General features: G+C 40.1%; 100 protein-coding genes, 1 tRNA gene, 1 pseudogene and 2 riboswitches (2 of these 104 running past the window's edge). Of the genes and pseudogenes, 58 read left to right on the forward strand and 44 right to left on the reverse strand.

From position 1 onward, the window contains the following. A protein-coding gene (locus tag CLV48_RS10615; protein ID WP_106567260.1) for a 2-oxoacid:ferredoxin oxidoreductase subunit beta crosses the window boundary here: on the forward strand, positions 1-307 show its end. The gene continues 746 nt to the left of window position 1, outside the view; 307 of the gene's 1,053 nt are visible here — the last part of the coding sequence; its start codon lies beyond the left edge, outside the window; the stop codon is at positions 305-307. Between the two features lie 351 nt (positions 308-658). Then, the gene (locus CLV48_RS10625; RefSeq protein WP_106567262.1) at positions 659-1,969 is read left to right on the forward strand and encodes an aminotransferase class V-fold PLP-dependent enzyme; all 1,311 of its coding nucleotides are present in this window, start codon (positions 659-661) and stop codon (positions 1,967-1,969) included. 378 nt (positions 1,970-2,347) lie between these two features. Here the strand turns inward: CLV48_RS10625 and CLV48_RS10630 are convergent, their stop codons facing one another. Beyond that, a complete protein-coding gene (locus tag CLV48_RS10630; RefSeq protein WP_106567263.1) occupies positions 2,348-2,713 on the reverse strand; it encodes a hypothetical protein in 366 nt (121 codons plus the stop codon). A gap of 109 nt (positions 2,714-2,822) precedes the next feature. Further along, positions 2,823-3,260, reverse strand: coding sequence for a DinB family protein (locus tag CLV48_RS10635; protein ID WP_106567264.1), 438 nt, complete (start codon positions 3,258-3,260; stop codon positions 2,823-2,825). Positions 3,261-3,441: 181 nt separating this feature from the next. Between CLV48_RS10635 and CLV48_RS10640 the strand changes: the two genes are divergently transcribed. The 4 genes from CLV48_RS10640 to arsB all read left to right on the forward strand — a co-directional run bounded on the left by CLV48_RS10640 (position 3,442) and on the right by arsB (position 6,473). Beyond that, the gene (locus tag CLV48_RS10640) at positions 3,442-3,771 is read left to right on the forward strand and encodes an ArsR/SmtB family transcription factor (protein WP_106567265.1); all 330 of its coding nucleotides are present in this window, start codon (positions 3,442-3,444) and stop codon (positions 3,769-3,771) included. 170 nt (positions 3,772-3,941) lie between these two features. Continuing rightward, entirely contained in the window at positions 3,942-4,484 is a 543-nt protein-coding gene (locus CLV48_RS10645) for a DUF6428 family protein (RefSeq protein WP_106567266.1), read from the forward strand. 112 nt (positions 4,485-4,596) lie between these two features. After that, positions 4,597-5,211 carry a low molecular weight phosphatase family protein gene (locus CLV48_RS10650; protein WP_106567267.1) on the forward strand — a complete coding sequence of 205 codons (615 nt, stop codon included), beginning with the start codon at positions 4,597-4,599 and terminating at the stop codon, positions 5,209-5,211. Positions 5,212-5,444: 233 nt separating this feature from the next. Continuing rightward, positions 5,445-6,473 carry an ACR3 family arsenite efflux transporter gene (gene arsB, locus CLV48_RS10655; RefSeq protein WP_106567268.1) on the forward strand — a complete coding sequence of 343 codons (1,029 nt, stop codon included), beginning with the start codon at positions 5,445-5,447 and terminating at the stop codon, positions 6,471-6,473. 85 nt (positions 6,474-6,558) lie between these two features. On the opposite strand, the gene CLV48_RS10660 is transcribed toward arsB, so the two are convergent. Continuing rightward, positions 6,559-7,692: an amidohydrolase gene (locus CLV48_RS10660; RefSeq protein WP_106567269.1), complete on the reverse strand. Its 1,134-nt coding sequence runs from the start codon at positions 7,690-7,692 to the stop codon at positions 6,559-6,561. A 167-nt stretch (positions 7,693-7,859) separates the two neighbouring features. Between CLV48_RS10660 and CLV48_RS20560 the strand changes: the two genes are divergently transcribed. The 6 genes from CLV48_RS20560 to CLV48_RS10685 all read left to right on the forward strand — a co-directional run bounded on the left by CLV48_RS20560 (position 7,860) and on the right by CLV48_RS10685 (position 15,059). Further along, positions 7,860-8,036, forward strand: a complete 177-nt coding sequence (locus CLV48_RS20560; protein ID WP_170069016.1) for a hypothetical protein — start codon at positions 7,860-7,862, stop codon at positions 8,034-8,036. Between the two features lie 126 nt (positions 8,037-8,162). After that, the gene (locus CLV48_RS10665; RefSeq protein ID WP_106567270.1) at positions 8,163-8,822 is read left to right on the forward strand and encodes a pseudouridine synthase; all 660 of its coding nucleotides are present in this window, start codon (positions 8,163-8,165) and stop codon (positions 8,820-8,822) included. Positions 8,823-8,993: 171 nt separating this feature from the next. Continuing rightward, positions 8,994-9,965 (forward strand): AAA family ATPase, encoded by a 972-nt coding sequence (locus tag CLV48_RS10670; RefSeq protein ID WP_106567271.1) that lies wholly within the window; start codon positions 8,994-8,996, stop codon positions 9,963-9,965. 195 nt (positions 9,966-10,160) lie between these two features. Continuing rightward, the gene (locus tag CLV48_RS10675) at positions 10,161-12,977 is read left to right on the forward strand and encodes a TonB-dependent receptor (protein WP_106567272.1); all 2,817 of its coding nucleotides are present in this window, start codon (positions 10,161-10,163) and stop codon (positions 12,975-12,977) included. Positions 12,978-13,007: 30 nt separating this feature from the next. After that, a complete protein-coding gene (locus tag CLV48_RS10680) occupies positions 13,008-14,423 on the forward strand; it encodes a hypothetical protein (protein ID WP_106567273.1) in 1,416 nt (471 codons plus the stop codon). A gap of 75 nt (positions 14,424-14,498) precedes the next feature. Beyond that, the gene (locus CLV48_RS10685) at positions 14,499-15,059 is read left to right on the forward strand and encodes a hypothetical protein (RefSeq protein WP_106567274.1); all 561 of its coding nucleotides are present in this window, start codon (positions 14,499-14,501) and stop codon (positions 15,057-15,059) included. Between the two features lie 379 nt (positions 15,060-15,438). On the opposite strand, the gene CLV48_RS10690 is transcribed toward CLV48_RS10685, so the two are convergent. Beyond that, complete coding sequence (locus CLV48_RS10690) at positions 15,439-17,688, reverse strand: TonB-dependent receptor family protein (RefSeq protein ID WP_106567275.1); 2,250 nt, start codon at positions 17,686-17,688, stop codon at positions 15,439-15,441. Between the two features lie 456 nt (positions 17,689-18,144). On the opposite strand from CLV48_RS10690, the gene CLV48_RS10700 reads away from it, so the two are divergent. Next, positions 18,145-18,324 (forward strand): PLDc N-terminal domain-containing protein, encoded by a 180-nt coding sequence (locus CLV48_RS10700; protein WP_106567277.1) that lies wholly within the window; start codon positions 18,145-18,147, stop codon positions 18,322-18,324. Positions 18,325-18,544: 220 nt separating this feature from the next. On the opposite strand, the gene CLV48_RS10705 is transcribed toward CLV48_RS10700, so the two are convergent. Further along, positions 18,545-19,444 carry a TIGR01777 family oxidoreductase gene (locus CLV48_RS10705; RefSeq protein ID WP_106567278.1) on the reverse strand — a complete coding sequence of 300 codons (900 nt, stop codon included), beginning with the start codon at positions 19,442-19,444 and terminating at the stop codon, positions 18,545-18,547. A gap of 107 nt (positions 19,445-19,551) precedes the next feature. Then, positions 19,552-19,617: riboswitch (Fluoride riboswitch) on the forward strand. A gap of 49 nt (positions 19,618-19,666) precedes the next feature. Between CLV48_RS10705 and CLV48_RS10710 the strand changes: the two genes are divergently transcribed. The 4 genes from CLV48_RS10710 to CLV48_RS10725 all read left to right on the forward strand — a co-directional run bounded on the left by CLV48_RS10710 (position 19,667) and on the right by CLV48_RS10725 (position 26,039). Continuing rightward, positions 19,667-20,965 carry a voltage-gated chloride channel family protein gene (locus CLV48_RS10710; protein ID WP_106567279.1) on the forward strand — a complete coding sequence of 433 codons (1,299 nt, stop codon included), beginning with the start codon at positions 19,667-19,669 and terminating at the stop codon, positions 20,963-20,965. A gap of 169 nt (positions 20,966-21,134) precedes the next feature. After that, entirely contained in the window at positions 21,135-21,524 is a 390-nt protein-coding gene (locus tag CLV48_RS10715) for a hypothetical protein (RefSeq protein ID WP_146140088.1), read from the forward strand. A 120-nt stretch (positions 21,525-21,644) separates the two neighbouring features. Beyond that, positions 21,645-23,081 (forward strand): NADP-dependent isocitrate dehydrogenase, encoded by a 1,437-nt coding sequence (locus CLV48_RS10720; protein ID WP_106567281.1) that lies wholly within the window; start codon positions 21,645-21,647, stop codon positions 23,079-23,081. A 144-nt stretch (positions 23,082-23,225) separates the two neighbouring features. Beyond that, entirely contained in the window at positions 23,226-26,039 is a 2,814-nt protein-coding gene (locus CLV48_RS10725; protein ID WP_106567435.1) for a M16 family metallopeptidase, read from the forward strand. A gap of 160 nt (positions 26,040-26,199) precedes the next feature. On the opposite strand, the gene CLV48_RS10730 is transcribed toward CLV48_RS10725, so the two are convergent. Further along, positions 26,200-26,577: a hypothetical protein gene (locus CLV48_RS10730; protein ID WP_106567282.1), complete on the reverse strand. Its 378-nt coding sequence runs from the start codon at positions 26,575-26,577 to the stop codon at positions 26,200-26,202. A gap of 149 nt (positions 26,578-26,726) precedes the next feature. On the opposite strand from CLV48_RS10730, the gene pnuC reads away from it, so the two are divergent. The 4 genes from pnuC to CLV48_RS10750 all read left to right on the forward strand — a co-directional run bounded on the left by pnuC (position 26,727) and on the right by CLV48_RS10750 (position 32,047). Then, the gene (gene pnuC, locus CLV48_RS10735; protein WP_106567283.1) at positions 26,727-27,350 is read left to right on the forward strand and encodes a nicotinamide riboside transporter PnuC; all 624 of its coding nucleotides are present in this window, start codon (positions 26,727-26,729) and stop codon (positions 27,348-27,350) included. Further along, a complete protein-coding gene (locus CLV48_RS10740; protein ID WP_106567284.1) occupies positions 27,343-27,864 on the forward strand; it encodes an AAA family ATPase in 522 nt (173 codons plus the stop codon). Before pnuC ends, CLV48_RS10740 begins: the two co-directional genes overlap by 8 nt. A 176-nt stretch (positions 27,865-28,040) precedes the next feature. Then, positions 28,041-29,105 (forward strand): fatty acid desaturase family protein, encoded by a 1,065-nt coding sequence (locus CLV48_RS10745; RefSeq protein ID WP_106567285.1) that lies wholly within the window; start codon positions 28,041-28,043, stop codon positions 29,103-29,105. A gap of 283 nt (positions 29,106-29,388) precedes the next feature. After that, a riboswitch (TPP riboswitch) is annotated at positions 29,389-29,487 on the forward strand. Between the two features lie 163 nt (positions 29,488-29,650). Then, positions 29,651-32,047 (forward strand): TonB-dependent receptor, encoded by a 2,397-nt coding sequence (locus tag CLV48_RS10750; protein ID WP_106567436.1) that lies wholly within the window; start codon positions 29,651-29,653, stop codon positions 32,045-32,047. A gap of 47 nt (positions 32,048-32,094) precedes the next feature. On the opposite strand, the gene CLV48_RS10755 is transcribed toward CLV48_RS10750, so the two are convergent. The 6 genes from CLV48_RS10755 to CLV48_RS10785 all read right to left on the reverse strand — a co-directional run bounded on the left by CLV48_RS10755 (position 32,095) and on the right by CLV48_RS10785 (position 35,687). Continuing rightward, positions 32,095-32,559, reverse strand: a complete 465-nt coding sequence (locus CLV48_RS10755) for a hypothetical protein (protein ID WP_106567286.1) — start codon at positions 32,557-32,559, stop codon at positions 32,095-32,097. Between the two features lie 4 nt (positions 32,560-32,563). Beyond that, complete coding sequence (locus CLV48_RS10760) at positions 32,564-33,160, reverse strand: hypothetical protein (protein ID WP_106567287.1); 597 nt, start codon at positions 33,158-33,160, stop codon at positions 32,564-32,566. A gap of 303 nt (positions 33,161-33,463) precedes the next feature. Further along, complete coding sequence (locus CLV48_RS10770) at positions 33,464-34,222, reverse strand: SDR family NAD(P)-dependent oxidoreductase (RefSeq protein WP_106567289.1); 759 nt, start codon at positions 34,220-34,222, stop codon at positions 33,464-33,466. Next, positions 34,219-34,680 (reverse strand): RES family NAD+ phosphorylase, encoded by a 462-nt coding sequence (locus CLV48_RS10775; protein WP_106567290.1) that lies wholly within the window; start codon positions 34,678-34,680, stop codon positions 34,219-34,221. Before CLV48_RS10775 ends, CLV48_RS10770 begins: the two co-directional genes overlap by 4 nt. A 9-nt stretch (positions 34,681-34,689) precedes the next feature. Further along, complete coding sequence (locus CLV48_RS10780) at positions 34,690-35,163, reverse strand: antitoxin Xre/MbcA/ParS toxin-binding domain-containing protein (RefSeq protein WP_245889526.1); 474 nt, start codon at positions 35,161-35,163, stop codon at positions 34,690-34,692. A gap of 41 nt (positions 35,164-35,204) precedes the next feature. Continuing rightward, a complete protein-coding gene (locus CLV48_RS10785; RefSeq protein ID WP_106567292.1) occupies positions 35,205-35,687 on the reverse strand; it encodes a GNAT family N-acetyltransferase in 483 nt (160 codons plus the stop codon). A gap of 96 nt (positions 35,688-35,783) precedes the next feature. Here CLV48_RS10785 and CLV48_RS10790 point away from each other — a divergent pair, with 96 nt between their 5' ends. Then, positions 35,784-36,581: a type III pantothenate kinase gene (locus CLV48_RS10790; protein ID WP_106567293.1), complete on the forward strand. Its 798-nt coding sequence runs from the start codon at positions 35,784-35,786 to the stop codon at positions 36,579-36,581. Here CLV48_RS10790 and CLV48_RS10795 read toward each other — a convergent pair. Further along, positions 36,535-37,221: a peptidoglycan DD-metalloendopeptidase family protein gene (locus tag CLV48_RS10795; RefSeq protein WP_106567437.1), complete on the reverse strand. Its 687-nt coding sequence runs from the start codon at positions 37,219-37,221 to the stop codon at positions 36,535-36,537. The two genes, CLV48_RS10790 and CLV48_RS10795, sit on opposite strands and share 47 nt — an antisense overlap. 67 nt (positions 37,222-37,288) lie before the next feature. Between CLV48_RS10795 and CLV48_RS10800 the strand changes: the two genes are divergently transcribed. Beyond that, positions 37,289-38,233 carry a pyridoxal-phosphate dependent enzyme gene (locus CLV48_RS10800; protein ID WP_245889527.1) on the forward strand — a complete coding sequence of 315 codons (945 nt, stop codon included), beginning with the start codon at positions 37,289-37,291 and terminating at the stop codon, positions 38,231-38,233. Positions 38,234-38,246: 13 nt separating this feature from the next. Here CLV48_RS10800 and CLV48_RS10805 read toward each other — a convergent pair. The 4 genes and pseudogenes from CLV48_RS10805 to CLV48_RS10820 all read right to left on the reverse strand — a co-directional run. After that, a pseudogene (locus CLV48_RS10805) lies at positions 38,247-38,507 on the reverse strand (hypothetical protein); the annotation flags it as partial. 381 nt (positions 38,508-38,888) lie between these two features. Beyond that, positions 38,889-39,674, reverse strand: a complete 786-nt coding sequence (locus CLV48_RS10810) for a DUF3050 domain-containing protein (protein WP_170069017.1) — start codon at positions 39,672-39,674, stop codon at positions 38,889-38,891. Positions 39,675-39,939: 265 nt separating this feature from the next. After that, entirely contained in the window at positions 39,940-41,865 is a 1,926-nt protein-coding gene (locus tag CLV48_RS10815; protein ID WP_106567296.1) for a CHU_0125 family OmpA-like outer membrane integrity protein, read from the reverse strand. Positions 41,866-41,916: 51 nt separating this feature from the next. Next, positions 41,917-42,408: a hypothetical protein gene (locus tag CLV48_RS10820; protein WP_106567297.1), complete on the reverse strand. Its 492-nt coding sequence runs from the start codon at positions 42,406-42,408 to the stop codon at positions 41,917-41,919. 540 nt (positions 42,409-42,948) lie between these two features. Here CLV48_RS10820 and CLV48_RS10825 point away from each other — a divergent pair. Beyond that, positions 42,949-43,293: an MmcQ/YjbR family DNA-binding protein gene (locus CLV48_RS10825; RefSeq protein WP_106567298.1), complete on the forward strand. Its 345-nt coding sequence runs from the start codon at positions 42,949-42,951 to the stop codon at positions 43,291-43,293. Between the two features lie 233 nt (positions 43,294-43,526). Then, a complete protein-coding gene (locus CLV48_RS10830; protein ID WP_245889539.1) occupies positions 43,527-44,042 on the forward strand; it encodes a DUF2306 domain-containing protein in 516 nt (171 codons plus the stop codon). Between the two features lie 237 nt (positions 44,043-44,279). Here the strand turns inward: CLV48_RS10830 and CLV48_RS10835 are convergent, their stop codons facing one another. Both CLV48_RS10835 and CLV48_RS10840 read right to left on the reverse strand, forming a co-directional pair. Further along, positions 44,280-45,071, reverse strand: a complete 792-nt coding sequence (locus CLV48_RS10835; RefSeq protein WP_106567300.1) for a (Fe-S)-binding protein — start codon at positions 45,069-45,071, stop codon at positions 44,280-44,282. An 87-nt stretch (positions 45,072-45,158) separates the two neighbouring features. Then, a complete protein-coding gene (locus CLV48_RS10840; RefSeq protein ID WP_106567301.1) occupies positions 45,159-46,493 on the reverse strand; it encodes a 4Fe-4S dicluster domain-containing protein in 1,335 nt (444 codons plus the stop codon). 103 nt (positions 46,494-46,596) lie between these two features. Between CLV48_RS10840 and CLV48_RS10845 the strand changes: the two genes are divergently transcribed. The 7 genes from CLV48_RS10845 to CLV48_RS10880 all read left to right on the forward strand — a co-directional run bounded on the left by CLV48_RS10845 (position 46,597) and on the right by CLV48_RS10880 (position 50,828). Continuing rightward, positions 46,597-46,669 (forward strand) — tRNA-Phe (locus CLV48_RS10845). A 210-nt stretch (positions 46,670-46,879) separates the two neighbouring features. Continuing rightward, entirely contained in the window at positions 46,880-47,362 is a 483-nt protein-coding gene (locus CLV48_RS10850; RefSeq protein WP_106567302.1) for an RNA polymerase sigma factor, read from the forward strand. After that, the gene (locus CLV48_RS10855) at positions 47,359-47,787 is read left to right on the forward strand and encodes a hypothetical protein (protein ID WP_106567303.1); all 429 of its coding nucleotides are present in this window, start codon (positions 47,359-47,361) and stop codon (positions 47,785-47,787) included. The genes CLV48_RS10850 and CLV48_RS10855 overlap by 4 nt, the downstream gene beginning before the upstream one ends. 3 nt (positions 47,788-47,790) lie before the next feature. Then, on the forward strand, positions 47,791-48,321 hold the full coding sequence (locus CLV48_RS10860; protein WP_106567304.1) for a DUF4252 domain-containing protein: 531 nt from the start codon (positions 47,791-47,793) through the stop codon (positions 48,319-48,321). A 49-nt stretch (positions 48,322-48,370) separates the two neighbouring features. Next, a complete protein-coding gene (locus CLV48_RS10865) occupies positions 48,371-48,859 on the forward strand; it encodes a DUF4252 domain-containing protein (RefSeq protein ID WP_106567305.1) in 489 nt (162 codons plus the stop codon). Between the two features lie 432 nt (positions 48,860-49,291). After that, entirely contained in the window at positions 49,292-49,876 is a 585-nt protein-coding gene (locus CLV48_RS10870) for a hypothetical protein (protein ID WP_106567306.1), read from the forward strand. A gap of 364 nt (positions 49,877-50,240) precedes the next feature. Beyond that, positions 50,241-50,828, forward strand: a complete 588-nt coding sequence (locus CLV48_RS10880; RefSeq protein WP_146140089.1) for a hypothetical protein — start codon at positions 50,241-50,243, stop codon at positions 50,826-50,828. A gap of 33 nt (positions 50,829-50,861) precedes the next feature. Here CLV48_RS10880 and CLV48_RS10885 read toward each other — a convergent pair whose 3' ends face one another. The 7 genes from CLV48_RS10885 to accD form a co-directional block, all read right to left on the reverse strand. Beyond that, entirely contained in the window at positions 50,862-52,070 is a 1,209-nt protein-coding gene (locus CLV48_RS10885; RefSeq protein ID WP_106567309.1) for a pseudouridine synthase, read from the reverse strand. A gap of 104 nt (positions 52,071-52,174) precedes the next feature. Continuing rightward, positions 52,175-52,996, reverse strand: a complete 822-nt coding sequence (gene murQ / locus CLV48_RS10890) for an N-acetylmuramic acid 6-phosphate etherase (RefSeq protein WP_106567310.1) — start codon at positions 52,994-52,996, stop codon at positions 52,175-52,177. Continuing rightward, positions 52,993-53,835 carry an N-acetylglucosamine kinase gene (locus CLV48_RS10895; RefSeq protein ID WP_106567311.1) on the reverse strand — a complete coding sequence of 281 codons (843 nt, stop codon included), beginning with the start codon at positions 53,833-53,835 and terminating at the stop codon, positions 52,993-52,995. Before CLV48_RS10895 ends, murQ begins: the two co-directional genes overlap by 4 nt. Continuing rightward, positions 53,832-54,068, reverse strand: a complete 237-nt coding sequence (locus CLV48_RS10900) for a cytochrome b5 domain-containing protein (protein ID WP_106567312.1) — start codon at positions 54,066-54,068, stop codon at positions 53,832-53,834. The genes CLV48_RS10895 and CLV48_RS10900 overlap by 4 nt, the downstream gene beginning before the upstream one ends. After that, entirely contained in the window at positions 54,069-55,220 is a 1,152-nt protein-coding gene (locus tag CLV48_RS10905) for a formimidoylglutamase (RefSeq protein WP_106567313.1), read from the reverse strand. A gap of 87 nt (positions 55,221-55,307) precedes the next feature. Then, entirely contained in the window at positions 55,308-56,603 is a 1,296-nt protein-coding gene (nqrF, locus tag CLV48_RS10910) for an NADH:ubiquinone reductase (Na(+)-transporting) subunit F (RefSeq protein ID WP_106567314.1), read from the reverse strand. A 140-nt stretch (positions 56,604-56,743) separates the two neighbouring features. Further along, positions 56,744-57,586 (reverse strand): acetyl-CoA carboxylase, carboxyltransferase subunit beta, encoded by an 843-nt coding sequence (gene accD / locus CLV48_RS10915; RefSeq protein ID WP_106567315.1) that lies wholly within the window; start codon positions 57,584-57,586, stop codon positions 56,744-56,746. 236 nt (positions 57,587-57,822) lie between these two features. Here accD and CLV48_RS10920 point away from each other — a divergent pair, with 236 nt between their 5' ends. Then, positions 57,823-59,454 (forward strand): carbon starvation CstA family protein, encoded by a 1,632-nt coding sequence (locus CLV48_RS10920; RefSeq protein ID WP_106567316.1) that lies wholly within the window; start codon positions 57,823-57,825, stop codon positions 59,452-59,454. Positions 59,455-59,605: 151 nt separating this feature from the next. Here the strand turns inward: CLV48_RS10920 and CLV48_RS10925 are convergent, their stop codons facing one another. From CLV48_RS10925 to CLV48_RS10970, 10 genes are all read right to left on the reverse strand, one after another. Continuing rightward, positions 59,606-60,724 (reverse strand): transporter, encoded by a 1,119-nt coding sequence (locus CLV48_RS10925; RefSeq protein WP_106567317.1) that lies wholly within the window; start codon positions 60,722-60,724, stop codon positions 59,606-59,608. 111 nt (positions 60,725-60,835) lie between these two features. Next, a complete protein-coding gene (locus tag CLV48_RS10930) occupies positions 60,836-62,377 on the reverse strand; it encodes a vanadium-dependent haloperoxidase (protein ID WP_106567318.1) in 1,542 nt (513 codons plus the stop codon). A gap of 11 nt (positions 62,378-62,388) precedes the next feature. After that, positions 62,389-63,312, reverse strand: a complete 924-nt coding sequence (locus CLV48_RS10935) for a transporter (RefSeq protein ID WP_106567319.1) — start codon at positions 63,310-63,312, stop codon at positions 62,389-62,391. 222 nt (positions 63,313-63,534) lie between these two features. Continuing rightward, on the reverse strand, positions 63,535-64,080 hold the full coding sequence (locus CLV48_RS10940; protein WP_106567439.1) for a hypothetical protein: 546 nt from the start codon (positions 64,078-64,080) through the stop codon (positions 63,535-63,537). Positions 64,081-64,182: 102 nt separating this feature from the next. After that, positions 64,183-65,313: a hypothetical protein gene (locus CLV48_RS10945; protein WP_106567320.1), complete on the reverse strand. Its 1,131-nt coding sequence runs from the start codon at positions 65,311-65,313 to the stop codon at positions 64,183-64,185. 91 nt (positions 65,314-65,404) lie between these two features. Then, the gene (locus tag CLV48_RS10950; protein ID WP_106567321.1) at positions 65,405-67,345 is read right to left on the reverse strand and encodes a hypothetical protein; all 1,941 of its coding nucleotides are present in this window, start codon (positions 67,343-67,345) and stop codon (positions 65,405-65,407) included. 517 nt (positions 67,346-67,862) lie between these two features. Then, positions 67,863-68,054: a hypothetical protein gene (locus CLV48_RS10955; RefSeq protein ID WP_106567322.1), complete on the reverse strand. Its 192-nt coding sequence runs from the start codon at positions 68,052-68,054 to the stop codon at positions 67,863-67,865. A gap of 65 nt (positions 68,055-68,119) precedes the next feature. Further along, on the reverse strand, positions 68,120-71,008 hold the full coding sequence (infB, locus tag CLV48_RS10960) for a translation initiation factor IF-2 (protein WP_106567323.1): 2,889 nt from the start codon (positions 71,006-71,008) through the stop codon (positions 68,120-68,122). A 66-nt stretch (positions 71,009-71,074) separates the two neighbouring features. After that, positions 71,075-72,319, reverse strand: a complete 1,245-nt coding sequence (gene nusA / locus CLV48_RS10965) for a transcription termination factor NusA (RefSeq protein WP_106567324.1) — start codon at positions 72,317-72,319, stop codon at positions 71,075-71,077. A 5-nt stretch (positions 72,320-72,324) separates the two neighbouring features. Then, positions 72,325-72,795 (reverse strand): ribosome maturation factor RimP, encoded by a 471-nt coding sequence (locus CLV48_RS10970; RefSeq protein WP_106567325.1) that lies wholly within the window; start codon positions 72,793-72,795, stop codon positions 72,325-72,327. Positions 72,796-73,013: 218 nt separating this feature from the next. Between CLV48_RS10970 and CLV48_RS10975 the strand changes: the two genes are divergently transcribed. From CLV48_RS10975 to rodA, 5 genes are read left to right on the forward strand one after another with little or no spacing between them, the layout of a single operon-like run. Continuing rightward, positions 73,014-74,042, forward strand: coding sequence for a rod shape-determining protein (locus CLV48_RS10975; RefSeq protein ID WP_106567326.1), 1,029 nt, complete (start codon positions 73,014-73,016; stop codon positions 74,040-74,042). A 7-nt stretch (positions 74,043-74,049) separates the two neighbouring features. Then, complete coding sequence (gene mreC, locus CLV48_RS10980; protein WP_106567327.1) at positions 74,050-74,868, forward strand: rod shape-determining protein MreC; 819 nt, start codon at positions 74,050-74,052, stop codon at positions 74,866-74,868. A gap of 6 nt (positions 74,869-74,874) precedes the next feature. After that, complete coding sequence (locus CLV48_RS10985) at positions 74,875-75,396, forward strand: rod shape-determining protein MreD (RefSeq protein ID WP_106567328.1); 522 nt, start codon at positions 74,875-74,877, stop codon at positions 75,394-75,396. Next, entirely contained in the window at positions 75,397-77,196 is a 1,800-nt protein-coding gene (gene mrdA / locus CLV48_RS10990) for a penicillin-binding protein 2 (protein ID WP_106567329.1), read from the forward strand. 5 nt (positions 77,197-77,201) lie between these two features. Beyond that, complete coding sequence (gene rodA, locus CLV48_RS10995) at positions 77,202-78,476, forward strand: rod shape-determining protein RodA (RefSeq protein ID WP_106567330.1); 1,275 nt, start codon at positions 77,202-77,204, stop codon at positions 78,474-78,476. Between the two features lie 60 nt (positions 78,477-78,536). Here the strand turns inward: rodA and CLV48_RS11000 are convergent, their stop codons facing one another. Both CLV48_RS11000 and CLV48_RS11005 read right to left on the reverse strand, forming a co-directional pair. Then, positions 78,537-81,299, reverse strand: a complete 2,763-nt coding sequence (locus CLV48_RS11000) for a M14 family metallopeptidase (RefSeq protein ID WP_106567331.1) — start codon at positions 81,297-81,299, stop codon at positions 78,537-78,539. Positions 81,300-81,752: 453 nt separating this feature from the next. Beyond that, positions 81,753-82,913 carry a hypothetical protein gene (locus tag CLV48_RS11005; protein ID WP_245889528.1) on the reverse strand — a complete coding sequence of 387 codons (1,161 nt, stop codon included), beginning with the start codon at positions 82,911-82,913 and terminating at the stop codon, positions 81,753-81,755. Here CLV48_RS11005 and CLV48_RS11010 point away from each other — a divergent pair. The 6 genes from CLV48_RS11010 (at position 82,912) to CLV48_RS11035 (ending at position 90,234) form a co-directional block, all read left to right on the forward strand. Beyond that, positions 82,912-83,238, forward strand: a complete 327-nt coding sequence (locus tag CLV48_RS11010) for a 2Fe-2S iron-sulfur cluster-binding protein (protein ID WP_106567332.1) — start codon at positions 82,912-82,914, stop codon at positions 83,236-83,238. The genes CLV48_RS11005 and CLV48_RS11010 overlap by 2 nt on opposite strands. Positions 83,239-83,243: 5 nt before the next feature. Beyond that, positions 83,244-83,825 (forward strand): thymidine kinase, encoded by a 582-nt coding sequence (locus CLV48_RS11015; protein WP_106567333.1) that lies wholly within the window; start codon positions 83,244-83,246, stop codon positions 83,823-83,825. Positions 83,826-83,834: 9 nt separating this feature from the next. Further along, complete coding sequence (gene recO / locus CLV48_RS11020) at positions 83,835-84,524, forward strand: DNA repair protein RecO (protein WP_106567334.1); 690 nt, start codon at positions 83,835-83,837, stop codon at positions 84,522-84,524. 460 nt (positions 84,525-84,984) lie between these two features. Then, on the forward strand, positions 84,985-86,751 hold the full coding sequence (rho, locus tag CLV48_RS11025; RefSeq protein WP_106567335.1) for a transcription termination factor Rho: 1,767 nt from the start codon (positions 84,985-84,987) through the stop codon (positions 86,749-86,751). Between the two features lie 216 nt (positions 86,752-86,967). After that, a complete protein-coding gene (locus tag CLV48_RS11030) occupies positions 86,968-88,338 on the forward strand; it encodes a T9SS type A sorting domain-containing protein (protein ID WP_106567336.1) in 1,371 nt (456 codons plus the stop codon). A 384-nt stretch (positions 88,339-88,722) separates the two neighbouring features. Next, entirely contained in the window at positions 88,723-90,234 is a 1,512-nt protein-coding gene (locus CLV48_RS11035; protein ID WP_106567337.1) for a translocation/assembly module TamB domain-containing protein, read from the forward strand. 5 nt (positions 90,235-90,239) lie between these two features. Here the strand turns inward: CLV48_RS11035 and CLV48_RS11040 are convergent, their stop codons facing one another. Beyond that, positions 90,240-91,334, reverse strand: coding sequence for a T9SS type A sorting domain-containing protein (locus tag CLV48_RS11040; protein ID WP_211299930.1), 1,095 nt, complete (start codon positions 91,332-91,334; stop codon positions 90,240-90,242). 345 nt (positions 91,335-91,679) lie between these two features. Between CLV48_RS11040 and CLV48_RS11045 the strand changes: the two genes are divergently transcribed. After that, entirely contained in the window at positions 91,680-93,419 is a 1,740-nt protein-coding gene (locus CLV48_RS11045; RefSeq protein ID WP_106567338.1) for a hypothetical protein, read from the forward strand. Positions 93,420-93,742: 323 nt separating this feature from the next. Continuing rightward, a complete protein-coding gene (locus CLV48_RS11050; protein WP_106567339.1) occupies positions 93,743-95,413 on the forward strand; it encodes a fibronectin type III domain-containing protein in 1,671 nt (556 codons plus the stop codon). Between the two features lie 401 nt (positions 95,414-95,814). On the opposite strand, the gene CLV48_RS11060 is transcribed toward CLV48_RS11050, so the two are convergent. The 5 genes from CLV48_RS11060 to CLV48_RS11080 form a co-directional block, all read right to left on the reverse strand. Beyond that, positions 95,815-96,240, reverse strand: coding sequence for a nuclear transport factor 2 family protein (locus CLV48_RS11060; RefSeq protein ID WP_106567341.1), 426 nt, complete (start codon positions 96,238-96,240; stop codon positions 95,815-95,817). A 303-nt stretch (positions 96,241-96,543) separates the two neighbouring features. Next, a complete protein-coding gene (locus CLV48_RS11065) occupies positions 96,544-98,679 on the reverse strand; it encodes a prolyl oligopeptidase family serine peptidase (protein WP_106567342.1) in 2,136 nt (711 codons plus the stop codon). 199 nt (positions 98,680-98,878) lie between these two features. After that, a complete protein-coding gene (locus CLV48_RS11070) occupies positions 98,879-100,381 on the reverse strand; it encodes a sodium:proton antiporter (RefSeq protein WP_106567343.1) in 1,503 nt (500 codons plus the stop codon). Between the two features lie 193 nt (positions 100,382-100,574). Further along, positions 100,575-101,801, reverse strand: a complete 1,227-nt coding sequence (locus CLV48_RS11075) for a Glu/Leu/Phe/Val dehydrogenase dimerization domain-containing protein (protein WP_106567344.1) — start codon at positions 101,799-101,801, stop codon at positions 100,575-100,577. A 62-nt stretch (positions 101,802-101,863) separates the two neighbouring features. After that, a complete protein-coding gene (locus CLV48_RS11080) occupies positions 101,864-102,904 on the reverse strand; it encodes an anhydro-N-acetylmuramic acid kinase (protein WP_245889529.1) in 1,041 nt (346 codons plus the stop codon). A gap of 156 nt (positions 102,905-103,060) precedes the next feature. Between CLV48_RS11080 and CLV48_RS11085 the strand changes: the two genes are divergently transcribed. From CLV48_RS11085 to CLV48_RS11140, 12 genes are all read left to right on the forward strand, one after another. Then, positions 103,061-103,786 (forward strand): type III pantothenate kinase, encoded by a 726-nt coding sequence (locus tag CLV48_RS11085; protein WP_106567346.1) that lies wholly within the window; start codon positions 103,061-103,063, stop codon positions 103,784-103,786. Beyond that, positions 103,770-105,053 carry a BamG family beta-barrel-assembly machinery protein gene (gene bamG / locus CLV48_RS11090; RefSeq protein ID WP_106567347.1) on the forward strand — a complete coding sequence of 428 codons (1,284 nt, stop codon included), beginning with the start codon at positions 103,770-103,772 and terminating at the stop codon, positions 105,051-105,053. The genes CLV48_RS11085 and bamG overlap by 17 nt, the downstream gene beginning before the upstream one ends. Before the next feature lie 11 nt (positions 105,054-105,064). Further along, the gene (locus tag CLV48_RS11095; protein WP_106567348.1) at positions 105,065-106,363 is read left to right on the forward strand and encodes a tetratricopeptide repeat protein; all 1,299 of its coding nucleotides are present in this window, start codon (positions 105,065-105,067) and stop codon (positions 106,361-106,363) included. A 501-nt stretch (positions 106,364-106,864) separates the two neighbouring features. After that, positions 106,865-107,410 carry an LPS export ABC transporter periplasmic protein LptC gene (gene lptC, locus CLV48_RS11100; RefSeq protein WP_106567349.1) on the forward strand — a complete coding sequence of 182 codons (546 nt, stop codon included), beginning with the start codon at positions 106,865-106,867 and terminating at the stop codon, positions 107,408-107,410. Between the two features lie 2 nt (positions 107,411-107,412). Beyond that, positions 107,413-107,622, forward strand: coding sequence for a hypothetical protein (locus CLV48_RS11105; RefSeq protein WP_106567350.1), 210 nt, complete (start codon positions 107,413-107,415; stop codon positions 107,620-107,622). Beyond that, positions 107,622-108,908: a hemolysin family protein gene (locus tag CLV48_RS11110; protein ID WP_106567351.1), complete on the forward strand. Its 1,287-nt coding sequence runs from the start codon at positions 107,622-107,624 to the stop codon at positions 108,906-108,908. The genes CLV48_RS11105 and CLV48_RS11110 overlap by 1 nt, the downstream gene beginning before the upstream one ends. 74 nt (positions 108,909-108,982) lie before the next feature. After that, positions 108,983-111,094 (forward strand): peptidylprolyl isomerase, encoded by a 2,112-nt coding sequence (locus CLV48_RS11115; protein ID WP_106567352.1) that lies wholly within the window; start codon positions 108,983-108,985, stop codon positions 111,092-111,094. A gap of 103 nt (positions 111,095-111,197) precedes the next feature. Further along, positions 111,198-111,464: a DUF493 family protein gene (locus CLV48_RS11120; protein WP_106567353.1), complete on the forward strand. Its 267-nt coding sequence runs from the start codon at positions 111,198-111,200 to the stop codon at positions 111,462-111,464. 11 nt (positions 111,465-111,475) lie between these two features. Then, a complete protein-coding gene (locus CLV48_RS11125; RefSeq protein WP_106567354.1) occupies positions 111,476-111,703 on the forward strand; it encodes a 4a-hydroxytetrahydrobiopterin dehydratase in 228 nt (75 codons plus the stop codon). 1 nt (position 111,704) lies between these two features. Further along, complete coding sequence (gene rsmI, locus CLV48_RS11130) at positions 111,705-112,478, forward strand: 16S rRNA (cytidine(1402)-2'-O)-methyltransferase (protein WP_106567355.1); 774 nt, start codon at positions 111,705-111,707, stop codon at positions 112,476-112,478. 341 nt (positions 112,479-112,819) lie between these two features. After that, positions 112,820-113,617: an inositol monophosphatase family protein gene (locus CLV48_RS11135; protein WP_106567356.1), complete on the forward strand. Its 798-nt coding sequence runs from the start codon at positions 112,820-112,822 to the stop codon at positions 113,615-113,617. A gap of 79 nt (positions 113,618-113,696) precedes the next feature. Next, positions 113,697-115,343 carry the 5' portion of an AsmA-like C-terminal region-containing protein gene (locus CLV48_RS11140; RefSeq protein WP_106567357.1) on the forward strand. It continues 1,335 nt past the right edge of the window, so the window shows 1,647 of its 2,982 coding nt (coding positions 1-1,647); it begins with the start codon at positions 113,697-113,699; its stop codon lies beyond the right edge, outside the window.

The following is a 115,343-nucleotide window of genomic DNA, read 5'->3' on the forward strand; positions in this document are numbered from 1 at the left end:
GCCTGAAATCAAAGCTTCCTATGAAAAAGGTAAGTCCACCAAAATAGCGATGCATGATGGTTCATTGATCCAGCTGAATAAATTGGAAACCGACTGGGATCCGGAAGACCGGATTTCAGCTGTCAATGCATTGCAAATGGCCAGAGCCAAAAATGAAATCCTTACGGGGCTTCTTTATGTAAATTCGGAATGGAAAGATCTTCATGGGGTTTTGAATACTTATCATAAACCCTTGAACCGATTGAAGGAGTCAGAACTTTGTCCCGGGGTGGAAAACCTCAATGCAATCAATGCCGGGTTTAGGTAAGAACCTAAGCCCCGGCCATATTTTTTCATCTGGTTTTTAGAAATGGGAATAGTTTATTTCTTCCAAATACATTGGTTTTTGTCCATTTCCCAATGGTATTACAAATCATAGGTAATTTGGTGTTTTTAGAAAAAACCAAAATTGAGTTAGTTATCAATTCACAGATCCTATAAAGTAACCAAGGAGAATCTTCGAATTAAAATTAATATCACTTTTTCATCAGGATAGGCTATAATGGCATTTAATCGCCACTTTTTACCGTTAAAAACAAATGTGTAACAGGAAATGGAATTTCGAGATGTTTTTAGCAAATTAATTGACTGATACAGAGCAAATTTACCCAGCTTATCCATGAATTATTATAATAACCGCAGGTCTTTTATCAAAAAAGCCAGCGCATTGGTAGGAGCCTTTTCCATCAATAGCCTTTTCCATCAATTGCATGCTGAGTCCTGGAAGGAGGCTACAAAATCCTTTGAAGGTTTGTCTGCTCAGGATTTGGCAGCCAATGAGGATTATTGGTCTGTTATCCAACAAGGATATTCTGCTAGTTCTTCACCCATCATCATCCTCAATAATGGGGGTGTTTCACCAAGTCCTGTGGTGGTACAGCAAGCGGTAGAGCGTTTCAATCAAATGACCAACCAAGGGCCTTCTTATTTTATGTGGCAGATTTTGGACCAGGGGAGAGAAAGTCTAAGGGAAGGGTTGGCCAAATTGGGAGGCTGTTCGGCGGAAGAAATTGCAATAAACAGAAACGCCACAGAAGCATTGGTGACTGTTATATATGGTTTGGATCTGAAAAAAGGAGATGAGGTGATTGGCAGCACCCAGGATTACCCCAATATGATGCAGGCATGGAGGCAGCGGGCTATTAGGGAAGGGATTGTTTACAAGCAGTTGACCTTTGATTTTCCTATAGAAAACGATGAGGAGATTGTTGAAAAATACAGGAAGGCCATTACACCAAAATCCAAGATCATCCATCTTACCCATGTGATCAATTGGAATGGGCAGATTATGCCGGTCAAAAAGATTGCCCGGATGGCCCATGAACATGGCTTGGAAGTGATCATTGATGGTGCCCATTCTTTTGGTTTATTGGATTTTACTATCCCTGAACTTGAGGGGGATTATTTTGGGACTAGCCTGCATAAGTACCTTTCGGCACCGATTGGAAGTGGGATGTTGTGGATCAGAAAGGAAAAAATCAGCAAGGTTTGGCCTTTGGTATGTGCAGGTGATCCTCGAAGTGACAATATCCGTAAATTTGAAAACCTGGGGACGAGGAGTTTTCCGATTGAACAGGGGATAGGAGAAGCCTTGAATTTTCACAATGCCATTGGGACCAAAAGGAAAGAGGAAAGAATCAGGTATTTAAAAGATTATTGGGCAAAAAAAGCAAAGGAAATTCCAGGAGTTCAAATCCAAACTTCCCTGAAAGCCGAATATAGCTGTGCACTGGCAGGAGTATCAGTTGCTGGGCTTAATCCCTCCGATTTGAGTAGCATTTTGTTTAATACATATAAAATCCACACTACTTCAATTTCACTGGAAAATATTCATTGTGTAAGGATTTCACCCCATGTGTATACCAAATTATCTGACTTGGACAGGTTGGTAGAGGCTTTGGGAAAAATAGCCACGAAGTCCAAAGGATAAAAAAAAGCCAAGGTCCACCTGGCCTTGGCTTTTTGGTAATTATTACCCAATCAATTTTATGGAAAAATTGATGCCTTAAATATCTATTTCTATATAGCTAGAATCTAGTCTTCAATGAGTTCCAGTAAAATGAAAACCGGAAAACTTCAATGAAAACGGAAAGATCTTTGATTGTGTTTAATTTTGGGCTTCATTTTTTCCCCAGAAAAATCAAGTAAACTTCATAAAAGGATTCATCTCGATGAAAAAATTTAATCCAATGAAAAATTCCAAAGGGTTATTTCCGGGTAAATGAGACCAGGACAATAGTTAGAAAATTGAGGAATGAAAAGAGGCTGTCCCTTTCATGAAACAGCCTCTCCCAAGTTAAAATTTTATTTAAGATTTAATCCGTTTGCCTTTTACAGGAAACTGATCCACCAAGTATCCGGAAACAGTATCTTCTTCTGCCGGTCTGACAGTCATATATAGGTCATAACCTTCAGCAAAGAAATACATTGTAATGCCATTGTCCTGCTCACTGATATTGGAAATGGAAGTTTCCTGATTGGAACCTGCTTGCTTAAATTTTGCTTTCAGTTTTCCATCAATTCTTTCAATAGTCAAATGTACATTAACATTGCCCTGAGGAGTGTCTTCCACTACAATATCCCAGGTTCCGATCAAAGAATCATTGCTTTGTGCCTGGGTATAAACGGTCATACCCAGCATAAGTCCAAAAAGGAGGAAAGCGATTTTTTTCATATTAGTTGTCTTTAGTTAAAGCTTGAATTAGCATATCAATATAAAAATTTGTCAACGCCAATAAGAATAATTTTCAGAAAAAATTTCAGGATTATTTCATCCATCTATCTTATTGGCCGTATTTTAGTACTATCGCCAACTGCCCTGCATGGTAGGCAGTATGTGTAGTTATTCTTCCCAAAGCTTCGGCTTTTGTCTTTTTGCCAAACTCATTTGTTTCTATTACTGTATCCCAATCTTGCTGATCTTCGATAGCTTTTTCTAATTGACTTCCTGCTTCCTCAACCAAAGCCAACAATGCATTCAGATCTGTCCATTCTCCTGTGTCCTTCCCTGCTTTTAAGGTTTGGGCATCTACTTTTACATCTTTTTTTCCAAATATATTTTTAGCAAAAAGCAATTCCACTTCAGCTATGTGACGTATTAGGAAGCCTGCAGAATTGGGGGAATTGCCCAATCTTTTGCTTAAGTCATTGGGCTTGATATTGCCCAATTGATTGCTTAATCTGGTTCTTCCTTCTTTCCAAAGTTTGATCATGTCGTTCATGAATTCAATTTAAAAAAAAAAGTAATCAAATGGGAATATTGAAAATATATCGTAATATTGCGATGTAATAATGTTACACAGCGTATATTTATAGTCAAGGTTCAAGTTTCTTGTATCTTGTTTCTAAAAAAATTAAGACTAAAATCTCGCTTCGAATCTCTCAACTCATATTTTCTCAACCATGGGTGTAACCAAAACAGATCTCTTTACTGACAGGCAAAACGAACTGGCCAAAATTGCAAAGGTTTTTGCCCATCCGGCCCGGATAGCCATTCTTGAACATTTGATCCAATCCAATACCTGTATCAATGGTGATCTGGTGCAGGAATTAGGCCTTGCCCAAGCCACCATTTCCCAACATCTCCGTGAACTCAAAGAGATTGGTTTGATCAAAGGTAGTATAGAGGGAGTGTCTGTCAATTATTGTATTGATGCTATCCGTTGGGCTGAAGTACAGAATTTATTTCAAGACTTATTCAGTGGCTTTCCAAAGATATCGGGATGCTGCTGATAGAGACAAAAGACATTAGACGCAAGACACAAGACAGATTCGTGTACAATGATCGTTTTAACCTCTTTATAAATAGGTCCATCTCAAAAATAACTAAATGTAATTGTCCTAATTATGAAGCCTGCAAAAGTCTAGTGTCTTATGTTTAGCATCTAAAATCTTTAAGAAAAATGAAAACAAAAGAATTCACCAAAACCCTTCAAGAAAACCCTGGAAAGGCACTTTTCTTCGAATACCAGTCCGGGCAATATGTGCGGACTGACTACCATATTACGGAAGTCAAAAATGTCAATTTTGACACAGTGGACTGCGGTGGCATCCGTAACCAATGGTCAGAAGTGCATGTACAATTGTGGGAAAATGAAACCCCCGAGCCGGATCATGTGGTGGATACCAGCAAAGCGATGAAGATCTTTGAAGTTATCAACCGGGTAAGAGAAACCTATCCAGAAGCCGAGATCAAATTTGAGTATGGAAATTCTGTTTTCCCAACAGCAGTACTCCCTGTTCATAACATAAAGGAAACAGGCAATTCCTTAATCGTGCAGCTCACTCCTGATCAGACTACTTGCAAAGCCAAGGACAGGGCTTCCACACCTGAGGAAAAAGCGGCTGCTTGTTGCGGAACTGTTAATGAAAAACCTAAAATCAGAGTTTCACTTGCTTCTCTTCAGGAGGCCAATAGTTGTGAACCTGGATCGGGCTGCTGTTAAAAAAGATACAAGAATCAAGATATAAGATACAAGACAGAGAGACTAGAAGCGAGAAGCAAGAGACTAGACTATCTTGATTCTTTTAGATTGCTTCTTGACTCAAAGACAAGCTATGAAACTATACCCAACCCTCCAAACCTACATTGAGAAGGCCCAGGCACTTCCAATCCCCAAAGAACGCAGAGAAGTTCTTCAGGTCTTGATCAATTATATCCAACTGAAAGTGAATGAAGGACAGGAAATCAACCTGAATTTTATCTGTACCCATAATTCACGTAGGAGTCAATTTTCTCAGATTTGGGGGAAAGTTGCAGCGGCTTACCATAACATAGAGATCCATTCTTTTTCCGGGGGTGTGGAGGTCACTGCTTTCAATGAACGTGCGGTGAAATCTATCCAAAAATTTGGATTCAAGGTCATCAAAGAAGGAGAGGGTAACCCCAAATATTCCGTATCCTATACCGATTATGAAGCCCCCATAATTGCATTCAGCAAAGTATTTGACGATTCCAATAATGAGGCCAAAAATTTTGCGGCGGTGATGACATGTTCCCATGCGGATGAAAATTGCCCCTTTATCCCAGGTGCAGATGCAAGGATACCTGTAAGATATGAAGACCCCAAAACTTTTGATGATACCGAAAAGGAGGCTGAAAAATATGATGAAAGATCACTTCAAATTGCTTCTGAGATGCTTTATGTGTTTTCGAAGATAAAAAAGTTATAAAAATGGATACTTATGGATATTAGATCTTATGATTGTCCGCTTTCATGCCAGTAGAATAATCACAATAGAATAAACCTAAGATTTCAAACCAATATCAATGAATAACTTGTCCGCCGAGGCGGATCCAATATCTATTAATATCAGGTTGATTTAAGACCCAATTTAAATTGGTTACTGGTCTATTTGCGGATATATATAAAATAATTTCAAATTTAAACAAACCACCATATAAAATGTCCGGAGACAAAAAGATTGCCTTTTTCGAAAAGTACCTAACCCTCTGGGTAGCATTGTGCATAGCTGCTGGGGTTTTAATTGGAAATGTTGCCGGGGAAAGCATGTCATTCCTTTCAAATTTGGAGGTTTATAATGTTAATATCCCGATTGCGATTCTGATCTGGTTGATGATTTACCCTATGATGCTTCAGATTGACTTCAGTAGTGTGAGAAATGTCAGAAAAGCTCCAAAAGGATTGATATGGACCGTTATTATCAATTGGTTGATCAAGCCTTTTACTATGGCTTTTTTTGCCTGGGTGTTTTTTGACAAACTATATGCTGCCTATATCCAACCCGAACTAGCGGGAGAGTATATAGCCGGGGCGATACTACTTGGGGTGGCACCTTGTACGGCAATGGTTTTTGTTTGGTCTTACCTGACCGATGGGGACCCAAATTATACCTTGGTGCAGGTCTCGGTCAATGACCTGATTATTCTGGTGGCATTTGTTCCTCTCGTAGGTTTTTTATTGGGAATCACCAATGTCACTGTTCCTTATGATACATTGGTAGCATCTGTGGTGATTTTTGTAGTGATACCATTGGTTGCAGGTGTGTTGACCAATAAAGGTCTTGTCTCAAAATATGGAGAGGAATGGTTCAAAAGCAGTTTTTTACCCCAATTCAAACCACTTAGCATTATTGCATTGCTGCTTACCCTGATCTTACTGTTTGCCTTCCAGGGCTCAAATATTTTGAACAATCCATTGATCATAGTACTCATTGCCATTCCATTGATCATACAGACTTATTTTATCTTTTTTCTTGCTTGGTATGGAGGAAGGAAACTGAATATTAAATATGCTATCTGTGCTCCGTCTTCCATGATTGGGGCAAGTAATTTCTTTGAATTGGCGGTAGCAGTGGCAATTGCACTATTTGGATTGGAAAGTCCAGCTGCTTTGGTAACCGTGGTCGGAGTTTTAGTGGAAGTACCGGTGATGCTGAGTTTGGTGGCTTTAGCAAATAAGTGGAAGTATTGATAGTTTTGGATTATTCATAAAATCGAACAAAGCTGGGGTACTTTCTAAGAGCTAATCCAAGAGTAATTACATCATTTAGAGCAGCTCAATGATGCAACTGCTCAATAATTTCCCAGAAAATATCCACTCCTGTAGGAATCAGTTCATCTGGAAAATCAAAATTGGGTTCATGAAGTTGGGGCTGTTTTTTTCCTGATCCCAAACCAAAAAGTAATGTCTTGGAATGATGGGAAAATAATCCAAAATCTTCAGACCAACGAAAAGGAACTCTTACGTGTTTGATCTTTAAACCTAGCCTTTTGGCAGCTTCATTGCCATAATTCCAGGCCTCGGAATCATTGTGTGTTGCCGAAAAAATCTCTGTGTAACCGAAAGACACTTCCAGGCTATATTCTTTGCCTATCTGTTGGCATAGTTTTTCTGCATATTTGATCAATAAGTCTCGGGTTTCATCTTCAAAGGCTCTTAATGTAGCCATCACTGTAGCTTCTCCAGGTGTAGTGCCAAAAGCTATCTCACCCAATTTGGCATGAATAACAGTAACTAGGGAAAACTTTTTCATGGCCTCAGGTAATTTTTCTAAAGCCACGATGATTTTAGACATGGCCAAGGCAGGGGAATTGCCTGCTTCAGGATGTGCAGAGTGTGAATTCCTTCCTTTCAGCCTGATGATCATGCCTGCAGAAGCAGTCGCAAATGCCCCTTTTTTTATCAGTACCTGATGAGTGTCATAGTGGGGAAGGTTGTGAAGGGCAAAAGCAAAATCCGGCTTGATCTCTTCGAATTTAGGGCCTTCAATAACCGCTTTTGCTCCTTCGCCCGTTTCTTCGGCCGGTTGGAATAATAGGACAACTTTCCCTTTGTTAGGTCTTTTTTCCGCCAATTTCAGCCCCAGTCCGGAAATAATGGCCATGTGTCCATCATGTCCACATACATGTGATTTTCCAGATACTTTACTCAGATGCGGAATTTGGTTTTGCTCTCTAATTGGCAAAGCATCCAATTCACAACGGTATAGTGAGGTAAGTCCTGCCTCCTTTCCCTCAAAAACAAAGGCAATTCCTTCTCCTCCAAGTTCTGTAAGAGTCCTGTCAACAGGTACATCCTTAAAAAATTCCAAAATCCTTTTGGCGGTTTCTTTTTCTTCCCCTGAGAGTTCCGGATATTGGTGTAGGGTTTTTCTAAAATTGCTGAGTTTTTTGAGGGTGGAATTATCCATATTCAATTATTTTAGGGCTTCGCAAGAAAGTTTTTTGTTCAAAATGGAGAATTTTGTACAAGCTTAAAAGAATAACGTTCAAATTATTCTCACTGTTATTCAGAGGGCTTATATATTTAACCGAACTTTTATATATTGGATAGACTTACCACTTAAACCAATTGAAAATGACAGCAGAGCAAAAAACAGCCATCGAACAGGAAATTGAAAAGCTTAGGAACAGCCTTACTGGGGACATGTTTCAGGACATGGATACCAGAGACAGGATTCATAATTTGGAAATGCAATTGAAAGGTGTCAAACCTATGGATAGCCATTTTGACTGCATCGGGTGCGGAAGTTGAGTAAAAGGGCATCAAAACATTTTGAGGGTCATGCTTCATTCAAAATTGATGTAGCTTGACCCTTTTGATTTATTTTTTAAGAACTTTGCCTAAAATACCTTGACCTGAAAACAAAAATTCTCTTTTATGTCCTACCGTTATTTTGTGATATACAAGCCATTTGGAATCCTAAGCCAATTCAGTGGGGATCAAGACAACCTAAAGGCACTAGGTGAATTTCCCAAAGAAGTTTATCCTGTCGGCCGCTTGGATAAAGACAGTGAAGGTTTGCTGCTGATCACAGATGATAAATCCCTGAATAATTATTTACTTCATCCAAGTTTTGGACATAAACGGACTTATTTTGCACAGGTAGAGGGTGTTCCTTCAGAGATTGCTATCAGGCAATTGGAAACCGGAGTTGATATCAATGTAGATGGAAAAATGTACCGCACCAAAAAAGCATTTGCAAAAGTGTTGGAAGGGGAGCCATCCCTTCCTGAAAGAGATCCTCCCATTCGATACCGGAAATCCGTTCCAGATACATGGATATCACTTTCATTAATTGAAGGAAAAAACAGGCAAGTTAGGAAAATGACTGCTGCTGTAGGATTTCCTACATTGAGATTGGTGAGATGGTCTATGGAAAATTTAAGTATTGAAGGCTTTCAATCCGGTGAAGTCAGAGAATATAGCCAAGAAGAACTCTATCGTTTATTGAATGTGACAGAAAGGAAAATCCAGAATACAAAAAAGGACAATCCAAAGAAAATAGTCTCAGTACCTTCAGTAAAAAGAAGGTCTTAAATGTTAATATTTCTAACCTTTTATCAAGAAGAAAGAGCAGGAATTGGCATATAGGGGATTTTATTCTAATTTTAGACCGCTTGAACGAGCCAAAGGTCCTTTGTAATTGTATAGATTGAAGGAGTCACAAGCTTAGGGAAATGATTTTGTAAATTTTATTATACGAATTAAATGCATCAGGAGAAAATCCAACAAGTAATAGAAGAGGTTAAAAAAGTGGTAGTTGGCCAGGACAGGATGATCAACCGGTTGCTGGTTGGTCTTTTTACCAATGGCCATATACTTTTGGAAGGAGTGCCGGGTCTTGCTAAAACGCTCACTGTAAACACCTTGGCCAAAGTTTTGCATTTGGATTTTAGAAGAATTCAGTTTACACCGGATTTATTACCATCCGATCTGATCGGAACGATGATATACAACCAACAGGAAGCCAATTTTGAGGTAAAAAAAGGGCCTATTTTCGCCAATATTATTCTGGCGGATGAGGTGAACCGTTCTCCTGCCAAAGTACAATCGGCCTTATTGGAAGCAATGCAGGAAAAGCAGGTGACCATAGGTGAGACCACTTTTCAGTTGGACAGGCCATTTCTGGTATTGGCTACCCAAAACCCGGTCGATCAAGAAGGAACCTACCCCCTTCCTGAAGCTCAGGTGGACAGATTTATGATGAAGGTCCATATTGATTATCCTTCCAAAGAAGATGAAATGGAAGTAATGAGGAGAATGGCCAATATGCAGTTCAGCTCAGATGTACAGGCCATTCTATCCAAAGAAGATATTTTTGCGATTCGGGCTGCCATTAATGAGGTCAAAATTGCAGAGCCCCTGGAAAACTATATTATTGAACTGGTTTTTGCCACACGTTTTCCAGAAAAATATGGGTTGAAGGAGGAAGCTAAATACATCCAATTTGGTGTATCTCCTAGGGCGAGTATTAATCTGAACCTTGCTTCCAGGGCTATAGCTTACATGGCAGGAAGAGAATATGTGCTTCCAGAGGACATCAAAGCTGTAGCAGAGGATGTACTTAACCATAGGATTATCCTCAATTATGAGGCAGAAGCTGACAATGTAAGTACAAGAGATCTGGTAAGGAGATTATTGGAAAAAATACCCATTAACAAATCGGTAACATTGAAATAAAGGAGGTTGAACCGCATTGCCTTAAGTTTTAAGGATAAAACTTCTGAAACAGCCATTACAATGTTAAATAATTGTAATGGCTGTCTTCTTTTTGACCTGACAGATTAATGAATTCATAATTTTTTGGACCCGCTCAATTAACATTAGCTATCGACTTTTGTACCATCAGGAAAACGCTGTACAAAGTCAATACTTATGAAATTGAAATTATTGCTCACTGCCTTGTCATTGATTTTGGTAAACCTTGTTTTTGCACAAACAGGTTCTATCAGAGGATTGGTTTCGGATTCCAGATCAGGAGAAACCATTATAGGCGCAAATGTAATTATAGAAGGAACATCTTTGGGTGTTCCAACCGGGATCGATGGAGATTTCGAAATCAACAGGGTGGAACCGGGGATTTATACTGTTGTTATTTCCTTTATTTCTTACAAAACATTGAGGTTTGAAAACATTCAAGTGGTAGCGGAAAAGGCAACTGTTTTGAATGTGGTATTAGAAGAAGATCTTGGGGACTTAGGGGAAGTAGTTGTAATAGCTACAAGGGATACAGGATCAGATGTAGCAATCGTATCAGAAATTAGAAAATCACTGCAGGTTGTAAGCGGTATTTCCTCAGATCAGATCAGGCTTTCCCAGGATGGCAATGCTGCCCAAGTGATGAAGCGTGTATCCGGAGTAAGTATTGTGGACAACAAATTCGTTAGGGTAAGAGGAGTAGATGATCGGTATAATGTAGTAATGATCAACAATTCAATCGCCCCTACTACCCAAGTAGATAAAAGAACTTTTTCATTTGATCTGATCCCTTCTGAAAACCTGGACAGGATGATGATTTACAAATCAGCTTCTCCGGAAGTTCCCGGGGATTTTGCCGGCGGTATGATCAAAGTCTTCACCAAAAATACTGTTGATGAAAATTTTTTCAGTATTGGTATGGGTATAGGATTCAGACAGAATACCACTTTCAATACTTACCAGCAAACAGCTGGATCAAGCACCGATTGGTTGGGATTTGATAGCAACAGAGGACTTCCTATCAATTTCCCAAGTACGGACAAACTTTTGTCACTTAGCACAGGCAACCCGTTAAGGGCTGGAGCTGGACAAATGTTGTCAAACAATTATAGTCTGGCATCTTCCAATGCACTTCCAGATGGAAATATTGGATTTGCCTTCGGTCAAAACTGGAGCTTAGGAAGAAAAAGATTGTCAACCATCACAAGTGCCTCTCTTTCCCAAAGCTATCAATATTTTTTAGCGGAAAGAAGTAGGTACTTCTTCCCTGAACCTGGAAGACCGACTGAAAAAAGGGATGAATATTTTGATCAAAACTTCATTAAAACCAATGAGTTGGGCATCATGTCCAACTGGATTTTGAGATTAAACGCCAACAATAAAATTGAGTTCAGAAACCTATTCAACCAATCTGGCTTCAATGAAACTATACTTAGGGAAGGAAGGGACTTTATTCAAAGGCCTGAAGGTGCAAAGGATTATGCCTTCCGATATGAGTCAAAACGTCTTTATACAGGACAGTTGGAGGGTACGCATTTCTTCAACAATGAGCTGACCAAATGGAACTGGGTTTTGGGTGGAAATTACCTGTACCATCAAGAGCCGGATTTTAGAAGATTTAGAACCTTCCTAGATACAAGGGGATCAGAGCAGGGCGAGTTTTTATTGATTGATCCTCCTAGCAGCAGCCCTCAGGATATGGGCAGGTATTATGGTGACCTTTTTGAGATGGGGGCTGTTCAGGGTCTAAATTTTGAGAAAAAGTTTGCCGGAGCAGAAAAGGACAGGCCAAGAATTTTAAGAGCAGGATATTTGGTGGATTATAAAATGAGGGATTTCACTGCGAGGTATATCACCACTTTTTTTCCTGGATTCCATGACCCGGCTGCTAGAGAACGATTGATTAGATTGCCGATAGATCAGGCTTTTGCACCTGAAAATTATAGACAATTTGATGGCTGGTTGGTCCAGGAGGGAACTAGACCTAGTGATAGTTATGATGCATCCACATTTGTATCAGCAGGTTACATAGGTGGCGTATATCCATTGGGCAGCTTCAACTTTTCAGGTGGCGTTAGAACAGAATACAGCATCCAGGATTTAAATTCTGCAAATGATGCAAGCAGGGTAAAGGTCACCAATAAAGAGCTTGCAGTTTTACCATCCTTCAACCTTGATTACAACTTCTCCAAAAAATCATTGATGAGAGCTGGTTATGGAAGGACAGTAAATAGGCCTGAATTCAGGGAATTTGCTCCTTTTCTTTATTACAGTTTTGAAATGATTGCAGGGTTTTTCGGTAATCCAGATCTCCAGATGGCCACAATTGACAATTTGGACCTGAGGTACGAGTTCTATCCAAGTGAAGGGGAAACTTTTAGTGTAGGGGCATTCTATAAAAACTTCAATAATCCCATTGAAAAGGTTCAGCAAAATATTACTGAAACGCTCCAGTTTACTTATGCTAACGCAGAAAGTGCCCAAGTATATGGTGTAGAGATAGAAGCGAGAAAATCCTTAAGCAAAGTTACCAGTACTCCATTCCTAAGAAACCTTTCCTTTAACGTGAATGCTTCCTTGATTTGGTCAGAGGTGTTTCTGGGTAAAAATGTTGCCTTCGAAGCCAATAGACGTGCCCTACAGGGCCAGTCTCCTTATGTGGTCAATGCAGCCATGTATTTTATCGATCCAGTGAGTAATTTCCAGGCGAGCTTGGCATATAATGTACAAGGTCCAAGAATCTTTGTGGCTGGAAATGTGAACAACCCATCCATCTACGAGCTTCAGCGCCATGCATTGGACCTTACATTCAGTAAGACTTTTTCTGAGCGTACAACCCTGAAATTCGGCATCCAAGACCTTCTTAACTACCAATTCAGATTCTATCAGGATTCCAACTTCGACAAGAAAATTGACACTTCTTTAGATGATGCCATGTACTTGTGGAGGAAAGGATCCCTGTTCAGCATATCCCTTAATTATCGGATCAAATAAATTAGACTAAACTTATAATTAACTCCTTTTATGAAAAAATCATTAAGATTCTTCGTCCTGGTGACACTTTTAGCTCTTACATTCTCCTGTATTGAGGACAATGGAGTTCCTGACAACAAGCAGCAGGAAACTTTGGTAGAGCTGGAGGGAAATTTGACAACAAGAACCCTAACTGCAGATAAGCAGTATTTGCTTAAAGGCCAGGTATTTATTCCTGACGGTGTCACTGTTACCATTGAGCCAGGAACCATCATTTATGGTGAAAAACGAACACGATCTCTTCTAATAGTTGACAGAGGCGGTAAACTGATCGCCAGAGGTACGAAAGAAAGACCTATTGTTATGACATCCTCCCAGGCAGTAGGAGAAAGAGACAGAGGCGACTGGGGTGGTTTGGTGATATTGGGTCGTGCCAGAACCAACCAAGTGGATCCTTCCATAGAAGGTGTAAGCCCTCAAAGAATTTTTGGGGGTGATAATGATGAGGATAATTCTGGAGAATTCCAGTATTTGAGGGTAGAATATGCAGGAATTGAATTGACCCCAAACAATGAAACCAACTCTGTTACAATGGGGGGTGTAGGTAGAGGTACATTCTTCGAAAACGTTATGGTTTCCTTTGGAGGTGACGATGGTTTTGAATGGTTTGGGGGCACTGTAAATGGAAAATATCTGATTTCTCATTCTACTTGGGATGATGATTTAGATATCGATTATGGATACTCTGGCAATGTTCAGTTTGCCCTGGTGGTAAGAAACCCCTCATACGCAGACCAGTCTCAGTCCAATGCATTTGAAGCAGATAATGGGCCTAATGATAATGACGTTCAACCTTATACTACTGGAACTTTCTCAAACGTAACCGTTTATGGTCCTAGAGACCGTAGTACAAGATCGATCAATGCAAATAATTTTCATTCCATGGATTTGAGAAGAAGAACAGCGGTTTCAATTTTCAATTCTGTTATGGCAAGTTTTCCTGTTGGTCTGAGATTCAATACAGCTTCGGTAACTGCCCAGTACAATGGAGGCACAGGAGTTTTGTCCAATAATATTTTGTTGGTCCCTACTGGAGGCACTAATTATGCTGCCGGCGGAGGTGCCGTTGTTGCTGATGTGCAGGCTTATTGGACTGCAAACAATACTACAGCTACCATTCCTGCTGCTGAGGCTTCTGATGACTTCTTTAGAGGTTATGGTTTGAGACCTGAAAATTTCTTCGGCCCATATACTGTTCAAACCTATCCTAACAATCCGAATTTTTCCTTATTGGCCAATGGATCCCTTGCCTCAGGTGCTAGCTTTAGCAATGCTAAATTTAATGAGCCAAATAGGACAAATTTCTTTGACAAGAATGTGCAGTTTAAAGGTGCCTTCGGATCTACAGACTGGACTGATGGTTGGGCTGAATTTAATCCATTGAATGTTGAATACTCAAAAAAATAAAATCCATTAAAAATATAAAGGACTTGCCCTGAACTTGTTTGGGCAAGTCTTTTATTTATGTTTTGGAATTGCTGTATGAAAAGAATTCTTTTTCTGATTTTAGTTTTTGGGGTATTATTGAGCAGTTGTGGCCAAGCAGACAAATACCATCCTTCCAAAAGCCTTACTACTGAAGAGCAGCAGGCTTTGATCTATACCACAATCCGGTATTTGGGGCATTTGCCCAAAAGGGGAACCCATGAAAATAAGTTTGATCCTGCATTTGATGAATTCTATACTAAACTTGCCCTGGATTACACTTTGGAGGCTTATTATAAAAAAGATGGCTTTGAATATTTTTTAGCCAGCAGGATTGCTCCTTCTTTGAAAGTCAAAAAAGTTGCTGTTGGCGTTAAAATGAAAAGATCTCCAGATGGACAGCTTGTATACTATGAAGAGGTATTCAGGACTTGGAAATTTGAAATTCCTGAAATGCTGGAAAAAGGGCTTATGCTATTTGATAAGATGGCCAAAGGCGAAGATTTGAGCCCGTACTTTCCTCAAAACTCCGGAGAAGTGGAATATATTGAATTCCCGGATGAAAAAGTTTACTTCGATGTGGAGGAGAAAAGATGGAAAATAAACGATGTCCTTTAGATTGATCTGAAATAAATCATATAATTCCAGTAGAAAATATCCAAAAAAGGCCAAAAAATACCCTGTACAGGGTATTTTTTGGCCTTAGTATTTCTATTACTTTTGTCTTGGGTGATTAAGCAATTTTTTTGTTCACGGTGTTAAACCTTCAGGAATAAAGTTAAGGGACTTTATTCCTGTTTTTTTATCCGAATAATGCATTAGGGTTCTTATGGAGAGCTTGAAACACGAAAGTTTCAAGCCTGAAGCAAATGATACTAAGTCATCTTTATTATCAATGAGTTAAATGCAGCAAAGCGATTGATTATGTTTTACCCTTCAGATGATCTCGATATAACTTGTAAACTGCGGCGTAGCAATTCTAAAGCATGTTTCGGGTTTAATACCGGAACCCAAGCTTTGCTCCTCCGTACCAGTTTCTTCCCGGTGCCGGCTGGTAAAACCGGCCAGCAAAAGCATTGAGATCATTCCCTAAGCTATAGCTTTCATCTAGCAAATTGTCAACCCCCCCATAAACCTCAAAGTCCCATCTACCGCCAAAGGTTGTCCTCCAGCCCAACCTGCTTCCAATCAGGTTGTAAGCATCCTGAAAAACAGTATTGGCATCATTGAGAGGGATTTCATCTACATATTGATGCGTTAGATTCAGGTATAGGCCAGGTTTGGTCCGTATATCCAATAAATTGACCAAGGTATTAGGAGCTACTCCTGTAAGTCGGTTACCTGAAAAATCAGTCCCTCCTGTACTATATTCTGAAAACTGGAAGAAGTGACCTGTATATGCATGGCTCAGCTTGATTTCCTGTACTAGGCTCAATTGGTTTCTATAGATGGCATAATCTAACTGCATTTCAATTCCTTTTTGGTCAGTCGCCCCTGCATTTCTGAAAAGCACTACACCTTGGTCATTTGTGAATGAGGTAATGGTCTCTTTGAGCCGGAAATAGAACGCCGTCAAATCCAAATTGAAAATACCATATTTTCCCCTATAACCCATCTCATAATTGGTACCTCTTTCGGCCTGTAAATCTAAATTGATGCTTCCTTCATTCGTTCTTACTTCTGCAATGGTCGGGGGCGAAAACCCAGAGCTTACACTAGTATGTATTCCAGAAAATTCATTCAGCTTATATACCATTGCCAATCTGGGAATGATAATTGGATCAAATGATCTAGAGTTGAAACTTGGGGTTCTCCTGCCGGCATCAATTTGCCTATCTATATCATATCGGGCGAAGTTTTCACTGAATCCCAATGTCATCAATAGTTTGGAAGTCCACTCTATTTCAAATTGCTGGAATAGGAAAGCCTGAGTTGTGATCAGATCATCACTGAACCTAATGGTATCTGCTTTGCCCTGTCTATTTCCAAAATTTTGGGCCAAGGTTTTCCCATACTGATATTCTCCTCCGGCGATAATTTTTACAGGGAAATTCCCCCAAATATCATCGAATCTGAATTTTGTTCTACCTCCATAGCTAAAGGCGGTTTCCCTTTTGTAATCTAAGATAAAAGGGTTTTCAAATTCAGTGGTATTGAGATAAACAGCAGTTATATTACTCCATTTTTTATGGAAATTCAGTTCATGACTTAAGGTTCCATATAAGGTTTTCTGCTTAATTGAGCTGTTCTGACCTACTGAACCTGGCCTGGCTTGCTTTCGGTCTTCTTCTACCTGCGTGGCATTCAATGCTCCAGGAATTTGATAATCAAGGTCCGAATAGAGTACTTGAGTACTCAGGGATTGCTTATCATTGGGATTGCTGTGCAGGGCCAATTGGAAAACCTTTCTGTCCATGGCACTGTGTTGCCTGTATCCATCTGATTGTTGATGTACATAGGAAGCACTTACTCCACCATTTCCAATCTGCTGGTCAATACCTATGCGGTACCTGTTCAGACCGAAATCTCCTATTCCATAATCCAGGGAAAAATAATTTTCAGTTACCTGCTTGCGGCTTTCAAAGCTGATTACTCCCCCGTTACCAGCACCATATATACTTCCGGCCGGACCTTTGATGATTTCGCTGTTTTGGACATTGCTAAGGTCAAGGATATTCAGGGCAGTGGTTCCGTCTGGGGAGGTAAATGGTATATCGTTCCAATAGACTTTAACATTTCTCACTCCAAATGGTGAGCGTAGAGAACTCCCACGAATGGATATGCGATAACTTGCAGGAGCCCGCTGTTCTATTCTAATCCCAGGTTTGGTATTAAATGCACTTAGTATTGAATTTTCATTGAATCGGTACAATTCATATTCAAGGACTTTACTGATGGCTCCGGCCTGATGGACCAGCGGTCTTTCAGATTCAAAACCAATCACAGTTACCTCGCCCAATGACTGCGTGACAGGAACAAGATAAATGGTTTTGTTTTCGTTTTCATTCAATTGTACACCGCCGCTTTCATAGCTTACATGGGAGAAGGAAATAAAAGTGTTCTTGGAGATTTGAAGGTAAACCTGTCCTTTTTCATCAGATGTCTGATTTGGATGAGAAGACACCTTTACCAGAACTCCTGGAATACCTGATCCTGTATTTTTATCCAGAAATACCAATGAGCTTTGGGCCAAGCTGATTGAAAGGGAAATGGCAATTGAGATAATACTCAAGACAAGGAATTTCATAGTAGCGTTTTACAAAGATTTCTTTTCCATATTGGTGAAAGCGTGGCCATGAACCGTCTTGTAACATGGAATGAACAAGTCATAGGACCAAAGGCAATACCAGAGCAAAAATAAAACGGATTGCTGTCTTTTTATTCTTCACTGGTAATTAGGCTCAATTTTATTATAATTTGATCAAAAAATCCTTAAATTCGTTTGAAAGGCGATAATTATTGATGGTATGGGTTTTCTAATCAACCCAGCTTTCTTTATGTTGGTGCTTCTTTTGGGTATAGCGTATACAATTATATAGGATTGGGCATTACTGAATTAAATGAAATCAGACTTGAGTGATTCAAATATGAGATGATTTGGTCTATGGTGTTGATTATTACCAATCTTATAGGTCCCTTTGCCTATTATATTCTTTCAAAAAGAATGAGAGTTTTGAACCGAAAATATATAAACCAATAAACTATGTTTGGATTAGGAATAATAGGTCTTGCCATATATGTCTATACAGTTTATGATGTAGTCAGCAGCAAATTTGGAGGGCCCAATGATAAATTGGTATGGGTACTCGTGGTTTTGTTTCTTCCACTTCTCGGCACCATCCTTTGGTTTTTGATGGGAAAGAAAAGTACGCTGGGAAAATAATTTAAGCCTTCCTCCTTTTTCGTATTTTACCTTTTTGTGTTATCCCTGGCCTACAGCCCAATAGTTTTGAAGGAACTTGTTTCCTTTATCAAAGAACTTATCCCATTTTTTGGTTACCCGGACTTTTCAGGCCCAATAAATTAAGAACAATTATCAGAACTTTAAGTACTCAATTCCCTTAACTCCTTCCAAGTTTAAACTTCCAAAATCCATTACTGCCTCAATCCGAATTGTAAATCTTCTCCAAAGCTTCATCCAAGCTGGGGTACCGGAATTCAAATCCAGCCTCCCGTATTTTTTGGGAGGACACTTTATTTCCGCCAAGCACCATCTGCGCCATTTCGCCCAGGACAAGCTTTAAAGCAAATCCAGGAACCCCAATCCCCACGAATGGTTTTCCGACTTTCTTGGCTGCTTTTTGGGTCAATTCTGTATTGGTGGCAGGTTTTGGCCCTACAGCATTATAAATTCCCTTTACCTGTTCATTTTCCAAGGAAAATAAGAAAATTCTGGCCAGATCGTCTATTGCAATCCAGCTCATCCATTGATTGCCGTTTCCAAGTGGCGCAGCAACAGGAGGTTTAAGCATTTCGACTAGGGCTCCTCCTTTATTGTCGAGCACAATTCCGATGCGGAGTAAGACAGTCCTGATACCCAATTTTTCAACCATCTTTACTTCATTTTCCCAAGCGAGAACAACATGGGCCAAAAAATCAGTGCCTGCTGGGCAATTTTCATCCAATGTTTCATCTCCAGTATTAAAGCCATAAAAACCTATTGCTGAGGCAGAAACAAATGCGGCAGGTTTTTTTTCTGATTTTTCCATCGCCTGGAAAAGTAAAGAAGTGGATTGGGTCCTGCTTTCAAGAATGGCTTTTTTTCTAGCAGCTGTCCATCTCTTGTCTGCCACACCTTCTCCTGCAAGATGGATGACTGCATCTGCCCAAAGTATAGCTTCTGGGTCTATTTCCTGCTTTGAAACATCCCATAGGAATGATTTTTGGCTGTTTTGTTTCGGGCTACGGCTGAGCCAGGCGACTGTATAGCCTTTCCTTTCCAAAAGTTGGGTTATTTTTTTGCCTAAAAGCCCAGAACCTCCGGTGATCAAAATGTTTTTCATAGCTTATTTCCTCTTATAGTAAAATCTTCGTTTATGGTGCTTTGTTCATATTATACATAAATTTTAGTGCTTTTTCTAAAGATTTTGCCAAGAAAGTATATTTTTGTTGATCTAAAGGTGATGGGGTTCCACCTTTAACCGCCCATTTTGGTGCTGATGACTCCTACTTCAACGATTGACCGGGGCTCATAGTCTTTGGATTTCATTTTAATTGCATATTATATGTTGGAGAGGATCAAAGCTTATCTTAAAACCAAAGAATTTTTACAACTTGAATTTCTTCCCAGTTTTGTTTTTACCCTTAAATGGCTCCTGATTTCAGGAATTGTAGCATTTATTGCAGGTTCAGCATCTGCTTTCTTTTTGGTGTCTTTGAATTGGGTGACTGACTACCGTGAAGCCAACCTTTGGATCATCGCCTTTCTTCCTTTGGGGGGGTTGATCATTGGGCTTACTTACCATTATAAAGGCCAATCCGTATCAAAGGGCAATAATCAACTTTTAGAGGAGTTTTATAATCCACAAAAAACCATTCCACTTCGGATGGCACCTTTGGTGCTATTCGGCACTCTCGCTACCCACCTTTTTGGTGGTTCAGCAGGAAGAGAAGGTACAGCAGTACAGATGGGGGGAGCCATTGCTGACCAGTTTACCAAATGGTTCAAACTGACCAAAGAAGACCGGAAAATTCTGATTACCATAGGAGTGGCTTCTGGGTTTTCCTCCGTTTTTGGTACTCCTCTAGCTGGGGCAGTTTTTGCTCTTGAATGGCTGATTATTGGTAGAATCCGATATGAGGCGATTTTACCGGCTTTCATTAGTGCTTATGTGGCAAATTATGCTTGCTCGGAATTTTGGAATGTTCACCATACCCATTATGAAATACCTTTGGTGCCAGAGATCAACCTACCCAATCTTTTGTGGATGATTCCCGCAGGGATTGCATTTGGTTTGGTAGGCCGACTTTTTGCCAAGGCAACTCATACCTGGTCCCAAATATTCAATTCCAAAATCAAATATCCTCCTTTAAGACCAGTGATAGGTGGTGCTTTGGTTGCATTGATCGTTTGGTCCATGGGAACTACTAAGTATATTGGTTTGGGTATTCCTACCATTGTTGATGCTTTTACTGAGAGTCTGCCTTGGTATGATTCTCTTGCTAAGATCTTTATGACTTCCCTGACACTTGGTTCAGGATTTAAAGGAGGGGAAGTTACCCCCTTGTTTTATACTGGAGCTACTTTAGGTAATGCGCTTTCCGGCATTATCCCATTACCCATGGCCTTATTGGCAGGAGCTGGTTTTGTAGGAGTTTTTTCCGGTGCAACAAATACCCCTTTGGCTTGCACACTGATGGGGATAGAGCTTTTTGGAGCAGAAGCTGGGATATTTATCGGTTTAGCCTGTGTTTTGGCCTACAAATTCAGCGGTCATTCAGGTATCTATAATTCCCAGATTATAGGCAGTCCCAAAAGCAGGAAAAGGTTTGATAAAAAAGGAAGTAAACTTGGAGAACTTTGACATAACTGTTTTTAATCCCTAAGGTCTCAAAATGCTTATTTTTGATTTTGCTTAAATTCGAGGTTTTACTGTTAAGTTTTTCAATTAATCCGGTAAATCATTTGGGTAATATTTATATTTTCAAACTATTGTATCAAAGTAACGTGTAATTAAGCAAAACATTTTTCTTATGAAGAATTTACATGTTTTGATTTGGGTAATATGCCTTGCCTCTTGTACAAGTCAGAAGAAAATGATGAATTCTTGGATAGGTGCTTCCAAAGAAATTTTAAAAAAAGACTGGGGAGAGCCTATCAATTCCATAAATATTGAACCGCTCGGAGAAATCCTGGTTTTTGTAAAGGAAGTGCAATACATGTTTTCAGGACATAGTTGGATGGCATCACTTGATTCTGGTCCTGGTGGACCGGTGCTCACTGATGAGGATAGAAGATGGAAATATACCTTATTTATGGTCGATAAAGAAGGTTTAATTCACCATTGGGAGAAACATGTCTATTTAGCTCCTCCAGGGAAAATCAGTTTTTCGGTTCGTGCCAATGATGAAGATGTCAATTGATGGGTTATCATATTAAACCCAAAACATAAAATAAATTTATAGCAAATATTTCAAACATAAATAAAAATTTATGAAATAGATTCTAGAACTTTGTTTTATCATCAACAAAATCAAGAGGCAATGAAACGAATCACAGTAGCAAAAGGAGATGGGATTGGTCCGGAAATCATGGACGCCACGCTCGCCATTATCAAAGCCGCCGGTGCCCAAATTGAGGTAGATGAAATTGAAGTAGGTGAAAAGGTTTATTTAGCCGGCAACACTTCAGGCATCGCCAAAGAATCTTGGGATATTATTCGTAGAAATAAAGTTTTTTTGAAAGCCCCTATCACCACTCCCCAAGGAGGAGGATACAAGAGCTTGAATGTGACTACCAGGAAATTTTTGGGTCTTTATGCCAATATTCGTCCATGTATGAGTTTGCATCCATTTGTGGATACGAAACATCCTCAAATGGATATTGTGATTGTCAGGGAAAATGAGGAGGATCTATATGCTGGGATTGAGCATCAGCAAACTGATGAAGTGGTACAATGCCTAAAGCTTATCAGTCGTCCGGGTTGTGAAAAAATTGTTCGCTATGCATTTGAATATGCCAGACAATATAGGCGAAAAAAAGTGACCTGCTTTACAAAGGACAATATCATGAAGCAAACCGATGGGCTTTTCCATCAGGTTTTTGATGAAATCGCGAAAGAATACCCTGAAATTGAAAATGAGCATTGGATCATAGACATCGGTGCAGCAAAAATGGCAGATACACCAGAAGCTTTTGATGTGATTGTAATGCCAAATTTGTATGGAGATGTTTTGAGTGATGTGGCCGCACAAATAGCAGGTTCTGTTGGATTGGCAGGTTCGGCCAATATAGGCGAAGAATGTGCCATGTTTGAAGCCATCCATGGCTCAGCACCAAGAAGAGCAGGTCAGAATATGGCCAATCCATCTGGTCTTTTGCAAGGTGCAATCCAAATGCTTTCCCATATCGGTCAAAGTGATGTGGCAGAGAAAGTACAAAATGCCTGGTTGAAAACCATTGAAGATGGAATCCATACCTATGACATCTACAAAGAAGGAGTAAGTAAAGAAAAAGTGGGTACCAAAGAATTTGCTGAGGCGGTGATCAGGAATTTGGGTAAAAAGCCATCCCAGCTTAAGGCTGTCGCTTACGCAAAAGAAACTACGCTTAACCTCCCTAAGTACGCCCGTAAAGCTCCCCTTAAGAAGGACTTGGAAGGTGTGGATGTCTTTGTACACTGGGCAGGTACTGATGCCGAAGAACTTGCTGAAAAGATTCAGCAATTGAATTCTGAAGAGGTGAAATTGACCATGATCACCAACCGGGGGATCAAGGTATGGCCAGAAGGGTTCCCTGAAACTTTCTGTACTGACCACTGGCGTTGCCGTTTTAAGCCTGTTGAAGGAAAGCAACTGACCAAGCAGCACATCATCCAATTGCTACAAATAGCAGAAGCAAGGCATGTGGATGTGATAAAAACAGAAAATCTCTATGCTTTTGAAGGAAAATCCGCCTACTCTTTGGGACAAGGCCAATAGATTATAATAGTGGAAGAGATTAGAACCACTTTCGGGAAAGTTACCGGAAGTGGTTTTATTTTTAATACAAGAATTTCAAGCTTGAATGAGGCAACTTTTAAGTCCTTTTACTATTTTGTTTGCTTCAATCAAGCTTTATTGAAAATGAAAACCAACAAATCCCTGACTTCACTCTTTGTACTTTTTATTATTTGCATAGTCCATAGCTTTGCCCAAGTCAATTTTTCCGATGAAGTTCCTTTGGATCCAAGGGTAAGGAGAGGAGTTCTTTCCAATGGTCTTACTTATTATATACAGCAAAATCCTAAGCCAGAAAACAAAGTAGAATTACGACTTGCGGTAAATGCTGGTTCGGTGCTCGAATCTAAAAAGCAACTTGGCTTGGCACATTTTACCGAGCACATGGCATTTAATGGTACAAGGAATTTCGAGAAGAATGAGTTGGTATCTTATCTCCAATCCATAGGAGTTTCCTTTGGGGCTGATCTGAATGCTTATACCAGTTTTGATGAAACGGTTTATATCCTACCAATTCCATCAGATGACGAGGAGAAATTACGAAGTGGCTTTCTGGTACTAAGTGATTGGGCAGGAGGGATCTTGATGCGGGGAGAAGATATTGATGCAGAGCGTGGCATCATAGTGGAGGAATGGAGAACAGGACAAGGTTACTCCCAAAGGCTAAGAGATCAATATTTGCCAATAATGCTCCATAATTCCCAGTATGCGGACAGACTCCCTATTGGAAAAATGGAAGTGATAAAGAATTTTGAATATGAGACAATCCGGCAATTTTATAGGGATTGGTACCGGCCTAATAATATGGCTGTAATCGCGGTAGGTGATGAGGATCCAGATAAATTGCTCGCTTTGATTGAAGAGTATTTCGGATCATGGGAAAATCCCAGAAATGCGCCAAAAAGGAAATTTTTTGAAGTGCCCGAACATAAGGAAACCTTTGTGTCCATATTGACAGACCCAGAGGCTCCGGGGATTCAGATCCAGCTTTTTTATAAGCATAAGGCACTTCCATTGAGCACCAAGGAAGATTATCGCAACTTCCTTTTACGTACCTTATACGGGGGTATGTTGACACAGCGTTTGGATGAAATCCGTCAGAAGCCTGATGCCCCTTTTATTTTTGCAGGAACAGGATATGGAAATTTTGTAAGAGATCTTGATTATTTCTCCGCTTCAGGGGTTGTTGCTCCTGGCAAGGTGGAAGCTGGCATTCAGGCTTTGATTGCCGAAAACGAAAGAGTGGCAAGTTTTGGCTTCACCCAAGGTGAATTGGATAGGGTGAAGCGTTCGGTACTCAACAGTGCAGAAAGGGCATTTAAAGAAATGGACAAAACGGAATCCAGTGCCTTGGTAGGCCGCTATGTCAACCATTACCTAAATGGCCGTTTTGCAGAAGGGGAGGCTTGGAAGTATGAATTTTATCGGGAAATTCTGCCAAAAATCACATTGGAAGAACTGAATGCGCTGGCCAAGACTTTGGTGAGGGAAGATAATAGGGTCATCATAGTTACGGCCCCGGATAGTGAAAAAGAAAATTTACCAACCGAAAAACAGGTATTGGCGCTCTTTGATGCAGTGGGAAAAATGGATTTACAACCTTATGAAGAAAAACTTTTAGCTGAAAACCTTCTAGAGAATCTTCCTGCTCCGGGCAGGATTGAAACTATGGAGCATATTTCACCTATAGATGTATATGAAATCATCCTTTCCAATGGAGTAAAAGTTTTTGTAAAACCAACTGATTTTAAAAATGATGAGATTGTATTCAGTGTAAGAGGAGAAGGTGGTGTTTCTTTATTTGGAGATGAGGACCATTATTCCGCCAGCTATGCCGGCGTTTTGGTAAATGTCATGGGTGTTGGAGAATTTAATCCAACAGACTTACGGAAAATTTTGGCAGGAAAATCTGTTTCTGTTACTCCCAACCTGGGCACCTATTCACAGACGATTTCAGGAAGTGCCTCTCCTAAGGATTTGGAAATGGCCATGCAATTGATCTATTTGTACTTTACAGCCCCAAGGGAAGACAGGCAGTTATTTGATGTATTTATCAATAACCAAAAGACACAGTTGGCCTCAGCACAATCCAACCCGGATTACCAATTTTCCAAAGAACTGAACCGCATCCTTGTGAATGGGAATCTTAGGGCAACAAGCATTTATGCCCCAGAGGAATTGGCAAAAATCGATATGCCAAGGGCTTTAGAGATCTATGCAGAGAGTTTTAGTAATGCTGCGAATTTTGAGTTTTTCTTTACAGGCAATATTGACTTGGAAACTTTCAAGCCCTTATTAGAGCAATACGTTGCATCATTGCCTTCCAATCCTGACCAATTGGATAAATTTAGGGATTTGGGCATAAGAACTCCACGAGGTAAATCCGAGACAATAAAAGTGGGTACTGATGAGAAAAGTCAAGTAATATTGTTTTTTTCTGATGAAGTGGAGTATGATAGAAAAAAAGCCACCGACATCTATTATTTAGGAGAAATTTTAACCATCAAATTGATTGAAACACTTAGAGAAGAAATCGGGGGAGTTTATGGAGTTGGGGCAAGCGGTAGTTTGGGTATACAGCCTGTTGGCAATTTTTCCTTCTCTATTGGATTTCCCTGCAGTCCTGATATGGTGGATTCTTTGATAGAAGCCGCCTGGGCTGAAATCAGAAAAATCCAGGAAAATGGTCCTCTTGAAGATGATCTCAACAAAGTTAAAGAAAAGCGAAGATTAGCCTTGGAAGAAAACCTCAAGCGGAACAATTACTGGAATGCCCAGTTATCAGCTATCCGATTATATGGCTTGCCTTTTGATGCTATTCTGGAAGCCAAAGATTACATTGAGGCTGTAAGTGTGGAAAGGATACAAAAAGTAGCGCAGGAATTCTTGGTCAAAGAAAATCTTTTGGAAATCAAGAAGTATCCTTTAGGAAGGGAGTAAGGCTATATTATTGCAGCATAAGGGGCCTACATGCTTCTATTGTCACATGATTTTATTCCAGAATGATGAATTAGGAATGAAGAATGGGGGCAAAATTGCAAGAGGAAAGTAAGAGCCAAAGCAAAAGCAAAAAGAGCCCAATGGCTACCTGATACCGGATTCATCCTAAAGATATCGCGCCAGGCAGGATACTTGCAAAAGTAAAGGTCCAATCCAAGACCAGTGAGGAGGATTCTAAATTACCAAAATGCATTTTGGTAAAAAACATGGTGGTAAAGCCAAAGGAAGCATTAAACCAAGTAAAAGAGAGGTAGACTTCATCTGGCCTTTTGTTTTGTTTATGGATGACCCATACCAGAAATGCAAGTCCGATCCCCATTAATACCCACCAAAATTCCTTATAGGTAATAATATTACCCTCCCGATTATTGGTTGGATAAAAATAAATCCAAACTAGGTTGGCTAGAAATATGATGGGAAAAAGGAGGTAAATAGGTTTAACAAAACGTTTCCTACAAGTAAAGTAACTAAAATACATGTTTTGGTCAATTTCCAGTTTGAAAAACTAATAGGAGAAATTCATTTTATTCAATGAACACCCTGACCTCCTTAACTTAATGTTTTCGCAATCCGACTTTCGAAGTCCGCCTTCTTTCCAATACGAAATTTTCTCTTTTAATTAGCTCTATGGATTTACAATGGATTTGGGAAGACATCTCAGAAGGGATTGCAGAAATGAGCTGGCTTGAAGCCATTGCGGTATTTTTAGGTATTGCATCCGTATTTTATTCAATTAGGAAAAATATCCTGGTATTCCCCACTGGCATGATCTCCACGTTGATTTATGTGTATATCTGTCTAAAGTACAAGCTCTATGCAGACATGGGCATCAATGCTTATTATTTTACTATGTCAATTTATGGCTGGTACCTTTGGTCCCGCCCATCCAATGGAAAGGCTGAACTACCTGTGACTTGGTTGGACAAAAAGGGAATTGCAACATCTGTGTTGCTGCTCTTGGGTTCTTACGTAGTTCTGTTTTTCGTTCTTGCCAATTTTACGGATTCAGATGTTCCTTATTGGGATTCATTCACCACAGCTTCAGCCTTTGTAGGGATGTGGCTGATGGCCAAGAAAAAGGTCGAAAACTGGATTGCATGGATCATTACCGATATCGTTTCAGTCCCTTTATATTTCTACAAAGGATTAATACTGACCTCTTTTCAGTTTTTGTTTTTTACTGTACTGGCCACTATAGGGCTGATTGAGTGGATGAGGTCGGCCAAGGTAAAGCAAGAGGTTTATGCTTAAAAAAGTTGTCGTCATAGGCCCTGAATCAACAGGGAAAAGCACATTGAGCCAAGATTTGGCTTCTTATTTCAGAGCGCCATGGGTTCCAGAATTTGCCAGAACCTACTTAGAAAATTTGAACAGGCCATATGTTTATGAAGACCTGCTGGAAATTGCCAAGGGGCAGATACAACTGGAGGATAATAAGGCTCAGCACGCTGGACAACTTTTGATCTGTGATACTGACCTTCATGTGATAAAAGTTTGGTCAGAACATAAATTCGGGCAAGTTCATGATTGGGTATTGGAGCAGATAAAAACCAGAAAATACGATATCTATTTACTTGCAGATATTGATATTCCCTGGCAAGAGGATCCTCAGCGGGAGCATCCTGAGCCGGAAATGAGACGGCATTTTTTTGACATTTACAGTAGGCTGGTCAGACAAACCGGAGTCCCTTTTGAAATTATTTCGGGAAATGAAAAGGAAAGAATAAAAAAAGCTGTTAAAGCCATAGAATTAAACCTGAAATAAAGAAAGGGGTTAGGTTTTTTGGTAAAAGATGTTAAATAATTATAATTCAGCTTAGTAAATTCTTGATTGGCTAAATTCCTTCAATAATTTACCGTACCTTTATGAAAAGAATGTCATACGATCACCTTGTTTGTTTTTCATTCCTTTAATTCATTAAATCACCCATAAAACATTCAATGCGTCCGCCTAGATTTCAAGCCGCATCCTCTTTTCATGAAGATTTGAAGGGAAGGATCAAAAATTATTTCTTAGAAAAAAATCTTAAGACAACCGGCAACTTTTCCCTTTATTTCAAAGCCATTGTAATGGTATTGGCATTTATTGGGATTTATGTTCATTTGGTTTTCTTTACGCCTATTTGGCCATTCGCCATTTTGGAGTCCATCATCCTTGGTGCCTTGACAGCAGGTATTGGCTTTAATGTCATGCATGACGGTGCACATGGGAGTTTCAGCCGTAAAGGCTGGGTAAATGAATTGGCCGGAATTTCCATTAATTTCTTGGGTGCCAATGTGCACATGTGGAAAACCAAACACAATGTCGCGCATCATTCTTTCACCAATGTGGATGACCACGATGATGACCTCAATGCAGGCGCATTCCTAAGGTTGGGACCCAATCAGAAACGTTATAAAGTTCATCGCTTCCAGCACCGTTACTTCATATTTATTTATGCTATTCTGTATTTCTATTGGGTGTTTTTCACTGATTACAAGAAGTACGTAACCAAGAAAGTGGCCGAAACTCCGATTAAAAAAATGGACTTAAAAGAGCATGTATCTTTTTGGGGTTTTAAAGCGGTCCACCTTTTCTTATTCATCATCCTTCCGATTTATATGGTTGGGTTTATACCATGGTTGGTAGGTTTCCTTATTTTCGGGTTGGCGACCGGTGTCATTATGAGTGTTGTGTTCCAGTTGGCACATGTCTTGGAAGAAACTTCTTTTCCAACTCCTGATAAAGCTACCAATAAATTGGAAGATGATTGGGCCATTCATCAGTTAAAAACGACAGCAAACTTTGCTACAAAAAACAAAGTGTTATCATGGCTGATAGGTGGGCTAAATTTTCAAATTGAGCATCATTTATTCCCAAATATTTCCCATATCCATTATCCGGCGATTTCAAAGATAATCAAGGACACTTGCAGGGAATATGGCATTCCGTATATCGAACATCCGAAAATGAGATTAGCAATAGCTTCCCATGTGAATCATTTGAGACATTTGGGAAGGGGGTAATTTTAGAACGAACTAGATTAACAAAATCCATATTATAAAAAAAGGCAATGCAGCATAGCTGTATTGCCTTTTTTTATAATGAGCCACTAAATGCCTCCATTACTTAATGCTTGTTCATTTTGATTTTATATGTCTTACGTTTCAATTTCCGCCCCCAAATCCGCTCTTCAAAATCCGACTTCAGCCATTTGAATTAGCTTTGAGTCTTCATCCTTAGGAAATGCGACTTCCTAAATCTTCTTCCCGTCCTTGCTTTTTCCAAATGCTCCTTCTACCTTCGCCCTCAGATCATGAGGGGTGCCTTTTAATATTACGGGCTGAGATCATACCCACAATACCTGATCCGGGTAGTGCCGGCGAAGGGAAATGAGTACACTGATTACCTACATATTTTGACTCAGAGTCGCTAAAAGCTAAGCTTTGGTTCATGCATGCAATCTTTAATATGTGGGTATCGGAAAAAGGGTAAACTAAAAAAGAAAATCGCCCCCAGGTTTTCTGATGTTTAACCAATAAACCGCAAAGCGGTGAAATGTCAATCATTCATGAAAAAATCAATGTTTCTATTGGCCTTATGGCTGATGGCATGGGCGACGTTTGCCCAGTCAAATTTAAGAGGTGTGGTGAAGAGTGCCACAGGTGAGGAATTGGTTGGTGCCAATGTAATATTGGTAGGCACCGGTCGGGGATCTACTACGGACCTATCCGGAAATTTCCAGATCAAAAATATCCCTTCAGGCTCCTATTCATTGAGGATTAGCTATTTGGGCTATGAAAGCCAAGTTAAGGAAGTTTCTGTTCCCACTGACCAGGTTTTGGAGATTTTCCTTTCTCCCAGCTCCTTGCTTACAGAGGAGTTTATCGTTTATGCTACAAGGGCTACAGACCTGACCCCTACTACCTTTTCCAAGGTGAGTAAACGGGATATTTCCAGGTTAAATCTAGGACAGGATCTTCCTATCTTGCTGAATTTTACTCCTTCTGTGGTGTCTTTCTCTGATGCAGGTGCAGGAGTTGGGTATACAGGCTTAAGAATCCGTGGATCTGATCAGACCAGGATCAACGTGACCGTCAATGGTATCCCACTCAATGATGCGGAATCCCATGGGGTTTTCTGGGTGAATATGCCAGATTTTGCTTCTTCAGTAGACAATATCCAGATTCAGCGAGGGGTAGGTACTTCCACCAATGGTGCTGCAACTTTTGGGGCCAGCCTCAATATCCAGACAGATACAAGACAGGATGAGGCCTATGCTGAAATTGACAATTCCTTCGGTTCGTTCAATACCAGGAGGCATATGGTAAAAGTAGGTACCGGCCTCATCAATAACCGCTGGGCATTTGATGGAAGGCTGTCCCGAATCGCTTCGGATGGGTATATCGATCGGGCTTCTTCAGACCTTAGGTCTTACTTTCTTTCGGGAGGCTATTATGGTGAAAAGCATGTGGTAAAAATGAATGTTTTTGCTGGAGCAGAAGTGACCTATCAGGCCTGGGAAGGGGTTCCTGAAAATCTTTTGGCAACTAACAGGACTTTCAATCCTTATACCTATGACAATCAGGTGGATGATTATAAGCAGGAGCATTATCAGTTGATCTATACAGGAACCTTCGGGATGAACTGGAAGGCAAATGCTGCTCTTCATTATACCTATGGAAGGGGATTTTTTGAGCAGTTCAGACCTAATGACAGGTTAAACAGATATGGCCTGCCTCCTGTGGTAGTTGGGGCAACTTCAATTTCCCGTATGAATATTATCCGTAGAAGGTGGCTTGACAATGATTTCTATGGGGGTGTTTTTTCCATGAATTATATTTCCGATGATGGAAGATTGGATGCAGTAATTGGTGGTGGTATCAACCGGTACGATGGGGATCATTTTGGTGAAATCATTTGGATGCAATTTGCCGGAAACACGAATATACGTGACAGGTACTATGATAATGTGGCGGTGAAGGACGACGCTAATATTTATGCCAAGGCCACTTACAAATTGACCGACAAATTGTTTGCTTATGGTGACTTACAAGGAAGATGGATTGATTATCGATTTGATGGGATCAATAATGACTTAAGGGATGTCACAGGACAGGTAAATTTTGCCTTTTTCAATCCAAAATTTGGATTTATCTACCAAGCTGCTGAAGGAAAGCAGTGGTATGCCTCTTATGCGGTGGCCAACAGGGAGCCTGTAAGAAGGGATTTTACGGATTCTCCCATCATTGAGAGGGCACCGAAACATGAAAATCTTCAAAACATAGAAGCAGGATTCAAAAGGCAATCCACCAATTTCTCCTACAATGCCAATTTATACTACATGAAATATAGGGATCAATTGGTGCTGACGGGTCAGTTGAATGATGTTGGGGCATATGTAAGAGACAATGTGGATGATTCGTACCGTTTGGGTTTAGAGTTGGACGGTGCATACAGGCTAACAGAAAAATTCACTTTAGGTGGTAACCTTGCTCTTAGCCGAAATAAAATTGCCGAATTTTTGGAATACCTGGATGACTATTCCATAGCGGATTTTAGGCAGGAAGTAATTGCCCATCAAAATACTGATATCGCTTTTTCTCCCAATGTAGTTGCTGCAGCTATTTTGGATTATAGGCCTATCAAGAACCTGGAAATTTCCTTGCTCAATAAATATGTGGGGAGACAGTATTTGGATAATACCCAAAATGAAGCCCGATCTTTAAATGCATTCTGGACTTCAGATTTAAGGTTTAATTATGCTGTGAGACCACGGTTTGTAAAAAACATGGAAGTCACGCTCTTGGTCAACAATATCTTCAATAGACTATATGAACCTAACGGCTATACTTTTAGCTATTTCCTTCCAGGGGAGGGTGTATCTGGAAGAGAGTTGGTAACCGAAAACTTCTTCTATCCTCAGGCAGGGACCAATTTTCTGGCAGGAGTAAAGTTTTTATTCTAAGTAGTACATAAAGTGAAAAACCCTTGGAAGAAATTCCAAGGGTTTTTTTAATTACGAATTCCTTCAGCAAAGAAATTTTTGACCCAGAATGTACGGGCGATAGGATTTACCTGGTTCAGGATTTCATTAACGTTTTTTGGGAAGAACGGACCAATAATTACCTGGTAGTGTCCCTGGTAGTCCTTGCAGATTTCCAGGTCAAACATTTGGTATTTGACCAATAGCTCTTTAGGGAAGAAGATTTTCTGGGAGCTTAAAGAAGCGGGTTTTTCCTTAAAGCCAAACCGCTTTTTCGAAGCAGAATAGGTGTGTTGGCAAAACTTCTCCTGAAAATTCTTGTCCTTAATGACGAGTCTGGATTGTTGGAGTAATTGTGGATTAAAACTATGTTTCAGTACCAGGTTCCCTTTGGTGATATGGTATTCCACATCAGTTTGCTTCGAGCAGTCCAGCTTGAGGTTATTTTTTATGGACAGAAACTTCCAAAGGTTATTGATGCGCTGTAGTTCCATTGGGTTATTTTGGTTGATTGATCAAGCGGAAATAGTCTTTGATAGTAGTTTTTAAAGCATTCCTTTGTTTAGGATCCGTAAGGATTTCATAACGCTCACCGTTTTCTAATTCCATCTCTAACCGGAAATTTTCTTCCAGTAGGGGAGATAATTTACTGACAAAATCATAGTGTTCCAAAGTACCGCCACCATAAAAAGTCAATTCTCCGGATTCCTGCTTGCTTTGATTGTTCCAGATCAATTTGAAAGGAAGGGTTTCGGGGATTGGTTCCACGAAGATATAGGCCTCGTCCTTGATCCGGTTAATCAATATGGAAAGGTTGAGATTTGGGGATTGTTCTTCCTGAATGCGTTTACCGTAGCGGTAAATATTGATTTTGGCATCATCCCTTCCTTCCAGATCATAATAGGCTGCCCGGACATTTTTGAAAAAAAGCCTGTCTGCATCTGTGATCCGAAGTAAGGAATTGGCCTCCCCTGAATTGTCAGCCCTTCTTTCATTGAAAAATGAAAGCAAAAACACGAAGAGTAAAGATCCTATTCCAAAGATTTTCAGGATCTTGATCATTTCAGGTGAAAGGCTGTCTTTGGCTGATGACATGAAAAGCTTTTTTTTCTTTAACAGGATTCCCGTAAGATTGGTTTATGGGAAAATATTCAAAAGAATTTTTACTTCAACCCTTTTAGTGTTGGGATTCTCAATTTTAAAGATCATCTTTTACCAATGGTTTCACCCGGGGCAAATACCACTTTGTGGATTCAATCAATTCGTGATTTTCTATTTTTGCATTCCTAATTCCTCATTCTACATTGTTCTACCCTAAACAGCACTAAATTTTCAACATTCAAAGCCCCTTTCTGTATTCCCCTTATACCTTTTTACTTTTTCCTTGGCTCTTTCTATTTAATGCACATAAGACCCTGCATTGATATCAATCGTACATCCTGTCGCATGGTCAGCCAATCCCGAGCAGAGTAAGGTCACCATAGGTGCAATGTCCTTAGGTTCCGTTAGCTCATTCAGCGCAATGTCATTCAGTGCATATTCTTCCCCATACTGGTCCATAAAATCCTGTGCCATGTCAGTGCGGGTAAAACCTGGGGCGATAATGAAGGCTTTTATCCCCTCTTTGCCGTAATATCGGGCGATGGAGCGGGTGTAACTTACAATGGCTGCTTTGGATGCGGCATATGCTAAATAATCAGGAGTATCTCCTCTGAAAGCAGCACGGGATGAAATATTGATGATCCTTCCGCTTTTATTTTTTCTGGCATATTCAATAAACTCTTTGGTAATTATGGCCAAGGCATTGATGTTGACATCCATGGTTTTAAGCCAGGCGGAAGTCCATTCTTCTGTTGGGGCATTGTCCGGAATGGAAATGGCTATTCCGGCATTGTTGACAATAGCATCAATTTTCCCATGGGTTTTGATGAGTTCAGGAATCCAGCCTTTGACCTGCTCCAGGTTAGCGAGGTCACAAGGAGCCAAATGAGCAGGATTCTTCAGGGACTGCTGCAAGGCTTTGGCAGCTTCAAGGTTGCTGTTGAAATGTAGCAGAACTTCCGCACCAGAGTCGGATAGTTGCTCAGCTATTCCTTTGCCAATGCCTCTTGAGGCACCGGTCACTAAAATTCTTTGGTCGCTAAGATCGATTTTCATAACGGGTTAATGGCAAATGATACTTCTGTCTCTTGGATGAACTTTATTTTATTGCTAAAATCGGGATGAAGTGGATTGATAAGCAAATTATATTCTTGGGGATAATTTATCAATGGGATACGGCAGGAAGGGACTTTCAGGGCAACGCTCTCTTGTTCCTTAGCCCAAAAAGCACCTATGGTTTGGGTACTTTTGGGATGGGGCCTTTGGCTCCAATCCAGAGGCAAGTCCTCTACTCCCAAAAAGGGGGAATCTTCGTCTAATTCAAATTCAACGAGAGCCCAAGCAGCCAGAGAAACTACCGGGCCTTTGATGCTGAGCAATTCAAGAAAATTCAGCGCGCTTTGGCTGCAGGCATAAATGACAGGAATCCCATAAGGGTTCCACCTCCCTGACCCAGGGCCGTAACCCAAAGGGAATCTGCCTGGTATTTTTTCTATCAGCCTGAAGTATTTCAAAGCAATGATTTAAAGGATATTGCCCCAGGACATGGCCTCCAAAGCCTCCTCTATGCGCTCCACTCCATAGGGATTACGCATCAGATCTATGGGTCTTTGGTTACCCAAAGATTCATTGGTAGTATACAACCAATCCTGAAGCAGGGCTTCTGTCCCAAAAACCCTGATTCCTTTGGCGACGATTTTGTCCATGTCTTTGATGGTCTTGGTCAATAACCTGCTCAGCTGCTTGTCTTCCTTTTTCCATCGTACCAAGGTGCTGGGATCTATCTCTAAAACCTCTGCCACCTCTGCCTGGCTGAACTGTAGGTAGTCAAACAATTCTTTGGTCTCCGAAAGATGGAACTGCTCTTTAATGAGCATGGGCTCCTCTACTTTGGATACCTTGGGGGAAAAGTAATACTGCTCCTCTAATGGAGGGAAGAATCCGCTGGCTGTATTTTTGTCAGCATAATTTTGAGGGAGCTTGTATTGCTTTGCCATATCCAAATTTAATTATTTTTTAAGGCATATGCAAAATCAAATTATTGCATTTGCAATATTTTTCTGATTTGATCCTGCTGCAGGTTACAGTTGATCCATTCTCCATCAAGGTCTGCTCCGTATTTTTTATAGAAGCTGATTGCAGGGGTATTCCAGTCCAAAACCTGCCAGGTCATACCTGAGCAATTGTCTTCCAATGTCTTCTGCAAAGTACGGTCAAATAGGAGCTTTCCCGCGCCATTTCCCCGCTCTGACGCTGTCACTACCAAGTCCTCCAAGTACAGTCTTTTTCCTTTCCAGGTACTGTATCGGTAGTAGTATATGGAGGTCCCGATGATTTCCCGGGAATCATTTTTAACGGCAACAAAAAAGCCAAAAACCGGATTGGGGCCAAAACCGTCCTTTTCCATCATTTCTACGGTATTGATGACTTCATCTGGTGCTTTTTCATAGATCGCAAGTTCTCGGATCAACTCCAAAACCTGTGGTAGGTCTTCTTTTTTTCCTTCTCTAATTGTGTACATGCAGGAAAGTTATCAAAAAACAGAAAAGCAAAAAATCAATTTATATATTTGAGATCATCCACCAATTTTATCGGTCAATTAACAAAAACTGTACATATGTTCTTAGCCATTGATGCAGGCAATTCCAACATAGTTTTTGGTTTTTATGATGAAAACCAACAGAAGTGGGTGCATGAATTCCGGGTCAATACCTTCAAGGAACTTTCAACATTGAAATTGGAAAGGGAACTTCATTTATTTTTTTTGGAAAACAGCATAAAAAACGATCGGATCACCCAGGTGGGAATTTCTTCGGTGGTCCCAGAGGTAAATTCGGTATTACAGCAATTTTGCAGGGAATACCTTGAAAAGTCTTGTTACCTGATCAGTGGGAAAAGTTATGCCAGACTGAATGTAAAAACCGCACGGCCCAATGAAATCGGCTCTGACCTTATGTGCAATGTGGCCGCAGCCTATGATAGGTTTAAGACTGCATGCATCATTGTGGATTTTGGAACTGCCCTTACCTTTACCGTAGTAGGAGAAGATGGCAAAATTATGGGGGTAAATATAGTACCCGGATTGAAAACAGCCATCAAGGCACTTTTCTCTAATACTTCCAAATTGCCGGAAGTGGAGCTTAAAATGCCCAAATCTGCTTTGGGTAAGAGTACTTCCCATTCCATACAGGCAGGCATTTTGTATGGATATACCGGTTTGGTCAAGGGCATGCTGGATACCATTCAAAAGGAAATCGGCCACCAATGCAGGATCATTGCCACAGGAGGACTATCCTCCATTTTAACTACATTGGAAGATGCTTTTGATGTAGTGGACAGGAACCTGACTTTGGAAGGTATCAGGATCATTACCCTGGCGAATACCCTGTCAATAACTGAGGATCTGGACATATAGCCCTATATTTTTCTATTTCCCTTTGCGAACAAACACCAGGGAAGTCTCCCCAATTGCCCATCATGTCCCACATCAATTGAAAATGCAAATGGGGAGGCCAGTCTCCATTTTCGGGAAATGGGCCTAAATGGCAAAAGGCCTGCCCTGCCTCTAAAGTCATGCCGAGTTCCAGTCCTTCCAAATCTTTCAGTGCCAAATGCCCATACAAGCTGTAGAGCGTTTTTCCTTTTAATTCATGTTCTAATATGATGGTAGCCCCATAATCCCCAAAACCAGCATTGTTCTGAAAAGAAAAAACCTTGCCTTTCAGGGGAGCATAAACAGGGTGGCCTGACTCAGTCCAAATATCGATTCCCAAATGGATATTTCTAAAATCTGATTGCTCGGTGACAAAAACCTCTGAGCGTGCATAAATGGCCCTATGTTCAAAATAGCCACCAATTCCATATTTCTTACCGGCCGACTGAAGCTTACCAAACACATATTGATCAAAACTTTTGGTATCCGAAAAATCAATGGACATCAGCACTGTGTTGGCAGAACTGAAATCCATCTCCATGGTATTGTCTGGATTCAGGTATTCTCCCATGACAGGAAAGATATTTTCACATAGGAGAAGTTCATGTAAGCTGTTTTTCATAAGCCGCAAGATAAAAATTTTGACAGTACCAATGCCTTGCCTTATATTTATTTCCATGACTGAAACCATGAAATTTCCTTCTCTTGACGATATCAGGTTGGCCCATCAGCGGATCCAACCTTTCATTCACCGAACACCCATTATGACCTCTGAGGCCATCAACCAGATTGCCGGCTGTGATATTTATTTTAAATGTGAAAACTTCCAAAAAGTCGGTGCTTTTAAAGCCCGCGGAGCGGCCAATGCGGTGGCCAAATTGGATGAAGAGCAAAAGAAAAACGGTGTCGCTACCCATTCCAGTGGAAACCATGCTGCTGCTTTGGCCAGGGCAGCGACGGTAGCTGGGATCAAATCTTATATCGTGATGCCTTCCAATGCCCCTGAAATCAAAAAGAAAGCAGTAAAAGGCTACGGAGGAGAAATCATTGAATGTGAACCGAATTTACAGGCAAGAGAAACTACCCTTCAGGAAGTAGTAAACAGGACCGGAGCTACTTTTATTCCCCCCTATGATTACATGGACGTCGTTGAGGGACAGGCTACTTGTGCATTGGAATTGTGGGGAGAAGGGATTCCATTTGATGTCATCATGGCGCCGGTAGGAGGAGGAGGCTTGCTCGGGGGAACTGCCCTGACGACCAAATATATTTCCCCTAACACCCAGGTGATAGCCGGGGAGCCAGCAGGAGCGGATGATGCTTACCGCTCTTTTCAAGCCAAACAACTTATCCCAATGGTCGGCCCCAAAACCATCGCAGATGGTCTGCTCACTTCACTTGGGAAAATCAATTTTGCCATTATCATGAAATATGTAGATGATATCCTCACTGTGACAGAGGAGGAAATCATAGAAGCCATGCGCCTGATTTACGAGCGGATGAAAATCGTAATTGAACCCTCCTGTGCAGTGCCTTTGGCTGCCTTATTAAAACATAAGCAGCGCTTCAAGGGTCAGAAAGTGGGAATTATCCTTTCAGGAGGAAATGTGGATTTGGGTAAATTGCCATTTTAAGCCGATAGGATAGTTATTTTCCTGAATTGAGGCAATTCAAGAAGTTTTGCTCTGGCAAGGACCGCACTTCATCGGTTGATACCAGGGCATTATTTGTGAACATTTCCAAAAGTGTGGGCTTGGTAATGTCTTCCTCAAAAGCCTGGCTTGGGACCCACCTTGCAATATACAGCTCCATAGGAAAAATGAGGTTCCCGCCTCCATATATGGGATTGGTCTGACCGCCCAGGAGAAAGAGAAATTCTTTGTCCACGTTATGGTGGAGGCCACTGCCAAAATTTTCGAGTTAATTGGGTCATAAGTCCTTGGAAACCGTCATCGCTATATTTCATCAAAGATGGAGACAATTAGACCTAAACCTTTCCTTTCTACGATTTCAACGGCCCTTATCGGGATACCTTCTGTCGGTTTTTCAAAAAAATTATTCCTGGAAAGGATCTAATATAAAAATAGCGAATTTTAAAATGACCGCTACTCAATTGACGAAAAAAATGAAAGGAATCCCGATCAAAAGATCCCTTTCCATTAATTTTAGGCCCTTAAATTGACTATGATTTCAGGTAGTGGAAGCAACGAATTGTGAGCAAGCTCAACGAAAAACTTCTATTTTTCATGAGAAAGGCGGAAGCTTCTAGCTAAATAGAAACAGTAAAAATCAATTTAAGACCGTGTTGGCCAGGATGCTTTCATGGATTCCGTCCCATAGGATTTTTCTGGCTTCCAGGGCCTCAATGGCTGCTTTTTCTATTTCTTTCCATTTTGCCTCATCTTCTCCACAAAGGTGCTGGAGCATTTTCATGGCCAATGGTCCGTGATGGTCTTCGTCCAAATGGATATGCCTTTCAAAGTAATATTCCAAGGTATTCAGTTGGTCTGGCTTGCTTTTGATCAGGTCATTGACCAGCTGCCTGAATAGATCTGGGATAAGGTCTTCTCTACCTAAAGTAAAGGAAGCGGCTATTTCATGTGCTTTCCCTTTTTCAACCACTTCAAAATTTTTGTTGAGAAAGGAAATTACAGATTGGGGAAGTTCTACCCCACTTAAAGCCTCTTGAAAACTTTTTCCTGTTTCCAAATGGGTCAATAGTAATTCCATTTTTTCTGTGCTGGCACCCGCTTCTTTCATCGCGCGTAGGTAAAGTTCAAAATGGCTGCAATAGCCTCCCTGTCCGTCCTCATCGCTCTCCTCGGCCAAAACGATGTCATTGATGAGCCGGGTCACCAAAGGCTCAGCAGCTGGCCGCCAAGGTAAATTCATACCGGTAAGTTTCAGTTGCAGGGCCTTTAGTAAAGTCATAAAATCCCATACCGCATATACATGTTGTTCCATAAAAACCTGAAAATCCTCCAGTGTTTTCATGTCCTTGTAAATAGGATGTTGTAATAGGGAATTACGGTAGGGCGAGATTGCCTCCATGAGTTTTTCTATTCTTGGATTCATATTCTGTTTGGGTATTAGGGGATAAACGGGGAGCAGTAGGTGCTTGTTTTTTAATTTTGGCGCAAAAATAAGAAAGGGATCCTGACCAAAGGACCCCAATCGGAAAATTGTAAATGAATGAACATGGAAACCGGTATCCTGAGAGAGGCGAAGGGTCTACCGTGAATTAGGAGATTCTACTTCGCCTGTGGCGGATCAGAGGGACTGCCCAAGTAATTTCTTTCATTCCATAAATATCAATTTTAATCACTTAAAATGAATGTAATCAATCCCTGATCTCGATTACTTTAAATTCTGTTCTTCTGTTGACCTGATGCTCTTCCTCTGTTTGTGCATTAGGAATGATCAGCTGACGCTTACCGTAACCTTTTGCTACTAACCTGCCTGCGTCAATGCCTTTGGAAACAATATAAGCCACGGCAGATTCAGCCCTTCTTTGGGAAAGGTTATCATTGTAGGCATCTGAAGCTCTGGCATCTGTATGTGAACTCAATTCAATTCGAATGCTTGGGTTATCTTTAAGGATTTGCACCAATTTATCCAATTCCAATGCAGCATCCGGACGGATATCTGCTTTGTCCAGGTCATAATAGATATTTTCAAGAACGATGGCTTTTTCCAAAATCAAAGGATCAAGCACAATGGTAGTATCCAACACAATATTGGTTACATCTTGGATTAGGTCTTCAGGTCTTGGGGTTTTTCCTGTAGTGGAGTAGCTTAAACTTTTTGTAAAATATCCTGATTTGGTAGCGATCATGGAGAAGTTTTGATCAGGAGCCAAAGTAAACCTTAATCGGCCATTTTGATTGGAGAAGTCTCCACCCACATTTTTGTTATTGGCATCATAGAGTACCACTCTGGTTTGTGGTAAGATCACTTCTGTGCCATCGTCTTTTTTCTCTTTGGTGGTCACATTAAGGAATACATTGACCACCTTAGGCTTTGGTGTCTTGTCCTCAAAATAATAAATGTCATCATCTCCTAACCCACCCTCGCGGTTAGAGGAAAGGAATCCTTCGGTAGGGTATTTGGAAAAGAAGATTCCGAAGTCGTCAGCCACACTATTGACATTGGGACCGAGGTTTTTCACTTCCCAGCCATTGCTAGTTCTTTCAGCTACAAAAAGGTCCAATTTACCATAGCCGGGATGTCCATCCGAAGCAAAGAAAAGCTTTCCGTCCGGTGCAACATAAGGGAACATCTCATTGCCCGGGGTATTGATCTGTGGGCCCAAGTTGACGGCGTTGCCAAAGTCTCCATTGGCCAGTTTGGTGGCACGGTAAAGGTCCAATCCTCCCTGTCCATCCGGTCTAATGGAAGCAAAGTAGAGTTCATTGCCATCCGGGCTGAAGGCTGAGGTCTGATTGGTGTAGAACTCATCTTCATTGACAGGCATCCAAATAGGCTGGGTATAACCACCACCCCGGAAATAGGAGGCGAAAAGATGGGTATCCGGAAGGTCCCGGGAACTCTCGGAATTAGATCGAGAATAAATGATCATATTTCCATCAGGGCTAAGTGTCAGTGAACCCTGATTGAGATTGGTTTCGTTCTGGAATTGGGGTAAGAGCTGAATATTTTGCACATCCACTTTGATGCCTTCTGCCTTGGCCCTGAAAATTTTCAAATAAGGTGTGCCTGTGCCTTTGTAGATGCCTGTTGGCATCCTGTTACTGGTAAAATACACAAAACCCTCACTGAGAAAAGGGCCATATTCTGCGTAAGGTGTATTTAGTAATCTGTAGTTTTCTACTTCCAAATAAGGGAAATAAGGCTCAATTGCCTCCAGTTTTGCCAGGTTATTCAACTCTAGTCTGGCCAAACGCTGGTAATTGTCATCCAATGTAATTTCCTGGGCCTTGGTAAATGCTTCTTTGGCCTCTTCGTATTTCCCCTGTCCCTTCAAGCTCTGCCCCAATCGAAAATAAGATTCAAAGGTTTCTTCGTTTTCAATAAGCTTTGCATAATAAGCTTCTGATTTTTCTACCCGGTTGGAAAGCCTGTAGCTTTCGGCCACATAGAAATTGGCCTGTTGGTTGTCCGGATCATCTTCCAGTATTTTGGAAAAAGTACTGATAGCCAGCTGGTATTCTCCTGCCCGGAATTGGTTTTGCCCTTTTTGAAAAAGGCTGGTACAGGAGCCAAAAACAATGACCATCATCACCAGAAATACAGCAATTTGCTTCATGGGCTTGTTAAAAGATTTTTCTGTGTTTTTAAATATAGGACTTTATGATAATTAATTCATAAAGAATTTGTTTAACCAACTATCTTTTGCAGCAATTAGCCAGTTTTGCTCCAGATCAGACTTCCTTTGGACTACAGGGTTCAATACGATAGAATCTGCTTTTAGGATGCCTTCGGATACTTTTGATTTGAGGCCAAGGAATGGACTAACTTCTAACTGTTCCCCAGACTGAAGAAAGCCAACTTTTCCCTGATCCAGGAGATTGACATGCAACTGCTCCTGTATTTCCCTTAAAGTGCGAACTGAAGAATCAATGGAGCAGCCCGAAGCGCCCAATTGGCTTTCATCTACGGCAAGTACAATCACCTGTCCAAATTTGATGGTAAAGGAAGTGGGCATAAGGCTGCCATGGGTATTCCACTGTTCACAAAAAGCCTTCAGCCTTGCAGTGATCCAGTCCAATTCCTCAGGGCTAAACCTCCTGTCCGCTTGGTACACCCAAATCCGGGAATTTGCCGGCATTTTATCAAAATCCAAATACATATAATACTTTAATTGATTATCAAAAATAAGGTCTTTTGCCTCAAATTAGTTCTCTTTTTAAACGGAGAAATTGAGCAGAAGGGTATAAATTGTGGGAGAAAGCTTACAGATGACCCGTCTGGTTTTAATTTTCCGTCCTGTATCCCTGACAGCTTCAATGCTGAAATTGGTTTTTTGGAAAATTAAGCGTTATTTTTATGTAATGTCAATTTTGAAAAGGATAAGATTATTTTCATCAATATGATTATCCGAAATCAAACCACTAACTGATTTTCAGTGAATTTGTCAGTAGATTAGAATCAATATCCATGAATGACTTGTCCGCCTAGGCGGATCCAATATCAATGAATATCGGTATGGTTAAAAAACCGAATTTATATGGCTTACTGGTATTATAGATGATATACATTTTCATCAAATAAAACCATATTGGTATTATTTGCCGGTTTCAACTTTGGTTCTACTCTAGATGAAGGATTCTGGAGTCTAATACCCTAATTGTTTTTTAAATTAGAACAAAAGAGGATAAAAATAGGTCAAATGGTAAGCTTTGAGACATTTAGAAAATCAGCACTTTCTTTTCCCGAAGTGATAGAAGTTCCTCACTTTGAAAAAATATCATTCAGAGTGAAAAAGAAAATATTTGCGACCTATGACCACAAAAACAAAAGAGCGACCTTAAAATTGTCAGAAATAGATCAGGACGTTTTTTCATCTTCAGACAGGACAATTATTTATCCTGTTGCCAATAAGTGGGGAAAGCAAGGCTGGACATTTGTTGAATTGGGAAAAGTACAAAAAGGCTTGTTTATAGATGCTTTGACAACAGCTTATTGTGAAGTAGCACCACAAAAACTTGCTGAACAGATTAGGCCAAAATCATAGAAATTGGGATTACAAAAACTGAAGAAATTAAAATTTAAGTGTATATCAATGTAGCAGAAAGTCTTATCCTGAGAAAATTGTTCCCAAGCGAAGCAAGTAATCATTTGAAGCAATATTATTCAACCTAAACTTAAAAACATAAAAAGTAGAAAATGAGCAAGATGTCTATTTTTTGGAGCGTTTATTTTATGCTCTTTATAATTTTTCTCTTACCCACATTAAGTTATTTGGTAATGGGACTTCCTGACTTCCTAAATAGAAATAGCCTTACAGAAAAGGCGTGTTTCATCGGCCACATTTTATCTGGAATTGTAGTTTATACAGTTGCACCTTTTCAATTCTCCACTTCCGTAAGGTTAAGGGAACCAAATAAGCATAGGATGTTGGGCAAAGTTTATATTTTCAGTTCCTTGGTATGTATTCTCACCTTATATGCCAACATACTTCCGAATTCAATTTGCGAAAGTTGCCAACCTTCTCAATACATGGCTACTAGCTTGTGGCTAATTTTCATTTTACTTGGGCTATGGTCTATTCTTAACAAAAAGATGGAGTTACATAGGCGATTTATGATGAGTGGATTCATTTGTGCTGCCTATTTCGTAACAGTTCGCTTGGTAAGTTATACCCTAATGGGATTCTTTGACTTGATTACACCCAATGAGCATGCTTCTTTTTTAGTTTCAGATATTTTTGTTTGGTTATTGCCACTTTTGATTTTTTGGTCAATCTGGCTGAGGAACAAATAATTTGGAATTAAGAATCCATTCACTTAGATCAGGGTCTTTAGTTAATCCTGATCATTACAATAATTTTATTATCCCGGATAAGATCCTGCAATAAAACTATTAACCCCATTGGAATATTTTTTTAGCAGCTTATAAAGAAAGCAAGTGTATTTATTGGGTACAAATGAAAGTAAAAAGACCTGTCAGGTTTTCGATACCTGACAGGTCAAAGTCATTAAAAAACTTTAGCGATATGTCTCAAATTCCCATATCCTTGGCTATCATCTCTGCCAGGTCATAGACTTTGACATCGTGTTCACGCTCTTTGTTTTTGACGCCATCGGTCATCATGGTCAGGCAGAATGGACAGCCCACTGCAATGGCTGATGCACCAGTGGCCAAAGCTTCTTCAGTACGCTCAATATTGATGTCTTTTTTGCCAGGTTCTGGTTCTTTAAACATCTGTGCACCTCCAGCTCCACAGCAAAGTCCTTTGGTACGGCAACGCTTCATTTCGACCAATTCCACATCCAGGGCTTTGATCACTTCCCTTGGTGCTTCGTACACATCATTGGCACGACCCAGGTAGCAGGAGTCATGGAAGGTGATTTTCTTGCCTTTGAATTCTCCTCCACCCTGTAGCACAACTTTGCCCTCATTGATCAGTTGCTGTAGGAACTGGGAATGGTGGATCACTTCATAATTGCCTCCCAAGGCAGGGTATTCGTTTTTTATTGTATTGAAGCAGTGCGGACAGGCAGTCACCACCTTTTTTACCTCATAGCCATTCATGACCTGTATATTGGCCACTGCCTGCATCTGGAAGAGAAATTCATTTCCCGCACGCCTTGCCGGATCTCCAGTGCAAGCTTCTTCAGGACCTAATACGGCAAAACTTACGCCCACCTTATTCAATATTTTGACAAAAGCCTGTGTCACGGCTTTGTAACGCTCATCGAAAGAACCGGCACAACCTACCCAAAACAGGATTTCTGGACTTTCACCGGAAGCGGCCATCTCGGCCATGGTTGGAACTTTATATGTTGACATTTTTTAGACTTTTAGAGATTAGAGACGAGAAGCGAGAATTGAGAAGCGAGACAAAACTTCTAGTCTCTCGCTTCTAATCTCTCGCATCTATTTTGCTTCTTCATTTTTTACCTGATCTGCCCAGTTGAACCTATCAGATGGGGAGAATTTCCATGGTGAGAAGGAGGTCTCCATATTCTGAAACATGGCGTTCCACTGAGCTGGAGTTCCAGACTCTTCCATTGCCACATACCTTCTCAACTGCAGGATGATGGAAAGCGGGTCGATGTTCACCGGGCAAGCTTCCACGCAGGCATTGCAAGAAGTACAGGCATTGATTTCTTCTTTGGTAATATAATCGCCCAACAAGGATTTGCCGTCTTCCAGTCCAGGCCCACCCGCATCAATGCTTTTTCCTACTTCTTCTGCACGGTCCCTTACATCCATCATGATTTTTCTGGGAGAAAGTTTCTTGCCTGTGAGATTGGCAGGACATTCGGCAGTACACCTACCGCATTCTGTGCAGCTGTAGGCATTCATCACATTGACCCAGCTGAGGTCATTGATGTCTTTGGCCCCAAAGCGGCCGATTTCAGTAGGGGTTTCAGTTCCTGCTTCCGTTGCGATGCCCAGCATCATATTGACTTCATTGGTGACTTCTGGCATGTTTTTCATTTCTCCCTTAGGCTTCAGGTTGGAATACCAGGTATTCGGGAAAGCCAGGAAAATATGCAAATGTTTGGAGTAGGTCACATATACAGCAAAGGCAAGGATACCGATGATATGGAACCACCAGGCAAAACGCTCAATAAAGACCAAAGTCACATCATTCATGCCTATAAAGAGAGGTTGCAACATACTGCTGAAGAAAAGACCGTTCAGCAGGGTGTATTTTTCCAAGCCTCTTTCTGCCAAAATCTGATCGGTGGCATTCATGGTCAAAATTGCCATCATCAGAATGATCTCGATTACCAAAATCAAGTTGGCATCCATTGCAGGCCAGCCTTTCAGTTCAGGCTTGGTAAAGCGCTCCACTTTCATCACATTTCTTCGGATCAGGAAAGCGATACAGGAGATAAGCACGGCAATGGCCAGGAATTCAAAAAAATTCATTGCTAGCCCATACGCCGAACCAAGGATTGGAGCAAATATCCTGTGGGAACCACCAAGTCCATCAATGATAAATTCCAACACTTCCAGGTTGATGATCACAAATGCTACATAAATAAGCAGATGAAGAAAGGCCGGAATAAAGTTTTTAAACATTTTCTTCTGTCCGAATGCCACCAAAAGCATGGTTTTCCAACGCTGATTTGTTTGATCGTTGCGGGTTTCTTTTTTACCCAAAAAGATATTGCGGCGAAGAAAGGATACCCTTTTGTATAAAATGTACCCCGCAACACCTAAAACCAGGATAAAAAGGATTTGAGGTAAAATGCTCATATTGTTTGTTTTAGCGTTTTTTGAATGGGTTTGTGTTAAATTTTTTATTGAAATGGTTTGCAGGAAAACTTCAAATACCTACCTTTGCAACACTTTATCAGACGGTGATGTAGCTCAGTTGGTAGAGCATCGGACTGAAAATCCGTGAGTCGGTGGTTCGAGTCCACTCATCACCACAAGCCCTGAAGCATTTCAGGGCTTTTTTTTTGCCTGAACCTGTCCAAAGTATTGTCAGAATTCCTTCCATAACTTAATTTATTGCATGCGCAAAATAATAAATAGTAGGCATGCATACTATTTATGTCTGCTAATTTAAAATCAATCTAATTTGAATTTTTTTTCCAAATTGCTGTAACATTTCTATTCTCCATGTATCATCTACCTGAATGAAGTCATTTTTTGAAGCACATATTTGGCCTTTGAAAAGCAAGCTTTACAGAATGGCCTACCTCTGGGTCAAGGACAGGGAGGCAGCCAATGATGTATTGCAACAGGTTTTTGAAAAGGCCTGGACCAAAAGAAATGACTTGCAGACTATGGAAAATCCCACAGGCTGGATGGTAAGGGCACTTAAAAACGAAAGTATGCAGCACTTTCGGGGTTCCAGGAAAATGGAGGCCATTACCGATCTAGAACTTGAGGATGAAGAGATCCAAGAGTCCGAGCCCCAGGGAGAAAGACTAAAAATGGTTTTTCGGTTTTTGGATAAGCTTCCCGAGAAACAAAAGGAGGTATTCCAATTGAGAGAAGTGGAAGGGCTGACTTACGAGGAGATTGCTGATTACCTTGAGATCAGTGTGGATCAGGTGAAGGTCAATCTGCATCGGGCCAGAAAAAGTTTAAAAGAGTACCTAATCGCGAAAAAATGAGAAATCGAATAGAAGAGCTTTTGAAGCGCTACTGGGAAGGAGAGACAAGCCTTGGGGAGGAAAGGGAGTTGAGGGATTTGCTGGCTAAGTCGGATGGCTATGATGCGGAAAAGTCTTTTTTCCTTGGGATCTCTGATTTTTCTGCAATGATGGAAATCTCCCTTGAAAATCCATCCAAAAAGTCCAAGGGGCTAGTTTCATTTTGGGGGAGAATTGCTGCCGGAATAGTCGTGTTTTTGATTGCGGGAATCAGCATTTACACCCAACATCGAAACCGTGCAGAAAAAGAAGCATATGAACAGGTGTTGCAGGCTTTTGTCCTGATCCAGGAAAATATGCAAAAGGGAACGGGGAATTTGGAAGTACTTCAAGATTTGCAATACCTCAATACCCCCAATGAATTATTCGATATTGAAACCAAATAGTATATGAAAAAAATGATCTTGCTCTTCACAATGCTACTGATTTTTTCAGGGCTTCGGGCACAGGATGATGCCATTGTGAAGTTTTTTTCGAAGTATATGGAGGACGATCGCTTTTCCAGGGTATATATCAGTCCCAAAATGATGCAGATGGCTGGAGGATTCCTGAAATCAGGTGGAGCTGAAACCGATAAGGAAGCCAAAGAGTTGGGTGAGTTGATTTCTAAAGTTAGGGGCATCCGCATCCTTAGTGCAGAAAAATTAGATGGCCATTTACTTTATAAGGAAGCTATGGGAACACTTACCAAAAACAAATATGAAGAACTTATGGATGTGGCAGAAAAGGGTTCCAATATCAAGTTTATGGTCCGTGAGGAAAATGGGAGAGTCATGGAATTGCTGATGATTTCTGGTTCTAAGGATGGCTTTACCTTGCTCAGTTTGTTGGGCAATTTCACTTATAAGGATTTGAATATTTTAGCGGATAAGACCACTATTCCGGGAATGCAGGAGTATGGTAAGGGAGGCAAAAAATAATGACTTACAAAATATCTAAGCAGTTGAACTCCATTTTAAACGTAATACTATGAAAACTTTAAGCCGATTATTATTAGTCTTTGCCATTTTGATGTTGAATCATCAATTGTTTGCCCAAAGTAAAAGTGTGGAAAACCTTTACCAAAAATATAAAGGTAATCCGGATTTTTTCCATTTTGACCTAGGTGGTAGCTTTTTGAATTTTGCCAAAAGCATGGATGTAAAACTGGATCAGGGAAAGGCCGAATCTTTAGCAAGTTCCATGGAAAGGATGAAGCTGTTTAAATTACCTACAGAGGGTCAAGCTGCCCATGCTGAATTTCAGGCTTTGAAAAGAGCCTTGGAAAAAGAAAGGTACGAACTCATGATGGAAGCATCTGAGCGAAAGAGCAGTTTCATGGTGTATACCAAAGGGACAAGGAGGATTCAGGATGTGGTGGTCTTGGTCAAAGAAGAATCCGGTGGTTTTTTGGTCCTTGAGTTCCAAGGTGATTTTGATGCAAAGACACTGGCGGATATTGGGAAGGATATCAGATGACTTGGAGTTCCATTCTATGATTCAAAGCAGCCAAAGGCTGCTTTTTTTGTTTTTTGATAGTATCTTCTATAAAACGTGGAATCGATTGCGAAATCTTTTAAATATTTGCATAAAACATTTTTATAAAAAAATATAATTTGGCTAATGCTCGAAAACCGACTTCTAGATTTTTCATGGCATCGATTCCGAAGAAATTTCGTTGGTTTTACGAATACGAAAAAATAATTTTATTTTTTTTAACGAATATTCAATAAAACAACTTTTTTGTTGAAAAATTTGCAATGAATGTTTATTGTCCCTAAGTTTGTACCGTGGTCAATGAACAATTGGCTTTTAATCCCCCCAAATAACCGGCTTCAAATTTTAACAGGGAATGCCTGATGGAGCCAACAATCATTGAAATTTCTTAAACCTATTAAACTATTTACTACTATGAGATTATTAATTGCATTAATGATCGCCTTTGGTGTGTCTTTGAACACCATGGCAGCGGGAGAGAGACCTGCAGATGTGCCGGTATCCATTAGAAAAGTGGATGAGAACAAAGTACAGTTGCTTTATGGAGCCAATCCTGAAGGGCCTGTAACAGTGAAAATCTATGACGCAAACAATTTCCTTGTTCAAAAGGACAGAATTACATCAAAGAATGCCTTTGCCAAGTATTATGATTTTTCACAGTTAAAGCCAGGTAAATACATTGTGGAGGTGGTTGATGCGCAAAACCAGGTGGAAAAGCTAACTGTCAACTTTAGCGCTGCAAATTCCCAAAAGCCTGTGGTTTATTCAAAATTGGAGAAATTGGAAGGAAATGCTTTCATATTGACTTACAACGCCTTGTTGGAGTCTGACATTTCCATTTATGTTTTTGAAAACGATAAACTGATTCATGAAGAAAGATTGGACAGTGTTTCAGCTGTTCAGAAGCTGTACAGGTTGGTTGGCGTAAGCCCAACCGCAAATGTAGAATTTGTAGTTGCTTCCAAGGACGGGTATTCTAGGTTGTTGGCAGCGAGATAAGAGAATATCAACTAAACTAAAATAACATTAAGGCCGCAGTGATGCGGCTTTTTTTTGTTTTTAACTGTTGAATGTGCCATTTATGATGAACTTAAAAAGATTTTATAATTGAATTTTGATGGCAGGAGGCCCTAAAGCCTCAATTTTTTCAAATTGGCAAAATGAAAGTTTAAATTCGGGGTTTTCAACTTTTTAATTAAGATTATATTTAAAGTTGGTATCGATAATAAAATTTTGATCGTCTATTTTCTTTAAAGAATACTTTGCAAATACCTGATAATCTTGTTGTTGGAGTTTATTAATGGGAAACCTTGCTTTCATCCTACCGTGAAAAGTTACTATAAACCAATTATCTATTACTGCCATGAGAAAATTATTAGTATGTATCATGTTGTTTGGAAGTATGGCTTATGCCACAGCTTCGGAAGAAAGAAAATCAGAAGTGCCGGTATCTTTAAAAAAGGTAGAGGAAAACAAGGTTTTATTCCGCTATAAGGCAAAGCCAGAAGGTCCAGTTACGGTGAAAATTTTTGATGAAAACAATGCATTGGTAAAAAGGCATAGGGTTTTCTATAAAAATGCTTTTGCCAAACTTTATAATTTCAATGAGATTGGTCCTGGCAATTATACCATGGAGATCCTTAATGGGCAAAGTTTAGTGGAAAGACTTTCGATTAATCTTGAAAGTCCTTCAAACAAACAGAATCACTTTGTTTCATCCAACTTAGAGACTTTGAGAGATAATGCATTTAGGTTGTCTGTAAGATCAGAAATTCCTGAAGATATCACTGTGTCAATTTTTAAGGACGGAGCATTACTGCACGAAGAAACATTGGATAATGTTCCTGGTTTGGATAAGGTATACAGAATGCTTGGGGTAAGTATACTTTCCAGAATTGATTTCTATATCAGTACTGAAAGTGGATATTTCAAGCATATACTTGCTAGGTAAATCCTATAAAAAAAGCCGCAATAGCGGCTTTTTTTATAGGAAAAACTTTAATCTGATTACTTCTTTTTCGGTCAGGAACCTATAATTACCTCTTGATAAATCTTTTTTGTCCAGACCTGCATACATGACTCTGTCCAAGCCCACTACTTCATATCCCAGTTGAGCAAAAATCCTTCTGACAATCCTGTTTCTTCCCAAATGGATTTCCAGCCCAAGTATGGTTCTGTCTTTGGACAGAACCTGCATGTCATCTACCTGCGCAAGACCATCTTCCAATTGTAGCCCTTCCAAAATTGTTTTTTCATCATTTTGGGTTAATGGCTTGTCCAAGGTCACCTGGTATATTTTCTTGATATTATTGGATGGATGGGAAAGCTTGGCAGCCAGTTCTCCATCATTGGTAAATAACAATAAGCCAGTGGTATTCCTATCCAGCCTTCCCACAGGGAATACACGTTCTTCACAGGCATTGGCAATAAGATTCATTACCGTTTTTCTTTCCATAGGATCTTCAGTAGTAGTGATGAAGTCCTTAGGTTTGTTTAGTAACAAATAAACTGGCTTTTCAGGATTGATCGGTTTTCCTTTATATGAAACCCTCTCACCTGGCTTAACTTTATACCCCATCTCTTTGATCACTTGTCCATTGACTGTGATACTGCCATTTTGGATGAGTTCATCTGCTTCCCTCCTTGAGCAAATTCCTGAATTGGAAATGTATTTGTTCAGACGGATTTCCTCTGACTTGTTTTTCTTTTTATGGTTCTGCTCAAGTTTTTCAAAATTGTATTCAGGCCTATCTTCGTTGTTATTTTTGACAAAGGGCTTTTTGAAATTTTTCTTCGGGTAGCGTGTGTCTTTGGAAAATTTATCCGAAGGAACCCATTCGTGAACGGGCTTTTCATCCTTGCCTCTTCCTCTGTAGACCTTTTTGAATTCCCCTTCGGTGCGTTTTTCATCCGAGCGTGAATTGTAAGGCTTTTGCGTACCTTGGTACTGGTCATCTTTTGAGTACCTGGATTTGTTCCCATAAGCAGGTTTGTCAAATCCCTTACTCTTCTCATATCCTTTCTCCTTATTGTATCCTTTTTTCTCGGAATTGGAGTCTTTAGAAAATTCAGTTTTTTTACCTTCTCGTTTGTCAAAAAAATCTTTCTTGGGACCGAATTTTCCAGTAGTTTTTTTTGAATCGATCCTGCCTTCTCCTTTGGATCCAGGTCTTCTGTTATTATCTTTTTTCATGTAAGTGCAGCATCTCTGCTGGATTAATTGATTCCTTTTTATCAGGGACTTAGCTGTCCTAGGCCCTAAAGGAGTACAAAGTTAGCGAAAGTATTCCGAATATTTCAGCCTTTGCTTTGGTTCTGATAGAAAGCTTCTACAGCGGCCCTCACAGAGCCATATTGAAGCAACATATTTTGGGCTTCATTGTCATCCAAACCAGTACTTTCCATAATCATTCTGGTTCCCCTGTTGACCAGTTTTTTATTGGAAAGCTGCATGTCCACCATCTTGTTTCCCTTTATCCGGCCAAGTTTGATCATGGTGGTTGTAGATATCATGTTCAAAACCAACTTCTGTGCAGTACCTGCCTTCATCCTGGTGCTTCCGGTAACAAATTCAGGTCCGACCACAACTTGAATGGGGTATTCTACTGCTCCGGCAAGTGGAGAGTTGAGGTTGCAGGTAATACATGCAGTCAATAGTCCCTTTTCCCTTGCTTCTTTTACTCCTCCAATGACATAAGGGGTTGTACCGGATGCTGCTATTCCGATAACTGTGTCATTTTCATTGAATCCAAATTGCTGAATGTCAATCCAGGCTTGATTTGGGTCATCTTCGGCATTTTCCACAGCTTTGCGGATTGCTTGATCCCCACCGGCAATAATACCAACTACCCAGTCAAAAGGTACCCCATAGGTAGGCGGACATTCTGAAGCATCAAGGATTCCTAGTCTTCCACTGGTGCCTGCCCCAATGTAAAATAACCGTCCCCCATTTTGCATTCTGGGAACAATTTGCTCCACCAATGCGGCAATTTCAGGAAGCTGTTGTTCCACAGCATAGGCTACTTTCTTATCTTCTTTGTTGATATTTTCGAGCAGGGTCGCAATGTCCATCTGGTCGAGGTTATCATAAAGTGAGCTGCTTTCTGTTGTACTTTTCATAGTAAGTTCTGGTGGTATAGGCTAAGTCCTGCTATCGGAGATTCTATGATTAAATTCACGTGAATATCTGCATCATAAGCGGCGTTACGCAGTATATCACTATTATAAAAAGCGATGGAACCTACAAAGTTCACCTTCTTCTTTTTGTAATTATCGTATTTCATTACATGCTTTTTGAAGAAATCCTGAAAAGCATTATAATAAAGCATATAACAGTAAGGTTCGCCTTTGTTTTCAGTTATAAAGCGGCAAAAACTCGCCATATATCTGCCTGGGAATGGTTTTTGGTATACGTGTTCTATAATAGATTGTGTATCCAACTGGAATTTATCCAATACTTTTTCCCTGATTTTTTTTGGCATTTCTTCATGGATAAAGTCTGCCAGAAATTTTCTTCCAATATAGGCCCCACCACCTTCATCTCCTAAAATATAACCTGGAGCTGGCCTTTTGTCAACTATAAATTCCCCATCGTAATCACAGCTATTTGATCCTGTTCCCAAGATACAGGCTATTCCGGCCTCATGCCCGCAAGTTGCTCTTGCAGCCGCCATCATGTCATGGTCGACAAGGACATCTGCATGTTTGAATACCGTCCTAAGGGCATTTTCGACCTGTTCCCGATTTTTAGCGGAAGTACATCCGGCTCCATAATAGTAAATGACTTCTACTTCGGATCTTAAATTTAATAAAAATTCATCCTGCAGATCGGATGTCATTTCTGCTGCAGTCTGATAGTTGGGATTGAACCCAATGCCCCTATGTTGGGCAATTTCACCTTCTTTATTGATCAGCCGCCAGTCTGTTTTGCTGGCTCCGCTGTCTGCAATGAGTATCATATTTTTTCTTCGAGTTTTCCCACCTGATCAAACTTCAGAAATACATTGGCTGTATGAGGGGCATCTTGAAGTTCCTCACTGAGATCTTGTCCTGCCCAATGTTCATAATGCTTTCCGTTTTTCCAGAGTCTGGATTGGCTGACATCGTAAATAATTCCTTGGTAAGCAACCCATATTTCGGGCCTATCCTGTCCATTTCTCAGGGCAAGTTGTTGTTTGGTGTAGGTTTTCATCTACATCATCTTAAGCTGTGCATTGATCCACCTTTCAGGAATTTCACCGGATTGGGCCATTTGATAATCCTGGTAGCTGCATGGGATGATGCTCGTCCTGTCAAATTTATCCTGCTCACTTTGTGGAATCTCCATCCACCATTTATCGCTTCTTTTACTTTTGTAAAATACAATAATGGAAGGTTTGGTATCCAAAGATACGGTATATTTGATATAGTCGCTTCCTTTGAATGAAAGGCTGTCTTTACGGTCATAAAATCCTTCAATAAAATACCATATCATAGTGGCTATAACCGAGGCAGTCTTATTCCTGCTGTCATCATAGTATGGCTGGTAGCCGTAAATGCCAATGGACGATAATTTTTCGTTCATTCCGGCAAACCTACAGATCTGGCATGCTTCTTCACCTGTAAGTCCAAATGGCTGGGCATCTGCTGCACCTGGGGCATCTGAAGAATTGATCGCCGAAATGTCAAAACTTAATAAATCCGCATTTCTGATGATGGGTTCAGCTTCTTTGAAATTATGGCGGAGATTGCCTAAGCGTACATGCTCAAAATACAACTTCTCCATTACATTGATGAGGTCATTATCTACCAAAAAGCTTTGATACGCCAAATGACTATAATTAAAAAGGAAATTGGGCTGGTGCAATATAATATCCTGTGAATGGACTTCAGTAGCCTGCCCTTCGTCTTCCATATCGAGTTTGGCATCAACAGTGACCATTGAGATCATTTTTTTCAAGCCTTCATATGCTAGATACTGGCCAAAGTCCAGGTCATGTGTCCCGCCAAAGAAGATTGGAAGAATTTGCTTTTTGATGAGAAATTCCCCGACCGTTTGAATATATCGGATGGATTCTTTTCTATCTTCACCCAGCTTAAGGTCTCCCAGATCTACGATTTTGTAAAGTCCATGTCCTTTCTTTAGTTGGTACAGCTTTTCTCTAATTTCCAAAGAAGCTCTCTCGAAAGTGTCATTGTTTTTCATGCCCCTTTTTTCTTTGAGACCGACCAGGGCAATTTGCATCCCTTTGATGTCAGGAAAATCCTCTCCAAAGGCATGGATATAGTTAAAAAATGAATTGTGGGTGTAAGAAAGTTGAGCAAGTGATTCCGGTATGGGATCAAAGAATGACTTAAGGTTCATAGAGTCGGTTAAAGCTGATTCCAAAATTAAAATAAAAAAACTGGAGAAAAATAAAAAGTCCCGCAATTGCGGGACTTGATTTCAATATTAACCACCGAAGTCGTCAAATCTGATGTTTTCCTGTGGGATACCCATGTCGTCCAACAGCTTCAATACCGCTGCATTCATCAATGGAGGACCGCATAGGTAATATTCGATTTCATCTGGCTCTGGATGATTTTTAAGGTAATTGTCAAACAAAACCTGGTGGATAAATCCGATATAACCGTCACCTTCGTCATCCAAAGACTGTTTGATTTTCCAATTGTCTTCAGGTAATGGTTCAGAAAGACCGATGTAGAATTTAAAGTTAGGGAAATCCTTCTCGATATTTCTGAAGTGAGGCACATAGAACAACTCTTTCTTTGATCTACCTCCGTACCAATAAGAAACTTTTCTGTCAGTTTTTTCCGTGTGGAACAGGTGGAAAATATGGGATCTTAAAGGAGCCATACCTGCACCTCCACCGATATAAATCATTTCTCTTTGTGTTGGATTAATGTGGAATTCTCCATATGGTCCTGAAATGGTTACTTTATCACCAGGTTTTCTGGAGAATACATAAGAAGAACATACACCTGGATTTACATCCATCCATTTGTTGTTTACCCTATCCCATGGTGGTGTAGCAATACGGATCGTCAACATAATAATGTTTCCTTCAGCCGGGTGGTTGGCCATAGAATAAGCCCTAAACAGCTCTTCGTCATTTCTCATGACTAAGTCCCAAAGGCCGAATTTATCCCAATCACTTTTGTAAACATCAACTGGGTGGCCCAATTCAGGATGTGGAGTGATATCCATATCCTTAAAGTTTACTGTTATTGCCGGAACGTCAATTTGAATATAACCTCCTGATTCAAAATGAAGTGTTTCTCCTTCTGGAAGTTTCACTTTGAATTCTTTGATGAAAGTTGATACGTTATAATTTGAAATAACTTCGCATTCCCACTTTTTGATACCAAAGATTTCTTCTGGAATTCTGATTTGCATATCAGATTTCACTTTAACCTGGCAGGAAAGCCTTACTTTTCCTTGTTTTTCAGCTCTGCTTAAGTGGCCTTCTTCAGTTGGGAGTACCTCGCCTCCTCCTTCTTCAATGACACACTTACACATGGCACAGGTACCGCCACCCCCACAGGCTGAGGGAAGGAAGATTTTATTGTTGCCCAAAGTGCTCAATAAGGTAGAGCCTGCAGAAGTAACAATGGTCTTTTCTCCATTGATCACAATCTTCACGTCACCTGAAGACACTAGTTTGGACTGGGCAAACAACAGAATAAAAACCAGTAGCAAAATAATCAAGGTAAATGCTACTATCGAAGTAATAATTACTGAACCCATTTATTATAAATTTTACTTTTGATTTTTCTGTCTATAGCCATTTTTTTGGCTCACAAATATATTTATAAATCAATAAAATCGGCCAAAGTTGAATTTTATTTTAACCAATGGTCGACTTAATCCATAAACGTATTTTCTGTCTAATTGTTGAGCAATCTTAGGAGTGTCGTCAATCTGTTTTTCAACTGCCTCCTGTCGATAATGAAATCGAGAAATCCGTGTTCCAGGACAAATTCTGCACTTTGAAATCCTTTTGGTAAATCCTTACCAATTGTTTCACGGATAACCCTCGGCCCCGCAAACCCAATCAATGCTCCTGGTTCGGCAATATTGAAATCACCCAGCATCGCATACGAAGCAGTGACCCCTCCGGTTGTCGGATCAGTCAATAAAGATATATAAGGTATTCCAGCTTTATCCAAAAGTGCCAGCTTGGCTGAAGTTTTTGCCATTTGCATCAAACTGAATCCAGCCTCCATCATCCTAGCTCCTCCGGATTTGGAAATCATCAAAAATGGGATTTTATGCTTAAGCGAGTAATCAATGGCACGGGCAATTTTTTCTCCGACCACAGATCCCATGGAGCCACCAATGAAATTGAAATCCATACATGCCACAACAAGCTCCAGACCGTTCATTTTTCCTACAGCTGTCCTGACGGCATCATTCAGTTCTGTTTTTTGGATTGTTTGGTCAATTCTTGCTGTGTAAGTTTTGGAGTCTACAAATTTCAGAGGATCTCCTGACTTCATTTTAGCATCTAATTCTTTAAATTGGTTATTGTCGAAAAGAATTTCAAAATATTCTTTAGAGCCAATTTTTACATGATAATCGTCATCTGGGCAAACATAGGAATTGTTCTTTAATTCCCTGGTATGGATAATATTGCCTTTAGGGGTTTTGAACCACAACCCATCCGGAGCATCTTTTTTCTCTTCCGTAGAGGTTTTGATTCCTTTGTCTGTTCTTTTAAACCAAGCCATATTTATATGTTTAGTTCCGAAATTCTCATTTCAGGGACTACAAATTTATAGGTATTCTCCATTAAATAAAATTTGGCACTGGTCTTAGTCCCAATTTCGGCTCTGCTTTAAAGTGAAAAACTACTGTTACTTCATTTGCACCTGAGAAAATATTTAGATTCTTACCTAATTCCTGAAATTATCATTGGTATTTTGGTGAAATTAAAGGAAATTTCCATGCTTAATTCCAATTTGATATGGCTCTGTCCTCATTATTGCTTCTGTCCGGTATTATCTTATTTACCGCTTATTTTACCTATGGAAAATATGTTTATAATAAATTTGGACTTACTGATAAAAGAAAAGCACCTTCCCATGCATTTAAGGATGGCGTTGATTACGTTCCCAGTAAACCTATTGTGGTGCTCGGCCATCATTTTGCTTCCATTGCCGGAGCCGGCCCCATAGTAGGTCCGATTATCGCAGTAACCTTTGGATGGATTCCAGCTGTGATCTGGATTTTGTTGGGGGGAATATTTTTCGGTGCAGTACATGATTTGGGAAGTATGGCTGCCTCTTTGAGGAATCAAGGAAAATCAATAGGCGTGATCATCCAGAACAATATTGGACAAAAAGGCAAGCAGTTGTTCATCCTTTTTAGCTTTTCTACTTTGATCTTAATCATTGGGGTATTCGCGGATATTATCGCAAAAACTTTTGTCAACAACGCAGGAGTGGCATCAGCCTCTATTCTTTTCATCATATTGGCAGTAGCTTTTGGTTTTGTCAGCAGGGTAGTAGGGAACAGCAGGATAGCTTTTGTGATAATTTCTGTCATCGGAGTGGTGTTGATGTATTACTTTGTCTATTTGGGGATGCAGCTTCCCTTTGAACTGGATTACCAGACTTGGGTATATGTTCTGTTAGCCTATGCATTTGTAGCATCAGTAACTCCTGTCTCCATGCTGCTGCAGCCTAGGGATTACCTCAATAGTTTTCTGCTGTATGGATTGATCATTTCCGCTGTCATAGGTGTTTTCATCGCCAATCCAGAGATCAAAATGGATACAGACATTTATGTAAATTCTGAAAATCTGGGTTATCTGTTTCCAGTACTTTTTGTAACCATTGCCTGTGGGGCTATCAGTGGCTTTCATTCTTTGGTAGCCTCGGGGACTACTTCCAAGCAGTTGGATAGGGAAAGTGATGCCAAAATGGTAGGATTCGGAGGGATGTTAATTGAATCTTTCCTGGCCATTATTTCTGTGGGTGCAGTGATAGTGTTGAGCAGAAGTGAGTACTTAGGCAGACTTGGAGAGGAAGGTCCTGTACCCCTTTTTGCCAGTGGTTTGGGGAGTATGATTTCCTCTATGGGAATTTCAGAGAATTTTGCGGTAGGATTTGTGGCATTGACTGTCTCTGCTTTTGCGCTGACCACTTTGGATACCTGTACCCGTTTGGCAAGATTTACCTTGCAGGAGTATTTTGAAGATGTAAAGCATCCTTTGGGAGCAAAGGTTTCCCAGAATAGGTACCTTTCCACTACCGTGGTAGTGATATTGTCAATTCTGCTTCTGGCTTCAGGAGGTTTCAGTACCCTTTGGCCTATTTTTGGTTCTGCCAATCAACTCTTGGCTGCCTTGGCTTTGCTGACCGTGGCAGTTTGGTTGATGAGGCAAAAGATTAATGCCACCTTCGTAACTATACCCATGTTTTTTATGTTTACTGTTACCCTGACTTCCTTGGGGCTTTTTGCCTGGAACAATTTCAAAAGTGAGGTCTATGTCTTGGCGGTTATTGCTGCTTTATTGTTTCTGCTGTCTATATCTTTGATTGTTTTGGCTTCAAAAAGTTTGAAGAAGGAAATCAAAACACCAGTCGAGGTTTAAAATTATATTTTATTCCTCCTAGGAGGCAAGATATTGACTTGTATTAGGTCTTATATACAAAGAAATAACTACTGGGTTTTCTTATTCGTCAGCTTGAGGAAATTATAAAAAATGAAATGGCTGCCTGATTTCAGGCAGCCATTTTATGGTTTTAAAAACTTTTGAACAGGTCGCTTTCTTTTTTGGATATTCTCCAAGCCAATGATAAGTTGACCAAATAGTCCGCGAAAGCTGCATCTCCATGGATTTTGTTGTCTGGATTAGAATCCAAAATATCCGTTAGACTTCTAGTTCTGTTTCTCAACAATGCGATTGGCACAGTCAAACCTAAAGTGAAATCTTTGACCATGTAGCTCGCGCCTGGTTCGGCAGAAACAATATATCCAGGTCTTCTGAAACCTTCACTTTTTCCAATAATATCCCTAACGGGAACCCCTTCAATTCTTCCTCCAAAGCTTAGTGCCAAGCCATGAGCCGATCCTATGGGTTTAAATAATCCGGCTCTTAAGGCAAATTGATCTGGAACACTCATGATTGCTTCGCTTTCTCTCCTTCGGAATGTTTGTACACCGTTAGTGTTTCTGGGATTCAACATGTAGAAACCATCATAATACAAAAAGGTGGTTTTTCCTAAGTTCCAAATCCCCTGGCCATTGATGACAATACCAAATCCTCCATCGCCAAGCTGTATGGACTGATCTACAGGTCTTATTTCAGACCCACCATTTGGGCCCACATTGTAAAACCTGCTTGTCGCCTTGTAATTTCCAGTTGGGATTTTCAGCCCTGCGCCAATGGCCATATTTCCTTTTGGGCTGTTTTCTCCTGAAAAAAGCCAGTAACCTCCCCCTATAATCAGATCAGTCAATCCTTGGGAATACGTGGTATGCCTTTCAGTTCTTCCATGTTCATACAATGAACTTCTTTCGTTATATGCATATGGAACAGAAAGGACTCCAAATACCCTCTCGCTGAAAGCATAACTGATATTTAGGTCAACCAAATGTGTCCAGTTGATGACTTCAGTATTGTTGGTAAGTCTGTCTGGTTCTTCTTGGGTACCCCTAAAATGCCTGAAAGATTTAAAGTAACGGTAATTCGCACTTATGTTCAGTTCTCCTTTTTCAAGTATATTTCCTTGTCCGACTGCATTTCCAATTCCAGAGAATTGTCTGATGGCAACACAACCTTGAGCAATTAGGTCCTGAGACAAAAACAAGCCTATCAGTGTTATATAAATATATTTTTGGCATCTAATAAAATTTTTCATAATCCCAATTGTTTAGTGGGTTGTTTAATGATTTTTCAAACTGAAATGGCGGCCCAGAACTTAAGGCAGTCCAATCAAGTCTAAATAGAAATTCCAATGCAGGTTTCGGAATTAAAGTGCACCGTCTTCTTTTGCTTTATTGACAGCATAAGTACCGACCAGTTTACCTTGTTTTGTTCCTTCAGTGGCATCAAATCGGTAATGAATCCCTCCATAAATTCTGGAGACAGCGGCTTCTTCTGCCCACAATCTAAATTGTTGGGCATTTTCAGGGAAGAAAAATGACAATACTTCTGCACCAGCCGCAGAGAAGGTGCTGTGTCCTGATGTGTATGCAGGGAAATTTGGGGTGCCAAGAATTGTCCTGAAGCCTTTTATGGTTTCTACAGGTCTTGGATAATGGTAGTAGTACTTGGTGTCCCAGCAGGCTACACCTGCATCCATTATTGCTGTATTCATATAGGCAAATACCCTTGCAGACCTCAAAGGATTCAGCTTGTTTTTGACAATGGACAATTTGGCAAATTTGTTCCAATGCCCTGGTGGAGTGTATGAACCTAAACCATCTTCCCACCAATTGGCAATTCTACGCTGGTCCAAAGTCATGTGCCTGGCAAATCCTTCCAGTTCCTTGACATCAGCCTCAAACTGAGGAGAACCAATAGCAGGGGGAGGAGGGGAGCGGACTTCTTCAACAGTAGGTACATGCCACATTTTTACCCTTCCAAAAAGAGGGGTAAGCCCCACAGGTCGTTGAGGTGTTTCTGTATTTTGCCATTTCCAACCGAATCGCTCAAAGGCGGCATTGGCAATGGAATCAGAGATTGGCTTGGGTGTTTGGGCTTTGGACATCCCATCTGATGCTGCACGGGCCTTGGCCAACTTGACCACCTCTTCCCCGATATGAATACCTGCATCAAGGTCACTACTCACGTTGATTCCGGCATTTAACATGCTTTTTAAATGTTCTTGATAGTGTTTCTCCAAAACGTTGGCTTCCAAAGGAAACATAAGTGTCAAAATTTCTTTTGATACTTTGGCTACCACAGCGCCATGGGATGGGTAGGAAGGTAGGCCATTTTCAGGATATGCAGGACGGATACTTGGGTCTTGGCGATATGGAGCAAGTCTATTGTATTGGAATTTATAATGCCAGGCCAAAACCAAACCATCGTATTGGGCCACACTCAGGTAAGCCAACATCCGCGATGTGTATGGAGGATGGGCAAAGGGAAATGCAGGTGGCCCCACAGGATTGGCGGGGTTGGGCAAAGTGTAAGTTCCGTCGGCATTTGGCCCGGGAATGAGGTTGTATTTGGCGGCCATTTCCAGTGCAATTTCATTCCAACGGACCACCGGATTACTAGTCCAATATTCAACTGCACGTCTCTCTGAAGAAGATAAGCTGGCATTCATGTTTTTTACTTCACCTAATTCGGCTTGGTAAGCAGCTGAATTAATGGGATCAGGAGCAGTCAAAAGTATTTCTGAGGGATTACTAACCAAAATGGTTTTCCAGTTTCCCCCATTTTCATCTAGACTGCTGAATTCATAAGACTCAAAATCGTAGTATCGGGGAGTTTCTTCCAGACATGCCTGGAGAATTGCTATTCCTGCAATTAGAATGAGCAAATTATAAATATTTTTTTTCATCAGATGTCGGATTAATAAGCTTTGAATTGGTATGTAAGACCCAGGCCAAGGCTAGCCGCTTTGCCCATATTTCGACCTGAAATGGTTTGGTTAAAATAGGCAATGGCTCCGAAGCCCCGATCTGCTTTGATGTAATATTGGGTCCAAATGCCGACCTGACTTACCTCCATTTTATTGGTAGGTTGAGGTCTGTTGTAGGACCTGATATCATCACCTGAAAGGCAATTCAGACTCATATATGTAGCTTCGAGTCTAAGCCTTTTGTCCAATGTCCAATAACCAATAGCCCCATGGATATTTAAGGCGTTTGGTACATTCATAAAACTGGAGTAAACACTGCCATTTTGGTAATAATAAGCTCTTTCAATTTCGGTCTGTCCGCGCCATAAATAAGCTGCCGCCATGCGAAAAACAAGCCCATTATCCAGTTTATATCCAGCAATCCCTCTCATCCCGATTTCTGGTGCCCCTGCACCGATACTAAATGGCATATAATCAGACAAATACGTCCCGACAGGAGTACTAATATGGGTATTGGTTAGGAAAAGAATTCTTCCTGTTCCTACTCTATGCTGAAGCCAATCAACTTTCAGGGATACACTTAGGTCCTGTATCCCAGATTGTCCAACCTGTGTACCTCCGGAGGCATCTGTGCTGATATAGGGAAGGCTGGCAATAAGGTTGATTTTTTTGGTCAGACCCATGGCTACCATGGGCATCAACATCTGTCTGGTTAAGGTTCCTATGTTGGCATTCCCTCTTAGATAGTCTCCTTCCCAATATTGGTTCCATTTGCTGACTTCATAAATGCCCGCAACGCAGAATTCTCCCTTTGGCATCATGATCTCATCAAAGGGCATTTGTGCTTGTAATGAGGGTATATGGTATAGGTATAGTATAGCCAGTAATACTACTGAACTGTAAAATTTTTTCATAATTATAGGTTTGGTTGAATCAAAAAACGCAATAATGCTATGTTTTCAAATTGTTACATAGCTACCAACCATCTATCAAATCTTCCTGGATTCCATGCAATTATGGAATTCTGGGAATTATTTTTAGTTATTGAAAATCCCAATAATCCCAAGGCTTGACACCAGCTACGGTTTCAATAAGTAAAGAAGAATGGATAAAATGATCAGATAAGAAAATTAAACTTAGATCAACTGTGGAGGGGGGGAGTTGACTTCTGGAAATTGATTCTGGTAAGCTGAAAAAATAAACCCTATCAATTGTTTTTCTACTTTATATGGATTGTCAAATTTAAAGTTGTTCAATGGTTGTGTATAATCTTTTACAAAGATTTTTGACAGCAGGGAATTGTTACCGGAATCTGGCAAATCATCTTGTACAAGGGAACTTACCCATTGTTTAATGGTCTTGTCAAGGTTGCTTTTGGCTGTGTCCGGCACATAAATGATTTGTAGCGTATCTTTTATATATCTTTGTTTGATAGCCCTGAAATATTGGCCATTTTTCTCAAATAGAGTATTTGTTGTTCTGAAATTTTCCTCATCTGCCATGTAAGGAAGGTTCATCGGAATTTCCAGCATTCTTTCTTCCCAGCCTTCCTGATTCTCGCTGTAGATTTTATCAGCCCAGTTGCTTTCTATCTGTATATGGAATGAAAAATAGGCCACATAATACCCAAAATGGTACAATGCGAAACAGCAAAGAAGCAATATGGCGCTGAGTTTTCTCAATCCGAACAAGTTTCAAACTGTAAAGTAAAATAATTTTTTGAAATTTCAACTTAAGTGGTAAAAAATTGCAGCTTTCAGAGCCTAGAATCTTATATAAATATCTTAGCCAGTAACGATCAGGGTGATTCCTCCGATTAAATGACCATTGGTCAAATTAATGGCCGAAATCTCCAACCCTGTTGCTTCACCTTTTTCCAAACCAAAATCAGGAATCTTGAAATCAAAATTGGTTTTGACCATATTTTTTCCCAACTCTTCATAAGTCTTGGCTAATTTCTGATGTAAGCTTCTGTTTCCACGACCGTTATTTATAGAAATCAGCGATTCTTCAAATGACCTTAATACCTGTTGCTGCACTTGAATATCAGGTCCATCCCCCCTTGTAATAATCCTGATTCCACTTCTAGCCCAATTCATTTGAAGATCATGGCTACTTTTTTTGGCTTCAAGAAAAATTTTACGGAAAATTCCCTGGTTAGTCCTTCCCTTTACTCTAAAATCAGAGATAAATGGATGGCGCATTTCATAAATTTCGAATTGTGATAATGTTCTGAAATGGATCTCAGCCTCTGTGTTCGGGAAATGTACCAGTTGAAAAGAATAATTACTGGATTGGGACACAAAATTCAAGTTTTTTTGAGCAACATGACGCTGATGTCTGGGGTCCAAAATATGTAGATTGTCAGGTTTATCCAATGGGCTAAATGAGAAAGTTCTGGCAAAAAGGCACTTATGTCCGGATTCTGATATTGGAACTTGGTACTTCAACTCTACAGAACCTTGCCCGCCAGCTAACAAAATGCCATCCATTTGAACCAATCCAAGTTGGATAGCAAATGCGGTATTGAATCCTAAGGAAGGATCGCATAGAAAAAATTCCACTTTCGGGTAGGGAATCATCAGGTCCCCGCTGTTGTGCAACTGACACCTGATGGAGTAACTTTTTCCTGCCTCCAAAGTAGTTGTATAAGATGTACCAGCCTCTAAAGGTAATATATTGATATCAGGAGAATTCCAAAAAGTAAAACCCGATATGGGTCTGTTCCCGGCATCTCCAACAAAGGAACGGATGAATAAGAATGATGTAGGATTAAAGATATCAGGTCTTTGTTCATCTTCTCCAGAACGCCCTAAATGGCGGGAAATTTCAGGGCTTGATTCGACTAAGTAATTTGTTCTAATACTTTGAATTTCTTCTAAAAGTTCGTGGATTTTTCTGAGATTTTCGGGCATGATTTCTGAATTGAGTTGGCCAAAATTGTAAATGATCCGGAAACATAAATTACTTCTGAAAGGAATTCTTAATGATTGAATTCTTGCCTTTTTAGAGGTTTTTTATGAAGGATATCTGGGTTTCCGGATTATGCTTCAAAACCGAAGGTGCTTCTCTTGGATCACCCATCTGTACCCAACATGGATAAGCATATCCTCTGTCTGCATCGAGATTAAAATCAGGGAACTTCTTTTGTTTCCGCCATCGATCAAATATTTCCAAGGTAAGGTCTATTGCATTTCCCAATGCAGGTGGATTTTTCCTGTCAGTTCGGCGCAATTCCAAATAAATTTTTTGGAATGAGGTATCATCATCCCCTGGGCCTAAATCTGCCAGGGCATCTATAAATTTTTGGTGCAGTGGTATATCACCAGTCACATAAAACAAGGCTTCTGAATTGTAATAATCTGAGGCAGAATTTAAAATAGGTCCTGCCAGAGTTAGTTTTAATTCGCCGTCTTTTGGAGGGTAAATGAGATGCTTTTCCCGGTGGAAAAATTCCTGCCAAAAGGTTGTTGTTGGCAGTTTAAATTTTTTGGCAGGGAAATGATTTTTAAGGAAACTGGCATTTCTTCCCAATGGATCATTAAATGCGGTGTTCTTGAATTGTTGGAATCTAGGTTCATTTAAATGTTCCATCATTGGGAATGCTAAGCCATTGAGCGAAACTCCCAATCGGAAATTTTGAAATGCATTGTATAAATGTTCATAAACTAGGCTTGCCAAATACCGTATTCCTGCGACTGTAAGGGTTGACAATGCTCCCAATATAGCATCAATAAGTGCCAAGGCAGTAGCAACTGCTGCAATTATTATTGCTGCAAGGGCCAAAAACATGCCCAAAATATTAAAATTTCCCGCTGAATTGATGGCGTTACTGATAAAATCTCCAATCTCACCAAGATTGTTTATAGCAGTTTCCCACACCTCTAACAACTCGGCTGTCAAGGAATATGGTACCGGAGCTGGTAATGTCCCTGTATCAGTAGCACTTTTTAACCACTTGTAATAGATTCTGTAAGCATTATCAACATCTGAAGGATTTATTTTTTTACCATATTCATCATCATCCGAATCCCCTGTTCCGTATAATTTATTAATGCAGTCTGCAATAAATTTTGCCAAATGGTCAGGCATTTTACTACTGGGATCAGGAATTTCACTATTTGCTCCAATGGGGGAAATCTTTCCTGAAAAATTGAAATTGTAATATGCATGTATTTTCGAACTGTTCCAGTCAGTATTATTTAAAATATGAGTATTGAATACGTCCTGGTAGTTTTCACAAGTTTTATGACGCTGGGAATGGTTCCGATAAGGACCGCCAGAATTAATATTTACATAGGCATGTCCAACTGTATCTCCAGTAAAATGGGTCAAATAACCTAAAGAATACAAAAAATGTTGGGGATGATTGCTCCCTTCATCCAAAAGAGTTTTTAAAAACCTTCCCGATTTCCGGTAATGTAATGCATCAAACCACCACCACTCTCCTTTGGTTTCGCCATCCCGATAGGGATGCCCCAACTGCTCATAAAGGTCAAATTTGGTGATAAAATTGCTGATCATTTCTGTTAGATTTGCCAAAAGCCCTTCTAAAACTGCTTTCATATCAGAAAATAACTGTTCTATTTCTGTTAATGTAGAGGAGTGTTGCACCACTTGATCCTCTAAAGCCCCCAGTGCGTCCAAAATCTCATGGATGGGTTGGGGAACCAAATCAGACAAAGTTTTTTTAAACTCTTCAATGGCATCATATACTTTATAGTAGATTTCTACACCTTCACCTACCAAGGGAACTGGCCAATCTTTGGTGTTGAAGAATAGAAAATCCGGCCCCTGACATCCAAGAAAATAATAAGGTAAATTCTTTGGGTCTGACAGCAGGTTCTGTAGATCGGAATAATCTGCAGAATTTCCCAACCCTTGCCCGTTCAATATTTTTTTGCGGAGGGTTTCAGCAATAATGTGATGTAAGGCAGGTCCTGGCATTTTTTTAAAAAGAAAAGTTCAATGAAACGATTAATATTCCCTAAATAAAAGATTAACAAACTTTCGCCCGGATAGGATGAAAATACCATTACTGTTCAGACAAAAAAAAACCAAAATGTAAAACTTAAAAAACTTCCCGGAAAACCACTTCCAACCACTAAATAACGCTACTCAAAATCAGGTGAAACGGTTAGGCATGAATGAAAGTACAAATTTTTTTTATAAATGCCAAACAATCAATGAATTAATGTCTATTCTTCAGTGTTTTTCAATTTAACGTATTATCGAAATTTATTCCAATTTCTCCGAAATTCCAGCCACTGATCCTTCCATGGCAAAATCCAATCCCATACTGTTATCAATGATTTTTTTAAAAATTTCAATTTGGTTCCATTAGTTATCCAAGGGGGTTTTGATATTGGTTCTAAAATTCAGGTAAGGGTATGATTGTGGATAATCATAATAGAAAATTTGAAAAAAGAATAAAAGGATGTTTTTTGAAAAAATATCCAAAATGTTAAAAGTGGTTCAGCAATAGCCATATCAGCAACCAAACCAAACCCAACCCTCCATAGACTTTTATCACTTTTAACCTGTTCATCCTATCCAAAAACCAAAGTACAAGTACAGGTTTAAAGAGGCCTGTTACCAGGGAGAAAATACTGATCAAGAACATGATCTGACAAAAAAGAATAAATGCCTGAAGCATGTATTTTGGAGACTTAATGAGAGATTAATATAAAAAAAGGAGCCTTTTGAGCTCCCTTTTTGGTTTTATTTTTTCTTTTTGATTTCCTGCATCATGTACCCTTCTATGGTATCATCAATCTGAATGTTGTTGAAGTTTTTGATGGAAATACCACATTCATAGCCTGCTTTCACTTCAGATACATCGTCTTTGAAACGTTTCAGCTGATCGATTTCTCCATCGTGGATTACAATACCATCTCTGATGACCCTGATTTTATTTTTACGGGTAATATAGCCGTCGGTTACGTAAGATCCGGCCACTGTACCGATCTTTGAGATTTTGAAGACTTCTCTGATAATCACATTACCGGTAATGACTTCTTCAAATTCAGGTTCCAACATACCTTCAATCGCATCTTTGATCTGATTGATCGCATCATAAATGATGGAGTAATGTCTGATCTCGATTTCTTCCTGTTCTGCCAGTTTCTTGGCATTGGAAGAGGGCCTCACATTAAATCCTAGAATAATGGCGTCAGAGGCTGAGGCTAAAAGAACATCGGATTCTGAAATCTGACCGACACCTTTGTGGATGATATTTACAGAAACCTCCTCTTTAGAAAGTTTCAATAGGGAATCAGAAAGGGCTTCTACTGAACCATCCACATCACCTTTGATGATCAGGTTCAGTTCTTTGAAGCTGCCGATTGCCAAGCGTCTACCAATCTCATCAAGAGTAATGTGTTTCTTGGTACGCATGCTCTGCTCTCTGAGAATCTGCTCTCTTGAGTTGGCAATCTCTCTTGCCTCCCTTTCAGTTTCGTATACCTTAAAGTTATCACCTGCCTGAGGGGCACCGCCTAAGCCTAACACCTGTACAGGGGTAGATGGCGCTGCCTCAGTTAATTTTTTGCCTTTGTGGTCAAACATGGCCTTGACACGTCCATAGTGCGGTCCGGCCAACATGATGTCACCGATTTTAAGTGTGCCAGCCTGAACCATGATGGTGGCTACATAGCCACGGCCTTTGTCTAAAGAAGCTTCGATTACAGTACCCACAGCACGCTTGTTTGGGTTGGCCTTCAATTCAAGGATTTCAGCCTCCAGCAATACTTTTTCAAGAAGTTCGTCCACTCCTTGACCTGTTTTGGCAGAAATATCCTGAGATTGGTATTTACCACCCCATTCTTCTACCAAGAGGTTCATATTTGCCAGTTCTTCTTTGATTTTATTTGGATTTGCGTTTGGCTTATCCACTTTGTTGATTGCAAATATCATGGGAACGCCGGCCACCTGAGCGTGGTTAATGGCTTCCTTGGTCTGAGGCATGATACTATCGTCAGCAGCGATTACAATAATTGCTACGTCAGTAATCTTGGCACCACGGGCACGCATAGCTGTAAATGCTTCGTGACCAGGAGTGTCCAAAAATGCAATTTTATGACCATCAGAAGTTCTTACATCATATGCACCGATGTGCTGGGTGATACCTCCTGCCTCATCAGCGGTTACTTTCGATCTTCTTATATAATCCAAAAGGGAGGTTTTACCATGGTCAACGTGCCCCATGATGGTCACAATAGGAGCTCTTTCCTGTAGATCTTCTTCACTATCCTCTTCTTCTACTACCTCAATTTCTTCATCAGGTTTGGCAAATTCAACTTCGTAACCAAATTCATCTGCTATGATGGTGATGGCTTCCGCATCCAATCTTTGGTTGATGGATACAAACATTCCCAAAGACATACAGGTTGCGATTACCTGGTTGACGGAAACATCCATGAGAGAAGCAAGGTCATTGGCAGAGATGAATTCAGTGACTTTGAGGATTTTGGAATCTTCCAAGCCCTCCAGTTCTTCTCTCTGTCTTTCAGCTTTCTTGTCCCTTCTTTTGGCTTTTCCACTACCAGCTTTTCCACCACCTTGCAGCCTGGCAAGTGTTTGTTTGATCTGATCTTGTATTTCCTTCTGGGTTGGTTCTGCTTTTTGTACCCTGCTTACATTTTGTTGAGGAGCACTTTTACCTTTACCTTTTCTGTCTCTGTCTCTTTGTCCTGATTGATCAGGTCTTCCCTGCTGCTGTTGCTGCTGTGGGCTTTTTGATGCTTCCACAGGTCGGTCAGGCCCTGCCTTATCAATTCTTTTGCGAGGTCTTTTCTTTTTGTCTTTTCCTCTTTCGTCAGAAGATGCTACTGGTTTACCTTTTTTCTTGGACCTGTCTGTAGGAAGTTCGATCTTACCCAAAACGGTTAGGCCTTTGAGAGAATCTGCTTTGGCTGCTATGACTCCAGAATCCTCATTCTGTTTTGGTGCAGGTTTTTCTACCGGAGGTGCAACGACCTTAGGTTTTTCTTCAATTTTAGGAGCAACAGGTTCTTTTTTAGCCTCTGGCTGAGAGATAGTTTCTTTTTTAGCGACGTCTTCAGTATGAGGCTTCACAGCCTGAGGGGTAACTTTTGGTTTTGGTTCAACAGGAGCTGGTTTAGGTGCTTCTGCCGGTTTTTGTGGTTCTATTACCTTTGGTTCTTCTTTTTTCTCTGGCTCTTTCTTGGCGCCAAGATCAATTTTGCCAAGGACCTTGATTCCCTGAAGCTTTGGTGCTTCTACTGGGATTTTTTCAACTTTTTCCTCTTCCACTTCCATTTCCGGTTTTGGCTGAGGTTTAGGAGGCTCAGGAGTACGGACCTGTGCAACTGGCTCAGGTTTCTTTTCCTCTTTCACATCTGACTCGGCCTCAATGGTAAAGGTCTCATGATGACGTTTACCTATTGACAAGTGGGATGCTTCCTCTTTCTCCAAAGCTGAGGATTTGAACTCCTTGGCCAACATATTGAACTGGTCCATGTTGATTTTGGAGTTCGGATTATTTTCTACATCTGAGCCCTTTTTAGCAAGAAACTCCACAATCGTAGATATCCCTACGTTGAGTTTCCTTGCCACCTGGCCCAATCTCATGGTTTTATCTTCTGACATACGCGCTAAAAACTCTCTCTATTTATTTGGCAAATATAGGCCAATATTGTTTTATTCAGCCCCTATTTACTGTTCAAATTCCTGTTTTAAGATTTTAAATACCTCATCTATGGTCTCTTCCTCGAGTTCTGTTCTTCTCAATAGATCTTCTTTGGTGAGAGACAATACACTTTTTGCAGTATCCAATCCAGTCTTTTTCAATTCATCGATCACCCAGCTTTCGATTTCATCCACAAATTCTTCCAAATCTACATCTTCCTCTTCATAATCACTGAGTTCTCGGAATACGTCGATTTCAAAACCTACCAACCTGGAAGCCAGGCGGATATTGTATCCACCTTTACCGATGGCCAAGGAAACTTGATCCGGCTTAAGATACACAGAAATTCTCTTGTTATCTTTATCTACAGTAATGGAAGAGACTTTTGCTGGACTTAGTGCCCTTTGTACATACAACTCTAAGTTGTCAGTATAATTAATAACATCAATGTTTTCGTTCTGAAGTTCCCTTACGATTGCATGGATCCTGCTTCCCTTCATACCCACGCAGGCACCTACAGGATCAATACGGTCATCGTAAGATTCCACTGCCACTTTGGCCCTTTCTCCCGGCTCTCTTACGATTTTTCGGATGGTAATCAGACCGTCAAACACTTCAGGTACCTCATTCTCAAATAATCTCTCCAAGAATATCGGTGAAGTTCTGGAAAGAATAATCTTTGGATTACCATTGACCATTTCAACTTTATGGACGATAGCCCTTACTGTATCTCCTTTGCGGAATCTGTCCTTAGGGATCTGTTCGCCTTTTGGAAGGATCAGCTCATTGCCCTCTCCATCTATCAATAGGACTTCTCTGCCCAGGATTTGATAAACTTCTGCTGAAACAATTTCACCTACTAATTCCTCATATTGGTTGAAAAGCAGGTCTTTTTCAAGATCTTTGATTTTTTGGATCAAAGTCTGTCTTGCCATCATCACAGCCCTTCTGCCAAATTCTTCCAATTCAATTTTTTCATACACCTCTTCACCTACTTCGAAATCTGGCTCGATGTTTCTCGCCTCACTCAAACTGATTTTGTCAAAGTCCCAGATATCCTCTGAATTGTCATCCACAATTTCTCTGATCCTGAAAATTTCAAGGTCACCTTTGTCAGCATTGATGGTGACATCAAAGTTTTCATCTGTCTCATATTTCTTGCGAATCATCGCTCTAAAAACATCTTCCAGAATACGGATCATGGTTGGACGATCCACATTTTTAGACCTTGCAAACTCTGCAAATGATTCTATTAGAACTTTAGCATCCATTTTTTTTATTTAAAAGAGACTAACACAATTGATTTTTTTATCTGGTCAAGTGGCATGGAGATTTCTTGCTCTTCTGCTTTTTTGCCTTTTTCTTTCACTTTAATTTTCAACTTTACTTCTGTTTGTTCGACAGCCAAAAGCTCACCTTCCAATTCCTTGCCTTCCTGTGGAGTTACCCTCAATTTGCGGCCTATGTTTTTGGCATATTGCCTTTTTGAAGAAAGAGGATAATCCAATCCCGGAGAAGATACCTCGAGTACATATGCATCAGGCAACAAATTCTTGGCTTCTATTTCCTCTCCAACTGATCTGCTTACCTTGGCACAGGAATCTATACTAATGCCGGCATCTGCATCTATCAATATTTTAACCTGAGGCTTACTTCCCTTCTCAATTACCTGAATGTCCACTATAAAGTGGGATTCATCAGGTAAGTGTTTACTTACAATTTCCTCAATGTTTTGTTTTAAGCTCATATCCCTACAATGGTGATAAATGAAAGAGGGGACTCGTGTCCCCTCCCGATAACTTGGATAATACACTGCAAAGATAATGAAATTATTATTACAAAAAAAAACAACATTGTTGTAATAAATTGGGAATTAGATAATAATTTTGCCCACCCACGTTGAATATTCTACACTTACCGAGAAAATTTAACGATTAACTAAGCAGATCAATCAAGAAAAAAATAATGGGATTATTCGATTTTTTTTCCAGCGACATTGCAATAGACCTTGGTACAGCCAATACGCTGATCATCCATAAAGATAAAATTGTCGTAGACGAGCCATCTATTATCGCTATCGACAGGACTACAAATAGGGTTCTAGCTGTAGGGAAGGATGCTATGAACATGCATGAAAAGACGCATGAAAACATCAGGACCATACGACCTTTAAAAGATGGTGTGATAGCAGATTTCTATGCAGCTGAACAAATGATCAGGGGTATGATAAAAATGATACCCGGTCATAACAAAGGAATGTTTCCAAAGTCCCACCGGATGGTGATTTGTATCCCCTCCGGAATTACTGAAGTAGAGAAACGGGCTGTAAGGGATTCTGCTGAGCATGCTGGGGCAAAAGAAGTGTATATGATTTACGAACCTATTGCTGCGGCAATCGGTATCGGAATCGACATTGAAAAGCCCATGGGGTCAATGATTGTGGATATAGGAGGAGGAACCACGGAGATTGCGCTGATTGCCCTTTCGGGGATTGTGGCGGATCAATCTATACGTGTAGCCGGTGATACTTTTACCAAAGATATTCTTGATTACATGAGGAGACAGCATAACCTATTGATTGGTGAGCGCTCTGCAGAGAAGGTGAAAATAGCCATCGGATCAGCTCTGACAGAATTGGAAGATGCGCCGGAAGACTATGAAATCAGGGGCAGGGATTTGATGACTGGGATTCCCAAGGTAATAAAAGTATCCTATTCGGAAATTGCATTTGCCTTGGATAAGTCTGTTTCAAAAATTGAAGAGGCCGTATTGAAAGCTTTGGAAATAGCCCCACCTGAATTATCAGCTGATATTTATGATAATGGTATACACCTCACAGGTGGAGGAGCATTGCTTAAAGGGCTCGATAAAAGGTTACATCAAAAGACCAAGCTGCCTATACACATTGCAGAGGATCCATTAAGAGCTGTAGTGAGAGGTACTGGAACTGCTCTGAAAAATATCCAGAATTTCAGAACCGTCTTGATGACCTAATGTTTGAATGTACCGGATTTTACTATTTCTATATAGGATAAGGGCCTTCTTGTTGTTTGTGTTGTTGGAAACTATCGCCATTTGGTTGATTGTCTCCAATAACTCTCAGCAAGGATCCGTTTTTTTTAACAGTTCCAACCGGATCAGTGCAGGAATCCTGGATACCCAAACGGACATCATTGATTATTTTTCTCTTTCTTCTGTCAATAAAGCACTGGTTGAGAAAAATGCAGAACTGTTGGCTGAATTAGAACAGTACAGGAAACCTGCAGATAGTATTTATTTTTCCTTGGATAGTGCTTTGGAAGCAAGCTACCAGTTCAAAGGAGCTAAAGTCATTAATAATTCCATCAACCTTTCCCAAAACTACCTGACCATCAATAAGGGGTCAAGGCATGGAATCCGTGAAGGTATGGGGGTGTTTAATGAAGAGGGTGTAGTGGGAAGGGTAAAAGGAGTGACAAAGAATTTCGCTACCGTGATTTCTCTTTTACATACAGAATTACTGGTTTCTTCAAAAATTTCCTCCTCTGAGGTTTTTGGATCAATCAAGTGGGACGGTGTTGATCCTAAAATCGCCAAAATGCTCTATGTACCCAGACATGTGCAGGTACAAGTGGGAGATAAAGTGGTGACATCAGGTTATAACGCTGTGTTTCCAGAAGGAATTCCGATTGGGATAGTCTTAGAAGTGAAGCCTGGGCCTGAGACCAATTATCTGGATATTACTGTGGAATTGTCCACAGATTTCACCAAAATATCTTATGTTTATTTGGTTGAAAATAATCTTGCAGAGGAATTGGAAAACCTGAACCTGGAAAACTAATTAAAAATGAACAGTAGCAAAATTTTTTTATTGGCCGGTAGTTTTCTGCTCTATTTTTTAGTGCAGGTTTTGATGTTTAAGAATATGGTAATTTTTGGGGTTGCTTTCTGCTTTTTATATGTTTTATACATTCTATTATTACCTGTTGAGATGAAAACCATTCCCATGATGCTAATTGCTTTCATTTTGGGGCTTGGGGTGGATATGTTTTATGATACTATGGGGATGCATATCTTTTCCTTAGTAGCGATAGCTTTTGTTAGGAATTTTTGGTTAGGAATCCTTACTCCCACAGGAGGGTATGATGAAAATCTTCAGCCTTCAATGTTAAATATGGGATTGGGGTGGTTTGTAACTTATTCTTTGCCATTATTTTTTCTTCATCATCTTTTGTTTTTTTATATTGACAGTTTGGGAACCAATTTATTCTTTCCAGTGGTTCAAAAGATCGTAGCAAGTACTATTTTTGTATTTGTAATGAGTATAATCGTACAATTACTATTCTATAGGAGAAGGAGGGGGATATAAATGAATGATCAAAGACCGTTAATCATTATCATCGCTATTGTCCTGGTGAGCGTGGTATTGCTGACAAAACTGTTTTTGATACAAGTTGCTGATGATTCTTTTTTAAGAAGAGCAGAGCGCAATGCCATTCAACGCGTAGTGGACCATCCCTACAGAGGGCTTGTATATGACCGTACAGGCAAGATTATGGTCTACAATAATCCGATTTTTGATCTGATGGTAATCCCAAGGGAATTCTCTGTAAAAGATACAGCACGATTTTGTGATCTTTTCCAAATAAGCAAAGAACAACTCATTGAAGCTTATACTTCAGCAAGGAAATATTCTGCGGTGAAGCCATCTCCTTTGAAGAAACAGATTTCCACCACAGAATTTGCAAGGATTCAGGATTATTTGATTGATTATCCAGGGCTTTTTGTAATGACGAGGGCTGTGAGGTCCTATCCACAGCCAAGTTCAGCCAATGCTTTGGGTTACATTGGAGAAATCAGTGCAAGACAATTAGAACGTGATACCTTAAGGTACTATAGACAGGGGGACTATGTAGGATTGAGTGGTATTGAAGGATTTTATGAGCCCGAACTCAGGGGTATCAAAGGGGTAAAATACCGAATGGTCAATGTAAGAGGGGTGGACAAAGGTGCATTTAAAAATGGGGAATATGATACTGCCTCAGTAGCAGGACATAACCTCACCTCGACAATTGATTTGGAATTGCAGCAGTATGGAGAAATGCTGATGGCAGGAAAGCGGGGGTCTGTGGTGGCTATTGAACCTAAATCAGGTGAGGTATTGGCCATGATTTCAGCACCTAGTTATGATCCAAATATTCTTACCGGAGCAAAGTTTGGGGCCAATTACATGGAATTGAACCAAGATGAAAGCAAGCCGCTATTTAATAGGCCTATTATGGCTATGTATCCTCCCGGTTCAATTTTTAAGATTGTTCAGTCACTGGTTGGCTTACAAATGGGGGTTCTTAGCCCTAACACCACCTATTCTTGTAACCGCTCATTGGTTGCCTGCCACAATCATCCAAACCCGGTCAATTTGTTTGGCGCGGTAAAATATTCCTGCAATCCTTATTACCACCAGGCCTATAGGGCCATGATCAACAGGGAAGTTTCCAGGAGTACCTTCAAGGACACTGAGATAGGCTTAAATGCATGGAGGGAATATGTTGTAAAATTTGGACTTGGTGGGCCATTAGGAATTGACCTTTATAATGAAAAAGGAGGTTCGATCCCTTCCAGTAATCTTTATGACAGGATCTATGGACCAGGTAGATGGAAATATTCAACCATTTATTCCCTATCTATAGGGCAGGGTGAAATGTTAGTGACACCACTTCAGATGGCCAATTTGGCAGCAATTTTTGCTAATAAAGGTTATTACTATCCTCCACACCTTGTTAAAGCAATTGACGGTGATCCTAATAAAATTCCTCAAAGGTTTAGGACCAGAATGGATGTTGGTGTAGATGCACAGCATTTTGATCTGATCCAGGATGCCATGGCAGAAGCGATATATGGTACAGCTGCTCGTGCTGCCATCAATGATATTACCATTGCCGGTAAAACAGGGACAGCCCAAAACCCACAAGGGGAAGATCATTCTGTGTTCATTGCCTTTGCACCCAAAGATGATCCAAAGATTGCCATAGCTGTTTATGTTGAAAATGCTGGTTGGGGAGGAAGAGCTGCGGCAAGTACAGCAAGCTTGATGATTGAAAAATACCTTAGGGGTGAAATTACCCGGCCTGCGTTGGAAGAGTATGTGCTTGCGGGGAAATTTATGTAATTGTAGTGAGACAGGACGACCTATACATCAATAAAATTGACTGGCTTACCATCACTATTTATGCCCTACTGGTCATAATGGGATGGTTCAATATCTATGCGGCTGTTTATGATGAGCAAGCAGCAAAAAGTATTTTTGATTTTTCTATTAATTCCGGAAAGCAATTGGTTTGGATCGGTACTGCATTATTGTTGATCACCATCATTATGGTGGCAGACTACCGGCTTTTCGAGAATCTTTCCTGGATTTTGTACATTGTCCTACTGGTTTTACTCATCATTACTCCATTTATTGGAAAAGAGGTAAAAGGTCAAGTACTTTCTATTGGATTTGGTTCATTCAGGATTCAGCCATCTGAATTTGCAAAATTCACTACTGCCCTTGCCCTGGCTAAATTTATGGAAAGACCTAGCTTGGATCTTACCAAATTTAAGTATCAAATACAGGTTCTTACTATAATTTTTATACCTATAATTCTGATCATGCTTCAGCCGGATACAGGAACGGCCATGGTATATACTGCATTTTTCATTATGTTGTACAGAGAAGGCATGCCACAGCGCTATTATGTCCTCGGACTGACTATTATTACCATTTCATTACTCGCCCTTGGTATCGAAAACAACTTTTATATTGTTATTGGAGTGGTAGTGGTGGTATTGATTTTGATATTATTGGGCAAAAAGAAATTCTCCAGGATACTGGCATTTTCAATTTTGGGAGCAGTTACCATTGTTTATACCTATAGTTTGGATTATGTGGTTTCCAAGCTTCCCGAACACCAGCAGAACCGTATCATGGTGTTGTTTAATCCGGATTTGGACCCATTGGGTGTGGGTTGGAATGTGACCCAATCCAAGATTGCCATTGGGTCTGGAGGATTTGCAGGAAAAGGTTACCTTGAAGGGACACAGACCAAGTTTGATTTTGTTCCGGAGCAGCATACTGATTTTATTTTCTGTACCCTTGGAGAAGAATTTGGCTGGCTAGGATCCCTGGTGGTCATTTTCCTTTTCTGTGCGTTATTGATCCGATTGGTGTTCTTGGCCGAAAGGCAGAAAAACAGGTTTTCCAGAATTTATGGTTATTCAGTTATTTCCATTCTGCTTTTCCACTTTATGATCAATATTGCCATGACCATAGGACTTTTCCCAGTGGTAGGTATTCCTCTTCCATTCTTCAGTTATGGGGGATCTTCCTTATGGTCATTTACTATTTTGCTCTTTATTTTCATCAAGCTGGATTCCCACAGGATCCAATTGTTGGGTAGAATGAAATGAAAAGAGGCTGTCACAATAGATGAGACAGCCCCAATTAAGAATTTTTTAGGATTTAATCGATTATTGATAAAGGTTGTTGAAAAGCATTTTGAAAGTGCCATGGGACTGCGCTCTATAAGTAATTTCAGGTCCATAAACATATAGACTGCCTTTACCAATTGGTGCAGAGAAGGATGTAATACCATCTTCCAAATAGGACTCTCCCCAAGCCCATCCGCTTTTAAGGGGAGTCTTAGTATCAAACCAGCTCAAAACCTGGAGTCCCTGAAGATTGGCTTCAGGTTTCAACTTGAACACAGGGCTATTGTTGAACAGTACATCGACATGGTTGGTCAATCCCCAGTTGGCAGGAATGGAATTATCGACTCTTGTCACCAGAACACTTCCTGGAACAAAATATTTCTCTCCGGGTAATGGTCTTTCTGAACCATCCCTCTGCACTTCTACAAGCGCATTCTTAATAGGAAGATCCAAATGGTAAGCTAGCATGGAAGCACTCCCCACAGCTACAATTTTACCGCCGTTTTCCAAAAATGATTTTAGTTGAGGTATAGATTTTTCAGTACTGATATTACCCAACATGTGATGATATTCTTCAGGAATATTGCTTGCATCAGGTGTTGAGCCCCAACCGCCTCCAGCATTTCCTCTTCCCGGAGCAGGAATTCCGCCACTTATAAAGAGGATTGCATCGTATTTCTTGTTCAGGTTTCCTGCATCAATTTCTTTTGCAAAAATCAGCTCAAATTCAAAATTATACTGTTCCAGTATCCATCGGACCCAACCACTTGGCATTGATCCACCATAGGTGTCAAAAAGTGCAATTCTGGAGGGTTTGATTGTTATTGCATTTGAAGGGGCAGATTTGGCTGCCCTGACCTTTACACCAAATTTGGCGACCTGTTCTGAAAGCAATCTCTTTGCACTTCCCGGAATATAAAACGAACCTGCAGGTAATCCATCTATAGAATTTTTTATTCTAGATACCTTGATTCCATTTTTGAGAAGTTCATTGACAACTGAGAATGCATCATTCTGCATAGCGCTTAGGTAAAACCCCGAATTTGAATTAGGAACCTGTTCAACTGGCACAGGTTCGAGTTTACCGTATGGTAGCGTCTCGAATGGGCCTGATAATCCTTCTAAAACCCTTTCTACCTCGATGCCCATTTGGTAGGCCAATGTCCAACCTGCAGCATCATACGGCCTGATAGGAGGACCACCGGGATATTGAAAATCATTTGGATAATCTTGCGGTTCGAACATGTCTATGACATGAGGCCTGAAAGCCTGATTTGTCTGGACCACGTAAGAGCCTTTAGGGAATGTTTTCCCATTCACTGTAAAGGCGGATGTAGCTTTTTCTATTCTGATCCCTGTTTTAACCAGGGCATTGATGAACTTCACTGCTGTAGCCGGGTCATTTTGGTCAGCACTGATTATAAATGCTCTTGGGTCTCTTTTTTCTTTAGCCTGATATACGCTGTCATAGAATACAGAGGGGATGGCACCACCTCTCATGGAGAAAGGGTTGGAAGGAGCAGGATATTTGTCTTTGTTTTTTTCGTAAGCTGTTTTTATGGCCTCGATTTTTTTTGGGAAAGGAGTCCAATAGTCTTTACTTCCTCTTTCAATAGAGCCCTTGCCCATCAAATAGATATTGTAAAGTAAATGGTCACTGTTTCTCGCTGCATAATCTAAAACAGCAAAATTCATTGAGACAGAGTAATCAATGGATTGTTGGAAATGCCAAGTTTTTTGAGGTGTAACAGGGAATGGTGTATTGCTGTTTGGTAAAAGTCTGTCCGGCACTAATGGGATTTCCTCTGGGTTAGGTCCGCCCACAATTTCAGTGAGGATTCCGATGATATTGTGATAGTGGGTGGTGGTTCTTAAGCCACCATTGTACCATGTGGAAAAGGTGGAGCCATTCATTCTTGTAAAACCAGGCTTATTTTCAGCATTCAGCCTATTGTACATTGCAGCACCTACTGCATCGATTCCTGTCACCATCATCGGATCAAAGTTATAATTGAAGGGATCACGGTATGGAGGGCCAGCCAAGACAGAACCTGCAGGACCTCTTTGGTGGTGATTATACATTACCTGAGGGATCCATTCTACAAAAAGCTGGTAGCCAAGATTGGTAGATTCCTTCATATTTTGGATGTAGAAATCCCTATTGTTGTCATGTCCGATATATTTTTGATACAAAACCGGAAGGTTTGAAAGACTTCTTTTTTCTGGAACCGCTTCCCTCATATACCAATTGCCGATTTTTTCATGACCATCTGGATTGGCATGCACAAAAAGGATTATGACATTTTCTAAAATTCTTTTTGTTTCAGCATCTTCTCGGGTCAGAATCTGGTAAATTGTTTCTGTAAGTTGATGTATGCCTACCGTTTCTGTAGAATGGAGACCTCCATCAATCCAAACGATGGCTTTCCCTTCTTCGGAAAGTTTTTTTGCTTCTGCATCAGTAATTCCTTCTGCTCTTGCTAACTTGACAGAGATTTCTTTGTATTTATTAATATTGGCGTGGTTTTCAGGTGAAGTGACTATCATCATCCATTGTTCCCTACCTTCTTCTGTTTTTCCAATGGATACCAGTTTTGCTTTGGTGGAGGCCTCTTCCAGTTTTTTAAAATAAGCCTCAGTAGAAGTATAATTGCTAATGTGATAATCATCTCCCATTCCAAATCCGAAATGCTCTTTGGGAGAGGGCAGTTTTTGCGCAAAACTCAAGTTTGCTACTAAAATTAAAAGACTGAGAAGGAAAATTCCTCTCCTGGTCCAAGATGCTTTTGTTAAGTTTTCCATTTATGCTTTGTTTTAAATCTGAGGCCAACCCTGTAATCACATGGTTCATCTCTGGATCCATCACAGGGCTTGTCTTTTTCTGAAATACCCCGGGTTCCGTCCTCCATAATAACAATAAATTTAAAGAGGAAATAGTCATTTACATTAACGGTCGATATATCGGTACCAGTAAAGGCTGTAAGATTCTGAGCTGTGAAGCTGTAGTTTATTGGGAAGGGACTGGCTTTTCAAAAAGTTTGACTGCAGGAATGACACTACTAGGTAAAGGAATTACCTTTTAATTGGATGAACTTTTGACAAAGGAAAGACTATAAGGTAGTTAGGAGGATTTTTTGCTCATGATATTTAATCCATAAAAAAACAGCCTGTGATTTAAAAAATTCACAGGCTGTTATATGCTGAAAATATCAAATAGAAGTTAAACCTAACGATGTATTTGCTTGCCAAGTGGCATTAGGCTCTATGGTCGAATTTTCTAAATACCAGCTGAAGGAACTCATTGAGCTCATCAGAGTTTTGGTCCCAGTTCAATTCCCCTACATAGCGCTGATTGAGCAGGTTGATGGCATCTCCAAAACTTTCACATTGATCAATGGATTTCAAAGCATGGCTGAGTAGATCAGGGTTACCATCAAAAAGAACTTTAGTAAACATGAATTTTTGGTTGATACCGATACTGTCGGCTAAATCTTTTATTGTACCTTTCATTATTGAATATTCCTCAGTCTCAAATCTTGACCAGATCTTTAGAGGGTCCAGTGCCTTTTCCGACGGTACCACTTTATAATTGCTATTGTTAAGTAAGGGAGCAGTACTTGATTCCTGTAATACAGATTCTTGTAAATGGTCGTTCTCAGGTTCTAAATTTTGGCTAAATATCTCTTCTTTAGATGAATTTTTTTCTACAGCAGTTTCAGTTTCAACTACTGGTCCGGAAGATACAGTTTCAGAAGGGTTTTCAAACAATTTGGGTAGCTCCAGAATAATTACAGCGTTAAGGGTGTCCAGCAATTTTTCAGCAGGCTCCAATTGGTCACCAAGCCGCTCGAAATTTTGGTTGAGGGCTTGTTTGAAGGCCTCTTTGGTATGTGCAAGTCCGGCACGGTCGATGATATTTTGGATCAATTCTGCATGCCACTTGAAGTATTTTTTGTTTTCTTTTAGATAAATATTGAGTTGTGAAGGATCTTTTTTGTCAAACTCCTTCTCAAAATAGGCTACAGGGTCCAATGCCAAGTGGATGGATTCCACAACAGCATTTTTGAGCAGGGGTTCAAAGTCTTTTCGTTCCACTTTAATGCTTCGGGACAGGATGTTCATAAATTCCTTTAGCGCTTCATGGACTGCATTGTCACGGTAATCAAAATATGGGTTGCTTTTCATTTTTTCCAACTCCTTTTGCCAAGCTTCAAATAAGCTTTTTATAGAGAAAAAATTGACCTGAATGCTTGGAGTCAACTGAACCATTTCTGGCCCAGTCATGTATTTCCTTTGTGAAAAATAGGCATCACAAATTTTGACTGTAAATTTATCAGCGTATTCCTGAATGTATGCGTTATTGATGGTCATAATGAATTGAAATAGAAAGGTCTGTTGTATTCCAACGAAAGCCATGATCAAAATTATTATAGAAAATCTGAATAATCACGAAATAATTTCATCGGAATCTGATCGTAAAGTTATTGAATTAATCCATGAAAACTACATTGACTGGATGCATGGTTGCGGAAAAAAAGGTAGATGTACTACCTGTAAAATGATCGTATGCTCCGGTATGGAACATTTAAGTTCACTGAATGAACGTGAGGAATTTTTCAGGGAAAGAGGCAGATTAAACGAAGATGAAAGATTATCTTGCCAAGCTAAAATTAAAGCAGGGGAATTGCGTATCCGCGTGGCTGAGGAAAATAAATTCCCCCATTTGGTGTATAGTGATTAAGCAGTATGTTTATTGAACCTTCCATAGGGAAATCGAAATCAAAAGATAGGAAAGGTCATATTGAGGTGATCTGTGGCTCCATGTTTTCCGGAAAAACAGAGGAGCTTATCCGCAGGTTGAACAGGGCATTAATTGCCCGACAGAAAGTGGAAATATTCAAGCCCACAATTGATAAGCGATACCATGAGTTTGACGTAGTTTCCCACAACGAAAATGCCATCCGGTCCACTCCAGTTAACTTTGCAGAGGATATCATCCTTTTGGCTGGAGATTGTGATGTGGTGGGGATAGATGAAGTTCAGTTCTTTGATAACCGGATAGTACATGTTGCTACAGTCCTTGCCAATTCTGGTAAAAGGGTAATCCTGGCTGGCCTGGATATGGATTTTGAGGGTAGGCCCTTTGAACCTATGCCGCAATTGTTGGCAATTGCAGAATATGTGACCAAAGTGCATGCCATCTGTATGAAATGTGGCAACTTGGCCTCTTATTCCTTTCGCTTGACATCCACTAAAGAAAAAGTACTTTTAGGCGAAAAAGATAGCTATGAGGCCCGTTGCAGGAATTGTTTTTTTGAAGACAGATAATTAATTCCTATGCTGGTAAAGACACAAGGCATTGTAGTTTCTTATATCCGGTATAAGGAGAGCTCTATCATTGTGAAGATCTTTACCAGGGAGTTGGGCTTGAAAGCCTATATCGTTAATGGAGTGAGGAGTAGCAATGCCAAAACAAAGATGGGTTTTTACCAGCCACTTACATTTTTGGATTTAGTGGTTTTTAATAAAGAGAATGTTGGGCTTAACCGTATTTCAGAGGTAAAACTTGGGAGAGCTTATCAAAAAATCCCATTTGATTTTCTCCGTTCGGGTATAGCTATGTTTATGGCCGAAGTACTATCTAGGACACTTTATGAGGGATACCAAAATGATGAACTTTTTGAATTTCTGGTTGAATCGTTGGGTATTTTAGATAATTCAGAGGCTGTTTTGAGTCATTACCCCAATGTTTTTCTTTTGGGAATGGCCAGGTACTTGGGCTTTGCTCCAAATGCTTCTTTGGAATTTTTTGATGAACTCCGGGAGAATTTTACCAAGCAGATGGATTGGGAGCCTGAGATGGCTTATTTGGACAAATTAATCCAAGAGGACTTTGCATTTGCAGATAAGGTTCCAGCTCAAATAAGAAAAAACCTGCTCGATCATCTTCTCATTTTCTTTTCCCAGCATCTCGACCAAACTTCAGAGTGGAAGTCTGTGAAGGTGCTTAGGCAAATGATGGCTTAGACAGAAGAAGACCGAGTGTAAAGGAAATGTCTACTGGACATTTTTAGTGAGGGCCTGGATGTTGGTCATGAAGTAGATATAGAATCATTCAGAGATCCAAGGGTAAAGAATTAAACTTCAGATAAGAATAGACTTTCCTGCGTGCCGACTATCAAGATGAGGAAATTAGTGAACCACAACTTGTCCCTAAAGCTGGGAAAAGGGACAAAAGAGCAAAGCCTGGATTTTTTATTGGCCTATTTAACTAGTATGTTGTAATGCCTTTTGTTTTCTTTTGGGCTTAAAATTTGCGTATTCAATTTTCATCATGTAATATTGTGACGTTACAGTATATCAAAATCCTCACCCCTTGGATTTTATACTTGCCTGAATACCTTTTTCATTCAGATCAGTAATACTCAATACACAATCAACATTATTTACACATCTTATTAGTATCAATCCATTTCATAAGCTTTTTATGTATAACATAGAAGAATTAAGAATCAGACTTCTTTCTGAACTGAAGGAAATCGCTGAGGAGTTAGGTGTCAAGAACTTCAAGAACCTAAAAAAAGATGACCTTATCTATGCCATTCTGGACCAACAGGCCATTACTCCCGAGCAAGCCCTCCCAAAGAAAAAACCTTCCGTAGTAGAAGCCGAAGTCAAAGAACCGGAAAAAACCAAACCCGCTCAATCACCCAAAGAAGAGCCAGCTGCAGAAAGTAAACCTAAATTCAGAAGGGAAAACGTGACAGAGGAACAACCCGTTCCCGAGAAATCCGAAAAAACAAAGCCTGAGATCAAAGAGAGACCTCTTCCAAAGGAAAAAAGAGAACAAACTGTTGTAGAAGCCAAAAAGCCTGAACCTGCGCATACAACCCAACCAGCCCCGGTTCCTACAGCTTCTGCTGATGAAGACAAACCTAAGTTTATACGTCCCAGAAGAAAAGTTGTGGAAGTAGAACAAGTCAGTGCGGGAACTACAACTCCGGCACCTGTACCAACGCCGGTTGAAGCAGAAGTAGAGCTTCCAAGAAGGAAAAATATCAGGGACATCGAAGAAGTCCATGTACCTACAGCAGAGACAGTTCCTTCCAAGAAAAAACCTTATGTCAGCATGAGGGAATTTGAAGGGATCATCGAAAATGAAGGTGTATTGGAAATTATGTCCGAAGGTTATGGCTTCCTGCGTTCTTTGGATTACAACTACCTGGCATCTCCGGATGATATTTACGTTTCTCCTTCCCAGATCAAATTGTTTGGTCTGAAGACCGGGGACCATATTAAGGGTTCCATCCGTCCGCCAAAAGAAGGTGAAAAATATTTTGCTTTATTGAAAGTTATAACGGTCAATGGCAAGACAACCGAAGAGATCCGTGACAGGATTCCTTTTGAGTACTTGACCCCGTTGTTCCCGGAAGAGCGATTGAACTTGTCAACAAGGTCAGACAATTATTCAACTAGGATTCTGGATCTTTTTGCACCAATAGGTAAAGGGCAGAGGGGTATGATTGTGGCACAGCCGAAGACTGGTAAGACTGTTCTTTTGCAGCAGATAGCCAATGCCATCGCCGAAAACCATCCGGAAGTGCACTTGATGGTGTTATTGATTGATGAGAGACCTGAGGAGGTAACTGATATGGCGCGATCTGTAAAAGCTGAAGTTATTTCTTCCACTTTTGATGAGCAGGCGGAAAGACATGTGAAGGTAGCTTCGATCGTTTTGGAAAAAGCCAAGCGTATGGTTGAATGCGGTCATGATGTCGTGATCCTATTGGATTCTATTACCCGTTTGGCACGTGCTTATAATACCGTGGTACCTTCCTCTGGCAAGATCCTTTCCGGTGGTGTGGATGCCAATGCCCTGCATAAGCCGAAGCGATTCTTCGGTGCAGCCAGGAATGTGGAGAATGGAGGTTCCCTGACCATCATTGCTACAGCACTGGTAGAAACTGGTTCCAAGATGGATGAGGTGATCTTTGAAGAATTCAAAGGTACGGGCAACATGGAATTGGCCCTTGACAGAAAGCTGGCCAACAGAAGGATTTATCCTGCCATCGATGTACCGAGTTCAGGTACAAGGAGAGAGGACCTCTTGATGGACAAGGAAGAGATGCAGCGTGTTTGGATCTTAAGGAAGCTGATGTCCGATATGACCTCTCAGGAAGCCATGGAGTTCTTGTTGCAGCGAATGAAAGGCACAAGGGACAACGTGGAGTTTTTGATTTCCATGAACGGATAATATCCAGAGACAAGTATAAATTTAAAAACCCGGCAGCGATGTCGGGTTTTTTTGTTTGCAATCAAGATTTGGGTTTTATGAAAAACAAAAAAATGTAAAAAAAGTACATAAAAGGTGGTAAAAAAGTAAACGAGATGTTTTTTGTGAAGGGATAATATCATACTTTTGTTTGAATTCCCAAGAAGCTTATCCTCAATTATTCCTATTGAATTTAACATGCGAAGAATTATTCTTTCAAGACACCTTTTTACTTTTTTGTTTTTTCTATTTATCAATATTTTAGCGATTGCACAAACCCTGAGAGAACCCGTTGGTTGTGGGGACTGTGAAAATACTGCCAGAACCTATACTGAAAATGGGGGGACCAACATTTCATCTCCTCATGCAGTTGGTACACAACAAAATAGGTGGGGGGGGCAAAGTCCCGGCGTTTCTACTACCGTAAAATTCGAAAATAGACCAAGTTCAAACATAAGAAGTTTTTATAGATGGCAAGCAGGTGGAAATGACTCAATTAGAATTGCTGGAATAATTGTTGAACCCAATGTAACATTAGAAATAGGAAGGCAAAATAACAATGAAAGGCCTGCATTTGACATTATTGGTGGATGCATTATAGTTAAGAGTGGAGCAGTTTTAAATTTTTCTTATTACACCAAAATGCAGGGTTTGAGGATTTGTGTTGAAGAAGGCGGCAGGATTAATTTTGATAGTGAAGCAGCGGGAGGTTCGGACGGTCAAAGAGACAATTTTATATTCAATGACATTGAAATAAATCTAGCTGGACCGGGAGCGGAAATAACATTTGGAAATGCTGAAATTGTCCAACTTGGGTTTATAGTCATTGGTGGTTATCAAGGACAAGGCTGTATTCAAAATAGTAATGGTACTCTATCTCCTCCCGCAAGACCTCCAGCAAATATTGATGTAGATCTTTCAAGGATGACACAAGCTGAGTTAGTTCTATTCTGTAATTTCCTATCAAATGCTGGTTTTTCAATCCAACCCGTTGAATACCTCTACTTCAAATCCAATTTCCTGCCACAACACAGGGCAGTGCAGTTGATTTGGGCTACGGCAAAGGAATGGGAAAACTCCCATTTTGAAATTCAGCGTTCGGTCAATGGTGTCAGGAATTGGGAGAAGATCGGTGAAATGAAAGGTGCAGGTTGGTCTGAGATGCCTGTGGAATATTTATTTAAAGATGAGATGTTGCCTTTGACTGGAGGAAATGTTTTTTACAGGTTGAAGCAGGTAGATTTTAACGGGGACTTTGCTTATTCAGAAGTGGTAAGTGCAAGGATACCTACCCTTCAGTTTACGAATGGCGTATGGAGGGTATTTCCCAATCCCAGCAATGGAGATGCATTGAGGATAGAATTGCTGGACCGCAAACTTTATAATGGTGAAGCTTTAACAGCCAATCTGATTACACCTGCGGCTGGAAGAAGGTCTCTTTTAGGGATTGATTCTGATACAATAGCAGAAGAAGTTTTGGAACTGCTCAATGCAAATGGAAAGGGAGTATATATCCTTGAAATTGCTTGGTCAAATAATATAGAGCATATCAAAATTTTGAAGCAATAGACTAAAACTATATTTCATTTAATAGGCCTGTTGAAATTTCCCGGCCAAAAGTTTTTTCCTTTTTCAAAGACTTATCAGTCTATATAATTTGGTGGTTTACATATAAATTTGGATAATGATATATTTTATCTAAATTTTCATAACTGGAAAATTGCATTATTTTTTTTATAAAATGGTTTGTATCCCAATAGGTAAAAATATCATTTGTAATTTTTGGTTAATACTTTAAAAAATTCCAATTTTCATTCGCTTTATGGTTTAAATTTTGACTTGTTCATTTTATTCACCCAGTAATTATGTTCTTTTAATCAAGTCAAATATTCAAATCCATTTTAAAAGGATTCTCCTTGCATTGATCGCTTATTGTTAAAATATTTATCTTTTATGGTAAAAATTTCAGATATTTTTCTGACTTGTTTTCTTTTAATTGTTTGCTCGGTCCAGGCAATGGCTCAAGTTGTATATACTAGTCAGCCATGTGCTTCAGGTTTGTGGTCTGATCCTCAGTGTTGGAGTAGGTCCGGCTCCTGCCCTGGAAATACAACTGTTCCCAGTGTGCCACCTTACGTAGGGCTAGCCAACAACTGTCCGGTGACTGTTAACCTTAATCATCCTAGGACTATTAATGGGAATATGGCTACAGGAAGTGGGTTTACACTTAACATGAATGCTTCTCTGACCATTAACGGAAATCTGACATCTTCCAATCAAGGCGCCACAAGATTCAATGTATTTGCAGGAGTATTGACCGCCCAGGTTGTTGAAGTAAAAAATGATTTTGATCTTATCATTCATAATGGGGCGGAAGCAATTTTCAATGAATTGGATTTAAATGGCAACCAGGTCACCATTGATGTAAGGGCTGGTGGATCTTTGACGGTTTTGGGGGAAACAAAGATGAGGGGGAATCGCTCGGATATTATTGTAGCTGGAAATTTTGAAACGGGAAGCATAGATGTCGCAGGTGCTACTAATAATATAACTACTTCAGGAGGTGCTACCGTATATGTTTCTGATATAAACGGAGGGATTACCGTTGCGGGGAATGCCACTTTAAATATCACTGGTGCGAGCGAAGTAATAGTTGAGGGAAACGTGGAAGTAAAAGGTGGAAATCTAAATGTAACGGAAACTGCATCTTTGACCATATACTCTGACTTTTTGATAAATGGAGGTGCAAATGTCAATATTACCACCCAGGGAGAAGTGTATGTTTGTGGAATGAGACCTGACCCTTCCCAGATTTCAAAGATTGATGATGATGCTGTTTATGCGGTGTTGGATGATCCTGTTTTGTGCAATATCACAATCATGCCTGTTTCGTGGCTTTATTTTGAAGGGAAATTTATCAAAGATAAAAGGACTGCGGTTTTAGAATGGGGTACTTCAGTTGAAACAGGCAATAGTCATTTTGAGATTGAAAGGTCATTAAGTGGAGTAAATTCCTTTCATAAAATCGGAGAAGTCCTTGGAATGGGGTGGAAAGAGCAACAAACACATTATAGATTTGAAGATTTAAGTATTCCATTAAGGGGAGGTAATGTATTGTACCGGTTAAAACAGGTAAGTTTTGAAGGTAAAGTGAATTATTCAAAAGTAATTGGTATACGCGCAGAATCTACAGGCAATATTTCTGGAGTTTGGAGGGCATTTCCTAACCCTACCAAAGGAGATCAATTTCAAATTGATTTGCTTGATGCCAAGCAATATGCTGGTGAAGAATTGGTTATTAGGTTAGTCAATCCTTCCTCAGAAAGCTTGATTTTCACCGGACCTTCAGTTCAAGATGTATCTTCAAAATTGCATGCAGTTATTCAAAAAAGTCCTTTAGGCCTATATATGTTGGAAATTACATGGGACAATAAGAGGGAATATATTAAAATCCTAAAGAATTAATGTAGCTACTTTTTCAGAATTTTGTGTGTTTCAACCTTTACCTTTGTAACGACTTCAATTATTAGGACTCCTTTGGGAAAATCCTCTATCAAATGGCCAATTGCTATATTTCCAAAAGCAGGTTCAATCCTATAACTTTTGGAGTGGTTGAAATTATAAATCCTGATAATGATTTCTTCAGGTAGGTTTTTGCCATTGAATTTGAGTTGCAAAGATTCACTCTGTAAAGGATTCGGGAAAACCTGCCAATTTTTTGCAACTGGTATGGGAAATGGATTATTAACGAGAATTGTTTTACTGTAGTCGGTAGTTCCATCAAAATCAATTTGCCGAACTCTATAATAGAATCTTTTGGCATGTAATGGGGGTTTTTCGTCCCAAAATTCATAAGTGCTGAGACCCTCACTCCAGCCTACGCTGCTTACGGATCCGATTTTTGTAAAATTTTCAATATCATCTATTGACCTTTCGATTTCAAAGTGTGAAGATTCCCATTCTTTCACTGTTGACCAACCTAAGTAAACCATCTGGTTTTTATTATTTATGGTGGCGCTTACATCTGCCCAGACCACTGGTAGCTGACTGAACTCCACACTTATTTTGAGGCCTTCAGGTGAAGAATAACACTGTCCACTTGCATCAGATGTTCTGCAAGCAGTACGTCCGTCATTGGTTCTCCAAGTCATATAGATATTTTTAAAAAAAGTTTCGCTTCCCCAGGTTATTTCGTAGTCAAAAAGGTAGACCAATTCATTTTTTGGAATTTGATTGGATGAAGTACCTGTTGAATTCATGACGCAATAGGTGGATGTTGTAGGTGAAGATACTCCTCCAACTTCTTCGGTATAGGCAAAATGTAAAGGGAAAAAAGCGTTGTTTGCGCTACCACTAAAGCGAGCATAAATTCTACCTTGTACCCTACTGCCTATTGTTTGAAGGGTTGGGTCAATAGGTTGACCTGAGTCATCTAAAAAATAAATTTCAGGTACAGCAAAATTATTCTGACTGCACTGTGCATTTACTTTAAAGCAAAAAAATAGGGATACCAGTAGTATGGATATAGCAATTGCTACAAACCTTTTTTTTTCTGTAAAAAGCATATTACTAGGGCCTATTTGAAATGCTAAGGTATGAAATAGAATAAAATTTTGCAAAAATATTTAAAACTTATAAAATATTCTGATTTAGTGTCTAAAAAAATGTATGTTGCATTTAGGAAAATGATTTATATATTTATTCTAAGGAAATATTGATTTATTTTTTGAAATGTAGTGTTAACGTGAGTTTTAATGTAATAATATAAAGCGTTAAAAAAAGAACAGGAACAACATATAAAAATATTTGAAAAGCAAAAAACATATTTTTTTCAATTTATATGGTGTTTGCCAAGTGCAAAATTATATATTTGTAATTCAGTAATTTATTATTGATAGGCCCTAAGTAAAATGAAGTTTTTTGGTACTGTATATTATGGGATTATTGTCTCCATACTGTTCTTTGGTTTGGTGATGGAGGGGTATGGACAGAGTTCAGGAGGAGGTGGTGGTAATTCGGGAGGTGGAGGCGGTAATTCAGGGGGAGGGGTTAATTGTGAAGAGTGTAGTCCAGCAAATAATCAAAGGAATAATTTTGTAATCCAAGAAGCCTATTTAAGTGATTCTTTGGGTGTGAGATTGACAGCACAACAGTGCAATTCATCTCAACCTTTACCTGAGTTCTGGATTACTCTAAATTATACTTCTAGACAAGAGCTAAATAATTTGAAGTTATTATTTGATTTATTTGTAAATAATACTGCAGGTGTAAGGATTGATAGTTTGAATAGAGAGTATTTTATCGGGGTTGTGCAAAGTACCGGGCCTGGTCAACAAAATTCAGTCACAATTAAATTAGAGCTCGATAATCAAACATTTAATTGTAGTAACCAAGTTCTAGAGCTTTTTAATGCACGAGCATTTTGGACAGCAAATGCCAACTTAAATCAAAACGGTGAGTGTGGTGGATATGCTCCTGGGTTATGCAGTAACCCGCCTCTTGTTATAATACCAATTGGAGTACAAGGATTTATTTATGATTTTGATTTTGTTTTTGATTGCATAAATGAGCAAGAAACCAATTTTGACGTTACTTTCTTTGTAACCACATTAGCGGGCGGGGCAAGGCCAGCCACTATAAATTGGAGTTTTGAAGTTAATGGAAATCCCTTAGTAGTTAATTCAAATGGCGGATTTTCTTATACTATAGAAAATCTATCGCCTAATGATGTAATAAAACCAAATTTATTAATTAATAATCAACCATCTGATAGTCTATTTACTATCCCTTCGAATATAACTGTCCCTGAATTGTTTGAAATTGGACATTCATTAACAGATAATGATCAAAATATTAGTCTTGAACCAAATGGGTCAATAATAATTGATACAATTGACCCAGATATTGGTGATTTTTTATTCTTTTGGACAGATGATGATGGGAATAGTTTAAATCCAGATGATCCACAAAATTTGACAGGTTTGACTGAAGGGATATATAATCTGACAATGATCGATCAAGTAACAGGCGTTTGTAGATTATTTGAATTTCCTATTACCTTTCAGATGCTGCCAATTATATATAAGGACATTTCGATTGATTTTATAAATTCATCAAGGACGGTTAGTTTTTCTTGGTCCACGGCTAAGGAATGGGAGTCTTCCCACTTTGAGATTGAAAGAGCTGTAAATGGAGCCTCCTTTGAAAAAAGTGGGGAGGTTAAAGCTACTGGCTGGAGTGATCAATTAACGGAATATGTTTTTGAAGACAAAATTCTACCTCTTACAGGGGGAACCTTACTCTATCGCCTCAAACAAGTAGATTTCAATGGGGATTACCATTATTCAGAAGTGCTAGCAGTGAGGGTTCCAGGCATAGAATTTACTCAAGGCGTTTGGCGGGCCTTTCCCAATCCTACAGATGGTAATGAACTGCGGATCAGTTTACTAGATGCTAATCAGTATAGTCAAGAACCGCTTACTCTTAGGTTGATACATCCTACCTCCCAGACCAGACCCATCACTCTAGCATCTGAATCTGACATGAATGAGATGCTTTCCCAAATGTTGCTGAAAATCCCAAAAGGGGTCTTTGTGGTAGAAATACAATGGGGCCAAAAAATTGAACATATTAAGGTGTTGAAGCAGTAATTTTTTTTCATGAGTGTTTTTCCACTGCCTTAAAGGGCAGTGGTTTTTTTATGATATTTAGCACCTGTCATACCAATAATTTTAAATAACCTTTTGCAGTTAGGCTATTGATTCAAATTCAAAATCCCCAAATAGGTTGAAATTTTTCCATTGGGTTATTTTATCAATTTTGATTGCAGTTAGAATCTATCTTTTTGATTCAAAAAAAGATTTTAAAAGCAAAAAAATACATATGAAATACAAAAAAATCATAAAAACTTGATTTTGTTTGTTTTATAAAAAACAAAAAAGTATGTTTGTAATACATAAAAGATTGTATTAAAATGAATTCTATTTTTAAGTTTATTCTATTTTCAGTTTTGACCCTTGGGATGGGGTTTAAGGTTTTGGCGATTGATCCAAATAAACCGGACCTGAGGGATGGTACATGCGTAAATTGTAAAGGAAATGCAAATAACTATTCTATACTAAATGTTTATTTTAGTAATAGTTCTGGTAGCCCTAATGATGTTTGTGCCACTAGTGGTCCTTATTTCATATCTATTCTTTACACTTCTAATGCCAATAGTAGTATCCATAATTTCAGGTTAATTGCTGATATTCTAAAAAAAGACAGAGTTTCTAATAATGTAATCAATGAATATTACATGAATCATTTTGTGGGCACTGTTCCACCGTGTTCTACAGGAACTTGCATTATAACAGTACCATTGCCGGCTGGTTTTACTGTGGATTGTAATAATGAATATTATGAATTGAACAATCCCATGGTGGCATGGACTAACAACAACAATAATAACCTAAGGGACAGTTATAGGTGCCAAAATTATCCAGCAGCTCAGTGTTTGAACCAGCCTTCAATCCCAATTGAGGTAGGAACTTTGGCCTACTCATTTGGACCAGTGTTCGCATGTTTTCAAGAAGATTTAAATCAAACAAATGTTTCATTTGTGATAACTTCTCTTTTTGGAGGTAATCCGACACTTGGCTACAATGTTTCTTGGAGTTTTCAGTTGCCAAATGGAACAACACAAACTTCCACAAGTTTTAATCCAACAGTCTGGAATTTAAATGAAGGTAGTCAAGTTACTGCAACTTTGACTGTTACCCAAGGTTCTATTTCAGGATCTGCTATTGTCAATGTAGTAACAGTTCCTTCTTCTCTCAATTTCGAAGATGTTATTTTGAATGTAACAAGTATTGATTCAGATGAAGATAGGCCAACAGGAGTTATAGATGTAACATTTAAAGAGGGGGACTATTTCTATTTTTGGTCATCACTTGATTACCCGGGATTTTACTCCGAAGAATCAAAGATTGAATCCTTATCCCCTGGAACTTACAGACTTACTACAATTGATAATGAAACTGGGACTTGTAGAATTGATGAATTTGATATAGCTGCAAGAATTTTACCTGTTGAAATGGAACAGCTTAAAGCTCATTTTCTAAATGAGTCCCGCAGCACCAAAATCACCTGGTCCACCACTAAAGAATGGGAATCCTCCCACTTTGAAATTGAAAGGTCGCTTCAAGGGCTAAATTTTGAAAAAATCGGGGAAGTAAATGCCGCTGGATGGAGCAATATATTATTGGACTATTTCTTTGAAGATGATAAACTTCCTCTAGGCAGTGCCAATATTCTCTACCGAATCAAGCAGGTGGATTTAATGGGCAATTTTCACTATTCCAAAATCCTATCCGTCCGGACTATAGGAGTTGAATTCACTACTGGTGTATGGCGAGCATATCCAAACCCAAGCCGTGACAATAAGTTAAGGATCAGTTTGCTGGACAGTGAACAATACGATGACGAAGTTATCACATTCCGGTTGATCCATCCTTCAGCCCAAACCCAGGCCATGGCTGTCAGGTCTGAATCCGAGATGAATGAACAGCTATCCCAGATGATTACCAGGATACCCAAAGGTGTCTTTGTGGTCGAAATCCAATGGGGACAAAAAGTTGAGCATATTAAAGTTTTGAAACAATAAGTTATTCCTTTTTTTATCGCAAAGTCCTCAAGATTTTCGCTAAGATTGCTGCGTTATACTCACTAAATCTTAGAGTCTGGGGTCTTTGTGGCCATTTATAATGAACCACTACCTGTCCCGAAAATCGGGAAAAGGAACAAAAGGGCACAAAAGTGTTTGTAAGTTTTAAATGCGCTTTTCCATTGCGGTCATTGCGTGAACCCATTTTTTTACCACAAAGGACCCAGCGTTTTATTTTCTGTTCATCTCCGTGCCCTGGTGTCTTTGTGGCCAAACCCTGAAACCAATTTTCCGAAAAGGACGCAAGGGTTGCCGCTATGGGCACTGAGTTTTCCATACTAAACCTTAGTGTCTTGGAGCCTTAGTGGCTATTTTCCATACTTGCTACATGGTACAAGGAATCACCGCTTCTCCTCATACCAGGTTTTGTGGACAATCTTCCAGTTTCCGTCGATTTTGATCAGGGTCAAAAAATCATAATAGTATATCCCCTGCCAAAAAAGCTCTGTCTTGGCCACCGCAGTATATCCTTTGATATCAATTTCAATCAGATGGTTTTTGAAATCATCAGGATTCCTCTTTGCTCCCCTTGCTGTTCCACTGGCCCATTCCTCATATGGTGTTACTGTAAATTTATCCCCCCTATACCCGATCAACCTGGCCGAGGGATCAAATGCCTGATCGAGTTTATCCCGGTCCCTTTCTATCATTCCTTCAAAATACAAATGAACCGTTTTGGCAATGGCAGCCTTTTCTTCCTCCAGGGTTTGGGAAAAGCCAGTGGTACACAGCAGACAAAAGAAAAGAATTAAGGATGTTATTTTCATATCAAAATGGACTCATTATCAGTAAGCAAATTAACCAAACTAGGACAGCTAACCAAAAAGACCTTTCCTTGTCACTTCGAGCAAAGCGAGAAGTCCTTCTATTTTTTTACTTAAAACCCTCCAAGGGCTCGAAACCCTTGGAGGGTTTGGTTGTATTGCCATTTGCTTCAATAGATTCTTATTTAGGAATCCTGCATGACCCCATTGGGATCACCTAATTTATAGAAGAAAATGCCAGATAAAAATATGCGACCCCATCGGGGTCGCATATTTAATTGCCTTTAATTCAATCAATCAAACCAATCATTTATTCGGAAAACCCAGCCCCATATTGTACAGACCAAAAGCAAAGATGTCGGCAATCTCAGCGATCTGCATAGCAGTAGGTTTACCTGCACCATGTCCAGCATTGGTTTCAATACGGATCAACACCGGAAGATCTCCTACATGTGCTTCTTGCAAGGTAGCGGCAAATTTGAAGGAATGGGCAGGGACAACTCTGTCATCATGGTCTGCTGTGGTTACCAAAGTTGCGGGGAAGGCTGTTCCTGACTTCAGGTTATGTAACGGAGAATAACTTTTCAGATAGCGGTACATTTCCTCAGACTCATCCGAAGTGCCGTAATCATAAGCCCATCCAGCTCCTGCAGTAAACTGATGATAGCGCAACATATCCAAAACTCCCACAGCAGGGAATGCAACTTTGGCAAGGTCCGGTCTTTGGGTCATGACAGCCCCTACCAATAAGCCACCATTAGATCCACCCCTGAGCGCAAGGAAATCAGAAGAAGTATATCCCTCTTTAATCAGATATTCTCCAGCCGCAATAAAGTCATCAAATACATTCTGTTTCTTCAATTTAGTACCTGCCAAGTGCCAGTTCTCCCCATATTCACCTCCTCCTCTGAGGTTGGGAACGGCATAAACACCGCCATTTTCCAACCATACGGTGGTGGCAATGCTGAAAGTTGGGGTCAAGCTCACACCAAAGCCTCCATAGCCATAAAGTATGGTAGGATTTTTCCTGTTCAACTTCAAGCCTTTTTTATGTGTAATAATCATAGGTACTTTGGTCCCGTCTTTGGAAGTATAAAAGACCTGCTTGCTTTCATAAAGGCTTGGATCGAAATCTACTTTGGGGCTGTTGTACAGATCAACATGCCCACTTGTTATGTCATATTTATAAATGGATCCAGGGGTAGTATAGGATGTGAAACTGAAATAAATTTCCTTTTCTTCATTTTTGGCAGAAAAACCACTGGCTGTGCCTATTCCGGGAAGTTCCACTACCCTTTCCAATTTGCCCTTATAATCAAATTGTTTTACTTCGGTAATGGCATCTTTCAGGTAAGAAGCAAAGAATTTTCCTCCTCCTGTTGAAACACTGAGCACATTTTCAGTTTCGGGAATCAGGTCAGTCCAGTTTTCGCTTGGCAATTCAGAAATTTTGGTTTTTACCAATTTGTTATTCGGGGCATTGAGATTGGTAAAAATGTAAAGTTCTCCATCCTGATGATCTACCACATAATGCGTGTTGTCCATATTGCTCACTATTGGAACAATGGGTGACATCGGCCTACTCAGGTCCTGAATGAACAATTCATTACCAGTTGTGCTATTGGCTGCCGTGATAATTAAGTATTTGCCGTCTTCTGTTACAGAAGCACCAACATACCTTCTTGGGTTCTTATCGTCCCCAAATACCAAAACATCCTGACTTTGCTCAGTTCCAAGTTGGTGGTAATAAAGTTTATGGTTATTGGTAAAAGCAGAAAGTTTTGATCCTCCTGGTTTTTCATAAGTACTGTAGAAAAAACCTTCATTCCCTTTCCAGGCAATTCCTGTGAATTTGGCATCAAGGATTTTGTCTTCTAGCAATTCCTTGTTGCTAGTCTGCATCACATAGATATCCCTCCAATCAGAACCGGCTACAGAGACTGCATAGGCAAAGAGACTCCCATCTTTGGTGAAAGCAGCACCACCCAAAGAACTTGTACCATCAGCCGAAAGCTTGTTAGGGTCAAAGAATAGCTCTTCAATACCATCCGGACCTTTTTTCCGGTACAGAACAGATTGGTTTTGCAAACCATCGTTTTTGTAATAATACTGATACTCCCCATATGAATTGGGAGCGGAGATTCTTTCATAGTTCCAGACCTTTTCTAACCTTTGTCGGAGCGCTTCCCTAAAAGGGATTTGTTCCAGATAGCCAAAGGTCACTTCATTCTGGGAAATTACCCAAGCTTTAGTCTCATCAGAATAATCATCCTCTAGCCAGCGGAATGGGTCAGCTACCTGCTCTCCCCAATATTCATCTACATGATCGATTTTTTTTGATTCAGGATAATTCACGTTGATTTTCGGAAAATTTTGTTCCTGCCCACAGGCGGCAAGGAAACCTGCCACAAGCAGCACACTTAAATTTTTATTTGGGTTCATGTCTTGTTTAATGTGTTTTGGATATAATCGGATCCAATTTAATCTGAATTCCAAAAGTTGGCAAATTGGGTAAAAGAAAAGGTGGGGTTTAGGATTTTTAGTTTTAGAACGATTCAGAAATTAAGGTAATCTGAAATTCAATTTATATCAAAAAACCCGGCTTTTGGCCGGGCTTTATTGATTTTGAATAATATCTTCATCAAACAAAAGCGAAGAATACCAACCAAGTAATGATCAATACGGGTAAAAGGATTGGTAAGGAAAAGCGGATGATGTAACCAAAGAAGGAAGGCATTTTGATACCGCTTTGTTCTGCGATAGATTTCACCATAAAGTTTGGCCCATTGCCGATATAGGTCATTGCCCCGAAGAATACGGCTGCAATAGAAATGGCCATCAGTTCAAAAGCAGAATCAAGGTAATTGTCCATGGCAAAATCCCTGACCATTTCGATATTGCTGATTTCAGCTCCCTGGGAAGCCATTGCAGCAGCAAGGAAGTTCAAGTAGGTAGGAGCATTGTCCAAAAAGCCTGATAAAATGCCAGTTCCCCAATACAGGGTATTGTGGGTAATCAATTGCGCTCCTTCGGGAGATTTGGCAAAATTTCCCACTAATTCCAGGGCGGGCATCATGGTCCCAAAAATACCAATGAAGATGAATGCTACTTCCCGTATAGGTTCAAAATTGAATTCATTTCCTTTTATGGCTTTTTGATCAGCGAATTTATAGCTGAAGTAAGCAACGGAGAGCATGATGATTTCCCTGATGAAGGAGAATTTTTGACCATCATAGTGGATGGCTGGCACCCAGTCAATCACGTTAGGATCTAGGAAAACCGAAGCAATGACCACTCCAAGCCAAAGGAAATTTTTTGTACCGATCAGTTCAAACTTATTGGAGTAAGTCACTTCTTCCAGTTCTTCTTCATTTGCTTTGCCGAATTTCCTATCGATGAAATAGAAAATGATCGCCAGGATGGCTAAAGCTAAAATCCATGCCGGCCAATTATGTTCCAAAGTCCAGAAGAATGGAACACCCTTAAGGAACCCAAGGAACAAAGGGGGATCACCAATTGGAGTCAAAGATCCTCCAATATTACTGACCATAAAGATAAAGAAGATGATATGGTAGGGTTGAATATTGCCTTTGTTCAGCCGGATAAATGGCCTGATTAGCAACATAGAAGCACCTGTGGTACCAATTAAGTTAGAAACAGCTGCCCCAACCAGTAGAAGCGCTACATTGGCCATTGGTGTGGCTTTCTTATCAATTTCAATTAAGATCCCTCCTGAAGCGATGTACAGGGAGGCTAACAGCGCAATAAACTGCACATATTCAGCTAATGCATGAACAGGACCATGTACATTGTGTAGTGCAAAGAGATAGTAAAAGACAACGACAATGGCCAGTCCAACTGCTATTTTGGGATAATTATGATGCCAAAAATGCTCATAGAATAAAGGCCCGGTAGCAATCATCAACAAAAGTGCCACGAAGGGAATGACCAGCCATATGGGTGCAGCTTCATGGTGATCATGTGCTTCATCATGGATATGGGCAGCTACACTGGTAATTGGATCGGATTGCTCTTGGGAATCTAAAATTTCAGTCTGTGTATCTACCTGCGCCTTGACTTTTGCAGATTCTGAAAAAACCAACATCCCAAATAGTAACACGAAAACGGTTAATATATTCTTCATTCAGTGTAAATTAAGCAATTTTCTTCAAGAGTTCTGGATAGAAAAAACTTGGAAAACTTATAAAAACCAGTTTACAAACTCCAAATTTCTTGTCGCTAAACTACTTATTTTGAATGAAAAGGCCTACAGAAAATAAATAAGCCGGGCTGAATAATTAATAAACATCCAACCCGGCTGATGACTGGTTTAATTTTTATATCAGCTGTTTTAATGCAATTTCCAAAGATGCTTGGGCAATCTTGGTTTTACCCGGATTTTTTTCATAAGTAACTCTCATGGCTTTAGCAATGGTCTGACTGACATCATTGAAAATGGCATCATCTGTTACTACTGCTGCATCCGACATAAGGTATGCAAAAACCCTTGCCATACCACAGTTGGCAATGAAATCAGGAATAACGGAAACCTTTTCATCAGTCCAAAGCCCGATAGGTCCCAAGAAAATTTCAGGATCAGCGAATGGAACATTTGCACCACAGGAAATTACCTCTAAGCCTGTTTTTACCATTCTTTCTGCCTGCTCCTTGGTGATCAAGCGGGATGCTGCCGCAGGTATAAAAATCTCAGCAGGCAGGTCCCAGATCTTTCCGTTGATTTCCTCAAATGAGATCAGGTTATCTGCCACTAATTTATTGCCATCTCTTTTCAAAAACAGCTCTCTTATTTCATCCAAGCTGTATCCATCCTCATTGATAAGACCACCTTCCCGGTCAATGATGCCTACAATCTTTACCCCTTCTACTGCCAGGAAGCATGCTGCTGCTGCGCCAACATTTCCCCAACCTTGGATAATGGCACGTTTGCCTTTCAGCTGACCTCCCCAGATTTCATAGTAATGCCTCACCGCTTCAGCCACACCATATCCTGTTATCATATCCGCAACAGTATATTTTTTAGGTCCGTTTGGAGTGTATGTAGGATCTTCCAATACCTTGGAAACCCCCTGCCTCAACTGTCCTATTTTTCTGATCTTTTGAGGTTCTGTAGCATTAAAATGCCCATTGACAATCCCTTCCTGTGGATGCCAAAGACCATAAGATTCTGTAATGGGAATGACCTGGTGGATTTCATCTACATTGAGGTCTCCGCCGGTACCGTAGTAATTCTTTAATAACGGCATAACTGATTTATACCATCTTTTCAGGACTTCCTCTTTTCTGGGATCATTAGGATCAAAATTGATTCCAGATTTGGCACCACCAATAGCAGGGCCTGACACGGTAAATTTTACCTCCATGGTTTTGGCCAGAGATTCCACTTCTCTTTTGTCAAGTCCTTTTCTCATTCGGGTTCCTCCCCCGGCTGCTCCGCCTCTAAGGGAATTGATGACCACCCAGCCTTCTGCCTCTGATTCGCTGTCGCTCCATTCAAATACGATTTCAGGCTGTTGGTTCTCAAATTTTTTGAGTAACTCTTTCATCTTGAATATTTGGGTTTACGGGGGCAAAAATAGAAAATAAAACCAATCTAAAAGCAAGATTATCAAAGTCCATAGACCACGCCTCCACAATTGTCCCTTGAGGCTCCTGTCACAGTGTAAAGGCAATTATTTTCCCCTCTCAATCTTAGGACGCCCAAAAAAGCAAAGATCAAAGCCTCTTTATAATTGATCAGGGATTTAGAGACTGGTACAATTTTAAAAGAACTGCCAAGAGCGGATGCCAGAATTTCCATAAAGTACAGATTGAAGGCTCCTCCTCCCGTAATCAGGACCTTGGCAATTCCCTTTTCCAAAGGTTTTATAGAACTCTTGATCTGAAAGGCATAATGATGCAAAAGGGTATGGAGAATATCTTCAGGCTTTCTGGGGTTTTCTTCCAAGATGTCCAAAAATTGATCCATATCTTCCCTACCCAAGGACTTGGAGCCTTGGATATCATAGTACCTAACCTGATTGAGTTGTTCCAAAATATCGGGAATCAATTTTCCGGATCTTGCCAAAAAACCATCTTCATCGAAAGCTTTTCCTTTCAATCCCGCAAAATGATTGAGGAGCAGATTGAAAGGGCAGATATCGAATGCTAACCTAATGCCTGCATATTCCATGGATACATTGGCAATTCCCCCCAAATTGATGCAATAATCAAAGTCTCCAAACAAAAGCCTGTCACCTATGGGAACCAGTGGTGCACCCTGACCTCCAAGCTGAACATCAAGCATCCTGAAATCATTGATTACAGGTAGCCCACATGATTTGTGCAAAGCCCAGCCATTTCCTATTTGGAGGCTCAGTCCTTTATCGGGCTGGTGGAATACCGTATGTCCATGTGAAGCCACTGCATCAATATTCAACCCATGTTTACCTACAAAAAAGCGAACCTGTTCGCCCATCCACTTTCCAAAGGTCACATCTAAAACACTTAATTCCAAAGCGCTCAATTCATGTGCGCCCATAAGTAGTTTTCCAATGGATTCAGAAAAACCGATGGTCTCATGCTCATGTAAATCGTAACTCCATTTTCCATTGTCAAAATGAAAGTCACAATAGGCAATATCCAATCCATCTCCAGAAGTTCCAGACATTAAGCCAATCATTTTATAGGAAGAGCGTGGGTCCATGGGTTAAATTTTGTTAAATAGTCAGGGCTAAAGTTAAATTTATTTTATTCAAAAAGCGTGCTGTTTGAAATTGAGTAATTTCGTACCGAAATATTTTGCTAAAGTAATTCTAGAAAGGATTTGAAACAATTTGTTGTGGATATTGGCAATACCAGGATCAAAACGGCCCAATTTGAAGGTGACCGACTGCTCCATGAGGTTTATTTTGAGGAGATTCAATCTTTCTTGGAGTTTACGTCCACATTGGTATTTGATCAAGCCATCATCAGCTCGGTGACGCTTGGGGAAGAGGAATTAAAAAAACTCCTGGATTTTGAGTTTCTTTTTTTGAGCAAAAGCACCTTGGTTCCCATTATCAATCTATATGCAACTCCAGAGACGCTTGGGGTGGATAGGAAAGCGGCCGCAATAGGAGCAAGATGTATCATTGAAAAAGGGCCGCTATTGGCAATAGATCTGGGAAGCTGCATCACCTATGAGTTTTTGGACGACGAGGACCGTTACTATGGGGGGGCAATTTCCCCTGGATTACAGATGCGTTTTAAGGCTATGCACCAACAGACAGCAAGGCTGCCTCTGGTAAATTTGGTCTTGGGAGAAAAGCCAGAGCTGGTAGGGAATTCCACCGAAAAAGGAATGAAAAGCGGCGTGTATTATGGTATCCTGCATGAGATGCAAGGATTTATTTCGGAATATCAAGCCAAATATCCTGGTTTGAGGGTCATTATTTGTGGAGGAGATTCAAAAATTTTTGAAAGCTTAACAAAAGACCACATATTTGTAATCCCTAATTTGGTCCTGTATGGCCTAAACAGAATATTATCGTACAATGTCAATCTCCAATAGGCTGAAATTCCTGAGCACACTCTGTGTCTTCTTCATATTTTCCGAATCATTTTCCCAGTCCAGTGTGTCAACTTACAGTGCACTTGGACTAGGTAATTTTAATAATGGTGGATTAACCCAAAACCGTGGTATGGGTGGTACCGGAATAAGTTTCGGAACCGGTTGGGGCCTCAATTACATGAACCCTGCCCTGACAACAAGGAATACGATCTTCAACTTCCAGGCCGCATTCAATTATTCACGTATCAATGCACAAAATGCCAACGATTCCGAATTTTTGGATGGAGGAGGACTTTCCTATGTGGGAGTCTCTTTACCGTTCAAGTCAGGGAAGCAAACTGTTGGTTTGGGCTTGAACCAACTTACCAGTGTCAATTATAACATTTTGGTGAGAGGGCAGGTAACCAATTCTAACTTAGGATCATTAAATAGAATTGATGGGGATGGAGGTATTTCTGAAGCTTATCTTTCAACAGGATTTCTGGTTGCAAAAAACCTGAGCTTGGGAATTCATGGATCATATTTATTTGGCTCTACTATCAGGACCAACCAACTTTCTTTATTGGGAGAAGATGGACTTCCTACCGGAGTTTCTTCAGAATTTTATCAAAGATTCACAGTTTCTGATGTAGCATTCAAATTTGGGGGTCATTATCATTTCAAGATTGGAAGCAAGAGCAACCTACACTTGGGAGCCATTTATCAGGCCTTTGGAAATATTAATGGAAAAGAATTTGCGAAGGTTGGAGATTTTGCCCAAGCTAGCAGGCCCGGCGGGGAAGGTGATGTCATCAGGAACAATGATAATGTATCGGTTTATGTTCCTTCCAACATTGGTTATGGAATAACCTACGAGAAAATTAATAAATTTGTAATAGGACTTGATATTCAGCAGCAGCCTTTAAGTAGTTACAAAAATCTTGAGGGCAGCACAGGGGATTTGGGGGATTCTTATCGAGTTGGTTTGGGAGTTCAGCTTGCCCCTGATTTCACTGCGGTGGATAATCTCCTCAAAAGAACCACTTACAGGTTTGGGGCTGCATATGAACAGACTCCCTTTGTCGTAGCCAATACACAGATCAGAGATATTGGCATCAATTTTGGAGGTTCAGTTCCAGTAAACAGTTTGTCGTTGGCTAACTTCGCCATACAATTGGGAACCCGCGGAACCACAAGCAATGGATTGATTCGGGAAAACTACTTAAGTGTTAGCTTAGGATTTTCCCTCAACGATAACACATGGTTTTACAAAAGAGTATTTGAATAAATTTAACGGACATGAAAGTTAAAAATGTACTAACCGGGTTATTTACCCTACTAGTTGCGGGTTTTGCCCAGGCACAGGAATGGAAGTGGCCTTCCGACGAAAAGATGGAGGCAAAAGCGAGAGAATACAATGCTGCCTATGTGGATTACATGAAGTCAGAACAATTTGTGGAAGCCACAAAGCCTTTGCATTGGCTATTGGTCAATACCCCTGATCTAAATGAATCCATCTATATCAATGGAGTTACGATTTACAACGGTGCGGCTGTTGGAGCAAAAGACGCAGCGCAGAAGAGAGTATATCAAGACTCAGTGATGAAAGTATATGACCTTAGAAAACAATACTTCGACAATGAAAACCGATGGATTGAAAATAAGGCATATTATGGGTATCAATATTTCAGGGACGATAAGACCAAATTGGCAGAAGCAGTAGGTTTCTATGACAGAGCATTTGAAGTAAACGGAAGTATTAATCCTGCATACACCGCAGCATATTTTGATTTGGTAAGGAGACACTATCTTTTGAATAAAGCCTATACTGCAGAGCAAGTATTGGGTATTCATGATAAGATATCCAAATTATTGGAAGAAGCTGAAGCAAAAGGTGTAGATGTAAGCACGCCAAAATCAAATGTAGAAGCTTTGTTGATTGCAATGGAATTGATCAACTGTGATTTCATTGAAAATACCTTAGGACCAAAATTGAAAGCAGACCCTTCAAATCTGATATTGGCCCAACAGATTTTCAAATATTCTGTTCAGTATAAGTGTCTTGGATCTAATTCCTTCCTGACTGCTTTGGAGATTATAGATTCTGATAACCCTACCTTCTCCACTTCACAGGTGAGGGCTATGAGGTACATGCAGAATAGAGAGTATGAAAAAGCCCAGCCAATCTTGGAAAAAGCCCTTACTCTGGCAGAGAATAATAAGCAAAAAGCTGATGTCCAACTGGACCTGGCCAAAATTCATGCACAGCAAGGCAGAAAAACTGCTGCTAGAACCGCTGCTCAGGAGGCTGCCAGATTGGATCCTGAAAAAGCGTCTGAGGCTTATACTTTGATTGGGTACCTCTACATGGGTGCATTCAATGACTGTAAAGGTGGCGAAAGTAGGGCGAAAGATTACTCTGTATTTATCGCTGCTTACAATGCCTTCCAAAGAGCAGGTAACAATGAGGGTATGAGAGAAGCGAGATCTAGATTCCCATCCAAGGAAGAACTATTTACCGAAGGTAAACAGGCCGGTGAAACCATTAACACAGGATGCTGGGTAGGTGAAACTGTAACTCTAGCAACAAGAGATTAATCCCAATATTGATTTGTAATTAGAAAAGGCAGCCCAAGTGCTGCCTTTTTTATTGACTTTGGACTCTTCCTGATAGAATTCAACTAAGGTAAAACAGGGTCCGCCGAAAATTCACAGATGAAACAGATTCCAGGCTGCAAAGTGAAAATGTTTTATTAAACCTCCTGCTGATGCCAACCTAGGAGACTATGTGCCTGAGGCTAGGCTATTGGTTTAATAAATTCGAATCCCTGACCAAAAACCTGGACCTTCACTAAAATGATCCAATAAGATCATTTCATAACGTTCAGTCCTCCGCATGTCCAAGGCCTGCCCAAAGGAGATTCACTACTTCCCGCCCTGCATAGATGGTTTGGTTCCGTATAAATTGTTCAACGATTTGTGTTTACTCCATTAAATACATTTCTTGGAATTGGCCGCATTTCGTTACTTCTTCAAAGTCTTAGAATTCAGGTTGAGTGGACACATTAGGTTAAATAAACTTTTGGTATCTTTGCAGGGATGAAACAATTGCCGCGTTTGATTATTGGTTTTTTTTTAATCCTCCATTTAATTTCCTGTGGGACTGAAGTGGATAGCGGGATATTTGAGGTGTATACCGGGCCGATCAGTACTGCATATGGGATTGACCTTTATCACAGTGATTCAGCCATTGTCAGGACACATTTGCAGGCAAAAAAGCAGATGGAATTTGAATCCGGAGACCTGGAGTTTCCAGAAGGGATCGAAATTGTTTTTTTTGATAAAGAAGGAAATGTGACTACCACCATGCGGGCTGATAAGGGGTTTTATAATCGTAATAATAATCTTTACAGGGGAGAAGGAGATGTGAGGGTCAAGAATTTGGAGAAAGACCAAAGTCTTGCTTCGGAGGAACTTTTCTGGGACCCTAATACAAAAAAGATTTATACTGATAAATTTGTCACCATCCAAGACAAAGAAACAGTTATAAATGGTACAGGAATGGAAGCAGATGAAGGATTTAACGATTACAAAATATTCAAGCCGTTCAATAGTAGAATGATTATTCCTGGAGAAGGAAATTAAGTATGAAAGTCAGCAATATCGCTCTATTGTCTTTATCAGCAGCCTTTGTCATCATAGGGACACATCAGACCATCACTCAAGGGATTGTGGCCTCCTACCCCATTTTCATGTTGGCTGTAGTTTTGTTATTTTGGTACAAATACAGGCAAAATCAAAGGTCCGGCAAGGACGACGATCAGGATAATTCAGACCTAAAAGGAAAAAGGAAATAATGGAATCAGGCTATTTGTTGTATGTGGTTATCACTTTGTTATTTTCCGCTTTTTTTTCGGGTGTGGAAATAGCATTTGTATCTGCCAATAAATTGCACATTGAGCTTCAGAATAAACAGGGGCTGCTTTCAGGTAAAATTCTTTCCAATTTTCTTCAAAAGCCGGGTCAGTTTATCGGGACTACCCTGATTGGGAATACCATTGCCCTGGTTCTTTACGGTATTTTCATGGCCAATTTGCTGGAGCCATGGATAACAGCTTGGTTGCCGGGCAATTTGGAAAATCAGGCCAGTATCATGGTTGTTCAGACCATACTTTCCACCATTCTTGTCTTGGTTACCGCAGAATTTTTACCCAAAAGCATTTTTTTACTTAATCCTAACCGTTTGCTTTCCGCACTTTCTATCCCCTTTCAGATCATTTATTATCTCATGTATCCGATTGTGTGGTTGGTGGTTGGGCTGTCCCGGTTCTTCATAACAAAAGTACTTGGACTGGAATATAGTGAAGACAAACCAGTATTTAAAGTCACTGATCTGAACAGCTTTATCCAAAATAATTTACAACATAGCAGCCTGGATGTAAAAGTTGAGATTGATACCAAGATTTTTGACAATGCAGTAGAATTCAAAACTATCAAAATAAGGGAGTGTATGGTGCCCAGAACCGATATTGTTTCTGTGGACGTGGAGGATACCATTGAGGACCTTAAGCAGGTATTTGCTGAAAGCGGGCATTCCAAAATTATTGTATATGAAGATTCCATAGATGATGTCATTGGATACTGCCATCAGCTGGAGCTTTTTAAAAAACCAAAAAAAATCAGGGACATATTGACCCCGATCATTATTGTTCCTGAATCTGCCCTTGCCAATGAACTATTGATCCAATTTATCAAAGAAAGGAAAAGTCTGGCATTGGTAGTGGATGAATTTGGTGGCACCAGTGGAATTGTGAGTATGGAAGATATCATTGAGGAGATATTTGGAGAGATACAGGATGAATATGATACAGATGACCTTACTGAGCAAAAGATTTCGGAAAATGAATATTTGATCAGTGCTCGTCATGAAATTGATTACCTTAATGAAAAATATGGTTGGGAGCTTCCTTATGGAGAATTTGAAACATTGGCAGGTTTTATACTCTCTTTGATAGAAGATATACCCCAAAAAGGACAGAGTATCACCTTCGGTAATTTGACTTTTACTATAGTGGCAAAGCAGGATCATCGCATTGAAACACTAAAAGTAAAGCATAATCCGTCACTTAATTCGAATAAGTGATTTATTGACAGTCATATTATTTTGAATTTAGACCTAGATGTAATTATTTTGCGGCACTTCAAAAATCCAGTAGAATGGCATTAATTAAAAAAATTAGACAGAAAACAGGTCTTGCAATCGGCGTTATCGCAGTAGGTTTGATATTGTTTATTGTTGGGGGAGATATTTTAAGCCCCAATTCCACCCTTTTAGGTGGCAGTTCAAACAAGGTTGGTGAGATTGCAGGTGAAAGTATTTCCTATGAGGAATACATTCGGAAAATCGAAGAGATCAAATTTTCTTTCCAGCAGAACACAGGAAGAACTCCTTCCGAAAATGAAATGTACTCCATCAGAGAGCAGGCATGGCAGGCCCTGATTGTAGACAAAGTTTTTGCTTCTCAATATGAGGCCTTGGGACTTACCATTTCAGATGCTGAATTGGTTGACATGGTTCAAGGTAAAAACATTATCGCTGAACTCAGACAGCAATTGACCAATCCAATGACCGGGGAGTTTGACAGGGATCAGCTGGTGACTTTCCTTCAATCTTTGGAAAATGCAGGTCCAGAGCAAAGGGCATTCTGGGCACAGCAGGAAAAATTATTTGCTGATGCGAGGTTGAGAGTGAAATATGACAACTTGCTCTCTACGTCTGAATTTGCTACTTCTGCAGAGGGAAGAATGGAGCATAAAATGCAGAATTCACTTGTTGATGTAGATTATGTATTTATTCCATTCTATGCCATCTCGGACAATGATGTGCAGGTATCTGACAGCGAGTTGCGAGATTATATCAACAAAAACAAGGAAAAATTCAAGGTTTCCAATGCTGTTGACATAGATTATGTGGCTTTCAATCTTATGCCTAGCGGTGAGGATTCTGCTGCTGTAATCTCTGAAATAAGACAATTGACAGAGGAATTGAGGAATGCCAGCAATGACTCTGTATTCGTATTGAGAAATTCTGAGGCAGCAAGACCTTTTGCCACTATACTTCCTGGAGATGCCCTACCCAATTCACTTACTACAAACGTTGACGACATTCAGGTAGGTGAGACTTATGGGCCTTTCCTTACAAGCAGGTCAACATACGTATCCTATAAAATTACAGATAAATTCAATGGTACCCCTAGGATGAGGGCAAGCCATATCCTATTTGGCACACAAGGATTGAGTGAAGATGGAAAAGCAGAAGTAAGAACAAATGCCCAGAATGTTTTAAAAGAAATACAGGATGGATTAAGTTTTGCGGTTGCTGCGGCACAATATGGTCAGGACGCTACTGCACAGAGAGGCGGAGATCTAGGCTGGTTTGCCAAAGAGGATTTTGTTGAAGAATTTGCCGAGGCATCATTTGCTGTAAAATCTGCTGGTTTGATCAATAGATTGGTTGAAACCGAATATGGTTACCACATCATTGAAGTGACTGAAATGCCCAAGTCTGAGACATTCAAAATTGCAACTTTGGAACTGGAACTGATTCCTAGTGATGCTACCAGAAATGATGTATTCAGAAGAGCTGATTTCTTTGCAGCAAATGCATCTAATGCCAAGCAATTCGCGGAAAATGCAGAAAAAGAAGGCTTCAGAATCATTCAGGCCAACAGTGTTGGAGCATTTGACAGAAACCTTAATAACCTTCAAGGAGCTAGGGAAGTCATCAGATGGGCATTTAATGATGCCTCTGTAGGAAAGGTCTCTCAAGTTTTTGAATTGGATAATAGCTATATCGTAGCCACTTTGAGAAGCAGATATGAAGAAGGAACTGCTTCTTTGGATCAGGTTAGGGCCCAGGTCCTAAGCCAGGTGAGAAATGACAAAAAGGCAGAGATGATCAAGAAGCAATTGGAAGGTAAGGCTACATTAGAGGATATGCAGTCTGCATATCCTAATGAAGCATCTTTAGATAACATTCCTGACCTGAGATTGAGTGCTTCAGTGTTGCCGGGTGTAGGATTTGCTCCAAAAGCTATCGGTGCTGCATTTGGACTTAAGGAATCAGGCAAAATCAGCAAGCCTATCCATGAAGATGTCGGTATCATCGTGCTGAAACTCAATTCCATTACACCTGCTGCTGAAGTAGCGGATTATAGCGGTTATCAGAGACAATTGACCTTGAACGCTTCACAGAGAACAGCCTACATGATCATGATGGCTCTTGAAGATTTGGCCGATGTAAAAGATTATAGATATAAGTTCTTCTAAACAATTATGACTCAAAGACAGAAACCCATGGAGCCTATCCATGGGTTTTTTGTTTTGGGATTTATTTTGGGAGGAAAGCTGTTAACATATAAATTCGCAGAATATGAAATTTACATTTGATAGAGAGGCCTTTAAAGAGAAGCTGGAAGCACAGACTTCATTTCCGACCTTATACATGTTCAAATTCATCGTTTTGAGCGGGAGGGAAGATCAGGTAGCGGCTCTTTTGCCTAACAATAAAATGACCTTGAAAGAGTCTTCCAATGGAAAATACGTCTCTGCTACAATCAAAGCCATGATGCCAAGCAGTGAGGCAATTCTGGAGGTTTATGACCGAGCAGCAAAAATCGAAGGAGTTATATCACTTTAAAAAATGTGTTTATGTGGATAGAAGAGAATAACCGTCTGAAGAAAACTTTTACATTTAAGGATTTTCAGGAAGCATTTGCCTTTATGACCAGGGTAGCTTTCCTAGCCGAAGCCCATAACCATCATCCAAATTGGAGCAATGTTTACAATTCGGTGACCATTGAACTTACTACCCATGATGCAGGAAATGTCATAACGGAGAAGGATAGAAAACTGGCTGAGGCCATAGATAAATTATAGGATGTCGGAATTGGAAGGCAAATCTGTACAGCTTTACCTTGTTCCTACTCCGATAGGAAATTTAAAGGACATTACTTTAAGGGCCATTGAGGTATTGAACTCAGTGGATGTGATATTAGCAGAAGATACCAGGACTTCTGGTAAATTGCTCAAGCATTTGGAAATCAATCGTCCTCTCCAAAGTTATCATATATTCAATGAGCACAAAGCTGTAGAAAAACTGGTTGAAAGGATGAAGAAGGGGGAAGTGCTGGCACTTATAAGTGACGCTGGGACTCCTGGAATTTCTGATCCAGGTTTTTTATTGGTAAGAGCAGCCAAAGAGGCAGGTTTGGAGGTAAATTGCCTCCCAGGGCCTACTGCCTTCGTACCTGCCCTGGTCAATTCTGCATTACCGAATGACCGGTTTACTTTCGAGGGGTTTTTACCCCATAAAAAGGGTAGACAGACAAGGATACAATCATTGGTTGAAGAAACCCGTACTATGGTCTTTTATGAATCTCCCCATCGTCTGATGAAAACATTGGAGCAGTTGGCGGAAGCGTTTGGCCCAGATCGCTTGGCTTCTGTGTCCAGGGAACTTACCAAAGTCTTTGAAGAAAATGTCAGAGGATCTTTGTCAGAACTCATTGAATATTACCAGGAACATCCCATAAAGGGTGAAATTGTTTTGGTGGTGGAGGGTAGGGCTGAGGATAGAAGGGAGAAAAGAGAGGCGAAAATTGAGAAGCGAGAAGCGAGAGAAGAGAAGCGAGAGTCTAGACGTAAGAGGTAAAAAGTTTTGAAGTTCGGAAGTTAATTGTTTGAAGTCGGATGTCGGAAGTGGGAGGTTGAAGTTTTTGAACCATTAAGGAGTTTAGGAATTAAGGAATTCATTAAGGTAATTACCTAGAATGGGGACATTGAAAATCCTGATAGGGGTATAATCCCTTTAGGATAATAGCCCCGGGTACAACCCGGGGTTTATTTAAGCGATAGGCAAATACGGTTGGTAATCAAGGCCTGAAGGGCCGGCCTGTAATAGCCTAGGGCAAGGCCCTAGGACTAAAGGCAGAATAAAAAAACCGAGTAGGATTTTCCGTCATTAAGGAGATATAAAAAAAATCAATAAAAGATATGGTAGATTTATTACATATTTTAGAACGTACCAAGGAAATAGCCAAAGAAGCAGGTGCATTTATTAGAGAAGAGCGTAAAAATTTTGACCTCGAGAAAGTAGAACAAAAAGGCTTGAATGATCTGGTTTCCTATGTGGACAAGGAAGCAGAAAAGATCATTGTGAGCAGATTGGAGGTTATTTTAACTGAGGCAGATTTTATTACCGAAGAGGGCACTGCAGCCCGCGATGGAAAAGCCTATACCTGGATCATCGATCCATTGGACGGTACGACCAATTTTATCCATGGATTGCCTGTTTATGCGGTAAGTATCGGTTTGAGGTATAAAGATGAAATTGTCCTTGGGGTTGTTTATGAAATCAACCAAGATGAGTGTTTTTATGCAGTCAAGAGCCATGGTGCCTACCTCAATGGAAAGCGTATCCAGGTAAGTAAAGCCAGAAGACTTGCGGAAAGTCTTATTGCTACAGGTTTTCCTTACAGCGGATTTTCTAAAATTGATGATTACCTGAAAATATTGAGGTCTTTGATGGAAAAATCCCATGGGGTTAGAAGAGTGGGCAGTGCGGCAATGGATCTGTGTTATGTTGCCTGCGGAAGGGCAGAGGGCTTTTTTGAGTATAATCTCAAGCCATATGATGTGGCGGCAGGAGCCATCATTGTTATGGAGGCAGGTGGAAAAATATCAGACTTCAGGCAAGGTTCGGATTATCTCTTTGGAGGGGATATATTGGCTTCCAACTATCATATCCATGAAGAATTGGATGCTGAAATTCAGAAAGTTTGGAGGAAGTAATACTTGTATTGGCAAGGGGATTGCAGCATCTTTTTGAGTAAATTTTCGTTTAATACTTTGTACCACTAACCATATTGTCATGAAAAAAGCAATTCTGATTAGCCTAGCCATATTCGTTTTTTTATTGGTCGCTTTGGTATCCTTACCTTTTATTTTTAAGGATAAAATTGCAGAAAGGATAGACCGTGAAATTTCTAACACAATAAATGCTCAGGTTTATTTTGATATCAATAAAATCAGCCTGAGTATTTTCAAGCGTTTTCCACATATATCAGCTACCGTTGAAGAATTAGGGATTATAGGTAATCCGCCCTTCCAAAATGATACCTTGGTCCATATGGACAAGTTGCAGATAGATTTTAACCTGAGGTCTATACTTTTTGATGAATATCCTACCTTGACCGGAGTGCATCTGGATGGTGGGACTGTGTATGTCAAAGTACTTGAAGATGGGAGGGCAAATTATGATATAACCTATCCTTCTGAAGAAGAAACACCAGAAAGCAATTTCAAAATGGCTGTGGATATCATCAGTATTAATGATGTGGCTGTGGTCTATGATGATAGGCAGCTTAAATATTTTATGGCCCTGGGCAATATTCAGGCAGAGGGAAAGGGCAATTTCACCTTAAACCAATATGACCTGCCCATAAAAGCTGATGCCTTGATTGCAGAAATTACTTATGAAGGCATCAATTATTTAAGAAATAAACAATTCAAGGGGGAGACACTGATGCATATCGATATGGAGCAAATGAAGTTCAGTTTTGGGAAAGGTGATTTTGCCCTCAATGACTTTTTGTTTGATTTTGGGGGCTATATAGCGATGCCTGAAGAAGGGATTGAATTTGATTTGAGTTTTGGTGGTAGGGACAACAGTTTCAAGAGTATCCTTTCTCTAGTTCCGGGGATGTATACGGATAGTTTTGCCAGTCTCAGAACTTCAGGGACCATGGATTTTAGCGGCGTATTCAAAGGGCTTTATAACGAGACAGCATTCCCTTCTTTTGATATTGGGCTTCAGATCAGTGAAGGTTTTTTTCAGTATCCAGAGCTACCCAGACCTGTCAGTGATGTAAATGTGGATATTCGGATCCAAAATCAAACAGACAACCTTGACAATACGAGCATTCAGATTCCGGTTTTCAACCTGAATTTTGGCAGCAATCCGCTTTCCGGCCATTTCACCTTGGCCAATTTGGTGAGTTATGATATGGATGGGGCATTAAAAGGCAAACTTAACTTGGAGGAGATGACTTCGATTTTTCCAATTGAGGGAATGACGTTAAAAGGATTGCTTGATATCAATGCTACGGCCAAAGGGAGATATGATTCTGTTTCCCAGCTTATACCTGCGATTGATGCGCAGTTGTTGCTCGCAAATGGATATGTGAAAAGTAAAGAATATCCTTCTCCTATTGAAAATCTGAATGTAAGTGCTACCATTCAGAATAAAACAGGTAAGATGAACGATTTTTTGGTTGATTTGAGCCGTTTTGGATTTGATTTGGAGGATGAGAATATCTTGGGAAGGCTTAGGATTTCGGATTTTTCCTTGCTCAATTGGGACGGAGCTATTAAAGGAGCTGTGGACCTAGGAAAGCTTTTGGCTATTTTTCCAATGGAAAATATCATTATGGAAGGCATCATCCGTGCAGATTTATTTACCAAGGGCTCCTATAAAGATGTAGAGGAGGGGAGATACAACCGACTCGATACAAGAGGT

It is taken from the genome of Cecembia rubra (assembly GCF_003014575.1).
Classification (GTDB): domain Bacteria; phylum Bacteroidota; class Bacteroidia; order Cytophagales; family Cyclobacteriaceae; genus Cecembia_A; species Cecembia_A rubra.

What these genes read in the sequence shown, in the direction of transcription:
- CLV48_RS10625 (WP_106567262.1), top strand. Translation starts at nt 659, where the DNA reads ATGAATTATTATAATAACCGCAGGTCTTTTATCAAAAAAGCCAGCGCA.
- CLV48_RS10630 (WP_106567263.1), bottom strand. Translation starts at nt 2,713, where the DNA reads ATGAAAAAAATCGCTTTCCTCCTTTTTGGACTTATGCTGGGTATGACC.
- CLV48_RS10635 (WP_106567264.1), bottom strand. Translation starts at nt 3,260, where the DNA reads ATGAACGACATGATCAAACTTTGGAAAGAAGGAAGAACCAGATTAAGC.
- CLV48_RS10640 (WP_106567265.1), top strand. Translation starts at nt 3,442, where the DNA reads ATGGGTGTAACCAAAACAGATCTCTTTACTGACAGGCAAAACGAACTG.
- CLV48_RS10645 (WP_106567266.1), top strand. Translation starts at nt 3,942, where the DNA reads ATGAAAACAAAAGAATTCACCAAAACCCTTCAAGAAAACCCTGGAAAG.
- CLV48_RS10650 (WP_106567267.1), top strand. Translation starts at nt 4,597, where the DNA reads ATGAAACTATACCCAACCCTCCAAACCTACATTGAGAAGGCCCAGGCA.
- arsB (WP_106567268.1), top strand. Translation starts at nt 5,445, where the DNA reads ATGTCCGGAGACAAAAAGATTGCCTTTTTCGAAAAGTACCTAACCCTC.
- CLV48_RS10660 (WP_106567269.1), bottom strand. Translation starts at nt 7,692, where the DNA reads ATGGATAATTCCACCCTCAAAAAACTCAGCAATTTTAGAAAAACCCTA.
- CLV48_RS20560 (WP_170069016.1), top strand. Translation starts at nt 7,860, where the DNA reads ATGACAGCAGAGCAAAAAACAGCCATCGAACAGGAAATTGAAAAGCTT.
- CLV48_RS10665 (WP_106567270.1), top strand. Translation starts at nt 8,163, where the DNA reads ATGTCCTACCGTTATTTTGTGATATACAAGCCATTTGGAATCCTAAGC.
- CLV48_RS10670 (WP_106567271.1), top strand. Translation starts at nt 8,994, where the DNA reads ATGCATCAGGAGAAAATCCAACAAGTAATAGAAGAGGTTAAAAAAGTG.
- CLV48_RS10675 (WP_106567272.1), top strand. Translation starts at nt 10,161, where the DNA reads ATGAAATTGAAATTATTGCTCACTGCCTTGTCATTGATTTTGGTAAAC.
- CLV48_RS10680 (WP_106567273.1), top strand. Translation starts at nt 13,008, where the DNA reads ATGAAAAAATCATTAAGATTCTTCGTCCTGGTGACACTTTTAGCTCTT.
- CLV48_RS10685 (WP_106567274.1), top strand. Translation starts at nt 14,499, where the DNA reads ATGAAAAGAATTCTTTTTCTGATTTTAGTTTTTGGGGTATTATTGAGC.
- CLV48_RS10690 (WP_106567275.1), bottom strand. Translation starts at nt 17,688, where the DNA reads ATGAAATTCCTTGTCTTGAGTATTATCTCAATTGCCATTTCCCTTTCA.
- CLV48_RS10700 (WP_106567277.1), top strand. Translation starts at nt 18,145, where the DNA reads ATGTTTGGATTAGGAATAATAGGTCTTGCCATATATGTCTATACAGTT.
- CLV48_RS10705 (WP_106567278.1), bottom strand. Translation starts at nt 19,444, where the DNA reads ATGAAAAACATTTTGATCACCGGAGGTTCTGGGCTTTTAGGCAAAAAA.
- CLV48_RS10710 (WP_106567279.1), top strand. Translation starts at nt 19,667, where the DNA reads ATGTTGGAGAGGATCAAAGCTTATCTTAAAACCAAAGAATTTTTACAA.
- CLV48_RS10715 (WP_146140088.1), top strand. Translation starts at nt 21,135, where the DNA reads ATGAAGAATTTACATGTTTTGATTTGGGTAATATGCCTTGCCTCTTGT.
- CLV48_RS10720 (WP_106567281.1), top strand. Translation starts at nt 21,645, where the DNA reads ATGAAACGAATCACAGTAGCAAAAGGAGATGGGATTGGTCCGGAAATC.
- CLV48_RS10725 (WP_106567435.1), top strand. Translation starts at nt 23,226, where the DNA reads ATGAAAACCAACAAATCCCTGACTTCACTCTTTGTACTTTTTATTATT.
- CLV48_RS10730 (WP_106567282.1), bottom strand. Translation starts at nt 26,577, where the DNA reads ATGTATTTTAGTTACTTTACTTGTAGGAAACGTTTTGTTAAACCTATT.
- pnuC (WP_106567283.1), top strand. Translation starts at nt 26,727, where the DNA reads ATGGATTTACAATGGATTTGGGAAGACATCTCAGAAGGGATTGCAGAA.
- CLV48_RS10740 (WP_106567284.1), top strand. Translation starts at nt 27,343, where the DNA reads ATGCTTAAAAAAGTTGTCGTCATAGGCCCTGAATCAACAGGGAAAAGC.
- CLV48_RS10745 (WP_106567285.1), top strand. Translation starts at nt 28,041, where the DNA reads ATGCGTCCGCCTAGATTTCAAGCCGCATCCTCTTTTCATGAAGATTTG.
- CLV48_RS10750 (WP_106567436.1), top strand. Translation starts at nt 29,651, where the DNA reads ATGAAAAAATCAATGTTTCTATTGGCCTTATGGCTGATGGCATGGGCG.
- CLV48_RS10755 (WP_106567286.1), bottom strand. Translation starts at nt 32,559, where the DNA reads ATGGAACTACAGCGCATCAATAACCTTTGGAAGTTTCTGTCCATAAAA.
- CLV48_RS10760 (WP_106567287.1), bottom strand. Translation starts at nt 33,160, where the DNA reads ATGTCATCAGCCAAAGACAGCCTTTCACCTGAAATGATCAAGATCCTG.
- CLV48_RS10770 (WP_106567289.1), bottom strand. Translation starts at nt 34,222, where the DNA reads ATGAAAATCGATCTTAGCGACCAAAGAATTTTAGTGACCGGTGCCTCA.
- CLV48_RS10780 (WP_245889526.1), bottom strand. Translation starts at nt 35,163, where the DNA reads ATGGCAAAGCAATACAAGCTCCCTCAAAATTATGCTGACAAAAATACA.
- CLV48_RS10785 (WP_106567292.1), bottom strand. Translation starts at nt 35,687, where the DNA reads ATGTACACAATTAGAGAAGGAAAAAAAGAAGACCTACCACAGGTTTTG.
- CLV48_RS10790 (WP_106567293.1), top strand. Translation starts at nt 35,784, where the DNA reads ATGTTCTTAGCCATTGATGCAGGCAATTCCAACATAGTTTTTGGTTTT.
- CLV48_RS10795 (WP_106567437.1), bottom strand. Translation starts at nt 37,221, where the DNA reads ATGAAAAACAGCTTACATGAACTTCTCCTATGTGAAAATATCTTTCCT.
- CLV48_RS10800 (WP_245889527.1), top strand. Translation starts at nt 37,289, where the DNA reads ATGAAATTTCCTTCTCTTGACGATATCAGGTTGGCCCATCAGCGGATC.
- CLV48_RS10810 (WP_170069017.1), bottom strand. Translation starts at nt 39,674, where the DNA reads ATGAATCCAAGAATAGAAAAACTCATGGAGGCAATCTCGCCCTACCGT.
- CLV48_RS10815 (WP_106567296.1), bottom strand. Translation starts at nt 41,865, where the DNA reads ATGAAGCAAATTGCTGTATTTCTGGTGATGATGGTCATTGTTTTTGGC.
- CLV48_RS10820 (WP_106567297.1), bottom strand. Translation starts at nt 42,408, where the DNA reads ATGTATTTGGATTTTGATAAAATGCCGGCAAATTCCCGGATTTGGGTG.
- CLV48_RS10825 (WP_106567298.1), top strand. Translation starts at nt 42,949, where the DNA reads ATGGTAAGCTTTGAGACATTTAGAAAATCAGCACTTTCTTTTCCCGAA.
- CLV48_RS10830 (WP_245889539.1), top strand. Translation starts at nt 43,527, where the DNA reads ATGGGACTTCCTGACTTCCTAAATAGAAATAGCCTTACAGAAAAGGCG.
- CLV48_RS10835 (WP_106567300.1), bottom strand. Translation starts at nt 45,071, where the DNA reads ATGTCAACATATAAAGTTCCAACCATGGCCGAGATGGCCGCTTCCGGT.
- CLV48_RS10840 (WP_106567301.1), bottom strand. Translation starts at nt 46,493, where the DNA reads ATGAGCATTTTACCTCAAATCCTTTTTATCCTGGTTTTAGGTGTTGCG.
- CLV48_RS10850 (WP_106567302.1), top strand. Translation starts at nt 46,880, where the DNA reads ATGAAGTCATTTTTTGAAGCACATATTTGGCCTTTGAAAAGCAAGCTT.
- CLV48_RS10855 (WP_106567303.1), top strand. Translation starts at nt 47,359, where the DNA reads ATGAGAAATCGAATAGAAGAGCTTTTGAAGCGCTACTGGGAAGGAGAG.
- CLV48_RS10860 (WP_106567304.1), top strand. Translation starts at nt 47,791, where the DNA reads ATGAAAAAAATGATCTTGCTCTTCACAATGCTACTGATTTTTTCAGGG.
- CLV48_RS10865 (WP_106567305.1), top strand. Translation starts at nt 48,371, where the DNA reads ATGAAAACTTTAAGCCGATTATTATTAGTCTTTGCCATTTTGATGTTG.
- CLV48_RS10870 (WP_106567306.1), top strand. Translation starts at nt 49,292, where the DNA reads ATGAGATTATTAATTGCATTAATGATCGCCTTTGGTGTGTCTTTGAAC.
- CLV48_RS10880 (WP_146140089.1), top strand. Translation starts at nt 50,241, where the DNA reads ATGAGAAAATTATTAGTATGTATCATGTTGTTTGGAAGTATGGCTTAT.
- CLV48_RS10885 (WP_106567309.1), bottom strand. Translation starts at nt 52,070, where the DNA reads ATGAAAAAAGATAATAACAGAAGACCTGGATCCAAAGGAGAAGGCAGG.
- murQ (WP_106567310.1), bottom strand. Translation starts at nt 52,996, where the DNA reads ATGAAAAGTACAACAGAAAGCAGCTCACTTTATGATAACCTCGACCAG.
- CLV48_RS10895 (WP_106567311.1), bottom strand. Translation starts at nt 53,835, where the DNA reads ATGATACTCATTGCAGACAGCGGAGCCAGCAAAACAGACTGGCGGCTG.
- CLV48_RS10900 (WP_106567312.1), bottom strand. Translation starts at nt 54,068, where the DNA reads ATGAAAACCTACACCAAACAACAACTTGCCCTGAGAAATGGACAGGAT.
- CLV48_RS10905 (WP_106567313.1), bottom strand. Translation starts at nt 55,220, where the DNA reads ATGAACCTTAAGTCATTCTTTGATCCCATACCGGAATCACTTGCTCAA.
- nqrF (WP_106567314.1), bottom strand. Translation starts at nt 56,603, where the DNA reads ATGGGTTCAGTAATTATTACTTCGATAGTAGCATTTACCTTGATTATT.
- accD (WP_106567315.1), bottom strand. Translation starts at nt 57,586, where the DNA reads ATGGCTTGGTTTAAAAGAACAGACAAAGGAATCAAAACCTCTACGGAA.
- CLV48_RS10920 (WP_106567316.1), top strand. Translation starts at nt 57,823, where the DNA reads ATGGCTCTGTCCTCATTATTGCTTCTGTCCGGTATTATCTTATTTACC.
- CLV48_RS10925 (WP_106567317.1), bottom strand. Translation starts at nt 60,724, where the DNA reads ATGAAAAATTTTATTAGATGCCAAAAATATATTTATATAACACTGATA.
- CLV48_RS10930 (WP_106567318.1), bottom strand. Translation starts at nt 62,377, where the DNA reads ATGAAAAAAAATATTTATAATTTGCTCATTCTAATTGCAGGAATAGCA.
- CLV48_RS10935 (WP_106567319.1), bottom strand. Translation starts at nt 63,312, where the DNA reads ATGAAAAAATTTTACAGTTCAGTAGTATTACTGGCTATACTATACCTA.
- CLV48_RS10945 (WP_106567320.1), bottom strand. Translation starts at nt 65,313, where the DNA reads ATGCCCGAAAATCTCAGAAAAATCCACGAACTTTTAGAAGAAATTCAA.
- CLV48_RS10950 (WP_106567321.1), bottom strand. Translation starts at nt 67,345, where the DNA reads ATGCCAGGACCTGCCTTACATCACATTATTGCTGAAACCCTCCGCAAA.
- CLV48_RS10955 (WP_106567322.1), bottom strand. Translation starts at nt 68,054, where the DNA reads ATGCTTCAGGCATTTATTCTTTTTTGTCAGATCATGTTCTTGATCAGT.
- infB (WP_106567323.1), bottom strand. Translation starts at nt 71,008, where the DNA reads ATGTCAGAAGATAAAACCATGAGATTGGGCCAGGTGGCAAGGAAACTC.
- nusA (WP_106567324.1), bottom strand. Translation starts at nt 72,319, where the DNA reads ATGGATGCTAAAGTTCTAATAGAATCATTTGCAGAGTTTGCAAGGTCT.
- CLV48_RS10970 (WP_106567325.1), bottom strand. Translation starts at nt 72,795, where the DNA reads ATGAGCTTAAAACAAAACATTGAGGAAATTGTAAGTAAACACTTACCT.
- CLV48_RS10975 (WP_106567326.1), top strand. Translation starts at nt 73,014, where the DNA reads ATGGGATTATTCGATTTTTTTTCCAGCGACATTGCAATAGACCTTGGT.
- mreC (WP_106567327.1), top strand. Translation starts at nt 74,050, where the DNA reads ATGTACCGGATTTTACTATTTCTATATAGGATAAGGGCCTTCTTGTTG.
- CLV48_RS10985 (WP_106567328.1), top strand. Translation starts at nt 74,875, where the DNA reads ATGAACAGTAGCAAAATTTTTTTATTGGCCGGTAGTTTTCTGCTCTAT.
- mrdA (WP_106567329.1), top strand. Translation starts at nt 75,397, where the DNA reads ATGAATGATCAAAGACCGTTAATCATTATCATCGCTATTGTCCTGGTG.
- CLV48_RS11000 (WP_106567331.1), bottom strand. Translation starts at nt 81,299, where the DNA reads ATGGAAAACTTAACAAAAGCATCTTGGACCAGGAGAGGAATTTTCCTT.
- CLV48_RS11010 (WP_106567332.1), top strand. Translation starts at nt 82,912, where the DNA reads ATGATCAAAATTATTATAGAAAATCTGAATAATCACGAAATAATTTCA.
- CLV48_RS11005 (WP_245889528.1), bottom strand. Translation starts at nt 82,913, where the DNA reads ATGGCTTTCGTTGGAATACAACAGACCTTTCTATTTCAATTCATTATG.
- CLV48_RS11015 (WP_106567333.1), top strand. Translation starts at nt 83,244, where the DNA reads ATGTTTATTGAACCTTCCATAGGGAAATCGAAATCAAAAGATAGGAAA.
- recO (WP_106567334.1), top strand. Translation starts at nt 83,835, where the DNA reads ATGCTGGTAAAGACACAAGGCATTGTAGTTTCTTATATCCGGTATAAG.
- rho (WP_106567335.1), top strand. Translation starts at nt 84,985, where the DNA reads ATGTATAACATAGAAGAATTAAGAATCAGACTTCTTTCTGAACTGAAG.
- CLV48_RS11030 (WP_106567336.1), top strand. Translation starts at nt 86,968, where the DNA reads ATGCGAAGAATTATTCTTTCAAGACACCTTTTTACTTTTTTGTTTTTT.
- CLV48_RS11035 (WP_106567337.1), top strand. Translation starts at nt 88,723, where the DNA reads ATGGTAAAAATTTCAGATATTTTTCTGACTTGTTTTCTTTTAATTGTT.
- CLV48_RS11040 (WP_211299930.1), bottom strand. Translation starts at nt 91,334, where the DNA reads ATGCTTTTTACAGAAAAAAAAAGGTTTGTAGCAATTGCTATATCCATA.
- CLV48_RS11045 (WP_106567338.1), top strand. Translation starts at nt 91,680, where the DNA reads ATGAAGTTTTTTGGTACTGTATATTATGGGATTATTGTCTCCATACTG.
- CLV48_RS11050 (WP_106567339.1), top strand. Translation starts at nt 93,743, where the DNA reads ATGAATTCTATTTTTAAGTTTATTCTATTTTCAGTTTTGACCCTTGGG.
- CLV48_RS11060 (WP_106567341.1), bottom strand. Translation starts at nt 96,240, where the DNA reads ATGAAAATAACATCCTTAATTCTTTTCTTTTGTCTGCTGTGTACCACT.
- CLV48_RS11065 (WP_106567342.1), bottom strand. Translation starts at nt 98,679, where the DNA reads ATGAACCCAAATAAAAATTTAAGTGTGCTGCTTGTGGCAGGTTTCCTT.
- CLV48_RS11070 (WP_106567343.1), bottom strand. Translation starts at nt 100,381, where the DNA reads ATGAAGAATATATTAACCGTTTTCGTGTTACTATTTGGGATGTTGGTT.
- CLV48_RS11075 (WP_106567344.1), bottom strand. Translation starts at nt 101,801, where the DNA reads ATGAAAGAGTTACTCAAAAAATTTGAGAACCAACAGCCTGAAATCGTA.
- CLV48_RS11080 (WP_245889529.1), bottom strand. Translation starts at nt 102,904, where the DNA reads ATGTCTGGAACTTCTGGAGATGGATTGGATATTGCCTATTGTGACTTT.
- bamG (WP_106567347.1), top strand. Translation starts at nt 103,770, where the DNA reads ATGTCAATCTCCAATAGGCTGAAATTCCTGAGCACACTCTGTGTCTTC.
- CLV48_RS11095 (WP_106567348.1), top strand. Translation starts at nt 105,065, where the DNA reads ATGAAAGTTAAAAATGTACTAACCGGGTTATTTACCCTACTAGTTGCG.
- lptC (WP_106567349.1), top strand. Translation starts at nt 106,865, where the DNA reads ATGAAACAATTGCCGCGTTTGATTATTGGTTTTTTTTTAATCCTCCAT.
- CLV48_RS11105 (WP_106567350.1), top strand. Translation starts at nt 107,413, where the DNA reads ATGAAAGTCAGCAATATCGCTCTATTGTCTTTATCAGCAGCCTTTGTC.
- CLV48_RS11110 (WP_106567351.1), top strand. Translation starts at nt 107,622, where the DNA reads ATGGAATCAGGCTATTTGTTGTATGTGGTTATCACTTTGTTATTTTCC.
- CLV48_RS11115 (WP_106567352.1), top strand. Translation starts at nt 108,983, where the DNA reads ATGGCATTAATTAAAAAAATTAGACAGAAAACAGGTCTTGCAATCGGC.
- CLV48_RS11120 (WP_106567353.1), top strand. Translation starts at nt 111,198, where the DNA reads ATGAAATTTACATTTGATAGAGAGGCCTTTAAAGAGAAGCTGGAAGCA.
- CLV48_RS11125 (WP_106567354.1), top strand. Translation starts at nt 111,476, where the DNA reads ATGTGGATAGAAGAGAATAACCGTCTGAAGAAAACTTTTACATTTAAG.
- rsmI (WP_106567355.1), top strand. Translation starts at nt 111,705, where the DNA reads ATGTCGGAATTGGAAGGCAAATCTGTACAGCTTTACCTTGTTCCTACT.
- CLV48_RS11135 (WP_106567356.1), top strand. Translation starts at nt 112,820, where the DNA reads ATGGTAGATTTATTACATATTTTAGAACGTACCAAGGAAATAGCCAAA.